107 protein-coding genes, 1 tRNA gene and 1 pseudogene are annotated in these 111,388 nt (G+C 65.4%); 40 read left to right on the top strand and 69 right to left on the bottom strand.

All coding sequences use genetic code 11. The annotated features are described in order from the left end of the window. Positions 1 to 44: 44 nt before the first annotated feature. Entirely contained in the window at positions 45 to 2,840 is a 2,796-nt protein-coding gene (locus SCA01S_RS14600; RefSeq protein ID WP_157088993.1) for a TonB-dependent receptor plug domain-containing protein, read from the bottom strand. A gap of 204 nt (positions 2,841 to 3,044) precedes the next feature. Here SCA01S_RS14600 and SCA01S_RS14605 point away from each other — a divergent pair, with 204 nt between their 5' ends. Further along, the gene (locus SCA01S_RS14605) at positions 3,045 to 4,991 is read left to right on the top strand and encodes an isoaspartyl peptidase/L-asparaginase (RefSeq protein ID WP_062787148.1); all 1,947 of its coding nucleotides are present in this window, start codon (positions 3,045 to 3,047) and stop codon (positions 4,989 to 4,991) included. A gap of 117 nt (positions 4,992 to 5,108) precedes the next feature. Here the strand turns inward: SCA01S_RS14605 and metH are convergent, their stop codons facing one another. The 4 genes from metH to SCA01S_RS14625 are packed head-to-tail and all read right to left on the bottom strand — an operon-like array spanning position 5,109 to position 10,775. After that, a complete protein-coding gene (metH, locus tag SCA01S_RS14610; RefSeq protein WP_412103053.1) occupies positions 5,109 to 7,745 on the bottom strand; it encodes a methionine synthase in 2,637 nt (878 codons plus the stop codon). Continuing rightward, on the bottom strand, positions 7,745 to 8,809 hold the full coding sequence (locus SCA01S_RS14615) for a homocysteine S-methyltransferase family protein (protein WP_062786870.1): 1,065 nt from the start codon (positions 8,807 to 8,809) through the stop codon (positions 7,745 to 7,747). Before SCA01S_RS14615 ends, metH begins: the two co-directional genes overlap by 1 nt. Beyond that, complete coding sequence (metF, locus tag SCA01S_RS14620) at positions 8,806 to 9,747, bottom strand: methylenetetrahydrofolate reductase [NAD(P)H] (protein WP_062786873.1); 942 nt, start codon at positions 9,745 to 9,747, stop codon at positions 8,806 to 8,808. Before metF ends, SCA01S_RS14615 begins: the two co-directional genes overlap by 4 nt. Positions 9,748 to 9,752: 5 nt before the next feature. Further along, positions 9,753 to 10,775, bottom strand: a complete 1,023-nt coding sequence (locus SCA01S_RS14625) for an ArsR/SmtB family transcription factor (RefSeq protein WP_233251067.1) — start codon at positions 10,773 to 10,775, stop codon at positions 9,753 to 9,755. Between the two features lie 203 nt (positions 10,776 to 10,978). On the opposite strand from SCA01S_RS14625, the gene SCA01S_RS14630 reads away from it, so the two are divergent. Then, positions 10,979 to 11,326, top strand: a complete 348-nt coding sequence (locus SCA01S_RS14630) for a hypothetical protein (protein WP_054132703.1) — start codon at positions 10,979 to 10,981, stop codon at positions 11,324 to 11,326. A 61-nt stretch (positions 11,327 to 11,387) separates the two neighbouring features. Then, complete coding sequence (locus SCA01S_RS14635; RefSeq protein WP_062786878.1) at positions 11,388 to 11,585, top strand: hypothetical protein; 198 nt, start codon at positions 11,388 to 11,390, stop codon at positions 11,583 to 11,585. 285 nt (positions 11,586 to 11,870) lie between these two features. Here SCA01S_RS14635 and SCA01S_RS14640 read toward each other — a convergent pair whose 3' ends face one another. Together SCA01S_RS14640 and SCA01S_RS14645 are read right to left on the bottom strand one after the other, a co-directional pair. Next, positions 11,871 to 12,830, bottom strand: coding sequence for a cation diffusion facilitator family transporter (locus SCA01S_RS14640; RefSeq protein ID WP_062786881.1), 960 nt, complete (start codon positions 12,828 to 12,830; stop codon positions 11,871 to 11,873). Positions 12,831 to 12,886: 56 nt separating this feature from the next. Then, a complete protein-coding gene (locus SCA01S_RS14645; RefSeq protein ID WP_062786884.1) occupies positions 12,887 to 14,149 on the bottom strand; it encodes an RsmB/NOP family class I SAM-dependent RNA methyltransferase in 1,263 nt (420 codons plus the stop codon). A 72-nt stretch (positions 14,150 to 14,221) separates the two neighbouring features. On the opposite strand from SCA01S_RS14645, the gene SCA01S_RS14650 reads away from it, so the two are divergent. After that, positions 14,222 to 14,410, top strand: a complete 189-nt coding sequence (locus tag SCA01S_RS14650) for a DUF1674 domain-containing protein (RefSeq protein WP_028658353.1) — start codon at positions 14,222 to 14,224, stop codon at positions 14,408 to 14,410. Between the two features lie 18 nt (positions 14,411 to 14,428). Here SCA01S_RS14650 and SCA01S_RS14655 read toward each other — a convergent pair whose 3' ends face one another. The 9 genes from SCA01S_RS14655 to SCA01S_RS14695 form a co-directional block, all read right to left on the bottom strand. Continuing rightward, entirely contained in the window at positions 14,429 to 15,109 is a 681-nt protein-coding gene (locus SCA01S_RS14655; protein WP_245652646.1) for a murein L,D-transpeptidase catalytic domain-containing protein, read from the bottom strand. A gap of 54 nt (positions 15,110 to 15,163) precedes the next feature. Next, complete coding sequence (locus SCA01S_RS14660) at positions 15,164 to 15,652, bottom strand: GNAT family N-acetyltransferase (RefSeq protein WP_062786890.1); 489 nt, start codon at positions 15,650 to 15,652, stop codon at positions 15,164 to 15,166. Further along, positions 15,649 to 16,227, bottom strand: coding sequence for a DUF4919 domain-containing protein (locus SCA01S_RS14665; RefSeq protein WP_167542908.1), 579 nt, complete (start codon positions 16,225 to 16,227; stop codon positions 15,649 to 15,651). The genes SCA01S_RS14660 and SCA01S_RS14665 overlap by 4 nt, the downstream gene beginning before the upstream one ends. Before the next feature lie 8 nt (positions 16,228 to 16,235). Next, positions 16,236 to 17,375 (bottom strand): flavodoxin-dependent (E)-4-hydroxy-3-methylbut-2-enyl-diphosphate synthase, encoded by a 1,140-nt coding sequence (gene ispG, locus SCA01S_RS14670; protein ID WP_062786895.1) that lies wholly within the window; start codon positions 17,373 to 17,375, stop codon positions 16,236 to 16,238. 54 nt (positions 17,376 to 17,429) lie between these two features. Then, complete coding sequence (locus SCA01S_RS14675) at positions 17,430 to 17,948, bottom strand: GNAT family N-acetyltransferase (protein ID WP_062787157.1); 519 nt, start codon at positions 17,946 to 17,948, stop codon at positions 17,430 to 17,432. A 33-nt stretch (positions 17,949 to 17,981) separates the two neighbouring features. After that, positions 17,982 to 18,536 (bottom strand): DUF924 family protein, encoded by a 555-nt coding sequence (locus SCA01S_RS14680; RefSeq protein WP_054132698.1) that lies wholly within the window; start codon positions 18,534 to 18,536, stop codon positions 17,982 to 17,984. Between the two features lie 15 nt (positions 18,537 to 18,551). Next, a complete protein-coding gene (locus tag SCA01S_RS14685) occupies positions 18,552 to 18,974 on the bottom strand; it encodes a hypothetical protein (RefSeq protein ID WP_022678142.1) in 423 nt (140 codons plus the stop codon). Between the two features lie 90 nt (positions 18,975 to 19,064). Next, the gene (gene tldD / locus SCA01S_RS14690) at positions 19,065 to 20,507 is read right to left on the bottom strand and encodes a metalloprotease TldD (protein WP_062787160.1); all 1,443 of its coding nucleotides are present in this window, start codon (positions 20,505 to 20,507) and stop codon (positions 19,065 to 19,067) included. An 89-nt stretch (positions 20,508 to 20,596) separates the two neighbouring features. Next, complete coding sequence (locus SCA01S_RS14695; RefSeq protein ID WP_062786897.1) at positions 20,597 to 20,830, bottom strand: zinc-finger domain-containing protein; 234 nt, start codon at positions 20,828 to 20,830, stop codon at positions 20,597 to 20,599. Positions 20,831 to 20,926: 96 nt separating this feature from the next. Here SCA01S_RS14695 and SCA01S_RS14700 point away from each other — a divergent pair, with 96 nt between their 5' ends. Continuing rightward, a complete protein-coding gene (locus SCA01S_RS14700) occupies positions 20,927 to 21,886 on the top strand; it encodes an ABC transporter ATP-binding protein (protein ID WP_054132697.1) in 960 nt (319 codons plus the stop codon). Positions 21,887 to 21,975: 89 nt separating this feature from the next. Here SCA01S_RS14700 and SCA01S_RS14705 read toward each other — a convergent pair whose 3' ends face one another. After that, positions 21,976 to 22,203, bottom strand: coding sequence for a hypothetical protein (locus SCA01S_RS14705; protein ID WP_133726808.1), 228 nt, complete (start codon positions 22,201 to 22,203; stop codon positions 21,976 to 21,978). Positions 22,204 to 22,390: 187 nt separating this feature from the next. Here SCA01S_RS14705 and nadB point away from each other — a divergent pair, with 187 nt between their 5' ends. After that, a complete protein-coding gene (nadB, locus tag SCA01S_RS14710; protein WP_022678137.1) occupies positions 22,391 to 23,983 on the top strand; it encodes an L-aspartate oxidase in 1,593 nt (530 codons plus the stop codon). Between the two features lie 45 nt (positions 23,984 to 24,028). Here nadB and SCA01S_RS14715 read toward each other — a convergent pair whose 3' ends face one another. Further along, on the bottom strand, positions 24,029 to 24,280 hold the full coding sequence (locus tag SCA01S_RS14715; RefSeq protein ID WP_022678136.1) for a GlsB/YeaQ/YmgE family stress response membrane protein: 252 nt from the start codon (positions 24,278 to 24,280) through the stop codon (positions 24,029 to 24,031). A gap of 667 nt (positions 24,281 to 24,947) precedes the next feature. On the opposite strand from SCA01S_RS14715, the gene SCA01S_RS14720 reads away from it, so the two are divergent. Continuing rightward, the gene (locus SCA01S_RS14720; protein ID WP_157088994.1) at positions 24,948 to 27,032 is read left to right on the top strand and encodes a ribonucleoside-diphosphate reductase subunit alpha; all 2,085 of its coding nucleotides are present in this window, start codon (positions 24,948 to 24,950) and stop codon (positions 27,030 to 27,032) included. Between the two features lie 355 nt (positions 27,033 to 27,387). Further along, complete coding sequence (locus SCA01S_RS14725; RefSeq protein WP_062786903.1) at positions 27,388 to 27,780, top strand: PepSY-associated TM helix domain-containing protein; 393 nt, start codon at positions 27,388 to 27,390, stop codon at positions 27,778 to 27,780. A gap of 128 nt (positions 27,781 to 27,908) precedes the next feature. On the opposite strand, the gene SCA01S_RS14730 is transcribed toward SCA01S_RS14725, so the two are convergent. Further along, positions 27,909 to 28,166 carry a DUF2171 domain-containing protein gene (locus SCA01S_RS14730; RefSeq protein WP_054132693.1) on the bottom strand — a complete coding sequence of 86 codons (258 nt, stop codon included), beginning with the start codon at positions 28,164 to 28,166 and terminating at the stop codon, positions 27,909 to 27,911. A 326-nt stretch (positions 28,167 to 28,492) separates the two neighbouring features. Here SCA01S_RS14730 and SCA01S_RS14735 point away from each other — a divergent pair, with 326 nt between their 5' ends. Beyond that, on the top strand, positions 28,493 to 29,548 hold the full coding sequence (locus tag SCA01S_RS14735; RefSeq protein WP_054132692.1) for a ribonucleotide-diphosphate reductase subunit beta: 1,056 nt from the start codon (positions 28,493 to 28,495) through the stop codon (positions 29,546 to 29,548). Between the two features lie 90 nt (positions 29,549 to 29,638). Here SCA01S_RS14735 and SCA01S_RS14740 read toward each other — a convergent pair whose 3' ends face one another. Further along, complete coding sequence (locus tag SCA01S_RS14740) at positions 29,639 to 30,451, bottom strand: MerR family transcriptional regulator (RefSeq protein ID WP_062786906.1); 813 nt, start codon at positions 30,449 to 30,451, stop codon at positions 29,639 to 29,641. Positions 30,452 to 30,632: 181 nt separating this feature from the next. On the opposite strand from SCA01S_RS14740, the gene SCA01S_RS14745 reads away from it, so the two are divergent. Further along, entirely contained in the window at positions 30,633 to 31,796 is a 1,164-nt protein-coding gene (locus tag SCA01S_RS14745) for an acyltransferase family protein (protein ID WP_062786909.1), read from the top strand. Positions 31,797 to 32,275: 479 nt separating this feature from the next. Here the strand turns inward: SCA01S_RS14745 and SCA01S_RS14750 are convergent, their stop codons facing one another. The 5 genes from SCA01S_RS14750 to SCA01S_RS14770 form a co-directional block, all read right to left on the bottom strand. After that, positions 32,276 to 32,671, bottom strand: a complete 396-nt coding sequence (locus tag SCA01S_RS14750; RefSeq protein WP_028658347.1) for a VOC family protein — start codon at positions 32,669 to 32,671, stop codon at positions 32,276 to 32,278. 466 nt (positions 32,672 to 33,137) lie between these two features. Next, a complete protein-coding gene (locus SCA01S_RS14755; RefSeq protein WP_157088995.1) occupies positions 33,138 to 34,190 on the bottom strand; it encodes a winged helix DNA-binding protein in 1,053 nt (350 codons plus the stop codon). A gap of 106 nt (positions 34,191 to 34,296) precedes the next feature. Next, positions 34,297 to 34,845 (bottom strand): L,D-transpeptidase family protein, encoded by a 549-nt coding sequence (locus SCA01S_RS14760; RefSeq protein ID WP_062786912.1) that lies wholly within the window; start codon positions 34,843 to 34,845, stop codon positions 34,297 to 34,299. A 30-nt stretch (positions 34,846 to 34,875) separates the two neighbouring features. After that, positions 34,876 to 36,165, bottom strand: coding sequence for an adenylosuccinate synthase (locus SCA01S_RS14765; protein ID WP_062786914.1), 1,290 nt, complete (start codon positions 36,163 to 36,165; stop codon positions 34,876 to 34,878). Between the two features lie 143 nt (positions 36,166 to 36,308). Then, the gene (locus tag SCA01S_RS14770; protein ID WP_062787165.1) at positions 36,309 to 37,457 is read right to left on the bottom strand and encodes an ATP phosphoribosyltransferase regulatory subunit; all 1,149 of its coding nucleotides are present in this window, start codon (positions 37,455 to 37,457) and stop codon (positions 36,309 to 36,311) included. Between the two features lie 90 nt (positions 37,458 to 37,547). On the opposite strand from SCA01S_RS14770, the gene SCA01S_RS22305 reads away from it, so the two are divergent. From SCA01S_RS22305 to SCA01S_RS22580, 3 genes are all read left to right on the top strand, one after another. Continuing rightward, entirely contained in the window at positions 37,548 to 37,724 is a 177-nt protein-coding gene (locus tag SCA01S_RS22305) for a hypothetical protein (protein WP_157088996.1), read from the top strand. A gap of 198 nt (positions 37,725 to 37,922) precedes the next feature. Beyond that, positions 37,923 to 39,245, top strand: coding sequence for an HD-GYP domain-containing protein (locus SCA01S_RS14775; protein WP_245652648.1), 1,323 nt, complete (start codon positions 37,923 to 37,925; stop codon positions 39,243 to 39,245). A 70-nt stretch (positions 39,246 to 39,315) separates the two neighbouring features. Then, entirely contained in the window at positions 39,316 to 39,492 is a 177-nt protein-coding gene (locus tag SCA01S_RS22580; protein WP_167542909.1) for a hypothetical protein, read from the top strand. 4 nt (positions 39,493 to 39,496) lie between these two features. Here SCA01S_RS22580 and SCA01S_RS14780 read toward each other — a convergent pair whose 3' ends face one another. The 4 genes from SCA01S_RS14780 to SCA01S_RS14795 all read right to left on the bottom strand — a co-directional run bounded on the left by SCA01S_RS14780 (position 39,497) and on the right by SCA01S_RS14795 (position 43,274). Continuing rightward, positions 39,497 to 39,835: a hypothetical protein gene (locus SCA01S_RS14780; protein WP_062786920.1), complete on the bottom strand. Its 339-nt coding sequence runs from the start codon at positions 39,833 to 39,835 to the stop codon at positions 39,497 to 39,499. A 77-nt stretch (positions 39,836 to 39,912) separates the two neighbouring features. Continuing rightward, positions 39,913 to 40,260, bottom strand: coding sequence for a YigZ family protein (locus tag SCA01S_RS14785; protein WP_062786923.1), 348 nt, complete (start codon positions 40,258 to 40,260; stop codon positions 39,913 to 39,915). A 95-nt stretch (positions 40,261 to 40,355) separates the two neighbouring features. Then, the gene (gene serA, locus SCA01S_RS14790) at positions 40,356 to 41,939 is read right to left on the bottom strand and encodes a phosphoglycerate dehydrogenase (protein WP_022678117.1); all 1,584 of its coding nucleotides are present in this window, start codon (positions 41,937 to 41,939) and stop codon (positions 40,356 to 40,358) included. Positions 41,940 to 42,137: 198 nt separating this feature from the next. Then, entirely contained in the window at positions 42,138 to 43,274 is a 1,137-nt protein-coding gene (locus SCA01S_RS14795; protein ID WP_062786925.1) for a phosphoserine transaminase, read from the bottom strand. A 209-nt stretch (positions 43,275 to 43,483) separates the two neighbouring features. On the opposite strand from SCA01S_RS14795, the gene SCA01S_RS14800 reads away from it, so the two are divergent. The 3 genes from SCA01S_RS14800 (at position 43,484) to SCA01S_RS22310 (ending at position 46,616) form a co-directional block, all read left to right on the top strand. Beyond that, positions 43,484 to 44,179, top strand: a complete 696-nt coding sequence (locus SCA01S_RS14800) for an extensin family protein (protein ID WP_062786928.1) — start codon at positions 43,484 to 43,486, stop codon at positions 44,177 to 44,179. Positions 44,180 to 44,491: 312 nt separating this feature from the next. Continuing rightward, complete coding sequence (locus SCA01S_RS14805; protein WP_062786931.1) at positions 44,492 to 45,877, top strand: IS1380 family transposase; 1,386 nt, start codon at positions 44,492 to 44,494, stop codon at positions 45,875 to 45,877. A 253-nt stretch (positions 45,878 to 46,130) separates the two neighbouring features. Then, on the top strand, positions 46,131 to 46,616 hold the full coding sequence (locus tag SCA01S_RS22310) for a hypothetical protein (protein WP_157088997.1): 486 nt from the start codon (positions 46,131 to 46,133) through the stop codon (positions 46,614 to 46,616). 386 nt (positions 46,617 to 47,002) lie between these two features. Here the strand turns inward: SCA01S_RS22310 and SCA01S_RS14810 are convergent, their stop codons facing one another. The 6 genes and pseudogenes from SCA01S_RS14810 to SCA01S_RS14835 form a co-directional block, all read right to left on the bottom strand. Further along, positions 47,003 to 47,620 carry a response regulator transcription factor gene (locus SCA01S_RS14810; RefSeq protein WP_028658342.1) on the bottom strand — a complete coding sequence of 206 codons (618 nt, stop codon included), beginning with the start codon at positions 47,618 to 47,620 and terminating at the stop codon, positions 47,003 to 47,005. A 302-nt stretch (positions 47,621 to 47,922) separates the two neighbouring features. Further along, a pseudogene (locus tag SCA01S_RS14815) lies at positions 47,923 to 48,659 on the bottom strand (proteasome-type protease). A gap of 106 nt (positions 48,660 to 48,765) precedes the next feature. Next, positions 48,766 to 49,581: a transglutaminase family protein gene (locus tag SCA01S_RS14820; RefSeq protein WP_062786934.1), complete on the bottom strand. Its 816-nt coding sequence runs from the start codon at positions 49,579 to 49,581 to the stop codon at positions 48,766 to 48,768. A gap of 19 nt (positions 49,582 to 49,600) precedes the next feature. Further along, positions 49,601 to 50,548 (bottom strand): alpha-E domain-containing protein, encoded by a 948-nt coding sequence (locus tag SCA01S_RS14825; RefSeq protein ID WP_022678111.1) that lies wholly within the window; start codon positions 50,546 to 50,548, stop codon positions 49,601 to 49,603. Positions 50,549 to 50,569: 21 nt separating this feature from the next. Beyond that, positions 50,570 to 52,003 (bottom strand): circularly permuted type 2 ATP-grasp protein, encoded by a 1,434-nt coding sequence (locus SCA01S_RS14830; RefSeq protein WP_054132257.1) that lies wholly within the window; start codon positions 52,001 to 52,003, stop codon positions 50,570 to 50,572. A gap of 222 nt (positions 52,004 to 52,225) precedes the next feature. After that, positions 52,226 to 53,014, bottom strand: a complete 789-nt coding sequence (locus tag SCA01S_RS14835) for an esterase/lipase family protein (RefSeq protein WP_156306639.1) — start codon at positions 53,012 to 53,014, stop codon at positions 52,226 to 52,228. Between the two features lie 143 nt (positions 53,015 to 53,157). Between SCA01S_RS14835 and SCA01S_RS14840 the strand changes: the two genes are divergently transcribed. Further along, the gene (locus SCA01S_RS14840; RefSeq protein WP_062786937.1) at positions 53,158 to 53,781 is read left to right on the top strand and encodes a glutathione S-transferase family protein; all 624 of its coding nucleotides are present in this window, start codon (positions 53,158 to 53,160) and stop codon (positions 53,779 to 53,781) included. Positions 53,782 to 54,031: 250 nt separating this feature from the next. Here SCA01S_RS14840 and SCA01S_RS14845 read toward each other — a convergent pair whose 3' ends face one another. After that, positions 54,032 to 54,625 (bottom strand): DUF3617 domain-containing protein, encoded by a 594-nt coding sequence (locus SCA01S_RS14845; RefSeq protein WP_062786940.1) that lies wholly within the window; start codon positions 54,623 to 54,625, stop codon positions 54,032 to 54,034. 115 nt (positions 54,626 to 54,740) lie between these two features. Between SCA01S_RS14845 and uvrB the strand changes: the two genes are divergently transcribed. Together uvrB and SCA01S_RS14855 are read left to right on the top strand one after the other, a co-directional pair. Next, a complete protein-coding gene (gene uvrB / locus SCA01S_RS14850; RefSeq protein ID WP_062786942.1) occupies positions 54,741 to 56,927 on the top strand; it encodes an excinuclease ABC subunit UvrB in 2,187 nt (728 codons plus the stop codon). Between the two features lie 125 nt (positions 56,928 to 57,052). Beyond that, on the top strand, positions 57,053 to 57,619 hold the full coding sequence (locus SCA01S_RS14855) for a hypothetical protein (protein WP_062786945.1): 567 nt from the start codon (positions 57,053 to 57,055) through the stop codon (positions 57,617 to 57,619). Positions 57,620 to 57,623: 4 nt separating this feature from the next. Here SCA01S_RS14855 and SCA01S_RS14860 read toward each other — a convergent pair whose 3' ends face one another. The 3 genes from SCA01S_RS14860 to SCA01S_RS14870 form a co-directional block, all read right to left on the bottom strand. Then, a complete protein-coding gene (locus SCA01S_RS14860; protein WP_062786948.1) occupies positions 57,624 to 58,109 on the bottom strand; it encodes a helix-hairpin-helix domain-containing protein in 486 nt (161 codons plus the stop codon). 170 nt (positions 58,110 to 58,279) lie between these two features. Next, positions 58,280 to 59,383, bottom strand: coding sequence for an acyltransferase family protein (locus SCA01S_RS14865; protein ID WP_062786950.1), 1,104 nt, complete (start codon positions 59,381 to 59,383; stop codon positions 58,280 to 58,282). Positions 59,384 to 59,556: 173 nt separating this feature from the next. Then, a complete protein-coding gene (locus SCA01S_RS14870) occupies positions 59,557 to 61,710 on the bottom strand; it encodes a malate synthase G (protein ID WP_062787168.1) in 2,154 nt (717 codons plus the stop codon). Between the two features lie 188 nt (positions 61,711 to 61,898). Here SCA01S_RS14870 and SCA01S_RS14875 point away from each other — a divergent pair, with 188 nt between their 5' ends. The 4 genes from SCA01S_RS14875 to SCA01S_RS14890 all read left to right on the top strand — a co-directional run bounded on the left by SCA01S_RS14875 (position 61,899) and on the right by SCA01S_RS14890 (position 65,875). Then, positions 61,899 to 63,104, top strand: a complete 1,206-nt coding sequence (locus SCA01S_RS14875) for a hydrolase (protein WP_062786953.1) — start codon at positions 61,899 to 61,901, stop codon at positions 63,102 to 63,104. Positions 63,105 to 63,110: 6 nt separating this feature from the next. Continuing rightward, positions 63,111 to 64,148 carry an arginine N-succinyltransferase gene (locus SCA01S_RS14880; protein ID WP_062786956.1) on the top strand — a complete coding sequence of 346 codons (1,038 nt, stop codon included), beginning with the start codon at positions 63,111 to 63,113 and terminating at the stop codon, positions 64,146 to 64,148. A 17-nt stretch (positions 64,149 to 64,165) separates the two neighbouring features. After that, positions 64,166 to 65,431 carry an N-succinylarginine dihydrolase gene (locus SCA01S_RS14885; RefSeq protein ID WP_062786959.1) on the top strand — a complete coding sequence of 422 codons (1,266 nt, stop codon included), beginning with the start codon at positions 64,166 to 64,168 and terminating at the stop codon, positions 65,429 to 65,431. A gap of 183 nt (positions 65,432 to 65,614) precedes the next feature. Further along, the gene (locus SCA01S_RS14890; RefSeq protein ID WP_022678100.1) at positions 65,615 to 65,875 is read left to right on the top strand and encodes a hypothetical protein; all 261 of its coding nucleotides are present in this window, start codon (positions 65,615 to 65,617) and stop codon (positions 65,873 to 65,875) included. 80 nt (positions 65,876 to 65,955) lie between these two features. On the opposite strand, the gene SCA01S_RS14895 is transcribed toward SCA01S_RS14890, so the two are convergent. The 3 genes from SCA01S_RS14895 to rplU form a co-directional block, all read right to left on the bottom strand. Next, a complete protein-coding gene (locus tag SCA01S_RS14895) occupies positions 65,956 to 66,519 on the bottom strand; it encodes a GNAT family N-acetyltransferase (protein ID WP_054132264.1) in 564 nt (187 codons plus the stop codon). A 227-nt stretch (positions 66,520 to 66,746) separates the two neighbouring features. Then, positions 66,747 to 67,016 carry a 50S ribosomal protein L27 gene (rpmA, locus tag SCA01S_RS14900; protein WP_022678099.1) on the bottom strand — a complete coding sequence of 90 codons (270 nt, stop codon included), beginning with the start codon at positions 67,014 to 67,016 and terminating at the stop codon, positions 66,747 to 66,749. A 23-nt stretch (positions 67,017 to 67,039) separates the two neighbouring features. Then, positions 67,040 to 67,336 (bottom strand): 50S ribosomal protein L21, encoded by a 297-nt coding sequence (rplU, locus tag SCA01S_RS14905; RefSeq protein ID WP_022678098.1) that lies wholly within the window; start codon positions 67,334 to 67,336, stop codon positions 67,040 to 67,042. 227 nt (positions 67,337 to 67,563) lie between these two features. On the opposite strand from rplU, the gene SCA01S_RS14910 reads away from it, so the two are divergent. Further along, positions 67,564 to 68,115, top strand: coding sequence for a hypothetical protein (locus tag SCA01S_RS14910; RefSeq protein WP_157088998.1), 552 nt, complete (start codon positions 67,564 to 67,566; stop codon positions 68,113 to 68,115). 4 nt (positions 68,116 to 68,119) lie between these two features. On the opposite strand, the gene SCA01S_RS14915 is transcribed toward SCA01S_RS14910, so the two are convergent. The 10 genes from SCA01S_RS14915 to SCA01S_RS22585 form a co-directional block, all read right to left on the bottom strand. Continuing rightward, positions 68,120 to 68,575, bottom strand: a complete 456-nt coding sequence (locus tag SCA01S_RS14915; protein ID WP_062786965.1) for a molybdenum cofactor biosynthesis protein MoaE — start codon at positions 68,573 to 68,575, stop codon at positions 68,120 to 68,122. A 5-nt stretch (positions 68,576 to 68,580) separates the two neighbouring features. Then, positions 68,581 to 69,396 carry a ferredoxin--NADP reductase gene (locus SCA01S_RS14920; RefSeq protein ID WP_062786968.1) on the bottom strand — a complete coding sequence of 272 codons (816 nt, stop codon included), beginning with the start codon at positions 69,394 to 69,396 and terminating at the stop codon, positions 68,581 to 68,583. 267 nt (positions 69,397 to 69,663) lie between these two features. Then, positions 69,664 to 69,900, bottom strand: a complete 237-nt coding sequence (locus SCA01S_RS14925; protein WP_062786970.1) for a MoaD/ThiS family protein — start codon at positions 69,898 to 69,900, stop codon at positions 69,664 to 69,666. A gap of 5 nt (positions 69,901 to 69,905) precedes the next feature. Further along, positions 69,906 to 70,913 carry a GTP 3',8-cyclase MoaA gene (gene moaA, locus SCA01S_RS14930; protein ID WP_054132265.1) on the bottom strand — a complete coding sequence of 336 codons (1,008 nt, stop codon included), beginning with the start codon at positions 70,911 to 70,913 and terminating at the stop codon, positions 69,906 to 69,908. Continuing rightward, on the bottom strand, positions 70,910 to 71,674 hold the full coding sequence (locus SCA01S_RS14935; RefSeq protein WP_062786973.1) for an SDR family oxidoreductase: 765 nt from the start codon (positions 71,672 to 71,674) through the stop codon (positions 70,910 to 70,912). Before SCA01S_RS14935 ends, moaA begins: the two co-directional genes overlap by 4 nt. Continuing rightward, entirely contained in the window at positions 71,671 to 72,045 is a 375-nt protein-coding gene (locus tag SCA01S_RS14940) for a dihydroneopterin aldolase (protein ID WP_022678091.1), read from the bottom strand. Before SCA01S_RS14940 ends, SCA01S_RS14935 begins: the two co-directional genes overlap by 4 nt. A 49-nt stretch (positions 72,046 to 72,094) precedes the next feature. Then, entirely contained in the window at positions 72,095 to 72,985 is an 891-nt protein-coding gene (locus SCA01S_RS14945) for a class I SAM-dependent methyltransferase (protein WP_062786975.1), read from the bottom strand. Further along, positions 72,985 to 74,403 (bottom strand): threonine synthase, encoded by a 1,419-nt coding sequence (gene thrC, locus SCA01S_RS14950; protein WP_062786978.1) that lies wholly within the window; start codon positions 74,401 to 74,403, stop codon positions 72,985 to 72,987. The genes SCA01S_RS14945 and thrC overlap by 1 nt, the downstream gene beginning before the upstream one ends. Positions 74,404 to 74,491: 88 nt before the next feature. Beyond that, the gene (locus SCA01S_RS14955; protein WP_062786980.1) at positions 74,492 to 75,097 is read right to left on the bottom strand and encodes an SURF1 family protein; all 606 of its coding nucleotides are present in this window, start codon (positions 75,095 to 75,097) and stop codon (positions 74,492 to 74,494) included. Continuing rightward, positions 75,097 to 75,486 carry a DUF983 domain-containing protein gene (locus SCA01S_RS22585; protein ID WP_231627740.1) on the bottom strand — a complete coding sequence of 130 codons (390 nt, stop codon included), beginning with the start codon at positions 75,484 to 75,486 and terminating at the stop codon, positions 75,097 to 75,099. Before SCA01S_RS22585 ends, SCA01S_RS14955 begins: the two co-directional genes overlap by 1 nt. Before the next feature lie 99 nt (positions 75,487 to 75,585). Between SCA01S_RS22585 and SCA01S_RS14965 the strand changes: the two genes are divergently transcribed. Further along, positions 75,586 to 77,361: a DUF885 domain-containing protein gene (locus SCA01S_RS14965; protein ID WP_245652650.1), complete on the top strand. Its 1,776-nt coding sequence runs from the start codon at positions 75,586 to 75,588 to the stop codon at positions 77,359 to 77,361. Between the two features lie 21 nt (positions 77,362 to 77,382). Here the strand turns inward: SCA01S_RS14965 and SCA01S_RS14970 are convergent, their stop codons facing one another. The 5 genes from SCA01S_RS14970 to SCA01S_RS14990 form a co-directional block, all read right to left on the bottom strand. Further along, complete coding sequence (locus SCA01S_RS14970; RefSeq protein WP_062787174.1) at positions 77,383 to 78,759, bottom strand: sensor histidine kinase; 1,377 nt, start codon at positions 78,757 to 78,759, stop codon at positions 77,383 to 77,385. A gap of 56 nt (positions 78,760 to 78,815) precedes the next feature. Continuing rightward, complete coding sequence (locus SCA01S_RS14975; RefSeq protein WP_062786982.1) at positions 78,816 to 79,547, bottom strand: response regulator; 732 nt, start codon at positions 79,545 to 79,547, stop codon at positions 78,816 to 78,818. A gap of 18 nt (positions 79,548 to 79,565) precedes the next feature. Next, the gene (locus SCA01S_RS22590) at positions 79,566 to 80,255 is read right to left on the bottom strand and encodes an EF-hand domain-containing protein (protein ID WP_084391043.1); all 690 of its coding nucleotides are present in this window, start codon (positions 80,253 to 80,255) and stop codon (positions 79,566 to 79,568) included. Between the two features lie 468 nt (positions 80,256 to 80,723). Beyond that, positions 80,724 to 81,101 carry a VOC family protein gene (locus SCA01S_RS14985; protein ID WP_028658330.1) on the bottom strand — a complete coding sequence of 126 codons (378 nt, stop codon included), beginning with the start codon at positions 81,099 to 81,101 and terminating at the stop codon, positions 80,724 to 80,726. 64 nt (positions 81,102 to 81,165) lie between these two features. Then, the gene (locus SCA01S_RS14990) at positions 81,166 to 82,965 is read right to left on the bottom strand and encodes an aminopeptidase P family protein (RefSeq protein ID WP_062787176.1); all 1,800 of its coding nucleotides are present in this window, start codon (positions 82,963 to 82,965) and stop codon (positions 81,166 to 81,168) included. Between the two features lie 113 nt (positions 82,966 to 83,078). Here SCA01S_RS14990 and SCA01S_RS14995 point away from each other — a divergent pair, with 113 nt between their 5' ends. Next, positions 83,079 to 85,169: a S9 family peptidase gene (locus tag SCA01S_RS14995; protein WP_062786987.1), complete on the top strand. Its 2,091-nt coding sequence runs from the start codon at positions 83,079 to 83,081 to the stop codon at positions 85,167 to 85,169. 245 nt (positions 85,170 to 85,414) lie between these two features. Here the strand turns inward: SCA01S_RS14995 and clpX are convergent, their stop codons facing one another. The 5 genes from clpX to SCA01S_RS15020 form a co-directional block, all read right to left on the bottom strand. After that, a complete protein-coding gene (gene clpX, locus SCA01S_RS15000) occupies positions 85,415 to 86,671 on the bottom strand; it encodes an ATP-dependent Clp protease ATP-binding subunit ClpX (RefSeq protein ID WP_022678079.1) in 1,257 nt (418 codons plus the stop codon). Between the two features lie 148 nt (positions 86,672 to 86,819). After that, positions 86,820 to 87,515 (bottom strand): ATP-dependent Clp endopeptidase proteolytic subunit ClpP, encoded by a 696-nt coding sequence (gene clpP, locus SCA01S_RS15005; protein ID WP_022678078.1) that lies wholly within the window; start codon positions 87,513 to 87,515, stop codon positions 86,820 to 86,822. A gap of 125 nt (positions 87,516 to 87,640) precedes the next feature. Next, on the bottom strand, positions 87,641 to 88,480 hold the full coding sequence (locus tag SCA01S_RS15010; protein ID WP_062786990.1) for a hypothetical protein: 840 nt from the start codon (positions 88,478 to 88,480) through the stop codon (positions 87,641 to 87,643). 162 nt (positions 88,481 to 88,642) lie between these two features. Next, positions 88,643 to 90,205: a trigger factor gene (gene tig, locus SCA01S_RS15015; protein WP_062786992.1), complete on the bottom strand. Its 1,563-nt coding sequence runs from the start codon at positions 90,203 to 90,205 to the stop codon at positions 88,643 to 88,645. A 72-nt stretch (positions 90,206 to 90,277) separates the two neighbouring features. After that, a tRNA-Leu gene (locus SCA01S_RS15020) sits at positions 90,278 to 90,362 on the bottom strand. A gap of 190 nt (positions 90,363 to 90,552) precedes the next feature. On the opposite strand from SCA01S_RS15020, the gene SCA01S_RS22595 reads away from it, so the two are divergent. Continuing rightward, positions 90,553 to 90,720: a hypothetical protein gene (locus tag SCA01S_RS22595; protein ID WP_022676538.1), complete on the top strand. Its 168-nt coding sequence runs from the start codon at positions 90,553 to 90,555 to the stop codon at positions 90,718 to 90,720. Positions 90,721 to 90,739: 19 nt separating this feature from the next. Here SCA01S_RS22595 and sppA read toward each other — a convergent pair whose 3' ends face one another. Next, entirely contained in the window at positions 90,740 to 92,629 is a 1,890-nt protein-coding gene (sppA, locus tag SCA01S_RS15025) for a signal peptide peptidase SppA (RefSeq protein ID WP_062786995.1), read from the bottom strand. Between the two features lie 84 nt (positions 92,630 to 92,713). Here sppA and SCA01S_RS15030 point away from each other — a divergent pair, with 84 nt between their 5' ends. The 3 genes from SCA01S_RS15030 to galE all read left to right on the top strand — a co-directional run bounded on the left by SCA01S_RS15030 (position 92,714) and on the right by galE (position 96,083). Continuing rightward, on the top strand, positions 92,714 to 93,757 hold the full coding sequence (locus tag SCA01S_RS15030; protein ID WP_062786998.1) for an aspartate carbamoyltransferase catalytic subunit: 1,044 nt from the start codon (positions 92,714 to 92,716) through the stop codon (positions 93,755 to 93,757). Beyond that, on the top strand, positions 93,754 to 94,986 hold the full coding sequence (locus SCA01S_RS15035; RefSeq protein ID WP_062787001.1) for a dihydroorotase: 1,233 nt from the start codon (positions 93,754 to 93,756) through the stop codon (positions 94,984 to 94,986). The genes SCA01S_RS15030 and SCA01S_RS15035 overlap by 4 nt, the downstream gene beginning before the upstream one ends. Positions 94,987 to 95,069: 83 nt before the next feature. Continuing rightward, positions 95,070 to 96,083, top strand: a complete 1,014-nt coding sequence (galE, locus tag SCA01S_RS15040) for a UDP-glucose 4-epimerase GalE (protein ID WP_054132278.1) — start codon at positions 95,070 to 95,072, stop codon at positions 96,081 to 96,083. A gap of 27 nt (positions 96,084 to 96,110) precedes the next feature. On the opposite strand, the gene SCA01S_RS15045 is transcribed toward galE, so the two are convergent. From SCA01S_RS15045 to SCA01S_RS15055, 3 genes are all read right to left on the bottom strand, one after another. After that, positions 96,111 to 96,359 (bottom strand): ribbon-helix-helix domain-containing protein, encoded by a 249-nt coding sequence (locus SCA01S_RS15045; protein ID WP_028657920.1) that lies wholly within the window; start codon positions 96,357 to 96,359, stop codon positions 96,111 to 96,113. 43 nt (positions 96,360 to 96,402) lie between these two features. Then, complete coding sequence (gene phbB / locus SCA01S_RS15050) at positions 96,403 to 97,125, bottom strand: acetoacetyl-CoA reductase (protein WP_062787004.1); 723 nt, start codon at positions 97,123 to 97,125, stop codon at positions 96,403 to 96,405. A gap of 296 nt (positions 97,126 to 97,421) precedes the next feature. Then, the gene (locus SCA01S_RS15055; RefSeq protein ID WP_231627743.1) at positions 97,422 to 98,216 is read right to left on the bottom strand and encodes a hypothetical protein; all 795 of its coding nucleotides are present in this window, start codon (positions 98,214 to 98,216) and stop codon (positions 97,422 to 97,424) included. Positions 98,217 to 98,929: 713 nt separating this feature from the next. Here SCA01S_RS15055 and SCA01S_RS15060 point away from each other — a divergent pair. The 5 genes from SCA01S_RS15060 to SCA01S_RS15080 all read left to right on the top strand — a co-directional run bounded on the left by SCA01S_RS15060 (position 98,930) and on the right by SCA01S_RS15080 (position 105,207). After that, positions 98,930 to 99,346, top strand: coding sequence for a DUF3576 domain-containing protein (locus SCA01S_RS15060; protein WP_369801301.1), 417 nt, complete (start codon positions 98,930 to 98,932; stop codon positions 99,344 to 99,346). Between the two features lie 89 nt (positions 99,347 to 99,435). Continuing rightward, positions 99,436 to 101,976: a leucine--tRNA ligase gene (gene leuS, locus SCA01S_RS15065; RefSeq protein WP_062787007.1), complete on the top strand. Its 2,541-nt coding sequence runs from the start codon at positions 99,436 to 99,438 to the stop codon at positions 101,974 to 101,976. Positions 101,977 to 102,040: 64 nt separating this feature from the next. Further along, positions 102,041 to 102,532 (top strand): LPS assembly lipoprotein LptE, encoded by a 492-nt coding sequence (gene lptE / locus SCA01S_RS15070; protein ID WP_022676528.1) that lies wholly within the window; start codon positions 102,041 to 102,043, stop codon positions 102,530 to 102,532. Positions 102,533 to 102,542: 10 nt separating this feature from the next. After that, the gene (gene holA, locus SCA01S_RS15075; protein WP_062787010.1) at positions 102,543 to 103,565 is read left to right on the top strand and encodes a DNA polymerase III subunit delta; all 1,023 of its coding nucleotides are present in this window, start codon (positions 102,543 to 102,545) and stop codon (positions 103,563 to 103,565) included. Positions 103,566 to 103,785: 220 nt separating this feature from the next. Then, complete coding sequence (locus tag SCA01S_RS15080) at positions 103,786 to 105,207, top strand: exopolysaccharide biosynthesis polyprenyl glycosylphosphotransferase (protein WP_233251058.1); 1,422 nt, start codon at positions 103,786 to 103,788, stop codon at positions 105,205 to 105,207. Between the two features lie 52 nt (positions 105,208 to 105,259). On the opposite strand, the gene SCA01S_RS15085 is transcribed toward SCA01S_RS15080, so the two are convergent. Next, positions 105,260 to 106,192: an acyltransferase family protein gene (locus tag SCA01S_RS15085; RefSeq protein ID WP_245652651.1), complete on the bottom strand. Its 933-nt coding sequence runs from the start codon at positions 106,190 to 106,192 to the stop codon at positions 105,260 to 105,262. A 53-nt stretch (positions 106,193 to 106,245) separates the two neighbouring features. Between SCA01S_RS15085 and SCA01S_RS22600 the strand changes: the two genes are divergently transcribed. The 5 genes from SCA01S_RS22600 to SCA01S_RS15105 all read left to right on the top strand — a co-directional run bounded on the left by SCA01S_RS22600 (position 106,246) and on the right by SCA01S_RS15105 (position 109,382). Then, positions 106,246 to 106,521 (top strand): hypothetical protein, encoded by a 276-nt coding sequence (locus tag SCA01S_RS22600; RefSeq protein ID WP_167542912.1) that lies wholly within the window; start codon positions 106,246 to 106,248, stop codon positions 106,519 to 106,521. A 230-nt stretch (positions 106,522 to 106,751) separates the two neighbouring features. Then, a complete protein-coding gene (locus tag SCA01S_RS15090; RefSeq protein WP_062787015.1) occupies positions 106,752 to 107,024 on the top strand; it encodes a hypothetical protein in 273 nt (90 codons plus the stop codon). A gap of 305 nt (positions 107,025 to 107,329) precedes the next feature. Then, on the top strand, positions 107,330 to 107,599 hold the full coding sequence (locus SCA01S_RS15095; protein ID WP_062787018.1) for a hypothetical protein: 270 nt from the start codon (positions 107,330 to 107,332) through the stop codon (positions 107,597 to 107,599). Between the two features lie 240 nt (positions 107,600 to 107,839). Next, on the top strand, positions 107,840 to 109,135 hold the full coding sequence (locus SCA01S_RS15100; protein WP_062787020.1) for an O-antigen ligase family protein: 1,296 nt from the start codon (positions 107,840 to 107,842) through the stop codon (positions 109,133 to 109,135). Then, positions 109,068 to 109,382, top strand: a complete 315-nt coding sequence (locus SCA01S_RS15105; RefSeq protein WP_062787023.1) for a hypothetical protein — start codon at positions 109,068 to 109,070, stop codon at positions 109,380 to 109,382. The genes SCA01S_RS15100 and SCA01S_RS15105 overlap by 68 nt, the downstream gene beginning before the upstream one ends. A gap of 16 nt (positions 109,383 to 109,398) precedes the next feature. Here the strand turns inward: SCA01S_RS15105 and SCA01S_RS15110 are convergent, their stop codons facing one another. Together SCA01S_RS15110 and SCA01S_RS15115 are read right to left on the bottom strand one after the other, a co-directional pair. After that, entirely contained in the window at positions 109,399 to 110,190 is a 792-nt protein-coding gene (locus SCA01S_RS15110; RefSeq protein ID WP_084391034.1) for a WecB/TagA/CpsF family glycosyltransferase, read from the bottom strand. 31 nt (positions 110,191 to 110,221) lie between these two features. After that, positions 110,222 to 111,388 (bottom strand): nucleotide sugar dehydrogenase, encoded by a 1,167-nt coding sequence (locus SCA01S_RS15115; RefSeq protein ID WP_062787028.1) that lies wholly within the window; start codon positions 111,386 to 111,388, stop codon positions 110,222 to 110,224.

The raw sequence follows: 111,388 nt of genomic DNA on the forward strand, positions 1-111,388 counted from the left end.
GGCGTGTACCGACACGCCGCCCGCTGTTGTATGCGGCTGACCGGTTACAGCCCCTTCCCGCCCAGCTTCCAGGTCAGTTGCAGATAGAAGCTGCGCCCCACGCCATCGAACCACGAGATGTCGTAATAGGGATAGCTGCCATAAGTGCGATCGACATTGGGGCTGGTATCGAACAGGTTGGTCACCGTGCCCGAAACCTGGACATGGTCGGTGATTTTGTACTGGGCCGAAAGGTTGAACGTGGTGGTCGGCTTGATGAACGCCGTTTCGTCATAATTGGGCAGGCGGCCGAGCATCTGGCCCTGCAGCGTGGTCGTGAACTTGCCGTTGACCAGGGTGAGGCTGGCCGTGCCCTTGTCACGCGGGATGTCATAACCGCTGTCATAGGCCAGCTTGTTGATCACCGCGTCGCCGGCATACTGGCGGAACGTGTGATTGAACACATAGGTGTACCCCAGTGCAAAGCTGAGGAAGCCCAGCCCCTGGATTTCCGAGGCGCGCCAGTGGAACGCCACGTCGATGCCGTCGGTCTGTTCGCGCGCCACGTTGATCGGGTTGACGTAAACCCCCTGAAGCTGCCCTGCGAAGGCGCCGGAAGCATAGCGCTGCACCCGCGCGATGGCATCGAGGCAGGTGGGTGAACTGGCATTGACCGCCGCGCCCGAGACGGTTTCGCCCAGCACGCAATCGGATTCGCGGCGTAGCAGTTCATCCTTGCTGAGATCGAGCACCTGGTTTTCCAGCGTGACCTTGAAGTAATCGACCGAAACATCGACCGCGCGATCGGGCTGCCAGAACACCCCGGCGTTGATCGACTTGCTGGTTTCGGGCTTGAGCGCGCGGTTGCCGCTGCGGTGGCTGGTGATGCCAACCTCGTAATCGTCGCACTGGCTATAGGTGGCGCCGGCATTCTCGCGCCGGCAGGTCAGGTAATCGGTGCCATCGGGATGGGTGTCACCATTGCCCGAAAACACATAGTGGAGATCGGGCGCGCGAAAGCCGGTGCCCATCGCGCCGCGCAGCAGCAGGCGGCTGGTCGGGCGCAGTTCTGCGCCCAGGTTCCAGGTGGCCTTGCCAAAGCTGTTGTCGACCACGTGGAAATGGTCATAGCGCGCCGCGCCGGAGAGCTGCAGGAACGAGAGTACCGGCACGCGCAGTTCGCCGCCCAGCGCCCAGTGGCGGCGGCTGCCCTTGCCGTCGCTGTCGGTCAGGCCAACGTAATAGTGCTCCAGCGCCTTGGGATCGGGCCGCAGGTCATAGCCCTGCCCGCCATATTCGCCCACCAGCGCCACGCCCACGGCCCCTGCCGGCAGGCGCAGGACTTCGCCGTTGGTCAGGCTGAAAGCGAGGTTATCGGTATAGGAACGCGGGTGATAGATCGCGTTTTCGGTGATCGAATTGTACTGCGATGTGGTGAGCGGGGTATAGAACCGCGCCGGATCGGCCGAAAACACCGCATAGCCGCTATCGGGGTCAACCCCCTGCTGCTGGCCCAGGAAAAAGGCATTGCCCTTGGAGATCACCACCTGCGGGAACGATACCTTGCTGCGGTATTCCGAGTGGTTGAACGACAGCTCATAGGCCCAGGCCTGGTTCTTGCCGAACTTGCCGCGCAGGCCCGGCGTGACCGTGAAGCTGACCGAGCGGTTGCGCGTCATGCCGTTGCGCAGGCCGCCCATTTCCTCGGGCGTGAACTGGCGATACCAGTTGTCCAGCTTGGTCGGATTGAGGCTGGTGGGCATCTGCGTGTTGTAGAACGTGCCCTCCTGGTTGCCGTCGGCGGTTTCGTAATACCAGGTCAGCACATCGGGCAGCAGCGCCACCTTGCTGTAGCTGGCCTGGAAATCGGTGAACAGTTCCATGCCATTGGGTAGGTCGAGCCCGATCGCGCCAAAGGCGTTCACCGATTTGCGCTCTGAAATCATCGTGCCATAGGCGACCGAGCTGTTCGAGCCGCAGTAATAGCCCGGCCCGCCATCTGCGCCATAGCGCGGGCGGCTGGCGCGGAACGTGCTGCCGCCGTTGAGGCCCGACAGGCTGGCGCAGGTCGCCGCGCCGGGATCGAGATAGTCGGTATATTCATCGGTGCGCAGGAACGTGCGGCGCGCCAGCCCGCCAACCGGATCGTCCAGCACCGAATCCTGCCGTGCGCGCTGATATTGCCACAGCGGCTTTTGATAGAGGCCTTCCACCCCGATCACGCCATGAAACGCGCCGGCATTCCAGCCGGTGGTCAAGGTCAGCCGGTGCGAGGCGCCGCCGCCGTGCTGCGTATCGCCATAACGATAGTCGATCCGCGTGCCATCGACGCTTTTCTTGAGCTGGAAATTGACCACGCCCGAAATCGCGTCCGAGCCATAGATCGCCGATGCGCTGCCGCTCAACACTTCCACCCGCTCGATCAGGCCGACGGGAATGTTGGAAATGTCGGTGAAATTGCTCTGCCCGTTGAAAGGCAGGGGAAAATCGGCAATCCGCCGCCCGTTGACCAGCACCAGGGTGTGATTGGGACCAAGCCCGCGCAAGTCCACCTGCTGCGCGCCGGGCGTGAAGGCCGCGCCATTGCCCGATTGCTGGCTTTGCGTTTCGCCGCCATTTTGCGTGAGCGCGCGCAGCAGATCGGGTACCGACTGATAGCCATTGCGCAGGATGTCCTGCGCGGTCACGGCGGTGACCGGCGCGGGCCCTTCCATTTCCACGCGCGGAATGCGGCTGCCCAGCACGACGATCGCGCTTTCGGGAGCCGGGGTATCGTCCGCCTGGGACGCGACCGGCAATTGCGTGATAGACGCTGGCGCTTCCTGCGCATGGCCCGCGCCTGCCACGGCCAAGGCACTCATGGCACCACCCGCAATCAACCAAACCCTGGAAATGCGCATTATTGACAGCCCCCTGTGATCGCGCTTCGATAGGGGCTTATGGTTACAAGCAAATCCTATTTGCAACCATAATTCGCCAAATAATACAGTATCAATTGCAACTGTTACACGCTAACCACAGCAAAAGATGGCATATCAAGGGGCACGGGAATGCAGTTCTGGCGCATGGGATTGATCACAGTGGCAGGCGCACTGGCGCTGGCCAGCGGCGCGGCAGGCGCCTCGGAAGCAGGCTATACCCGCTATGTCATCGGTGATCTTGCCGCCCCTACCCCGGCCAAGGTAGCACCGGGCCTGCTGCTGGCCGGCGGTGGCGAATGGGACAGCGATGCTTTCCGCTGGTTCGTGGCGCAGGCCGGGCATGGCCATATCGTGGTGCTGCGGGCATCGGGCGCAGGCGATGCCGGCGATGAGTTCATGCACAGCATCGGCGGCGTCACTTCGGTCGAAACCTTCGTGTTCGATGATCGCAAGGCGGCAAGCGACCCGGCCGTGCTCGCCGCCGTGGCCAAGGCCGATGGCGTCTATATCGCCGGGGGTGACCAGGCACGCTATGTGCGTTTCTGGCAGGGCACGCCGCTGGCCACCGCGCTCGACCGGCTGGCTGCCAGCGGGCACCCGATCGGCGGCACCAGTGCTGGCTTGGCGATCCTGGGCGCGCATGTCTATGGCGCGATGGACGGCGGCAGCGCCACCTCGGGCCCGGCCTTGCGCGATCCCCTGGGCGAAGGCGTGACGATGGTGGAGGATTTCCTACACCTGCCGCGCATGGACCATGTCGTCACCGATACCCATTTCACCCGGCGTGATCGTCTCGGCCGCCTGATCGCCTTTGTGGCCAAGACCCGCGCGACCACGCCCGACAAGGCCGCCGTGGGCCTGGGCGTGGATGAAGGCGCCTCGCTGATCGTCGATGGCGCGGGCAAGGCACGGCTCAAGGGGCCGGCCGGCACCTATGCCTGGCTGGTGCAGCCGGTCGGCGCGCCCGGTGCCAAGCCAGGCCAGCCGCTCGATTGGCCGGCGATCAAGGTGACCGGGATTGGCCCTGACAGCGTGCTGGACTTGGGCACCCTGGCGGTTACGGCGCCGGCCTTTGCCGGCACGGCCAGCGTCAAGCAGGGCAAGCTCGCCGGCGTGCCCTATCCGGCCGATGCCGGCTGGTCGCTGGCCATTCACGGTGGCGCCGGCGCCGCGCCGCGCGGGGAAACCACGCCGGCCGAAGATGCCTCGTATCGCGCCGGGCTCAAGGCTGCGCTGGCCGCCGGGTCGGCCGTGCTCAAGGCCGGCGGATCGAGCCTGGATGCCGTGGAAGCGGCCGTGCGCGTGATGGAAGATGATCCGCAGTTCAACGCCGGACGCGGCGCGGTGTTCGATGCCGAGGGCAAGAACCAGCTGGACGCCGCGATCATGGACGGCAGCACTGGCGAAGCAGGCGCCGTGGCGGCGCTGACCACTACCAAGAACCCGATCCGCGCCGCGCGCGCCGTGATGGAGCATTCCCGCCACGTGCTGCTGGCCGGTGCGGGCGCAGACCAGTTTGCCCGCGAACAGGGCATCGAGCAGGTCGATCCCAAGTACTTCTTCACGCAAAAGCGCTGGAACGACTATCTGGAATGGAAGAAGGAGCATGTCAGCGCGCTGTCGCCGCGTGTGCTCGATGCCACGCCGCGGCCCGAGCACCGCTATGGCACCGTTGGCGCGGTCGCGCGCGATGTCCACGGCCACCTTGCTGCTGCCACGTCCACCGGCGGCCTGACCGGCAAGCGCTGGGGCCGGATCGGCGATTCCCCGCTGATCGGCGCGGGCACTTACGCGATCGATGGCAATTGCGCGGTGTCTGCCACCGGCACGGGTGAATACTTCATCCGCCAATCCGCCGGCCGCCAGGTGTGCGACCGTATCGCCTGGCGCGACGAAAAGGTGGGCGAAGCGGCGCAGGACACGATCGACGAAATCGCCGAAATCGGCGGCGATGGCGGGCTGATCGCGATGGACCGCGATGGCCACGTGGGCTTTGCCCTCAACACCGCCGGCATGTTCCGCGGCTCGATCAGCAGCAAGCAGGCGCCCGAAGTGGCGATCTACGCGGACGAAAAGCCGGTGCATCCCTGATCTTTTACTCCCCCTCCTCTTCAGACGAGGGGGTCGGGGGGTGGTGCTGGACCTCGCGCCAGTTTTCCACCACCCCCACCCCCCTCCTCTGAAGAGGAGGGGGCTTTTTGCCCAAACTTAGTCCAGGTTGGGGCGTAGCCAGCGTTCGGCCACGGCCAGATCCACCCCGCGCCGCGCGGCATAATCGGCCAGCTGATCGCGGCCGATGGTGGCCACGCCGAAATACTGGCTGTCCGGGTGGGCGAAATAGAAGCCGGAAACTGCTGCGGTGGGCAGCATGGCCTGGCTTTCGGTGAGGACGATGCCGGCATTGCCCGGCGCATCGAGCAGGTCGAACAGGATCGGCTTGAGGCTGTGGTCGGGGCACGCCGGATAGCCGGGCGCGGGGCGGATGCCGCGATATTCCTCGCGGATCAGCGCCTCGTTGGTCAGTTGCTCGCCCGGTGCATAGCCCCACAGGGTGGTGCGGACGTGGCTGTGCAGGCGTTCGGCAAAGGCCTCGGCAAAGCGATCGGCCAGCGCCTTGAGCAGGATGTCGGAATAGTCATCATGCCCGGCCTGGAAGCGCGCCAGGTGCGGCTCGATCCCATGGATGCCCACGGCAAAGCCGCCCAGCCAGTCACCCGCCGGATCGATGAAATCGGCCAGGCAGAAGTTGGCGCGGCCCCGGCTCTTGGCAAATTGCTGGCGCAGGAACGGCAAGCGCACCATCTGCTCGTCGTCATCGGGATGCAGCACGACATCGTCGCCATGGCGCGCCGCCGGCCAGAAGCCGCAGACGCCCTTGGCCGTCAGCCACTTTTCGGCAACGATCTTGTCGAGCATGGCGCGGGCATCGGCATAGAGACTGCGCGCGCTTTCACCCACCACGGCATCGTCGAGGATCGCCGGATAGGTGCCCGCCAGTTCCCAGGCGCGGAAGAACGGCGTCCAGTCAAAACATTCGACCAGATCGGCCAGATCCCATTCGGCAAAGACGTGCAGCCCGGGCTGCGCCGGCGGCGCTGGCTTGTGTGCAAATTCGGCGACGAAAGCGTTGGCGCGCGCGTCTTCGAGGCTGAGTAGCTTGGAGCCGCCCTTGCCCGCGCGGGCATCGCGCACGTGCTGGTATTCGTCGGCCGTGGCGGCGATGAAACCTTCGGCCTGGGTATCGGACAAGAGCTGGCTGGCCACGCCCACGGCGCGGCTGGCGTCGAGCACGTGGACCACCGGGCCGTCATAGGCCGGATCGATGCGCAGCGCAGTATGCACCTTGCTGGTGGTGGCGCCGCCGATCAGCAGCGGAATGGTCATGCCGGCGCGCTGCATTTCCTCGGCCACGGTCACCATCTCGTCGAGCGAGGGGGTGATCAGGCCGGACAGGCCGATGATATCGGCATCCTGCTCGCGCGCGGTGTCGAGGATCTTGGACCACGGCACCATGACGCCAAGGTCAATCACTTCATAGCCATTGCACTGGAGCACGACGCCGACGATGTTCTTGCCGATATCGTGCACGTCGCCCTTGACCGTGGCCATCACGATGCGGCCCTTGGGGCGCGCGCCGGCTTGCTTTTCCGCCTCGATATAGGGGATCAGGTGGGCCACGGCTTTCTTCATCACGCGGGCCGATTTCACCACCTGCGGCAGGAACATCTTGCCCGAGCCGAACAGGTCGCCGACCGTGTTCATGCCTGCCATCAGCGGGCCTTCGATCACCTCGATCGGGCGCCCGCCGCGCGCGGCAATCGCGGCGCGGGCTTCCTCGGTGTCTTCCACGATGTACTGGTCCATGCCCTTGACCAAGGCATGTTCCAGGCGGCGCACCACGTCCCAGCCGCGCCATTCCTCGGCGGCCTTTTCTGCCGCTTTGTCCTTGCCCTTGAAGCTTTCGGCCAACGCGATGAGGCGTTCGGTCGCATCAGGGTGGCGCATCAGCAGCACGTCTTCGCAGGCATCGCGCAAGACCGGGTCGATCTGGTCGTAGATGTCGAGCTGCCCGGCATTGACGATGGCCATGTCCATGCCGGCGGGAATGGCGTGGTAGAGGAACACCGAGTGCATCGCGCGGCGCACCGTCTCGTTGCCGCGGAAGCTGAACGAGAGGTTCGACAGGCCGCCCGAGATATGCACGTGCGGGCAGCGTTCCTTGATCTCGCGCGTCGCCTCGATGAAATCGAGGGCGTAGCGGTCGTGCTCCTCGATCCCGGTGGCCACGGCAAAAACGTTGGGATCGAAGATCACGTCTTCGGGCGGAAAACCGATACCCATCAACAGGTCATAGGCGCGGCAGCAGATTTCCACCTTGCGCTCCCGCGTGTCGGCCTGGCCCTTTTCGTCAAAGGCCATGACGACAACGGCGGCGCCATAATCCATGCACAGGCGGGCATGGTGCAGGAACGCGTCTTCGCCTTCCTTCATCGAGATCGAATTGACGATCGGCTTGCCCGAAACACATTTCAGGCCGGCCTCGATCACCTCCCACTTGGAGCTGTCGATCATCACCGGCACCCGCGCGATGTCCGGCTCTGCCGCGATCAGCTTGAGGTAGGTGGTCATGGCCTCGACCGCGTCGAGCAGGCCCTCGTCCATGTTGACGTCGATGATCTGCGCGCCGTTTTCCACCTGCTGGCGCGCGACTTCTACCGCCTTGGCATAGTCGCCCGCCAGGATCAGCTTCTTGAACGCGGCCGAGCCGGTGACATTGGTGCGCTCGCCCACATTGACGAAACGCGAGCCGGAATTGGTCATCCCGGTGGTGTTCTGTTCGGTCATCACTTGATCATCACAAACGGTTCGAGGCCGGCAAGGCGGGTGAGCGGTTCGGGCTGGGCTAGGCTGCGCGGCGCCAGGCCGGCAACCTTGCGCGCCATGGCGGCGATATGCGCGGGCGTGGAACCGCAGCAGCCACCCAGCACGTTGACCTGGCCCGCCACGGCCCATTCGCCAACGAGGCCAGCGGTCGTGTCGGGCTCTTCGTCATACTGGCCCAGTTCGTTGGGCAGGCCGGCGTTGGGATAGATCATGATCAGCGTGTCGGCGGTTTCGGCCAGGGCTTTGACATGAGGGCGCAATTGGGTGGCGCCGAACGAGCAGTTGAGGCCCACGGTCACCGGGCGGGCATGGCGCACGGCATACCAGAATGCCTCCACCGTGTGGCCCGACAGGTTGCGGCCCGAAAGATCGGTCAGCGTCATCGACAGCATGATCGGCACTTCGCGGCCCAGTTGCCGCTCCAGTTGCTTGACCGCCATGATCGCGGCCTTGCAGTTGAGCGTGTCGAACACGGTTTCGACCAGGATGAAATCGGCACCGCCTTCGACCAACGCCTCGGCCTGCTCGCGATAGACCTCCACCAGGAAATCCCAGTCGATCTCGCGATATCCGGGATCGTTGACATCGGGCGAAAGCGACAGCGTCTTGTTGGTCGGGCCGATGGCGCCGGCCACAAAGCGCGGGCGACCATCGCGCGCGGCAAATTCATCGGCAACGCGGCGGGCCAGGGCCGCCGATTGCAGGTTGATCTCGCGCACGAGGTGTTCAGCGCCATAATCGGCCTGGCTGATGCGGTTGGCCGAAAAGGTGTTGGTTTCGGCAATGTCGGCGCCCGCCTCGAAATAGGCGCGGTGGATCGCCTCGGGCACGTCTGGCCGCGTCAGCGCCAGGATATCGTTGTTGCCCTTCTGGTCGTGGGTGAGGCCCAGGCTGCCAGCATAATCCGCCTCGGTCAGCTTGCGGTTCTGGATCTCGGTGCCAAAGGCGCCATCGGTGATCAGGATACGCTGGCGCGCCTGATCGAGCAGCGCGGCGCGCGCCTGGCTGGGGGCAAGATCGGTCATGCGGCATTCTCCAGGCCGGCGGCGCCGTGCGGGCGGCGGCCCAGCAGATGGCAGATGGCATAGCTCAGCTCGGCACGGTTGAGCGTGTAGAAGTGGAAATCACGCACACCGCCGGCGTAGAGGCGGCGGCAGAACTCGGCCGAAACCGTGGCCGCCACCAACTGGCGCGAGGCCGGGTGCGTGTCGAGCCCGGCAAACAGGCTTTCCATCCAGGCTGGCAGTGCCGCGCCACAGGCAGCGGCAAACTTGCGCGTCTGGGCAAAGTTGGACACCGGCAGAATGCCCGGCAGCACCGGCGCATCGATCCCGGCCGCAGCCAGCTTGTCCTGGAAACGGAAGAAGGTTTCCGGCTCGAAGAAGAACTGGCTGATCGCGCGGCTCGCACCGGCATCAAGCTTCCGCTTGAGATTGTCGATGTCTGCTTCCTGGCTGGGCGAATCCGGGTGGCTTTCGGGATAGGCCGCGACCGAAATATCAAACGGGGCAATCGCCTTGAGCCCGGCCACCAGTTCGGCGGCATTGGCATAGCCATCGGGGTGCGGGGTGAACGGCACACCGGGCGCGCCCATGTCACCACGCAGGGCGACGATGTGGCGCACGCCCGCTTCCCAGTATCCTTCGGCCACGGCGCGGATTTCGGCCTTGCTGGCGTCGACGCAGGTCAGATGCGCGGCGGCCGGCAGCCGCGCCTCGCTGATGATGCGCGCAACCGTGTCATGCGTGCGGTCGCGGGTGGAGCCGCCCGCGCCATACGTCACCGAGACGAATTCGGGCTGCAGCGGCGCCAAGGTCTGCACCACGTCCCACAGCTGCGCCATCAGCGCATCGGTCTTGGGCGGAAAGAATTCGAAGCTCACCCGGATATCGCCGGGCAGGCCGGCAAACAGCGGGGTATCGAGCGCGGTGCGCGCCTCGCGCAGCTGGTCGTAGCGGGTCATGGGTCTCAGCTCTTGGTAAAGGCGGAAGAGGGGGGCGCCGCAGCGGCAGCGGGATCGCGGCGCCGGGCGGTCCACAGCTTGACGATCAGTTCGTGCCCGGCCAGCGCCTGTTCGGCGAGCGGGGTAAACCCGGCATCGCCCAGCAGCTTGGCCATCTGCGCATCGGAAAAGCCCAGGCGGGCATGGGCATGGGCCAGGCGCAATTCCTCGCGATCGTGCGCGGCAAAATCGACCACGGCAATGCGCCCGCCCGGGGCGGTGACGCGCGCGGCCTCGGCCAGCACGGCCTCGGGTGCCAGGGCATAGTGCAGCACCTGGTGGAACAGCACCGTGTCGAACCCGCCATCGGCAAACGGCAGCGACAGGAAATCCCCTTGCACCAGATCGACCTGTCCGGCCGGCAGGCCCTGCAGCCGCGTGCGCGCCAGGCGCAGCATTTCCGGGCTCTTGTCGAGCGCAGTGACGTGGCTGGCACGCGGCGCGAGCAATTGCGCCATGCGACCGGTGCCGGTGCCCACGTCGAGCAGGTGGCCGAGCGGCTGGCCCGCGCCGGCCGCATCGAGCAAGCCGATCAGCGCGGCCTCCACCGGGCCATCGGCGATGTGCAGGCTGCGCAACTGGTCCCAATCGGCAGCATGGCGGGCAAAGTATTCGGCCGCGCTCGCCTCGCGCGTGGCGCGGATCGCGTCGAGATGCTGGCGATCCTCGCGCACTTCGCGGGCGAAATCAGCGTCCTCCGCCTCGGCCGCGGCAAGCACGCGGGCCAGCGCCGTGCCAAGCGCGGAGGGCGCCCCGCGCCGCGCGGTTTCTTCGGCAATCGCCGCGCGCAGGAACACCCAGCCACCCTCGCGCCGCCGCTCGGCCAGGCCCGCATCGCACAGGATCTTCACATGGCGCGAGACGCGCGGCTGGCTTTGGCCCAGTACCTGCGCAAGCTCACCCACGGCCAGCTCCATGCTGGCCAGAAGGCGCATGATGCGCAGGCGCGTGGGATCGGCCAGGGCGCGCAAGGATTCGAGCAGGTTCATGAGCAGTGGCATATAAAGCAACCTTTATATCGGTCAATCCATATAAAGAGTTCTTTATATCCGTAAGCAAGCCTTACGAACGGCATTGATCCACCAAGGATGCCCAGCCAAGTTTGCCATTGGCTTGACACTGGCGCGCCGGTAATACCCATAGGGCAAGTTTCGGCCATGCGCCGACAGGAACGAACAAGGAAGCCCCCACGATGAAGAAGCTCTTCCCGACGGCCATTGCTGGCGCTGCCCTGGTTGCCGCCGCGCTGTCGCTCTCCGCCTGCGGCCGTTCGGACGATGCCTCGACGGAAGCCTCGCCCGACAACGTGGAAATGCCGGCCGACGAATTGCCCGCCACCGACGTTTCGGCTGCCGCCCCGGCCCCGGTCGATGCCCCCGCCGCCGATCCCAGCGCCGCCGCGCAAACCGCCGAAGACGCCGCCCGCAGCGCCGCCGACAATGCCGCCGCCGCAGCCGACGCTGCCAAGGCTGCCGCAGCCGCCGCCGAAGCGGGCGATGCCAGCGCGAACGGTGGCGCCAACAGCAACCCCAAGATGTAACAGGCCCATGGCGCGAAGCGGTGCCTCGCACTCTTCGCGCCAGCCTGCCCCTCATCTGACCATGCGCGCATTTCTGGCCCTTGCCCTCATGCTGCCGCTGGCGGCTTGCCAGCAGGACAGCGACCCCGGCCCCGGCGGCGTCACCCGCGGCGAAGCCCGCGCGCTCGATGAAGCCGCCACCATGCTCGACAGCCGCCCGGCCCCGCCGCCGCTGGTCGATGCCACTGTGCCGGCAGACGCGGCATCAGCGGCGCCTTAAGAAGATGTTTCGCGCAGAGGCGCTGAGGCGCGGAGATTCCATTTTCTCTGCGCCTCAGCGCCTCTGCGCGAACAAAAAATCGCCCACGTGCGGACGTTCTCGCATTTTGCGCAAGCAGAATAGCTGGACCCCGGATCAAGTCCGGGGTGACGATGAGTTTTTACGTCATCTCTATTTTCTCGTCACCCCGGACTTGATCCGGGGTCCAGCTTAATAACGCGCTAAGTCTGCGATCATCGCGCCAATAACAGCCTGCCACCAATCCCGGCTGACCCCGCCAAACCCTTAAACCTCCAGCGAGCAACCGCCGCAATCGTCGGTTTCCACCTGGATCGTGGTATGGCCGATGCCGAAATCATGCTCCAGATCGTGTGCCACATGGGCCAGGAATGCGTCGCCTGGGTGGCCCTGCGGCATGATCAGGTGCGCGGTCAGTGCGGTTTCAGTGGTGCTCATCGGCCAGATATGCAGATCGTGCACCCGCGCCACGCCCGGCATGGCGGCCAGCGCGGCACTGACCTTGTTCGGATCGATCCCCGGGGGCACGGCCTGAAGACCCAGCTTGAGTGAGTCGCGTGCCAGACCCCAGGTGCCCACGGCAATCACCACCACGATGACCAGGCTGGTCAGCGGGTCGATCCAGGTCCACCCGGTCATCGCCATGGCGAGGCCGGCGAGCACGACGCCTGCTGAAACAGCCGCGTCGGCGGCCATGTGCAGATAGGCGCCGCGCAGGTTGATGTCGTGCTTGCTGCCACGCATGAACAGCAGGGCGGTAAAAGTGTTAATGACGATGCCGATCGCCGCGACGATCATCACCGGGCCGGGCGACACCGCCTCTGGCTCCATCAGGCGGCGCACGCTTTCCACCAGGATCGCGCCCAGCGCCACCAGCAGCAGCGCGGCATTGCCGAGCGCGGCCAGGATCGAGCTGGACTTGAAGCCATAAGTGAAGCGGCCCTGCGGCGGCCGCGCCGAGAGCACGCTGGCGCCCCAGGCCATGAACAGGCTCAGCACGTCGGACAGGTTGTGCCCGGCATCGGCGACCAGCGCCATCGAGCCGCTGACGATGCCATAGCCACCCTCGACCACCACGAACGCGGTGTTGAGCGCAATCCCCAGGGCAAAGGCGCGGCCGAAACTGGCCGGCGCATGGCTGTGCCCTGGGCCATGGTGGTGGCCGTGGTCGTGCCCATGGTCATGAGCATGGGCGTGGTGGTGATCGTGGTGATGGCCGGCAGACATGGCGCCGGCTTAGCCACAAAAATCGCGCCGGCAAAATGAATTGCCGGGCATTTGCGTCACCCCTGGCGCCACCGCGCGGCAAAGAACCCGTCGATGCCGCCCTCTTGCGCCAGCATGCCAGGGTCGCTGCGCAGCCATCCCTGCGGCGTGGGCGCAATGCCCGCCGGCAATTCGCCCTCCTGGATCGGCGCCGGATCGAGACCGGCAAAGGCGGCAGCCTGCGCCTCGCCCTCGGCCGGTTCGAGCGAGCAGGTGGCATAGACCAGCGTGCCGCCCGGCCGCAGCCAGGCAGCGCTGCGTGCCAGCATCTGCGCCTGCAACTGGGTCAACTCGTCCATCGCGGCCAGGCGATGCAGCACATCGGGATGGCGGCGGCAGGTGCCCGTGGCACTGCATGGCGCATCGAGCAGCACGGCATCGAACGGTTCATCGGGCTGCCATTTCAGCGCATCGGCCTGCACCACCGTGGCCGCCAGGCTGGTGCGCGCCAGGTTGGCCGACAGCCGCTCCAGCCGACGGGCCGACTTGTCGAGCGCGGTGACGGTCCAGCCCGCGGCGGCCAGTTGCATGGTCTTGCCGCCGGGCGCGGCACAGAGATCGAGCACGCGCCGCCCCTCGCCCGCGCCGAGCAGGCGCGCCGGCAGGCTCGCCGCCAGGTCCTGCACCCACCATGCACCCTCGGCAAAACCGGGCAGGCTCTCCACCGCCTGGCCGCGCGGCAGGCGAACATGGCCGGGCAACAGCGACTGCCCGCCCAGTTCCTCCACCCAACGCGCGGTTTCGCCTGCGTCGCGCAGGCTGAGATCGAGCGGCGGCGGCGTGGCAATGCCGGCGGCGATCGCGGCGGTGCGGCCGGGCCAGGCCTGATCCCAGCGCGCGGCCACGGCCGGCGGCAGGGTGGGCGCATCAGGCAGCGCCGCCCCACGCTTGAGCAGCGCGGAAAACACCCCATGGGCCAAGCGGCGCGGACCGCCCATCAGCAGCGGCAGACCCGTGGCGATCACCGCATGCGGCGGCAGGCCCAGGCGCAGCGCCTGCGCCAGCATCAGTTGCAGCACGGCGCGCGCCTTGGCATCGTCGGGCAGCACGGTCTGCGTGGCGCTGTCGATCAGCGCATCGAGATCGGGCAGCCAGCGCAGCGCCTCTTGCACGATGGCCATGGCCAGGGCGCGGTCATCGCCACGCTCGATCGCGCGCAGCACCGGGGGCGCCGCCTGGTCCAGCGGGTCGCCACGGCGCAACACGGCATCAAGCAGGCGCAGCGCGGCGCGGCGCGCGGGCACGCCGGGGGTCTCATCGGTCTGTCGGTTAGGGGCCATCTCCGCGCCTATCGCGCCTTATGCCCCATTTGGCAATTGCGCGCGAAGACGCAAAGGCGCATGGCCATCCGCATGGACAAGCCGCTTCCCGCCAACCGGCAGCGCGCGACGCAGCGCCCCGCGCCCTTTGCCAAGCCCGCCCACTGGACCGATGCGCCGGCCCCGCCGCCGCGCGTGGCCGAGCCCACGCAAGACCCTGACGGCCTTGACCCAACCCGCTATGGCGATTGGGAAAAGAACGGGATTGCGATCGACTTCTGAACGGAGTGTCGGGCCGCCTCAGGCCAGGCCCAGGCGATCAGCATAGATCAGCCGACCGGCGGCCAGACGCCACAGCGCCTGGGTGAAATCCGCCTCGGGCAGCGCAAAGCAGCCATCACTGCGCCCGAGCTTGCCCCATTTGGCCAGCATGTCCGGGTTGGCATACCACGCCGGGTGCACCACGATCGCGCGGTCCTGCGCCATGTTGTTATCGGGATCGACCCCGGTAAGCCGGATCGAGCTGCCATATTTGCCGCGATACCATTCGTTGGTCACGAATGCCCCTCGCGAGGTCGCCAGGCTGTTGATCTGGTTCGAGAAGAACTTGAGAAAGCCATCGTGCTCGGGATCGGAGCCACGGCCATGGGCTACCAGGATCGAATCGACCCGGCCAGCCTGCAGATCGGCAAAGTGGAAGCGCGGCAGTGACGAGGGCAGCGAGAAATCGGCAATGCCGACCATATCGGTGTGCCACAAGAGATTGGCCACGCGATCGCGCTGCTGGGCCGCCACATCCAGTACGCGGCGATGCTGCTGCGGCATCGACCAGGCCTGGGCAAACACGCGTGGCGCGCTGGCGGCGCCGGCAAGCGCACCACCGGCGGCCACCATGCCGCGCAGCACGCCGCGCCGTGACGTGCCCTCGGCATGCACGCTGCCGGCTGCGGCGCCGGTCTTGTCTGCCAGATGCTGCTTCATATCCCGATCATGCCATGGTTTTCATGGGTGAAAGCTGAACAAGGTTACCACGGATCAACCTTGGCTCACAGCCCCGAGTTGCTGCAACGCAGCACTATCTACCCGAATGATCCGCCATTCGTCCATCATGCGTGCGCCCAGTGACCGGTAGAACGCGATCGACGGCGCATTCCAATCGAGCACCGACCATTCCAGCCGCGCACAGCCGCGCGCCACGGCAAGCCTTGCCAAGGCCTGCAACAGCGCCTTGCCCAAGCCGGCGCCGCGCGCCTCAGGCCGCACGTAAAGGTCTTCCAGATAAATTCCCGGCTTGCCTTCGAACGTGGAAAAGTTGTGAAAGAACAAGGCAAAGCCCTGCCCCACGCCGTCCTGCTCGGCCACCAGCACTTCGGCCATCGGGCGCGGGCCGAACAGATGCTCGCCCAGCGTGGCTTCGTCAAAGCGCACCGCATGCGAGAGCTTTTCATAGGCAGCCAGATCGCGAACAAGCTGCGCCACCAGCGGCAGATCAGCGCGCGTGGCCGGGCGCACCGCGATCGTCATGGCGCCGGCACCAGGGCATCGACGCCGATCCAGATCGTCATTGGCTGGCCACCCATCGGCGGCGTCGCGGTGATCACGGCATAGGCATGGCCACTGTCGCGCAACGTCGTTTCCTTCGTCACGGTAAAGCCCAGCAGGGCCAGCGCGGTGTCCTTTTCCGCCGCGCTCACCACGTTCCAGGCGCGCTCTCGCGTTGCGCCGTCCTGGCCGCCGGTGATGCCGCGCAGGAGGATCAGGATCTGGGCGTGGCGCAGGCGCGCCTCATCGGCGCGGCCCAGGCGTGGCAGGGCCTGTTCTTCCAGATAGAGCGCATTGAGATTGAGCGGATCGATCGCGCGTTGCGCCTGCGCCATGGCGAGGCTGCGCGCGGGATCACGCTCGATCGTGGCCCAGGCCGATTGCGCCTGGTCCCATTCGGGCACGGTGCCCCCCAGACGGGCACGGTTCTGCCAGCGCAGCGCGCGTGCATCCACGCTGGCATCGCCCTGCTCGAACCGCGCCAGCCCGGCCTGAAACGCGTCCTGCGCCAAGGCTGGCCCGGCCGCGATGATCAGCGGCGCAGCCAGCAGCACCATGGCCGGCTTCACTCTGCCGGCTCGCCCACTTTGGCCGCAGCCGCATCGGCCGCAGCTTCCATTTCGGCCGCCTTGGCCTCGACCAGAGCGACGATATGATCGAGCATCTCTTCGGACTGCACGGTGTGATCGGTCACGCCCGAGAGATAGACCATGTGCTTGCCATTGCCGCCGCCGGTCAGGCCGATATCGGTTTCGCGCGCTTCGCCCGGACCATTGACCACGCAGCCCAGCACCGAGAGCGAGATCGGCGTCTTGATATGCTGCAGCCGGGCTTCCAGCGCCTCGACCGTGCGGATCACGTCAAAGCCTTGGCGCGCACAGCTGGGGCACGACACCACGCGCACGCCGCGGGTGCGCAAGCCCAGGCTCTTGAGGATTTCAAAGCCGACGCGCACTTCCTCTTCCGGCTCGGCCGAAAGCGAGACGCGCAAGGTATCGCCGATGCCGGCCCACAGCAGGTTGCCGATGCCGATCGCCGACTTGACCGTGCCGCCGATCAAGCCACCAGCCTCGGTAATCCCCAGGTGCAGCGGGCAATCGACTGCTTCGGCCAGGCCCATGTAGGCCGATACCGCCAGGAACACGTCAGAGGCCTTCACCGCCACCTTGTATTCGTGAAAGTCGTGGTCTTGCAGCAGCTTGATATGATCCAGCGCGGATTCGACCAGTGCTTCCGGGCACGGCTCGCCATACTTTTCAAGCAGGTGCCGTTCCAGGCTGCCGCCATTGACGCCGATGCGGATGGCACAGCCATTGGCCTTGGCCGCGCGCACCACTTCAGCCACGCGATCGGCCGAGCCGATGTTGCCGGGGTTGATGCGCAGGCAGGCCGCGCCCGCGTCAGCCGCTTCCAGCGCGCGCTTGTAGTGGAAATGGATGTCGGCGATGATCGGAATGCGCGAGGCCTTGACGATCTTGCCGAGCGCCGCCGTGCTCGCCACGTCGGGGCAGGACACGCGGATAAGATCGGCGCCGGCATCCTCGCAGCGGCGGATCTGGTCGATCGTGGCCACGGCATCTTCCGTGGGCGTGTTGGTCATGGTCTGGACGGTGATAGGGGCATCGCCCCCGACCGGCACGCTGCCCACCATGATCTGGCGGCTCTGGCGGCGCACGATGGTGCGCCAGGGACGGATCTCGCTCATGATCCAGGCTTATACCGCCTGCCCCGCGCCATGGCCACCCGGCATGAAGGGTGATCAGAGCTTGCAGGCGTAAAGAAATTCCGGGTCGCAGTGGTTGCCCACCCAGAATTCGATATCGGCAATCTTTTCAAAGCCAAAGCGATGGTAAAAGCGCTGCGCATCGGGGTTGTCGCTATAGACCGTGAGCTGAATCTCGTCGGCGCCACGATCGCGCGCGGTGCCCATCGCCCAATCCATCAGCTGCCGGCCCAGCCCGCCGCCGATGTGCGCGGGATCGGTATAAAGCTGCTTCAATTCCAGCGGCTTTTGCGGGTGCGTATAATCGCGCGGCAGCGTGCTATCGAGCACCAGCTTGCAGAACGCGACCAGCCGGCCATCATCCTCAATCACGGCGATGCGCATGCCCGGATCGGCGATCTGCCGCGCCGTTACCGCGTCGCTATGCGCCTCTTCCATGAACGCGGCAAAGTCTTCCGGCTTGTAGAGATGCTCGAACTTGGCCGAGATCGCGCGGCGGGCAAGGTCGGCCAGCGGCAGGGCATCAGCGGGGGTGGCAAGGCGCAGCGTCGTCATGCCAGGCTGCATAATGGCCTGGCGCGGCAATTGCTACCAATGGTTGCCGGCAGCCACGGCGCGCTTTTCCGCCGCCGAACTCACCCGGCCGAGCACGGCGTTGCGGTGGGGAAAGCGGCCAAAGCGCCAGACCATGCGCGCATGCGCCACGGCAAAACTGCGGATATAGCTGCTGCCCAGCGCGGTGAAGCGGGCGACGCTCTCGCGCTGCACCACGCGGTCTTCGCTGTGCATCAGGGGCATCAGCAGGAATTGCCGCGCATCGCGGTCCAGCCCGCGGTCCCAGCCCCGGTGCAGGGCAACGCGGGTGAGCGCCAGGGCCAGATCGTCATAGGCAAAGGCCTGGGCGCTATCGCGAAAGGCATTGCGCGGCACCTGGTCGAACAGCAGCACCGCCGCGCGCAGCGTGTCACGGTCCTTGGCCAATTCGGTGAGCGGCTGCGCCGCGATCGGGCCCAGCAGGGGCGCGAAACGATCGGCGATCGCCGCGTCGATTGCGGGATCGTTGGCAAAACGGGCCTGGGGTGACAACGCACGGAACCAGAAATGCAGCAGATCCTGCGCCCAGAAACGCGGCGTCGTCACCATCGATTGGCCTATCCGTCAGTTCGCCTGCGCCACTTTGTCGGGCTTGGTATAGGGAATGAACTTGTCGAGCCCGACAAACCCGCGCCAGAAACCGCTGGTGCGATCGCGCAGTTGCACGGTGTCGATCGCGCAGAGTTCCGAACCGGTCAGCCGGGTGACCAGGATATCATCGCTGCGCAGCGATTCGGCGCCGGTGCGCGGCTTCTGGACATAGAGCGTGCGGCCCGAATCATAGACGATCGCGGTCTTGTCAAAGACCTGCGATCCGGCAACGGTGGGCATGTAGATGCAATCCACCGGCTTGCCCGGCACGCGCCCTTCCAGGCGCTTGTCCAGTTCCTGTTGCGGGGTCAGCCGCGGCTTGGCTTCGGCCATGGTTCCGGCCAGCGCCATGCTGCCCACGGCGAGCGAAAGAGCCAGCATTTTTGCCTGCTTCATCATGATTCGCCTCTTGGTCTTGCGTGTCTCGATCTTATGCCCGGCAGAATACCATGCCGGCGCTGAACTCCACCTGAAAAATGCGGAAGGTCAGGCCGTGCCCCCCACGGTGAGCCCATCGACCAGTACAGTGGGCTGACCGACGCCGGCCGGTACGCTCTGCCCGCCCTTGCCGCACACCCCGACGCCTTCATCCAGCGCGAAATCGTTGCCGATCCCGGTCACCCGCGTCAGCACGGTCGGGCCATCGCCGATCAGCGTGGCGCCCTTGATCGGATCGCCCAGCTTGCCGTTCTTCACGCGATAGGCCTCGGTGCAGGTAAACACGAACTTGCCGCTGGTGATATCCACCTGGCCGCCACCGAACGACTTGGCAAAGATGCCGTCCTTGACGCGCGACAGCAGTTCGGCCGGATCATCGTTGCCGCCACGCATGAAAGTATTGGTCATGCGCGGCATCGGCGCATGGGCATAGCTTTCGCGCCGGCCATTGCCGGTGGGCGCCACGCCCATCAGCCGCGCATTGAGCCGATCCTGGATATAGCCTTTGAGGATGCCATCCTCGATCAACACGTTTTCCTGGGTCGGCGTGCCTTCATCGTCGATCGAGAGCGAGCCGCGTCGCCCCTGCCCGCCCAGGCCCAGCAGCGTGCCATCGTCCACCACCGTCACGCCGGGCGCCGCCACGCGCTGGCCGATTCGCCCGGAAAAGGCGCTGGTGCCCTTGCGGTTGAAATCGCCTTCCAGGCCATGGCCGACCGCCTCGTGCAGCAGCACGCCGGGCCAGCCCGGGCCGACCAGCACGGTCATCTCGCCCGCCGGTGCGGCCACCGCAGAAAGATTGGTCAGCGCCTGGTGCAGCGCCTGGTCGATGCCGCGGTTCCAGGTTTCGGGCAGGAACAGATCGTCATAGAGCCGGCGCCCACCGATCCCGAACGAGCCGGTTTCGCGGCGGCCCTGCTCTTCGACCACGACCGACACGTTGAGCCGCACCAGCGGTCGCACGTCATGCGCGACAAAGCCGTCAGCGCGCACCACCTCGACCACCGACCACGAGCCGGAGAGCGAGGCAGAGACCTGCACCACGCGCGGATCGCGGGCACGGGCGGCGGCATCGATCTGTTCGAGCAGGCGCACCTTGGCCTCGAACGGCACGCCATCAAGGGGCGAGGCATCAGTGTAGAGATGGCGGTTGCTGTGGCGCGGTGGCGGCGCCGGCTGGCCCTTGGCCGGATCGAGCAGCTTGAGCGTTTCGCCCGCCCGAGCGATCGCGGCGGCCGACACCTCGTTGGCATGGGCAAAGCCGGTCATCTCGCCCGACACGCCGCGCAGGCCAAAGCCGGCATCGCGCGAATAGTCGGCCGTCTTCAGCCGCCCGTCGTCAAAGCCAAAGCTTTCGCTGGCCACGAATTGCAGGAACAGCTCGCCATCATCGCACGCGCCCAGCGCGCCGCGCACCAGGCGTTGCGCGTCATCGGGGGTGAGCAGGCCGGGGCGATAGAGCAGCGAGCGGGTGTCGGCAGAAAGCGTCATCCCGCCGATATAGGCACGCGCAGGGCCGCTGGCCAGCGGCGACCTGCCGGTGCGCCACAATTGGTGCGGCGCAACCGGTTAGCGCCGGTTCAGGCGGCCTGCGTGGCGCCTGTATCGATAGGCGTGTCGGCCGGGCCGCCCTTGAGCACGAAGCGCTTGTCGCAATAGCCGCATTCGACATAGCCCTTCTCGTCGATCTCGAGCCACACGCGCGGGTGGCCAAGAGCGGAAGGCTTGAAGGCGCCGGTCGTGCGGATGCCGCTCGACCCGTCGCAGCTGACGCGGGTGGCATCGGTGAAGATCGTTTCGGGAGGCTGGATCATGCCCCGCCGCCTAGCAAATGCCACCGCGCCGCACAATTGCCGTTTTGCCCCATTGAAGCCTTTACCTTGCGCGCGACTGGGGGCAGGAAGCGCGGCATGAACGCCCCCGCCTCCATCCCCGAAACCGCCGCCGAACCCGCCATCCGCATCCGCGACCTGGTCAAGCGCTATGCCGCCACGGGCAAGGCGCCGGCCAAGCTAGCGCTCGAAGGCGTCAGCTTCGATGTGCCGCGCGGGGAAATCTTCGGCCTGCTCGGCCCCAATGGCGCGGGCAAGTCCACGCTGATCAACACGCTGGCGGGCCTGGTCCTGAAAACCTCGGGCACGGTGGAAATATGGGGCCACGATATCGATGCCGACCGGCGCAATGCCAAGGCGGCGATCGGCATTGTGCCGCAGGAAATCGTGTTCGACCCGTTCTTCACGCCGATCGAAGTGCTCGATATCCAGGCCGGCCTCTATGGCGTGCCCAAGCACTTGCGCCGCTCGATGGAACTGCTGCGCGCGGTGCACCTGGCCGACAAGGCCAAGGCCTATTCCCGCTCGCTGTCGGGCGGGATGAAGCGCCGCCTGTTGATTGCCAAGGCCATGGTCCACACCCCGCCCGTGCTGGTGCTGGACGAACCGACCGCCGGGGTGGACGTGGAACTGCGCCGCCAGCTGTGGGAACTGGTGGGTGAACTCAATGCCGGCGGCGTGACCGTGGTCTTGACCACGCACTACCTGGAAGAAGCCGAGCAGCTGTGCGACCGCATCGCGATCATCAACCACGGCCGGTTGATCACCAACAAGCCGACGCGCGAACTGGTTGGCATGGCACGGGAAAAGGTCGTGGTGCTGACGCTGGACAAGCCGCTGGCACAGGCGCCGCAGCATCCCGCCTTCATCAAGGCGACCCTTAACGAAAGACAGGTGGAAATCACCTATGACAAGGACCGCAGCAACGCGGGCGAAGTCATGGCCCTGGTCCAGGCCATGGGCGTGCAGATCCTGGACGTATCGACCCGCGAGGCCGATCTGGAAGACGTGTTCGTGAGCCTGACCGCCGGCGCCTGAGACGCCGCCGCAGCGCCATAAGCGCCCAGCAAAAAGGGGGTGCAGCCACTGTGGCCGCGCGCCCTTTTTGCATCGGGAAAACCCTGTCGTTACTGGGCCTCGGCGCCCTTTTCGTCCAGCGCTGGCGCCCGCATGGCGCGCCAGCCGCCGCCTTGCCGACGATAGATCCGCTTACCGCAATCGACACATTCGGAATTGTAGTTGAAGCCATCCCATGCGACTTTATCCCGCTGCGGGCGATGGCGGTTGAACAGGCACAGGACACGACCGAACATCATTTTCCGCCTGACTCCGAAGGCACTTTTCAGATGCCGCATTCTTAACATTCCATCTGATGAAAATGAAGCGAAATTATAAGATTTCTATATCTTAAGTTATATATCTCCCGTCCAGGCCCGCTATCGGCACGGCCCACCCAGCGGCAAATCACTTTTCAAACCGGGCCCGCGCGGGCAAAGAGGCGCGCGTGAACACCCTGACCCCTTTTCCTCGCACGGCCCAGCCATGAGCGGGCACGACGTTCTCATCATCGGCTCGGGCGCAGCCGGGCTTACCGCCGCGCTGGTTCTGGCCGAACGCTGCCGCGTGATGGTGCTGGCCAAGGGCCGACTCGACGGGGGTTCAACCGCGTGGGCCCAGGGTGGCATTGCCGCCGTATTGGACGAAGGTGACACTTTCGAGGATCACGTGCGCGACACGATGATCGCGGGATGTGGCCTCAACCGGCGGGAAACCGTGGAATACGTGGTGGAGCATGCGCCCGAGGCGATTGCCCGCTTGGGCGAAATCGGCGTGCCGTTCAACGAAGAGGCGGGCAGCCTGCACCTGACCCGCGAAGGCGGCCATTCGCACCGCCGCATCGTCCATGTCGATGATGCCACCGGCGCGGCCGTGCAGCAGGCGCTGATCCGCGCGGCGATGGCCCATCCCAATATCACGCTCAAGCCCGACATGGTGGCGATCGACCTGGTGACCGACCGGCACCGCGCCCACCCCAAGGGCGATCGCCGCGTGTGGGGCTGCTATGCCCTCAACACTGCCAGCGGCAAGGTCGAATGCCTCACCGCGCGCGCCACGATCCTGGCCACCGGCGGCGCGGGCCGCACCTATCTGTTCAGCACGGCCCCGCGCGGGGCAACCGGCGATGGCATCGCCATGGCCTGGCGCGCGGGCTGCCGCGTGTCCAACATGGAATTCATGCAGTTCCACCCCACCTGCCTTTATAATCTGGAGGTCAAGAACTTCCTGATCACCGAGGCGGTGCGCGGCGAAGGTGGGCACCTCAAGATCCCGCCCGGCTTCCCCGGCGGTGGCGAGCGCTTCATGCCGCGCTTCGACCCGCGCGAGGAACTGGCCCCGCGTGACGTGGTGGCCCGCGCCATCGACCACGAGATCAAGCGGCTGGGGCTGGACTATGTCCATCTCGACATCAGCCACAAGGACCCCGAATTCGTCCGCGGCCACTTCCCCAATATCTATGAGCGGCTGCTGGGTCTGGGCATCGACATGACGCGCGAGCCGATCCCGGTGGTGCCGGCGCAGCACTATACCTGCGGCGGCGTGCTGGTGGACCTGTCCGGGCGCACCGATCTCACCGGGCTCTATGCCGTGGGCGAATGCTCGGAAAGCGGGCTGCACGGCGCCAACCGCCTGGCATCGAACAGCCTGCTCGAATGCTTCGTGTTCGGCGATGCTGCCGCGCGCAACATTCTCGATTGCTGGGACGAGTTTTCCCCCCCGCCCGAAGTGCGCGGCTGGGACGAAAGCCGCGTGGCCGATTCCGACGAAGACGTGGTGATCAAGCAGAACTGGACCGAGCTGCGCCGGTTCATGTGGAACTATGTCGGCATCGTGCGCACCAACAAGCGCCTGGAGCGCGCCGCCCATCGCATTGCCCTGCTGCAGAGCGAGATCAACGAATACTATGGCAATGTGCGCGTCACGGCCGATCTGATCGAGTTGCGCAACCTGCTTCAGGCCGCAGACCTGATCGTGCAGAGCGCGCGGGCGCGGCGGGAGAGCCGCGGACTGCATTACAACCAGGATTTCCCCCAGGCGCAGCCCGCCGCGCGCGAGACGATCCTGGTGCCCGGCTGACCGGCGGCCGGGCCCCTGCCCGGCCCCGCCATCATCACGCCCCTACTACCAGAAGTGGCGGCCCAGATAGATCAACAGCATCGCGCCCAGCACCGAGGCGAGGCAACCGGCGCGGTTGAACCCTTCGCTCACGCTACCGCGTCCCGCCAGGCTCGATGCCAGGCCGGCCACCAGCGCGCCGCCGATGCCCAGCGCGATCGTGCGGGCAAGGCCAATCTCCACTGCGCCGGGATAGAGAAAGCGGGCGGCGATGCCGACCAGCAGCCCCGACAGCAGCATCGAAAGGATATCGCGCATTACTCGTTCCTCCTGTGCGAAGGCGCCGCGCCCGGCAGCGGCGTGCCGCCCAGCCCTGGGGTCCTCCACTTGGTACACCCCCTATGGGTAGTGCGGCTGGGGATATCGTGCCAGTGCCTCTGGACATCGTATTTTCCACAGCAAAGCCAGCGGGTACGAAAAATATTTCGGACCCGTCATTTTTCCCTTGAAGCCTTGGAAAGCCCGCGCGTCGCTGCACTGCAGCATGAGTGGGGCAGCGACGAAGCGAATCGTACTTGCGACGAATCGCGTAGCCCTTGAGGGCATGTGCCACTTGCCTGCCAGACCCGGTTCAAGCACTATGGGTTGTGGTCGTGGCCACGGAGGGCAACCAAACCTAGTTATATGTCAGGATGCACCCCATATAGGGTGCATGTGGCTCGTCCACCGTGGCGGAGCCTTTGACGTTGCTTGGGTTTTCGGCGTCGCGGCATGGCAGACAGGGATTTTGTTCCCTTTCTGTTTTAATTTATGGCATGATCGCGGGCGCGTTGAGTCGTCTCTCGTTCTGCCACCGAAGCCAGGCTGCAAGGGCCAGCACATGCTGGATCGCGCGGCCATTGGCAGTGTCAGCAATATCCGGTCCGTCACTCGCGGCGGGCCTCGTGCAAACGGGGAATGGAACGTGAATTTCAGGACCGGGGAAATGAACGATGGAACGGCTGTGATGGCGCAGGACGAACTGGGACTGGAAGGTGGCCTGGCCACCCTCGAACGCGACGCTCCCCGCGAAAGCAGCGCCACGCCGGAGACCCCGGCAACCGCAACCAAGGCCACGCGCAAGGCTGCGCAACCGGCGGAAGCAAAGGCAGTGGACATGCAGGCAGACGACAAGGGTAGCGCGGATCTGGTTTCGGCCGCGGCCGCGATCATGGCCAGCGCGACGAGCGATGCCGCAAAGGCCCAGCCAATCGATTCCAAGTCGGTCAACCCGCGCCGCTTTACCATCGTCACCGATGCCGCGCGCGACGCCAAGCTGACGATCTTTGGCAAGGACACGCTCGACGATCGCTATCTGCTGCCCGGTGAAACCTACCAGGATCTGTTCGCGCGCGTGGCCGATGCCTATGCCGACGACCAGGACCACGCCCAGCGGCTCTATGACTACATCTCCAAGCTGTGGTTCATGCCGGCCACGCCCGTGCTGTCGAACGGCGGCACCGGCCGCGGCCTGCCGATCTCGTGCTATCTCAACTCGGTGGAAGACAGCCTGGAAGGCATCGTCAAGACCTGGAACGAGAACGTCTGGCTCGCCTCGCGCGGGGGCGGCATCGGCACCTATTGGGGCAATGTCCGCGGGATCGGCGAAAATGTCGGCCTCAACGGCAAGACCAGCGGGATCATCCCCTTCGTCCGCGTGATGGACAGCCTGACGCTGGCGATCAGCCAGGGCTCGCTGCGCCGTGGCTCGGCCGCGTGCTACCTCGACATCTCGCACCCCGAGATCGAAGAGTTCCTTGAAATCCGCAAGTCTTCGGGCGATTTCAACCGCAAGGCCCTGAACCTGCACCACGGCGTGCTGCTGACTGACGAGTTCATGGAAGCCGTGCGCGATGGCGCCGAATTCGCGCTGCGCAGCCCCAAGGACAAGTCGGTGCGCGGCAAGGTCGATGCCCGCTCGCTGTTCCAGAAGCTGGTCGAAGTGCGCCTGGCCACCGGCGAACCCTATATCGTGTTCTCCGACACCGTGAACCGCATGATGCCCAAGCATCACCGCGATCTGGGCCTCAAGGTTTCCACCTCCAACCTCTGCTCGGAAATCACGCTGCCCACCGGCATCGATCACCTTGGCAACGATCGCACCGCGGTGTGCTGCCTCTCCTCGCTCAACCTGGAAACCTGGGACGAGTGGCAGGGTGACAAGCACTTCGTGGAAGACGTGCTGCGCTTCCTCGACAACGTGCTGCAGGACTTCATCGATCGCGCGCCCGACGAGATGGCCCGCGCCAAATATTCCGCCGCGCGCGAGCGTTCGGTCGGCATGGGCGTGATGGGCTTCCACTCGTTCCTGCAGAAGAAGGGCATTGCCTTCGAATCCGCCATGGCGAAGGCGTGGAATCTCAAGATGTTCCGTCATATCGCCGCCAAGGCCGACGAAGCCTCGCTGCTGCTTGCCCAGGAACGTGGGCCCTGCCCCGACGCGGCCGACATGGGCGTGATGCAGCGCTTCTCGTGCAAGATGGCCATCGCGCCGACCGCGTCGATCTCGATCATCTGCGGCGGCACCTCGGCCTGCATCGAGCCGATCCCGGCGAACATCTACACGCACAAGACGCTGTCGGGCTCGTTCGTGGTCAAGAACCCCTACCTGGAAAAGCTGCTGCGCGAAAAGTCCAAGGATTCCACCAATGTGTGGAACTCGATCCTGGAGCGCGGCGGCTCGGTCCAGCACCTGGAATTCCTCTCGGCCGACGAGAAGGCGGTGTACAAGACCAGCTTCGAGATCGACCAGCGCTGGCTGCTCGAATTCTCGGCCGACCGCACGCCCTATATCGACCAGGCGCAGTCGCTGAACCTCTATATCCCGGCCGATGTCGACAAGTGGGACTTGCTGATGCTCCACTTCCAGGCTTGGGAAAAGGGCATCAAGTCGCTCTATTACCTGCGCTCCAAGTCGGTGCAGCGCGCCGGTTTTGCCGGTGGCGTGGAAGCGGACAACACCGTCGAAGCGCGCCGGATCGAGCTTGACGTCAAGCAGACCGATTACGAGGAATGCCTGGCCTGCCAATAAGGGCTTGCCAATAAGGGCCAACCGCTGACCGCCTGGCGATAGGTATTTATCGCTCGAGGCGCTTCACCGAGGCCATTTGGGAAACGAGGGGGCGATCGGCCAGCATGGCACGATCGCCCCTTCCGGCCCCACCCAGCGGTCCCACCCGCCGGAATCGCGCCATTCGCTATCCTGCCCGTGATCGTTACCCAGTGAGCGTCACCCATGCCGGACCACGCCAAGACCCTGCCGATGTTACAGATGGCGACATTTCGCTGCTTGCCCCGGCCGGCAACACACCGTCACAAGGTGGCGCGGCCCGGCGATGCCAATGCCGGTATCGGCAGCGGGCCACAGGACCATAGGGGATCGTTCAATGCGCAAGTGGCACCGCTGGATTTCGGTGTTTTTCGGAGTCTTCCTGTTGTGGATCGCCGTGACGGGCACGCTCAGCCAGGTTGTTCCGCTGCTCAGCGGCGGGGACGGCGACCGGCCGGCCAAGACCATGGCGGATGCAACCCCGGCCAAGCCGGCGTTCGTCTGCCCGCCGGACTATATGTGCCGGCCCAAGCCCAAGGGCGGCAAGTCGATCGTCGGGCTGCTGCACCATCTGCATTCGGGCGAAAGCTTTGGTCCGGTCGGGGTGCTGATCAGCACGCTCTCGGGCTTTGCGATGATCTTCTTCAGCTTTTCGGGGCTGTGGATGTACATTCAGATGTGGCGCAACCGCAAGAATCGCAGCCTCAAGCCGGGCTGGTTCTGGAACTAGGCGACCAAGGAAAAAGCGCCTCGCCACTTACGACGTGGAGCGAGGCGCCTTCCGGTCGCCAGGGACGACCTAGCCGCGAAGGGGACGCGGCTTTTCGTGAAACTTTACCCAATATGGGAAGCGGAAACCTACTTTTCCTCTTCCTCAAAGGTCAGGGCGACGTCGGCGTTGGCCGAAAGACGCACCGTGTCGCCCTCGACGCCGGCCACCAGGCCGAGCGACAGGTAATGGTGGTGCCCTTCGTGGGCGCCGCTCTTGGCCTTGGTCAGCTTGATGCGATGTCCATCGACATGATCGACCGTGCCAACCGGGGCACCGTCTGCGCCGATGACGGCCATGTGCTCGCGAATCTGGCTTGCGATGGGATTGCTGTCGTTGCCGGTCATGCCCAGCCTCCTGCATTGTGTGGTGGTATGAGGGATGCGGGCCTTGTTCGCCCGTCTGCCCCTGTGCCCACAATGCCGCGCTGGGCCGGCCGTTCCCGGCATTATACCTTGCGATCGTATGCCGCGCCCGAATGGGCAGACACCGCAGGTTGGCGCAAGCCGGAATGCGCCCGTCGTGCCGCGCAGTGCCGCCGCGCCGGCGCCCCGCCGCTTCGTTCGGGCCGATGGCGAAACCGCCCTGGCCCCTTGCCCATGCCCTCCAGGCCGGCTTTCCTTGCCGCCTGAAACAGCCCATATTCATTCGAATTCCAACAGGATTGCCACCCATGTCCCTTCTAGAAGCCCGCAAGACCTACAAGCCCTTCGAATATCCCTGGGCCTATGAATACTGGAAGCGCCAGCAACAGATTCACTGGATGCCGGAAGAAGTGCCGCTGGGCGAGGATTGCCGCGACTGGGCGCAGAAGCTGTCGGACCACGAGCGCAATCTGCTGACGCAGATCTTCCGCTTCTTCACCCAGGCCGACGTGGAAGTGCAGGATTGCTACCACGAAAAGTATGGCCGGGTGTTCAAGCCCACCGAAGTGAAGATGATGCTGGCTTCGTTCTCCAACATGGAAACGATCCACATCGCGGCCTATTCGCACCTGCTCGACACGATCGGCATGCCGGAAAGCGAATACGGCATGTTCCTCGAATATGCCGAAATGAAAGACAAGCATGATTACATGCAGAACTTCGGCGTGGACAGCGACGAAGACATTGCCCGCACCCTGGCGATGTTCGGCGGCTTCACCGAAGGCCTGCAGTTGTTCGCCTCGTTCGCGATGCTGATGAACTTCCCGCGCTTCAACAAGATGAAGGGCATGGGGCAGATCGTCTCGTGGTCGGTGCGCGATGAATCGCTGCACTGCGAAGGCATCACCCGCCTGTTCAAGGAATTCTGCAACGAGCGCCAGTGCCTGACCAAGGCGGTGAAGGAAGACATCCTCGATTGCTGCCAGAAGACCGTGCGCCTCGAAGACGCCTTCATCGACCTGGCGTTCGAGCAGGGCCCGGTTCCGGGGATGAGCCCCAAGGAAATCAAGCGCTACATCCGCTACATCGCCGATTGGCGCCTGGGCCAGCTGGGCTTTGATCCGATCTACATGATCGAGGAACACCCGCTGCCCTGGCTGACCCCGCTGCTCAACGGGGTGGAACACGCCAACTTCTTCGAAACGCGTGCCACCGAATATTCCAAGGCGGCCACGCGCGGCAACTGGAACGACGTGTGGTCGAACTTCGACAACCGCCGCAACGCCAAGGCAGCCAACACGGTTGAAGAACCGACCGAAGAAGACGTCGACATGTTCGGCGCGGCCGGCATCGCCGCCGAATAAGGCCCCGAACAGGGCATAGGCCTCAGGCCAACGAGAGCCTCGTCCCGTGCGCCGTGCACGGGGCGAGGCTCTTGCGCATGGGGCGGCTGATCAGGCCGGCGGCGCCATGAACGCAGGCAAGGGGCCGATATCCTTGCCCGCCTTGCGTGCGGCCGCGGCCGCGGCGGCGATGAAATCCCAAACCTGCTTGCTGAAGCCGGGATCGGCCTCGCCCTGCCAGTTGTCCATGTCGGCATAGAGGCGGCTCGCCCCTTCCCACATCATCGGGCTGGCCTGGCGCGTGAACGGTTCGAGCAACGCCAGCCATTCCCGCACCAGCACCAATGCGGCATCGCTGGCAGGATCGAGCGGCAACTTGGCCGCGATCCGGCGCCCCAGCCCCTGCCACTGCGCCTGATAGGCATCCTGATCGAACGGGGCCGCTCCGCCCATCGCCGCCTGCCAGTGGGACTGCTCTTCTGCCGTATAGTAGCGATCGAGCACCGCTTTCCACGCCTGTTGTCCATCTGTCATCATCGTATCTCCCTTGCGGATCAGCGAGCAGAGCGTCGCGGCATCGAGCGGCTCGCCTCGGCCGACGCGGGACAATGCGGAATCGATCAGCGTCAAAGCCTCTGAAATCTCGGCGGCCTGCTGCACCAGTCGCTCACGCTGTGCCGACAGCAACGCTGCCAGATCGATCGGCTTGCGATCGAACAGGCGCTTGATCTCAGCGAGGCTCAACCCGGCTTTCTTCAACGCCACGATGCGGTGGATGCGCTCAAGATCGGCCGGCCCATACCAGCGCCGGCCGGATTGGGTGCGCAGCGGCGCCAAGAGCCCGCGCGCCTCGTAAAAGCGCAAGGCCCGGGCAGTCAACCCGGTACGGCGGACCACGTCATCGATGGCAAACGAATCATCCATGACCGCGATCTAGCGGTTGACCCTGCGTCAACATCAACCCCCTTGGTGCGCGGCGCCACGGCAATGGCTCGGTTTCCGATCCACCACGCGTTGCGATGCCGATGCAAAACCACGATCCCATGCCACACCCGGCGCGCCGCAACCTGGCTGCCCCGGGGCGGACGCAAGGGGGCGCTGGCAGATGACAGATGGCGCGCGCGCTGGCGCGAGGGATCTCGGCGAAAGCCAGCACGTTACACAGCGGTTTGGCCTGCTCGATGCCCTGCGCGGCGTGGCGGCGCTGGTCGTGCTGGCCTATCACCTGGTGCAGCAGCACAGCCTTTCGGCCCTGCCCCATGCCGGGCTGGCGGTCGACTTCTTCTACACGCTGTCGGGCTTCGTCATCGCCTTTGCCTACGACGCGCAGGTGCGCGACGGGCGCTTGTCGCGGGCCGGCTTTGCCAGGGCGCGGGCGCGGCGGCTCTATCCCCTGCTGGCGCTGGGCACGGTAATGGGCTTCGGCGTGTTTCTGGGCGCGGTGTTCCTGCGCCACAGCGTGTCCTTGCGCGATGCCTTTCTCGCGCTGGGCTTTGCCCTCGCCCTGCTGCCCTGCCCGCTGTTTCCGCAATGGCCTACCGCCTTTCCGCTCAACATGGCGGCATGGTCCCTCGCATTCGAAGCTTATGTGAACCTGGCCTATGCCCTGATCGCGCGCTTCCTGTCGCAGCGGGTGCTGCTGGGGCTGGTCGGCCTGGGCGCCGTGCTGGTTGTGGCAGACATCGCCCATTTCGGCCGCCTGATGGGCGGCACGGACAAAGCCGATTTCGCGTTTGGCGCGGCGCGGGTGGTCTATCCATTCTTCGCCGGCATCCTCATCTTCCGCTGGCGGCGCAGCCCCACGCGCCGCCGTCCCGTGCTCGCTATTGCCCTGTGCACCGGCCTTGCCGCCGCGCTGCTCATCGTCCCGGAACGCATGATCGGCCTCGATCCGGCGATCTATGACGGCGCATTGGCGCTGATCGGCTTTCCCCTGCTGGTCTGGCTGGCTGCCGCCGTGCCGCTCGACGGCCGCATGGCGCGCGCGGCGCACTGGCTCGGTCTGCTCAGCTATCCGATCTATATCCTGCAAGGCCCGGTGCTGCGCCTCGGCGTGGAACTGGGCCGGCACGCGCCGCTGCCCGCGGCAGCCCTCGCCCTGGTGCAAGCAGTGGCCGTCATAGCCGTCGCCTGGGCCGCCAACCGCTGGTTCGATGCACCCGTCCAGGCCTGGCTACGCCGCGCCGAACGCCGCCGCCACACCAAGGCGGCGCCGGCGGACCAAGGCCAAGCTCCATTTCCGCGCGCCTTGCGCTCATCCCGGACTTGATTTGCACACTGGGCCGCGTTGCCAGCGCATGAATGCGCGACGCCGGCGGTTGGGGCGTCTGCTACCGTTTTACCCATGCCCTAGGGTGTGTGGGGATTCAGCCCATGGCGGGCTGCGAACGGCCGCTTTTCGCGCTTTCGGTTCACGTACCAAAAGTACGCTGCGCTCCGGGTCCTGAAAATCAGCCATTCTCGCGCCACGCTGGCCTGAATCCCCATACACCCTAGCTTGCCGCCGTCAGGTTTGGCGCGTCTGCGCGAAATAGCCATCATCTGCGGCGGGTAGTCGGGGAGGCAGTTTGCGATCAGCACCAGTCGTTCACGATTGCCAAATCGAACGTCTGGATGCGTCTGAGCCGGCCATGCCACCTTGCCGAAAAGCCGATGGCGGCGTGTCGCGCGCGGGCCGGGACAGGGCTGCCCGGCCCTGCGGAGCGCCTAATCGCTCGCTGGGCCGGCGCAGATACGGATGCGAAAACGTTATCCGGGGATGTGAATCCCACAAAGCTTGTTGCCGTCTGGATCGCGCACATACGTCAGGTGGATAGTCCCCATCGCGGACGCTCGCGGACCAGGGGCGTCTTCGATTGACGTTCCGCCGTTGGCCACCGCGACGTCATGAAATTGTTGAACTTGCTCGGGCGAATTGCACGAGAATGCGACGGTGGCCCCGTTCGCGACGGTGGCGGGCTCATCGTTGATCGGCTGGGTGACGATGAAGTTGGTTCCGCCCTGGTTCGGGTAGAAAAGGCGCGTATGTCCGCTTCCCGCGATGTTGATCATCGGCTCTGGCACGCCGAGAACACCCAAAACCGCGTCATAGAACCGCCGCGAGCGCTCAATGTCGTTGGAGCCTACCATTGTGTGGAACAGCAATTTCTCTCTCCGCATAGCTGATAGAAGGCTTGTGGAGGCGATGCGGGATCGGAGCAAGCGGCGAGTGCGCTGTCAGGCGATTTAGCAAGCCGAGCCGGTCGCGCTCAGCGGCCAGCGGGGGAATTTCAGGATATCAGATGTTTAGCGAGAGCTGCTGCTGTTCGAAACGTTACGTCACAACGGTAGAAAAGCATCGATCGTTCATGCCATCATCCAGTATTCATTGATCACATTTCGCAATATCATGCGGGAGGCAGCGCGGTTGCAGCTGCCATGTGCGCCGACGCGACTAGGCGGCGTGAACAACACTGTTTTACGCATAAAGTGGGGCAAACTGTCACGTACTCGTCAGGTTCTCGGCAAAGCGCCGAAACGTGCCTTTGTCACTGAACACTGGTGTGCGGCTGGCGCCCGGGAGGCATGCCCCAGCCGCCATCGCAACACCGCGCGACGAACGCGGGCGGGATCAGACCAGCGCGTTGGCCGATGAGCCGAGTTCGGCGAAGTAGCGGGCCATGGCATCGGCGGCCTTATCGGTAAGGGTGATGAAGGCGCGGCGGCGGTCGGTTTCGTCGTCTACGCGCTGGAGCAGGCCGGCGTCGGTCATCTGGCCGATCCAGCGCAGCGCGGTGGTGGGGGGCACGCCCGAGGCGATGCACAGCGAGGTAACCGAGACGCGCACGTGCTCCACGCGGGCCGCGGTGAGATCGAGCAGCATGTCCCACGCCGGATCGGCGAACAGGTCGCCCTCGAAAAAGCGGGCGCGCAGCTGGCGTTGGCGGATGATCTTGCGCACCAGGCGCGGATCGGGCAGCGGCGGGCGGGCGGTGCGCACCAGGCGGTCGGTGCCTTCGTCGAGCTTGGCCGGGCCGGCTTCCCCACCCTCTCCGTTGAAGCGAAACGCGGAGGCGCTTTCCACGTCGGCCGCGTTGCCGGGCGAGAGCTGTTCAAGCCGGGCGGCGATGTTGGTGACCTGCTCGGTCAGGCGCAGCAGGGTGAGGCGGTCTTCCTCTCCCAGTTCGCGCACGCGGTTGCCCGTGCGGGCGAGCACGCGGCCCATGGCGATCACCCGCTCGGCCCGGCTGGGGGTGACCAGGATCTGCGCTTCTGACTGGTCAAGGCAGCCAAATACATCATCGAGCGAGCCGATGCTGGTGGATACCACCAGTTGCGAACCGCTTTGCGCCGCGCAGCTATCGAGCCGCGACAGCGCGGCCAGTTCCAGTCCGTCGATCACCGGGCAATCGACCAGCACGAGATCACCCAACCCCGGGGCGGCCGCATCGGATACCAGCCGTTCGAGATCGCTGGTCTGCGCCACGCGCAGGCCGGCGGCGGCGGCGTCTTCGGCCATTTCGGCGCGCAGATAGCCACGGTCGGCAAAGATCGACACGGCAAGCGGCTGAACCCCGCGCCCTTCCCCGGCGCCCCAGCCGAAAGAACGCTCTTGCACCCGGTCGCCCGTCACCCCGCTTTCGCCGGAAAGCCCATAGTCAAAACGCGCCGCAGCCTGCCCCATTGTCCCCACTCCGTAAAATCGCGTATGCGAACACTTGCGGAACAAAGCAGGATCAGGTCAACGCCAGATGCCTCGGTTTTGGAGCGAGAGAGCCCGAGAGAGCTACTCAGGGCACGATATCTATGGGCGTTCCATCGCCAACGCGCTGCCAGATTTCCTCGATTTCGGAGTTTGTCAGCGCGATACAGCCTTCGGTCCAATCACCAGGCGCGCGCAACGGGCCAAATCCGTTGGGCTGGCCATGCAGAACGATCTGCCCGCCCGGCGCGCGGCCGGCCGCCGCGGCATAGGCGCGGTCGGCGGCATCGGGATAGGAGATGTGCAGCGAGAGATGATAGGCGCTCGCCGGATTGCCGTGGTCGATGGTGTAGTGCCCCTCGGGCGTGCGGCCATCGCCCTCGAAATGCTTGGGCCCGGTTGGCGCCGGGCCCAGTTGGATGCCGGTGAAGACGCGCAAAGGGCGCCCTTCCGCATCGAGCAGGATAACGCGCCGCGCGGCCTTTTCCACGCGCACCCGCGCCACCTCTGCTCCGCTATCGCCCACGTCGGCAGCAACCGCCTGCGCCCGCGCGGGCGTTTCATGCAAGAGCGGCGGCAAGACCCAGAGGCCCGCCGCCGCACATGCCAATGCCAAGAGGGCGATGGAGCGGCGCATCGCGCCATCCTATCGCCCTGGCCGGCGCGATCAATCCACGAAGGGATCGCGCACGAGAATGGTATCTTCCCGCTCGGGCGAGGTGCTGACCAGCGCCACGGGCGTTTCGATCAGTTCCTGGACGCGCTGGATGTACTTGATCGCCTGCGCGGGCAGATCGGCCCACGAGCGGGCACCGGCAGTAGTGTCCTGCCAGCCGTCCATTTCCTCGTAGATCGGCTCGACATTGGCCTGGTCGGCGGCGTGGCTGGGGAAGTAGTCCAGCACCTTGCCATTGAGGCGATAGCCGATGCAGATCTTCACCTTGTCGAACCCGTCGAGCACGTCGAGCTTGGTCAGCGCGATGCCGGTGACGCCCGAAATGGCGCAGGACTGGCGGGTGAGCACGGCATCGAACCAGCCGCAGCGGCGCTTGCGCCCGGTGACGGTGCCGAATTCGTGGCCGCGTTCGCCCAGGCGCTGGCCCACGTCATCGGCCAGTTCGGTGGGGAACGGGCCAGAGCCGACGCGGGTGGTATAGGCCTTGACGATGCCCAGCACGAAGCCGGTGGATGCCGGGCCCAGGCCCGAACCCGATGCCGCCGTGCCCGACACGGTGTTGGACGAAGTCACGAACGGATAGGTGCCGTGGTCGACATCGAGCAGCACGCCCTGCGCGCCTTCGAACAGGATGCGCGCGCCGGCCTTGCGCACGGCATTGAGGCGCTTCCACACCGGCTGCGCGAACTGCAGCACGTAGGGCGCGATGTCCTTCAGCTCTGCCAGCAAGGCGGCGCGATCGACCGGCGGCTGGCCGAACCCGGCGCGCAGCGCATCGTGGTGGGCGCACAGGCGATCGAGCTGCGCATCGAGCGCGTCGAGATGCGCGAGATCGCACACGCGGATGGCGCGGCGGCCGACCTTGTCTTCATAGGCCGGGCCAATGCCGCGCCCGGTGGTGCCGATCTTGCCGGCGCCGGCGGCCGTTTCGCGCAGGCCATCAAGATCGCGGTGCAGCGGCAGGATCAGCGGGCAATTGTCGGCAATGGCAAAGTTGTCGGCGTTGATTTCCACGCCTTGGGCGGTGAGCTTTGCGATCTCGGCCTTGAGCGCCCATGGATCGAGCACCACGCCGTTGCCGATGATCGACAGCGTGCCGGTGACGATGCCCGAGGGCAGCAGCGAGAGCTTGTAGACCTGTTCGCCCACCACCAGGGTGTGGCCGGCGTTGTGGCCACCCTGGAACCGCACGACCGCATCGGCGCGGCTGGCCAGCCAGTCGACGATCTTGCCCTTGCCTTCATCACCCCACTGGGCGCCGATCACGGTTACATTTGCCACAGATACACTCCTCCACCTGCCAGGTGGACCCGAACAGCGCCCTTCGACAGGACTCGGCGCAGCGGGTGGGTTGGGCGCGATGACGCGCAGGATGTGTGCGGGGGGCGCCCTAGTGGCACCGCCCCGCCAGAGTCAAGAGCCTGTCACGCCGCCGGAAGCGCGACCGGGCCATCTGCCCCCAGAACGTGGGTGCAGCCCAGGGCCGCGGGTTCGTCCCCGGCGTCGAGCGCGGCGACGGTGCGCCAGCCGATCGCACGCAGCCGCGCAGCTGCAGCGCGATCGTGGCCCAGCGGCAGGAACAGCTTTTCGGCCGGCGCCTCGGCACTGGCGATCAGATCGATCAGCGCATCGGGATAGAGCGAAAAGCCGGTCGCCACTTCGCCCGCGTCGCCATCGGGCGCGGCGATACGATAGGTGCCGCCCCGCCCCAGCGCGCCGCGCACGCCATCGGCATAGAGCACGAAGCCGAACCATGACTGGTATTCAAAGCCATGGCGTTCGGACGGATCGAGCGTCAGGCGGGCACGCCCATCGAGCCGCGCGGCGATCTCGCGCAGCGCAGCGATACGCCCGGTGAGCGCGCCACCGGCATCGATCGCCGCCAGCTTTTCGATCGCGGTGTCGAAATCGCCAGTGGCGTAGAGCAGCGGCACATAGGCCTGCCCACCGGCATCGACGAGCCCGCCGGCATCCTTGGTATCCAGTTCGCGCCGCACCGCATCGATCTGGCCGGGGCCAAGCGGCAGGGCCTTTTCGGCCAAGGTATCGACGAGATCGGGCAAAGTGAAATCGACGCTGACGCCGGTGGCGCCGGCGGCCTGCAGCGCCTCGATCGCCACGGCGACCACTTCGGCGGCGGCGGCGACATTGTCCGCCCCGATCACTTCAGCGCCGCACTGCAGCTTTTCGCGCGCGGGATCGAGCCCGTCGCCCTTGATGGTGACGACCTGCCCGGCATAGCACAGGCGCAGCGGGCGCGGCGCGGCGGCCAGGCGGGTGCCAGCGATGCGGCCGATCTGCGGGGTGATATCACTGCGCAGCGCCATCATCCGCAGCGATTGCGGATCGACGAAACGGAACATGCGGCGCGAACTGATCCCGGCCATGCGGCTGGCAAGCGAGCGTTCGAACTCGATCATCGGCGGCAGCACACGGTCATAGCCATGGCCTTCCATCACGCCATGGATCGTGCGCATCACGCGCGTGGCGGCGGCCGCCGCGCGCGGCAGGCGGTCTTCCAGGCCTTCGGGAAGCAGATCGGCGGGCAGGAGATCGGGATCGCGGGTGTCCATGGCCCGCGCCTTTAGCGGCATTGGCCGGCGCCGGGTAGGGAAAAAGCCACGCCCCGCGCCTGTCCCGCGCCCAACCCCAGCGGAAAGGTGGTGGGCACGCTCGACTGGACCCTGGGCCAGCTGGGCGCCAACAACCTGCTTGATTTCTATCCCGACAAGGTGCCGGTCAGCCTGCTGGCCACCAACGGCGGCGTGGCATTTCCGTTCTTTTCGCCATTCGGGTTCAACGGGGGCTTTCTCTATGCCCGTCTCGGCGTGAACTGGTAAATCCGGGTACAAATACCATTGGAACCTGCGGGGCGGCTGGAAACGGCCGCCCCTTTTGCTGTGGCGGCATGGCCCAAAAGGGCAGGCGCATGGCAACGCGACCTTAACGCGAATCATGTCACCAATTTGGAGACAAAAAACAGGGGTCGTCCGATGCGCCATGCTTTCGCGCAAGAATTCGCGTGCGCCACACCAGCCGTGGCCACGACATCGCTGAGTGAGATTCTCGGCGCATTCTCCTATGCCCTCGATCTGACCGAGGGGCAGCCGGCCGGCCATTCGCTCCGCGCATGCTGGATCGCCAGCCAGATCGCCGTGGCGCTGGGCCTGTCGCCGGCAGATCGGCGCACCATCTATTATGCCACGCTGCTCAAGGATCTGGGCTGTTCGAGCAATGCCGCGCGCATTGCCCAGCTCTATCTGGCCGACGATCGCGCGTTCAAGCATGAGTTCAAGCTGATCGGCCAGGGCCTGGGCCCAACGCTGGGCTTTGTCTTTCGCCGCACGGGCGCGGGCGAGCCCTTGCCAGCGCGCATGCGCGCGATAGCCACGATCCTGCGCGATGGCAGCCGAATCGCCACCGACCTGATCCAGACCCGCTGCACCCGCGGTGCCACGATCGCACGGCAACTGCGCTTTCCCGAAAGCGTTGCTGGCGCCATTGCCGCGCTGGACGAACATTGGGATGGTGGCGGCAAGCCGCTGGGTCTTGCCGGACACGCCATTCCCCTGCCCGCGCGGCTCGCCCTGCTGGCGCAGATCGCCGATGTGTTCCAGATGGCCGCCGGGCCCGAAGCGGCGCTGGCCGAAGTGCGGGCGCGGCGCGGCACCTGGCTCGATCCCGAACTGGTCGATGCATTCGTGGCGGTCAGCGCCCGTCCCGGATTCTGGAGCGATTGCAACGATCCCGCGCTGGAACTGCATGTTCAGGCGATGGAGCCAGTCGAAGCCCGTGTCACGGTGGACGAGGCCTATCTCGACGATATTGCCGATGCCTTTGGCGCGGTGATCGACGCCAAGAGCCCCTATACCGGCGGCCATTCCTGCCGGGTGGGCCGCTATGCCACGGCGCTTGGGCGTGCGGTGGGCGTGGCTGAAACCGAGTTGGGCGCGCTGCGCCGGGCTGCCGTCCTGCATGACGTTGGCAAACTGGCCGTGTCGAGCCGGGTGCTGGAAAAGCCGGGCAAGCTTGATGATGGGGAATGGGTGGAAATGCGCAGCCATGCCAGCCACACCACCGCCATCCTGTCGCGCATCGGCCCCTTGCGCGACATGGCCGCTGTGGCTGGCGCGCATCACGAACGGCTGGATGGCAAGGGCTATCCACTCGGTCTGAACCAGAGCCTGATCGCCACCGAGGCGCGGATCATCAGCGTTGCCGATTTCTATGACGCGCTCACCGCCGATCGCCCCTATCGCGCCGCCATGCCGGTAGACCGCGCCCTGGCGGTCATGGAAGCCGAAGTGGGGAAGGCGATCGATGGCGCTTGCTTTGAAGCCTTGCGCGCGATGGTCGCCTGACCGCGCAGCCCGCCGCCCCGGTAAAGGCGGCTCAGGCAAAGTTCATGATGGGCAAGGCACGAGGCAGGCCATGGTTGCGATCGGTTGCCTTGCCCTGTTGATCTTCCCCATTCTCGGCCTGATCGCCGGAGGTCTTTACGCCGGGCGCAGTGGCGCAGAGTGGGGCGCCGCTATAGGCCTTGCCTTGGCCCTGGCCCTGAGCGGCGCAATGGGCTGGGCTCTGGTCAAGGCAGCACGCCAGCGCTGAACGTTCAGCGCGAAAGGCGGCGCAGGTTGGCGCGCACCTTGCGTCGATAGGTCTGCACCACGCGTCGTGCTTCCCCATGCGGCGTGGGCATGGCTTTTCCCGCCAGCAGTGCGCGCGAAGGGGCAAGCGCCAAATCCCACCACACCTGGCCCAGCGTTTCCACCTTTTCCGTCACCATGCGCTGGCTTTCGGCAGCGGCGCGGGGATCAGCCAGAGCGACCAGCCACATCCGCCGGGCGATGACCATGGCCGCCTCGCTGCCCAGCATCATCTGCTGGTTCCACAAGGGGAGCATCGGCGCCAGCCAGGCGGCAGGCGACGGAACGGTAGTGGTGCTGGTCATGCAGTGTCCTTGATCGGCGTGTGACGGGTAAACGGCCGGCGGCGTGCAAAGGTCCGGGGCACGTGATGCGCCCTCGATCACAGGCTGTCCAGATAGGCCCGCACCGCCGTCTGCACATGGCGAAAGCGATCGCCGCCCAGATGCTTGCCGCCATACCAGCGGGTGACGATCACCAGATGGTCGCGCAACCCCTCGCGCTCCAGCATGCGCAGGATCACCATGCCCGCCCCGCTTTCGCCATCGTCCTGCTTGATCGGCCCGGCCGCGCACAGCAGGCCCCAGGTATTGTGTGTGGCCTTGGCGAACTTCTTGATGGTCTTGAGCTGCTCCACCAAGGCGCGCGCCTTTTCCGCCGAACCGCAGGGCGCGCCGGACACGGCATATTTCGAACCGCGATCGGAGACGATGTTGTCGAGCGTGCGCATGGCTGCGGACCTGACGCAAAAAGGGCGGCGCCGCAAGGCACCGCCCTTTCCTGCCTTTCAGGCTTGGCCCGCGCGTGGCGGGCCGCCCAAAGCGATTAGAACTTGAGCGCCTTGATCAAGCGCACGCCCTGGATTTCGCGCGCCTGAGCGAGAACGGTTTCGCTGACCGGGCTATCGACCGAAAGCAGCAGCACCGCTTCGCCACCGGCTTCGCGGCGGCCGAGGTGGAACGTACCGATGTTGATGCCGGCAGTGCCGAGCAGCGTCCCGATCGAGCCGATGAAGCCCGGCGCATCGGTGTTGACGATGTAGAGCATGTCGCCGTCGAGATCGGCTTCGATGCCGATGCCGAAGATTTCCACCAGGCGCGGCTGGCCGTTGCCGAACAGCGTGCCGGCCACCGAGCGGTCGCCCTGGCTGGTCGAGACGGTGACGCGCACCAGGGTGCGGTATTCGCCTTCGCGATCATGGCGCACTTCGCGCACGTCGAGCCCGCGTTCCTTGGCCAGGAACGGCGCGTTGACCATGTTCACGGTGTCGGAATACTGCTTCATCACGCCCGTCAGCACGGCTGCGGTGATCGGCTTCTGGTTGAGCTGGGCAGCAGCGCCTTCCACTTCGATGGCGATCTTGGCGAGGTTGTCGTGCGCCAGCTGGCCCACCAGGGTGCCGAGCTTTTCGGCCAGCGCCATGTAGGGCTTGAGCTTGGGCGCTTCCTCGGCCGAGAGCGAAGGCATGTTGAGAGCGTTGGTGACGCCGCCGGTGACCAGGAAATCGGCCATCTGTTCGGCCACCTGCAGCGCCACGTTGACCTGGGCTTCGGTGGTCGAAGCGCCCAGGTGCGGGGTGCAGATGAAGTTGGGCGTGCCGAACAGCGGGCTGTCCTTGGCCGGCTCGGTTTCGAACACGTCGAGCGCGGCACCGGCGATGTGGCCGGAATCGAGCAGTTCCTTCAGCGCCTTTTCATCGACCAGGCCACCACGCGCGCAGTTGACGATGCGCACGCCCTTCTTGGTCTTGGCGAGGTTTTCGGCCGAGAGGATGTTGCGCGTCTGGTCGGTCAGCGGCGTGTGCAGCGTGATGAAGTCTGCCTTGGCCAGCAGGGTATCGAGGTCAGCCTTTTCCACGCCCATTTCCACGGCACGCTCGGGCGTGAGGAACGGGTCGAAGGCAACGACCTTCATCTTGAGGCCAAGCGCACGGCTGGCAACGATCGAGCCGATGTTGCCCGCGCCGATCAGGCCGAGCGTCTTGCCGGTCACTTCCACGCCCATGAAGCGGTTCTTTTCCCACTTGCCGGCCTGGGTCGAAAGGTCGGCCTCGGGCAGCTGGCGGGCGAGCGCGAACATCAGGGCGATGGCGTGTTCGGCGGTCGTGATCGAGTTGCCGAAAGGGGTGTTCATCACCACCACGCCCTTGGCCGACGCAGCCGGAATATCGACGTTGTCGACACCAATGCCGGCGCGGCCAACAACCTTGAGGTTGGTCGCAGCTTCCAGGATTTCCTTGGTCACCTTGGTCGACGAACGGATCGCCAGGCCATCGTACTGGCCGATGATCGCCTTGAGTTCCTCGGGCGTCTTGCCGGTGATCACGTCAACGTCGCAGCCGCGCTCTTCAAAAATGCGGGCTGCGTTGGGGTCCATCTTGTCGGAAATCAGAACCTTGGGCTTGGTCATGGTCTTTGCTCCATGGGAACGCCGGATGATGCGGCGCATGCCGGGAATGCCGGCAGGAATGGGGATTGGCTGTTTCATTCTTCCGTCATGCCGGACTTGATCCGGCATCCCGCTTCTTGAGCGTAGTGCTGCCGCAAAAGGACAGCGGGACCCCGGATCAAGTCCGGGGTGACGCGAGAATGTTGATCCGCTGGAAAATCAGGCTTCGGCAGTGGCCGTCAGCTGGGCATAGGCCCAGTCGAGCCAGGGGCCGAGCGCCACGATATCGGCGGTGTCCACCGTGGCGCCGCACCAGATGCGCAGGCCAGCGGGGGCATCGCGATAGCCCGCGATGTCAAAGGCGGCGCCTTCCTTTTCGAGCAGGCCGGCAAACTTCTTGATGAAGTCAGCATCAGCCCCTTCGACGGTAAGGCACACCGAGGTGCGCGAGCGAATGCCGCTGTCGACTGCGAGATGGCCAAGCCAGCTGCGTTCGGCAACGATCTTGTCCAGCGCATGGGCGTTGGCCGTGCAGCGCGCCTTGAGGCCGTCGAGACCACCGACCGACTTGGCCCATTCCAGCGCGAAGATCGCGTCTTCCACCGCCAGCATCGAGGGCGTGTTGATGGTTTCGCCCTTGAACACGCCTTCGGCAAGCTTGCCCTTGGAAACCAGGCGGAACACCTTGGGCAGCGGCCAGGCCGGCGTATAGGTTTCCAGGCGTTCGACCGCGCGGGGGCCGAGGATCAGTACGCCGTGCGCGCCTTCACCGCCCAGCACCTTCTGCCACGAGAAGGTGGCAACGTCGATCTTGTCCCACGGAATGTCATAGGCAAAGACCGCGCTGGTCGCATCGGCAAAGGTCAGGCCTTCGCGATTGTCAGGGATCCATTCGCCATCGGGCACGCGCACGCCGCTGGTGGTGCCGTTCCAGGTGAACAGCACGTCATCGGCGAAATCGACCTTGGACAGATCGGGCAGCTGGCCGTAATCGGCGCGGAGCACGGTGGGCTCCAGCTTCAATTGCTTGACCGCGTCGGTAACCCAGCCTTCGCCAAAGCTTTCCCAGGCCAGCGTGGTCACGCCGCGAGCGCCCAGCATGGTCCACATCGCCATTTCGAAGGCGCCGGTATCGGAACCGGGCACGATGCCGATGCGGTGGGTGGCAGGCAGTTGCAACACGTCGCGCATCAGGTCGATGGCGAGTTGGAGGCGCGCCTTGCCAATCTTGGCGCGGTGCGAACGACCCAGCGATTCGGTGGCGAGTTTGTCCAGAGAATACCCCGGCGGCTTGGCGCACGGACCCGAGGAAAAGAAAGGACGCGCCGGCTTTGCGGCGGGAATACCAACAGTCATGTAGACTCTCCTCACAGAGAGCACGCGCGGCGTTGGGACCGCGTGGCCCGGCGCCGCTTCTAAGGACGCCAGCCGGGTTGTCAATCGACCCTGCAAAAAATGCTGCGCCGGCATGCTGCTGCGCGGTTCGTCGCAAAAACTGCGGCAACGCGCATCTGCGGGCTTTCCATTTACCCTGCAGTAACCAAGACTGCGTCAGGCTTAACCTTATGGCACGACGCGTTCTTCTTGCCTGGGCCATGCTGCCGGTGGTTACCCTCGCCGGCTGTGTCGATGCCCCACGCGGCCCGCGCCGGCCCGCCCGCTCGGTTTCGGCGCGCATGGTCTCGCACCCGGTCGTCCAGCCCGTGCCAAGCTCGGTCGCCACGCGCGCCTGCCTGGTTTCGCTGCGCCAGAATGCGATCGGCTATGTGCCGGTGCCCGATCAGTATTACGGCGCCGGATGCAGCACACTGGGCAGCGTGCGCCTGGCCTATCTGCGCAGTGACAGCACGCAACTGGGCCTGGCCAATGCCGGGCCGGTGACGTGCCAACTCGCCAATGCGCTGCAAGGCTGGGCGCGCTTTGGCGTGGACCGCGCCGCACAACAGATTCTAGGCAGCCCGCTGGTGAAGATCGAGACGATGGGCAGCTACAACTGCCGCAACGTGGCCGGCACCGCGCGCCGATCGGCCCACGCCACAGCCAATGCCATCGACATTTCCGGCTTCCTGCTGGCCGATGGCCGCCGCGTGACCGTGCTGCGCGACTGGCGCGACGAAGACCCACAGATCCGCGCCTTCCTGCGCGCCATCCACACCAGCGCGTGCAAGCGCTTCAACACGGTGCTCAGCCCCGATTACAACGCGGCGCACCGCGATCACCTGCATCTGGAAGTGGGGAGTGGGCGGCCGCTGTGTGTATAAAGGGCGGATTGGGCTTTGTGCTGTTCGGACGGGGCAGTTATTGGGTAGTTTGGGAAGAATACGGCTCTTCGCGACACGGTCCTAATGCGGTGGCCTCTAACCCTGCCAACCAGCTCAGATGAAGCGGGCGCTCTGGCCCTGGATAAAGCGTGGCGCATTTACAATTGCGGCGTTTTTTGCGCTTATCGCAATCAGTTCAGCTCTAGCCCGTCTTATTCATCAGGGTGGGGCAAAGGGTTGGCGGGAGTGGCGTAAGCCACTGATCTGAATTAGGATCTGGGTGTCTAGTCCGAACCTGCCGCAGGGCAGAAAATGCCACAGGCCACACCCGCCATGAACGTCGATAGCGCAAACCCATTCCGATTCCCAGCAGTGGCGCGCAAGAAAGTGACCGCCGCGTTTGATGGTGGCCGGCTCACCTCGGATGGTGGCGTGCTGCTGCTGGCGCAGGCTGAACGTGCAATGGGGATCTGCCAGCGGCTTGCAGCTTGCATTGCCGATCCGCGTGACCCGGCGCGGGTGGTCCATCGCCTCGATGACATCCTGCGTGCCCGCGTGTTCGCGATTGCTTGCGGCTATGAGGATGCCGATGATCTCGACGCCCTGCGCGACGATCCGGGTTTCCGTTTGGCGCTGGGCAAGTTGCCGGGATCGGGCGCGGGACTTGCCAGCCAACCAACGATGAGCCGGTGGGAGAATGCGCCGACCACGCGCGAACTGGCCAGCATGATGGTCGCAATGATCGACATCTACTGCGCCAGCTATCCCGCCCCGCCGGTGGCGGTGACGCTGGATATCGACGATACCTGCGATGTCGTCCATGGCTATCAGCAGCTTTCGTTCTGGAACGGACATCATGGCGAGCGCTGCTTCCTGCCGATCCACGTCTACGATACCGCAACCGGCCGGCCGGTGGCCATGCTGCTGCGCACTGGCAAGACGCCGTCGGGTGCCGAAGCGGCCGGTCACATCCGGCGCCTGGTGCGGCATATCCGCCGGAACTGGCCGGAAACGCACATCACCATCCGTGGTGACGGGCACTATGGCCGGCCCGAGGTCATGGCCTTCTGCGAAGCGGCCGGCATCGACTATGTGTTCGGCCTGCCGACCAACGCCGCGCTGCGTGCCGATCCGGCCATCGTCGCTGCCGCCGATGCCTGCGCGGTCAAGCGCGCCGAGGAAGGCCGCGCGATCCTGCGCCATTATGCCCAGACCCGCTACGGCGCCAAAAGCTGGAAAAGCCAGCGCCGCGTCGTCGCCCGGATCGAGGCCAGCACTTTGGGCATGGACATCCGCTATGTCGTCACCTCGCTGACCGAAGGCTCGGCTGAGCATATCTACGACACGCTTTACTGCGCACGCGGGCAGGTCGAGAACCTGATCAAGCGCCACAAGGCCCAACTCGCCAGCGACCGTACCTCGTGCCGCTCGGCAAACGCCAACCAGGTGCGCCTCATCCTGCACACCGCCGCATACTGGCTGCTGTGGCGCATCAGTCAGGAAGTCCAAAAAGCAGTCGCGCCCAATACCATGTCTCTGGCCGCTGCCGAGTTCGCAACACTGCGCCTGCGGCTGCTCAAGGTTGCCGCCCGGATCATCGAAAGCACCACGCGCATCCGCGTCGCCTTCACGTCAGCATGCCCGGATGCCAGCGTGTTCCGAGCCATCGCCACCACCCTCCCGCCGGCGCCAGCATGATCAACGCGGCAGTGCCGCCGACCCCAAAGCCCACCTCCAGCAACCTCGAAAAGCCCATTGCTCAGGTCGCGGTGAAAACACCGTCGATGACGCGCCACTGCATCATGCCGCCAGCGAACAATCAAAACCGATCAGACCGGAACAGCGACCTCATGAATAAGACGGGCTAGTCCTCTTGTGGGAAAAGCATCGGCTCGCTCAATTCAACCGAACCCACCTGCGGCCGTTGCTATTTGATGCAAGCAATCCGGTGTTGACCGACGCTCACGCCTTGCTGGCGCGATTGCAGAATCCCAAAGCGGCAAGCAGTCTTCAGTTTGCTGCTATGCCGTCGTTCGGCAAGAGATGGTTCGCAATATCGCTTTCTGAGACAGGCCCACGAAGCATTGGAGAAGTGATCATCACAACACCAGCGGGTCAGGTTCTGCGGAAAGATACATTCGTCGTGCCCGGAGACGATTTGGCTTCGTTCCTGCGGCAATGGGATGAGATAACTGATGGGTATTCAGGCGAAGGACGAATTCTTACCGATGGAAATCCATTAGCATTTGAGCGGCGGCGCGATGGGGCAATAAGCTCGGGAGAAGGGAACTCACCCTGTCATTACGACGTGTTAGGCGACTTAGCTGCGCGGGCTTTAGGCCAATATGTGCCAGAGCTTGCCGATCTACGCGATCCAACTCTTCCAGCGATACTGCAAAGCAACCTTTGTAAGCGTTCCATTTTCGTGTGGCGCTGACATATAATCCCCCTTTCATTTACTGAACCTCCTAGAGTCACGCAGTAAAACGCGTGTGCAGCCAATTCACAAAATGACTGATTTCGCGCAGAGGCGCGGAGGCGCGGAGATTCTAGCTTTTCCGCGCCTCTGCGCCTCTGCGCGACAAAGCTTTTGTTGTAATCAGTTCATTGCCTGACGGCGCGTGACGTCGCAGCGCTGGGCCCGGCATTTTTGTGGCGGGTTCGGGCTAACACGCCCCCTCCGACAGCCCTGCGGGCTGCCACCTCCCCCACGGTGTGGGGGAGGATCTTGGTGGGCCTGCCAGAATCCAGAAAGGCGGGAGATCACGTTGCCCGCCTTCCTGCAGCCCCCCTCATGGCCGATGTCGTGTGTCTACTGCGGTGTCAGGCGGCGTCGCCCAAGCCGGTCGCCTCGATCCGCAGGCGGACGGCTTCGGCGGCGTGGCGGGCGCCGAGTTTGCCCATCATCTTCATGCGATGGATTTCCACGGTGCGCGGGCTGATATCCAGGTCACGCGCGATGGCCTTGTTGCTGCAGCCTTCGGCCAGGCGATCGAGCACCTCGCGTTCGCGCAGCGAGAGGCGGGCGATGCGCTGGCGTGCCTCCGCGGCGCGGGCGCGTTGTACGCGGTGCGATTCGGCTTCGTGCGCGGCGCGGCTGATTGCCTCGTTGAGCGGACCGATCTGGTTGGGAATCGCCAGGTAATCCAGCGCCCCCGCCTTGATCGTGCGCACCACCGCCCAGGTTTCCGGGGCATTGCCAATGGCGATAACTGGCAGCCAGTGCCCGGCACGCATCATCGCCGCGATCAGCGCCGGCACCGCCTCTCCGGGCGGATCGTCATGCGCCAAGAGCAGCCCGGTACTGGGCGCGTGCGCCAGCAACTCGTCCGTACTGCCGTAAATTTCGGCATGATGTCCGGCGGCAAAGGCGAGACGAGCAAGCTGTGCCCGGCGGGCAGAGTCGCTATCGAGGATGTGGAGTGTGACACGTTCGACCATGGTGCCGAAGTAACCACTACGGGCTGCTTCCACGCCACGCATGAATGCTTCGAACTGAACGCTTCCTTCGGACTCAAGACCGGTTAGCTGCCCATATTCCTTAGGGAATTCGGCTCCGAAGCGGAGCCAACTATTTGGCTGAAGATCGCCGAGATATGACAACTTTGTTGACCTGCCCCTAAGTGTCCGCCGCACCCCAAGCGGTGGCGTTTCCCGAGGTTTGTTAATGACATATTGCGTTTCGAAACGTGAATTTTCGTCATTAACGCGGCAGTAATGATCCAGAGTGGCACATTATCCGATCAATCGAACCGATAGTCTGGCAGCTGATGGAAAGCGTTGCGCAGCGCCTCGCTCCAGCTGGACGAAATCGCGTTGAAATAGGGATCGTCGGCGCGGATGCGGCGCTGGTGCAGCGGCTCGAACTGGTCGCGCGCGATGACGGTCAGATCGAACGGCAAGCCCACCGACAGATTGGCCGCCACGGTCGAATCGAACGAGACCATCAGCAGCTTGACCGCCTGTTCGAAATCCATGCCCTTGTCATAGCCGCGCAGCAGGATCGGCCGGCCATACTTGGTTTCACCGATCTGGAAAAACGGCGTATCGAAGCTCGCCTCGATGAAGTTGCCTTCGGGATAGATCATGAACAGGCGCGGCTCCATGTCCCTGATCTGGCCCGCCACGATCATCGTCGCGGTAAAGCGCGCGCCCTCGCCCTGCACCGGGCCGGACTGGCGCCCCTCGATCACGCCGCGCAGCAGATTGCCAACATGCGTGGCAACCTGGAACATGGTGGCTCTTCGAGGATCGACGGGCGCCGCTCGCTGGGCGCCTTGTTGCGCTCCTCAAGCTGGCTGATCACCGCCTGAGTCGTCGCGAGGTTGCCCGCCGTCATGATCGTGATGACCCGCTCGCCCGGCACCGACCAGGTAAAGCTCTTGCGGAATACCGAAATGTTGTCGACGCCCGAATTGGTGCGGGTGTCGCTCATCAGGACGAGCCCCTTGTCGAGCATCATCCCCACGCAATAGGTCATTGTCCGTCCCCGTCCGGCCGGCGCGCGCCGGCCGGTTCCCCACTATCCTACACCTGCGATGCCTGCCGCAATGCCCTTGGCGGCACCGTGGCCTTCACGCAGGGTCTTATTGTTCCATGCGCTGTTGTTCAACGGCCAGGCTGACATGCATCGCTTCGTCACGCGCGCCATAGCGGATGCCGGTGATCGGCGCGCAGGCAGTGTAATCACAGCCAGTCGCCAGGTGGACATAGCGCGCATCGGGGCAGATCGCGTTGGCGATATCGAAGCCGACCCAGCCCAGTCCCGGCACATGGGCCTGCGCCCAGGCATGGCCGGCATCCTGTTCCACCCGATCGTCCATCATCAGGTAGCCGCTGGCATAGCGCGCGGGAACGCCGAGTAGCCGCGCAGCGGCGATGAACACGTGGGCTTGGTCCTGGCACACCCCGCGCCCGGCGGCGAGCACCTCCTCAGCCGAAGTGGCAACATCGGTGTGCCCGCTTTCATAGGCCACCGCCTCGCGCACCAGGGCACTGAGCGCGTGGAGCCGGGCCAGCACGTCTTCCGCCTCTTCGGGCAGGGCATCGACCAGTGCGCGCAAGCGCGGGCCGCCCCGCGTCAATGCGGTCTGCTCGGTAAAATGCCACAGCGGCAGATGGCCGGACTGCTTGCCCATCACTCCGGCATTGTCAGCTGTCTGGACCACGCCCTGGCTGCGAATCACCACCTCGCGCGCGCCGGGCACGAACGAGATCAGCGTAACGCGGTTGCCGTTTTCGTCGTCGTACGACACCTCGGGCCGCGCGCCTTCCAGCTCGATCTCCCAGAACTCCGCGCTTTGCCCACGGCAGGCCAGCGGGGTGAGGCGCAGGCGTTGCAGCCCGTGGGCCACCGGCGTGGAAAAGGTGTAGCGCGTGGTGTGGCTGATCGCGAGGCGCATGGGCGGCCTTCCCCTTTCCTTATTCGGTAAAGCGATAGTCGCGCTGGATCTGCTGCGCGAGGTGGTTGTTGGCGGCGATGAACTGGCCGATCACCTGGTGGAGCCCGTGCTCGAACACGCCATCGATCGTCTGACTCTTGAGCTGCTCGTGCGTGCGCGCGGCAATCTCGTGCGTTTCCAGCCGATCGCCGTATTCGACCGCCAGCCGATCGAGATAGTCGCGCAGCTGGGCATAGCAGAACGCCAGGCTGCGCGGAAAACGCCCGTCGAGCATGAGGAACTCGGCAATGCCGCGCGCCTCCATCCGCCCGGCGTTGAGCCAGCGATAGGCACGGTCCCCGGCCACGGCCCGCAGCACGTTGTCCCACTGCACGTTGTCGAGGCTGGAGCCGACATAGGACAGCGAAGGCAGCAGCACATAGTACTTCACATCGAGCAGGCGCGCGGTGTTGTCGGCCCGTTCGATAAAGCTGCCGGCGCGGGCAAAGTAATAGATGTCGTTGCGCAGCATCGTGCCTTCCATCGCCCCGCGCACCAGGGTGGACTGGCGGCGAATCAGGTCGAGCACGCCGCCCAGGCGCGTTTCAGTGACAGTGCGGGCCAGTTCCTGCTTGAGGATCATCCAGCTTTCGTTGACCGCCTCCCACACCTCGCGCGTGATGCCGGTGCGAACCATGCGCGCGTTGTGGCGCGCCTGTTCGACCATGCTCAGCACGTTGCCGGGGTTGTCGCGATCGCGCAGGATGAAGTTGAACACGTTGCTGCCGGCATAGTCGTTGCCGAACTTGGCCTGATAGGCCCCCTGCAATCCCAGCGTGACGATGACCGAGCGCCATTCGTCGCTGGCATCGGCGGCGTCGCGGGTCAGCGCCATGCGAAAGCCGGCCTCGACCAGCCGCGCGGTGTTTTCCGCGCGCTCGAGATAGCGGAACAGCCAGAAGATGCCGTTGGCGGAACGTCCAAGCATTTTATCGTTTTCCCTTCCGCCTCAATCGTCCAGCACCCAGCTGTCCTTGGTGCCGCCCCCTTGCGACGAATTGACCACCAGCGATCCTTTCTTGAGCGCAACCCGCGTCAGGCCGCCCGGCGTGATGTCGATCCCCTGCGGCGAGACCAACACGAACGGGCGCAGGTCGACATGGCGCGGCGCCAGGCCGGCCTTGGTGAAGATCGGCACGGTGGAGAGCGAAAGCGTCGGCTGCGCGATGTAGTTATCGGGATTGGCGCGCAGCTTTTCGGCAAACATCGCGATTTCCCGCTGCGACGAGGTGGGCCCGATCAGCATGCCGTAGCCGCCCGAGCCATGCACTTCCTTGACCACCAGATCCGCCAGATTGTCGAGCACGTAGGCCAGCGAATCGCTTTCCGAACAGCGCCAGGTGGGCACGTTGGCCAGGATCGGCTTTTCGCCGGTATAGAATTCGATGATCTCGGGCATGAAACTGTAGATCGCCTTGTCATCGGCAATCCCGGTGCCCGGCGCATTGGCAATGGTGATGCCGCCAGCGCGATAGACATCCATGATCCCCGAAACGCCCAGCACGCTTTCAGGCTTGAACGACAGCGGATCGAGGTAATCATCATCGACCCGGCGATAGAGTACGTCGATCGCCTGCCAGCCGCGCGTGGTGCGCATGGCGACGCGGCCGTTCTCCACCTTGAGGTCGCTGCCTTCGACCAGTTCGGCGCCCATCTGGTCCGCCAGGAAGGCGTGCTCGTAATAGGCGCTGTTGAACGTGCCCGGCGTCAGCACCGCCACCACCGGCTTGTGCCCGCTTGCCGCCGGCGGGGCGCAGGCCGCCAGGCTGCGCGCCAGGCGGCGGGGATAATCGGAAACCTCGCGCACCCGCACCTTGGTGAACAGTTCGGGGAACATGGCCATCATGGTTTCGCGGTTTTCGAGCATGTAGGACACGCCCGATGGTGTGCGAGCGTTGTCTTCCAGCACCATGAAATCATCTTCGCCAGTGCGGACAAGGTCGATGCCAACGATGTGGGTATAGACGCCGCCCGGCGGGGTAAAACCAGCCATCTGCGGCAGAAAGGCCTTGTTACCCTTGAGCACGCGTTCGGGCAGGCGCCCGGACCGGACGATTTCCTGGCGATGATAGAGATCGTGGAGGAAAGCGTTGAGCGCGCGCACCCGCTGCTCGATGCCCTTCGACAGGCGGCGCCACTGCGCGGCGTTGATGATCCGTGGGACCATGTCGAAGGGGATGAGGCGCTCTTCGGCGTCCTCGTTGCCGTAAACGTTGAAGGTAATCCCGGTCTTGCGGAAAAAGGCTTCGGCTTCGCCCGATTTTCGCCGCAGCAATTCGGGTGGTTGCTCTTTCAGCCACTCGCAATACCCGCTGTAGGCAGGGCGTGTGGAGCCATCGGCTTCAAGCATCTCGTCATAGGACGAGAGCGAGGATTTGGTCATGCAGAACCTCCCGTCTGGCCCATTGCTTGCACACGATTCGGTCGGCCGCAAGCGCCGATGCTGCGCGTGCGAAACAATTGATTCCATCGTGGCGCAGCCCCTTGCACAGGGCGATGTGGCGTGGCAGCATCCGCGCCGCGCCGGTTCGCGCCAGTTTTCGTGCGTTTACTGGCAGGAAAACCGACCAGACCGCCCGGAACGGCGGAATCTGCCCCGACAGACTCAGTAGCGCGCGACAAGATCGACAAGCGTGCGGGCCACCTGCGGATGGGCGGCAAAGCCCAGATGGGTCACGCGCAGCGGTACAGCCAGATCGCGCTCGCCCGGCCAGCCGGCCGCGCTGCGCGGCGCGATGATCCCGTCACGCGGGCTCCACAACGCGATCGTCGGCACCGGCGGCTTGGTCGCCAGGTCTTGCGCCATCGGTGCCTCGTCGACACTGTGGCCCGCAACGATCTGATAGGCGCGCCAGGCATTGTTGGCGCGGCGGTCACCCGAAAACGGTGTGCCCATGGTGATCACCAGGCCGACATGGTCCGGACAGGTCTTGGCCAGCTGGCGCGCAAACAGTCCGCCAAGGCTCCAGCCTACCAGGACCAGCGGCTCGCCCTCGCGCCGGGCCATTGTCTCCACCCGCTCGGCCAGCCGTTCAAAGCGGTCCTCGCTCGATCCGAAATTGAAGCCCAGGCCCCAGTCGCTCACGCGATGGCCCGCGCTTTCCAGTGCAGTGGCCAGCGGCTTCATGCGCACCGGATGCGTGCCGAACCCGGGCAGCAGCATCACCGGCCGGGCATGGCGCGCGGGTGGATAGGACGGCAGCGGCGCGCCGCGCGCGGCCTGCCAATGGTCGATCGGGGTGGCCAGTTCGCCGATCAGCCGCGGCCAGGCCGGGCCGCGCACGCCCTCGGGCCGGGGCGCAAATGCCAACGCACGCCGTCGCGCCAGGGCAGCACCCAGCGTTTCGAGTTGTGCCCACGCGCTGCGTGGCGGAGAGGAAGGTTGCGTGGCCATGGGAATCACCGGCAAACAGCTATCGGACGCCGGGAAGGAACGCCAGAAAGACGGAATTGTTTCAAATTCATGTCACATTCGCCCGATAGGCTTGCGTGGCAGCCAGCTTCGCCAGCCCGGCGCGCGTCGTTCAAGGAGGCCCCATGATCACCGTCCACCACCTCAACAATTCGCGCTCGCAACGCGTGCTCTGGCTGCTGGAGGAACTGGGATTTCCCTACACGGTGAAACGCTATGAGCGCGACGCCAAGACGATGCTGGCGCCGCCCGCACTGCGCGCGGTCCACCCGCTCGGCAAGTCCCCGGTGATCGAGGACGAGGGCCGCATCCTGGCCGAAAGCGGCGCGATCGTGGAATACCTGGTGGACAAGGCCGGCGGGCAGTTGGGCGCGCCTGCCGATGAGCAGGACGCGCTGCGCTATCGCATGTTCCTGCACTATGCCGAAGGGTCGCTGATGCCGCCGCTCCTGCTCAAGCTGGTGCTGTCGCGCGTGCCGATCATGGGCAAGCTCGCCTTGAAGCGCATCCAGCCGATGATCGACGTGCATCTCGATTTCGTCGAGCGCGAACTGGCCAGCCGGCCCTGGTTTGCCGGCCCCGCCATGACCGCGGCCGACGTGATGATGAGCTTCCCGATCGAGGCCGCCCGCGCCCGTGCCGGCCTTGACCAAACGCGGCCCCACACGATCGCCTGGCTGGACAAGATCCAGGCCCTCCCCGCCTATCGCCGCGCGATCGAAGTGGGCGGGCCTTACGCCTATGATTGAATACTGCCGGCCGTCTTTCGCCTGGTTCGGGCGCGATTACGGCAAGAGGCAGGTTACGCCCAGTTGCAGCCATGCTGGCGTTTTGCACAAACATAACAGCTGGCCCCCGGATCAAGTCCGGGGTGACGAGAAAATATAGATGACGTAAAGACTTATCGTCACCCCGGACTTGATCCGGGGTCCAGCTTGATAACGCGCACCTTGGCTGCCGTCATCGCGCATGCGGCAGCCAGCCACCCGAAATACCCCTTCAAATCGCCGCCGCCTTTTCATCGGCGTCGGCCTGGGTCTTTTCCTGCGGGGTGCATTCGCCCACACGGTTGGACTGGGTCGCCACGTGCATGCGCATCTGCTTGCCGCCCGGGCCGCTGCCGGTCATGTCCATGTCCATGGTGAAGTGATCGCTGCCATAGGTGCCTTTGAGCGTGATCGTCTGCGTGCTGCCGTTGTGGCCGCAGTTGAGCACGCCATCGATCTTGCCATCGGCCATGGTGAAGGTCTTGTAGCGGCAGCTCTTGTCGGCCTGGCCGAAGAAATCGCCATCGGGGCGCGCGGCCTTTTCCTTGGTCAGGCATGACCGTTCGGCGCGGGCATGGCCCATCGCGTCCTTCATTCCCGCCACCATTTCCGGCGGCATGCCGGGCATGTCGATATCGATCGCCTTGACCTGGGTGCTCCACGCGCCCGGCTGAAACTTCACCCCTGCGCCCGCCACTTTGGCCGCCACTTCACCGGCATCGGCATCCTTGGCCACCACGGCCGGCTCTTTCTTGCAGCCCGGCAGAAGAACAGCCAGGGTCAGCAGGACAGGCCCGAGCAAGGCGGATGGGGTCTTGGCAATCATCGTTACTCTCCCGTTTGGGGACATGACGCTATCACGCTCGCCGAGCCATGGCCATGGCGCGATCGGGCGGTTTGCGCCGATTGCATCTGGGCCTTGTGTTCCCCATATGTTGCCCATGGCCGAAATCATCATCCGCAGGGGGCTGGAAGAGCCCGATACCTCTGGCAACTTTGTGCCGCACAAGCCGCAGCGGCCCGAGAAGCTGGAGCCGGGCCGCCCGTTCAAGGTGGTGTCGGAATATCAGCCCGCAGGTGACCAGCCGACCGCGATTGCCGACCTGGTGGCCGGCGCGCGCGAGGGCGAGCGCACGCAAGTGCTGCTGGGCGTGACCGGCTCGGGCAAGACGTTCACCATGGCCAAGGTGATCGAGGAATTGCAGCGCCCCGCCCTTATCCTGGCGCCCAACAAGATCCTGGCGGCGCAGCTTTATGGCGAGATGAAGAGCTTTTTCCCCGAAAACGCGGTGGAATATTTCGTCTCGTACTACGATTATTACCAGCCCGAAGCCTATGTGCCGCGCTCCGACACCTACATCGAGAAGGAAAGCTCGGTGAACGAGGCGATCGATCGCATGCGCCACTCGGCCACGCGCGCCTTGCTCGAACGCGACGACGTGATCATCGTTGCCTCGGTCTCGTGCCTCTATGGCATCGGCTCGGTCGAAACCTATTCGGCCATGGTGTTCGACCTCAAGAAGGGCGAAAGCGTCGACCAGGGCGAGATCGTGCGCAAGCTGGTTGCCCTGCAATACAAGCGCAACGACCATGCCTTTCAGCGCGGCACGTTCCGCGTGCGCGGTGACAACCTCGAAATCTTCCCCTCGCACTATGAAGACACCGCCTGGCGCGTGACGTTCTTTGGCGACGAGATCGAGGAGATTGCCGAGTTCGACCCCCTCACCGGCAAGGCCGACACGCGGCTTTCCCAGGTGCGGGTCTATGCCAATTCGCACCACGTCACGCCCGGCCCCACGCTGATGCAGGCGCGCGAGGCGATCAAGTTCGAACTGGCCGAACGGCTCAAGGAGCTTCATGCCGAGGGCAAGCTGCTGGAGGCGCAGCGGCTGGAACAGCGCACCCATTTCGACCTGGAAATGATGGCCGCCACCGGTTCGTGCGCGGGGATCGAGAACTATTCCCGCTTCCTCACCGGCCGCCTGCCGGGCGAGCCGCCGCCAACCCTGTTCGAATACCTGCCCGACAACGCGCTGCTGTTCGTGGACGAAAGCCACCAGACTGTGCCGCAGATCGGCGCGATGGCGCGCGGGGACCATCGCCGCAAGATGACCCTGGCCGAATACGGCTTTCGCCTGCCCAGTTGCATCGACAACCGCCCGCTGCGCTTCAACGAATGGGAGGCGATGCGCCCGCAGACCTTCGCCGTTTCGGCAACGCCCGGCAATTGGGAGATGGAACAGGCCGGCGGCGTGTTTGCCGAGCAGGTCATCCGCCCGACCGGGCTGATCGATCCGCCGGTGCTCATCCGACCGGTGGAAGACCAGGTGCAGGACTGCATCAACGAATGCCGCCTGACCGCGCAGAACGGCTATCGCACGCTGGTGACCACGCTAACCAAGCGCATGGCCGAAGACCTGACCGAGTTCATGCACGAGGCCGGCCTGCGCGTGCGCTATATGCATTCCGACGTCGAGACGCTGGAGCGCATTGAACTGATCCGCGACCTGCGTCTGGGCGTTTATGACGTGCTGGTGGGCATCAACCTGCTGCGCGAAGGGCTCGATATTCCCGAATGCGGGCTGGTGTGCATTCTCGATGCTGACAAGGAAGGCTTCCTGCGTTCGGAAACCTCGCTGATCCAGACCATCGGCCGCGCCGCGCGCAACGTCGATGGGCGCGTTATCCTCTATGCCGATCGCATGACCGGATCGATGGAGCGCGCGATTGCCGAAACCGATCGCCGGCGCGAAAAGCAGAACGCCTATAACGAGTTGCACGGGATCACCCCGGCCACGATCAAGCGCCAGATCGCCGATATCATCGCCGATACTGCCAGCCGCGACGGTGTGCTGGTGGACCTGGACGACGACAGCACCAACAACCTCGTCGGCCACAACCTGCGCAGCCACATCGAAGACCTGGAAAAGCGCATGCGCAATGCCGCCGCCGACCTGGAATTCGAAGAAGCCGGCCGCCTGCGCGACGAAATCCGCCGCCTGGAATCGACCGAGCTTGGCCTGCCCGAAGGCGATCGCAAGGCACCCGTGGTCGGCCGCAGCAACGAAGGCAAGCCGGGCACCCGCAAGACACGCTACGGCAAATCACAGAAGAAGTGGGGGAAGTGAGCGGCTGCTAACACGCCCTGGACGGAGTTCGATCCTCCCTCCGCAAAGCGGGGGGAGGTGGCGGCCGCAGGCCGTCGGAGGGGGGATGGTTGCTCACGGTGCGCATTCACGATAGCACCCGCGCCATGACCATGCGCCGTTGCATTTCGCTGCTCGCCCTGTCCATCCTCGCCGCCTGCTCGCAGCAAGCCCCGGCCCCGCAGGACAGCGGCACCCCGCTCAACGCCGTGCGCGTGCCTTTGCCGGAAAGCCAGCCTTTGCCGACGGCCCCGGCGGGTAATGACAAGCCGGTCTGGGCCGGCGCGCCGGGTGGAGACAGCGTGCGTTTCGGCACGCCAGGGGCGGGGCCAGATCTTTCGCTATCGTGCCGTCAGGGGGTTCTGGTGGTAACCCGGCATGTCCCGGCCGAAGTGGGCGCGCAGGCGCTGTTTGCCCTGCAGGGACGCAAGCGCATCGTGCGCCTGGCAGTGGATGCCACTTCGGTGCCGGGTTCGCCGGGCTATCTGTGGCAGGGCAGCCTGCCGGCGGGCGATCCGGCGGCCGAGGTGTTCGACGGGCCGTTTACCGGCACCCTGCCCGATGCCGGCAAGATCAGCGTGCCGGGCAGCGATCTGGTGCGCGCGCTGATCCGCCGCTGTGGCGCGCGCCCGGCCACGGGGGCGACACTGGCCGCGCCCCAGGCCCAGGAATGAAGCTTTAGAGCTTCCCGAACTTGTCCTCATAGGCAGCGGTATCGCCGCTGCTCAGCAGCTTGGCCTGCTCTACCCAATTGTCGCGCGTGGGGCGGCCGGCAAAAGCGCCAAGCTGCGCATCGATGCGGGCCACGTCCTCGTCGGTCCAGGCGGCAATCTGCGCAAACTGCGTCACACCCAGGCTGGCCAGTAGCGTCTTGAGCTTGGGCCCCAGGCCCTTGATGCGAGTGAGGTCATCACCATCGGCAGCCGCCAGGGCATCGGCCGGGGGCGCAGTGGGTGGCGGCGGCACCGGAATGGCCGCAGCGGGCGGCGTATCGATCAGCGCGGTATTGCGCTGCGCAGGCGCCGCGCCTTCGGACAGGACATCGTTGAATTCGCGGCGTTCGGGTGCCTTGCCACCCCGGCGCAGCAGGAGGAACGCCACCACCAGCAGCAGCGCTACGGCGCCTGCCACCAGTTGCCAGTTGGCCTCGATCAGTTGCAGCATCGTCTAAAGTTCCATGTCGTTCATCTGACCACAAAGATCAGAAAGGCGATTCGCCATGCGGGCAAAACCGCGCCCGCCCGATGGGATCGCTGCATGACGAAGCATGCACGGCTGCGCAAGACACTTGCAGGGATCATGGCGCACGGCACACTTGCGCGCCTGGCTGGCAATCAGCCGCGGGCGATGCCGCCCTGGCCGTGCTTGCGCCGCTCACGCATGCCATCGACACGACGCCCCAGGGCAATCATCGGCTTTTCGATGAAGCGGTGGGTAACATCGCTGAGCAACAGCGACCCGACGGTGACCCCGGCAAAGCCGACGACCAACCCAGCGGGTACGCCAACGGCGGCAACCAACCGGGGTTGCAGCAGGAACAGGGCGTTAAGAAACAGGAAGTGCACCAGATAGACACTGAAGCTGATCCGCCCGATCCAGGTAAACAGCGGGGATTCGATGAACGCGGGGCGTGCCAAGGCGCTGGCCAGGACCAGGCTCGCGAACACCAGATCCGCCAGAAGCGCATTGGAAGTAGCCTTGGTCAACGCCATGGCCGGCACGGCCAGCAACAGCACCCAGAACAAGGCCCGCCAATTGACGGCGAAACGCTTTTGCAACACAGGTTCGATCAAGGCGACGGCACAGCCGCTGGCAAATGCCGGCAGGTGGACAAGAAAGAAATAGGACGCGAAAACCGCAGCATCGGTGCCTTCCCCTGGCCCCCAGCGATCGAGCACGAGGCGCACGACCATTGCCAGCGGATAGGAAAGCGCCGCGAGCGCGAAGAATGCCCGGCGGTTGCGCATCATGGCGAACAGCAACGGGAACAGGACGTAGAACATGGCCTCTGCGCCAATGCTCCACCCGCCGGGTACCACGTAGTTGATCGATGACGGAAACCACCCGTGGATGAACAGCAGCGTGGTGATCACCTGAAACGCATTGGGCCGCGCGGCGTAATGGAATTCACCCAGCGCGCCGAGCGCAATATACACCGCGCCAGCCAGATAGAATATCGGAGCTATGCGGAAAAATCGCCTGGTGAAAAACTGCGCAACATCCATTCCGCGGCCGAAATAAACCTTGGTCAGGGTATATCCGCTCACCACAAAAAAGAGCTGAACGCCTCGTTTGCCAAAATCAAAAAACTGAAGAATGCGATGAGGCAATTCAGGAAATGCTTGGGATACGTGGACAATAATCACCAACAGGATGGCAATTGCCCGCAATCCGTCAAGATAGAGAAACTTTTCTTGACGCGCACTTGTCCCGTTCATCACTGCCCCACCCACAATTTGCCCGAGAAATTTTCGTCGCCAAGGTATGCTGCAGTGCAACCATGGACCACGATCGGGCTTTATGCAAGTTTGCCGGATGCACCGTCAGGATGGGCTGGCGCAGCGCGCGGCAAGGCATCTGCCCCGCCACGCGCCGCGTCATACTGTCGTTCTCAGGCCGGCTCGGCCACCAGAACCGCCGCCTTCTTGCGACGGCGCCAGGCGTGGAGCAGCGGCTCGGTATAGCCGCTGGGCTGGGCTACGCCCTCGAACACCAGGTCGCATGCGGCGCGGAAGGCAAAGCTCGTGTCCCAGTTGCCTGTCATCGGCTCATAGGCCGGATCCCCGGCGTTCTGGGCATCCACCTTGGCCGCCATGCGCTGCAACGCATCCATTACCTGCGCTTGCGTACAGACCCCGTGCAGCAGCCAGTTGGCCAAGTGCTGGCTGGAAATGCGCAAGGTGGCGCGGTCTTCCATCAGACCGACATCGTCGATGTCGGGCACCTTGGAACAGCCCACGCCCTGGTCGATCCAGCGCACGACATAGCCGAGCAACCCTTGCGCGTTGTTGTCCAGCTCGGCGCGGATTTCCTCTTCTGACCAGTTGGCGCCATCGGCCAGTGGGATCGCCAGCAGAGCATCGAGCGCCGGAATGGGCCGCGCGGCGATCTCGGGGCGCAGGCCGAACACATCCACCTGGTGATAATGCGTGGCGTGCAGCGTCGCCGCCGTGGGCGAAGGTACCCAGGCGGTGTTGGCGCCTGTGCGCGGATGGGCGATTTTTTCGACAATCATGGCGCGCATGCGATCGGGCGCAGCCCACATGCCCTTGCCGATCTGCGCCTTGCCAGACAGGCCGCAGGCAAGCCCAATGCCGACATTGCGCGCTTCATAGGCGTCGATCCAGCTCGACTGCTTCATCGCGCCCTTGCGGATCATCGGGCCTGCCTGCATCGCGGTGTGGATTTCATCCCCCGTGCGATCGAGGAAACCCGTGTTGATGAACACCACGCGATCCTTCACCGCGGCGATGCAGGCCGCCAGGTTGGCGCTGGTGCGGCGCTCCTCGTCCATCACGCCGACTTTCACGGTATGGCGCGGCAGGCTGAGCAGATCTTCCACGGCATCGAACAGGTCATTGGCAAAGGCCACTTCTTCGGGCCCGTGCATCTTGGGCTTGACGATATAGATGGCACCCTGGCGGCTGTTGCGGTGCTGGCCCAGGCGCATCACATCGTGCATGGCAATGGCGCTGGTGATCACCGCATCCATGATGCCCTCGGGAATTTCCGATCCATCGGGCAGCAGGATGGCGGGGTTGGTCATCAGATGGCCAACGTTGCGCACGAACAAAAGACTGCGCCCCGGCAGGGCAAAGGCGGTGCCATCGGGCGCGGTCCAATCGCGATCGGGTTCCAGCGCGCGGTGCATGGTCTGGCCGCCCTTGGCGAACCGCGCGGTCAGATCGCCGCGCATCAGGCCGAGCCAATGGCGATAGGCCACCAGCTTGTCTTCCGCGTCGACCGCCGCGATCGAATCCTCCAGATCGACAATCGTGGTCAGCGCCGCTTCCAGCACGATATCGGCAAGGCCAGCCGCATCGCTGGCACCAACCGGGTGGGCCCGATCGAGCAAGAGTTCGATGTGCAGGCCGTTGTGGCGGAACAGCAGGCCGCCCGGCTTGTGCCCAACCCATTGCGCCGGATCAGCCAGGGCGGGCACGCCCTGCCCATCCCAATCGGCCCACGACCCCTGCGCCAGCGGCAGCGTGGCGTCCAGAAAAGCGCGCCCCGCCGCGATCACCGCCGCGCCGCGCGCCGCGTCATAGCCACCCGGCCGGGCGGGCGCGGCATCCAATGCGTCGGTGCCATACCAGGCATCATAGAGGCTGCCCCAGCGCGCGTTGGCGGCGTTGAGCAGAAAGCGATCGTTGAGCACGGGAACGACGAGTTGCGGCCCAGCCATGGTGGCGATTTCAGGATCGACGTCCTGCGTGCCCACGGCAAAGGGCGCAGGTTCGGGCACGATATAGCCGATCTCTTCCAGAAAGGCGCGATAGGCAGCAGGATCATGCGGCTGGCCCCGGCGCGCCACGTGCCAGGCATCGATCGCGGCCTGGATCGTCTCGCGCGTTTCCAGAAGCGCGCGGTTTACCGGGGTGAAACGCGCCACCAACCCGGCAAAACCCGCCCAAAACGCCCCGGCATCCAGCCCCAGCGGCGCCAGCACGTCGTTTTCCAGGAATGCGGCCAGCGCGGCATCCACCTGCAACCCGTCCCGCGTGATACGGGGGCGCAGGTCGGCAATTTCGGTAAACTCACCCATGGTCATCTGCCTTTGTCATCAAAACGGGCATGGCAATGCCGGCCATCGAACCGCATCCCTATCGGATACCGGATCTGTGCCGACCTGCCTATTGAACCTGGGGAGGAACACCCTTGTCTTGCCCGATTCGCGCCAGCTTGGCAACAGGGGTTCACCCGGCCTGCGCGAACGGCTAGGTGTGGTTTCCGATGCAACAGCTTTCCGCCACCGAGCAGGCCCTGCTCGCCCCGATCAACGGAGCCCCCCTGCTCGACCAGGTTCTGGCATGGAGCGCGATCAACACCGGCACGCGCCATCTTGCCGGCCTTGCCCGCCAGGCGGCGCTCCTGGCCGATGCCTTTGCCGCGCTGCCCGGCACGGTGGAACTGGTGGCGCCGGCCCCCGTGGAAAACGTGGCCGCCGATGGCACCGTGGGCCAGCTTGACCACGGCGCCCACCTGCTGGTGCGGGTACGGCCCAATGCGCCCCGGCGCTATCTGCTGACCGGGCACATGGACACCGTGTTCCCGCCAGGCGATCCGTTCCAGACCACGACCTGGCTGGACGACACCACGCTGGGCGGGCCGGGCGTGGCCGACATGAAGGGCGGCATCGCCGTGCTGCTCGCCGCTCTCACCGCGTTCGAGCGCAGTGCGGTGGCGAACCAGGTCGGCTATGACGTGCTGATCAATTCCGACGAGGAAACCGGCAGCCTGTCATCCGCGCCGCTGATCGCCCAGGTTGCCGCCGGCAAGGCGGCGGCACTGACCTATGAACCATCGGCCCTGCCCGATGGCACGCTGGCGGGCGCGCGGGCAGGCAGCGGCAACTATGCCGCCGTCATCACCGGCCGATCCGCCCATGCCGGGCGCAACCCCGATGACGGGCGCAACGCCATCGTCGCGGCGGCAGACCTGGCGCTGCGGCTCAAGGCCCTGCACCGCCCCGGCCTGTCGGTGAACCCGGCGCGGATCGATGGCGGCAGCGCCAACAACGTGGTGCCCGACAAGGCCGTGCTGCGCTGGAACATCCGCCCTGCGGCCGAGGCCGATGCACAAGGCTTTGCCGTGGCGCTGGGCGAGGCGGTAACAGAGGTGGAGCGCACGCACGATGTGGCGATCCACGTGCACGGCGGGATCAGCCGCCCGCCCAAGCCAATAACCGAACCAGCGCTGGCGCTGTTCACGCTGGTACGCGACTGCGGCGCGGCGCTAGGGCAGCCGATCGCCTGGAAGGACACCGGCGGCGTCTGCGATGGTAACAACATCGCCGCCCTGGGCGTGCCGGTGGTGGATACGATGGGGGTGCGTGGCGGATCGATCCATTCGCCGCACGAATTCCTGATCGTGCCCTCGCTGGCAGAGCGCGCGGCGCTGTCGGCACTGGTGCTGCATCGGCTTTCCGGGGGAGAATAGCGCACCATGACATTTCGTATCCGTGCCGCCCGCCCCACCGATGTGGAAGCCATGTACGAGATGGCCAAGCTCGGCGGCAGTGGCTTTACCAACCTGCCAGCTGATCGCGCCACCTTGCGCGCCAAGCTCGATCGCGCCGCCGCCTGCCTGGCCGACCCGCGCGAAAGCCTGCCCGACGGGCCGGGCGATGAGCTGTTCGTGGTGGTGCTGGAAAACGTGGCGACCGGCGAACTGCGCGGCACGGCGCAGATCTTTGCCTGCGTCGGACGCGGCGGACCGTTCTATTCCTATCGCCTCACCACGCTGACCCAGCATTCCAAGGAACTGAACCGCACGTTCCGCGCCGAGATGCTGCACCTGGCCACAGACCTCGAAGGATCGAGTGAGGTGGGTGGGCTGTTCCTCCACCCGGCAGAGCGCGCTGGCGGGCTGGGCATGCTCTTGGCGCGCAGCCGCTATCTGTTCATAGCCATGCACCGCGCCCGCTTTGCCCCGCGTATTCTGGCCGAACTGCGCGGTGTGATCGACGAGCGCGGCGGATCGGCGTTCTGGGACGCGGTGGGCGGCAAGTTCTTTGGCATGGGCTTTCAGGAAGCCGATCATTTCAACGCGTTGAACGGCAACCAGTTCATCGCCGACCTGATGCCCAAGCACCCGGTCTATGTGGCGATGCTGCCGGAAAACGCGCGCACGGCCATCGGCATGCCGCATCTCAACGGCCGGCCGGCCATGCGGATGCTGGAGGCCGAAGGGTTCGCCTATGAAGGCTATGTCGACATTTTCGACGGGGGCCCGACGATGACCGCCCGCACCGACCAGGTACGCTCCATCGCCGGCGCCAAGGCGCAGACCGTGGCCCACATCGCCGCGCCTGAAGGCCATGGCCCGGTGCGCCGCGTACTGGCCGCCACCGGGCGCCTGGCCACGTTCCGCTGCACGCTGGGGGAAGTGACGCAGGGCGCCGATGGCCTGGTGATCGATCCTGTCGCCGCCGCCGCGCTGGACGTGCGGCCGGGTGACACTGTGTGGCATGTGGACCGCTGAAGAACGGAACGAACGAGATGGCACTGCTGGAAATCAACTTCGACGGGCTGGTCGGCCCCAGCCACAACTACGCCGGGCTCAGCCTGGGTAACCTGGCATCGGCCAACCATGCCGGCCAGGTCTCCTATCCCCGCGCTGCTGCGCTGCAGGGGCTGGCCAAGATGCGCCACAACCTTGATCTTGGCTTGGTCCAGGGCATGTTTGCGCCGTTGCCGCGCCCCAATCCGGGGCTCCTGGCGGCGCTGGGTCTTGCCGGACAAGAGCCGGCGGACGAGGCCGAACGCCGCCTGCGCGCGGCGGCCTGGTCGGCCAGCGCAATGTGGACGGCCAATGCCGCCACTGTCAGCCCCGCGCCCGATACCGCCGACGGGCGCTGCCATCTGTCTGCGGCCAACCTGGTGACCATGCCCCACCGCGCGCAGGAATGGCCCGACACCGTGCGCCAGTTGCGCCTGGCCTTTGGCGATGCCGCGCACTTTGCCGTGCACGATGCCGTGCCGCCCTGCTTTGGTGATGAGGGCGCCGCCAACCACATGCGCATGGCCACCAGCCATGGCGCTGCGGGCCTGGAAATCTTTGTTTATGGCCGCCCGGGCGGCGCCTTTCCAGCGCGGCAGCACGAACAGGCCAGCCGCGCGATTGCCCGCGTCCATGGGCTCGATCCGGCGCGCTGCCTGTTCGTGGAACAGGCGCCCGAGGCCATTGCCGCCGGCGCTTTCCACAACGATGTCGTGGCCGTCGCCAACGAGCGCGTGCTGTTCACCCACGAACAGGCCTTCACCGATCCCGAGGGCACCTATGCCGCGATTCGCGAGCGCCTGCCCGAGGCCGAAATCGTCGTCGTGCCGGCCAGCGCGGTAAGCCTTGCCGATGCCATCAAGTCCTACCTGTTCAATGCCCAGCTGCTGACCCTACCGGGCGGTGAAATGGCGCTGGTGATCCCGCTGGAAGCCTGGGAAACGCCATCGGTGCGCGGCTGGCTGAATACGATGCTGGCCGGCAATGGGCCGATTCGCCAGGTCTTGCCGGTGGACGTGCGCCAATCCATGGCCAATGGCGGCGGGCCGGCATGCCTGCGGCTACGCGTAGTGGCCGATCCGGCCACGGTCGATCCGCGCTTCCTGCTCGACAACGGGCGGATAGACCAGCTGGAACAAGTGGTTGCTGCGCATTGGCCCGAACAGATCGATGCTGCGGACCTGGGCCAGCAGGCCTTGGCAAACAGCGTGATCGCCGCCCGCGCGGCCCTGCTCGATGCCTTGGGCCTGACCGAACTGCACTGAGTGGAACTGCACGTAACCGACAGGCGTTGTCCTGCTGTCTGCGGAATTGTCGCCCCCCTTTACAATGAAGGGCGCGTTAAGCTTTAATGCGCCCGTATTCATTGGATTGGCACGAAGGTTGCTGATCGGGGTGGCGAGAGGTCCGGCGGATCGCAAACCCAGCATGGAGACAAGGGACAACGCATGCTCCGCAAGATTGGCCGCCTCTTCCTGATCAAGAATCGCTTTGAGGCGTTTGCGGTGATCTATGCGTTGGCCCTGGGCGCGGTAGAACGCGGGCAGGCCTACCTCACGCGGTTTCCCGGTTTTGGTGGCAAGCTGCTGTTCCTGGCTACGACCTGCGCGGTGTTCATGGCCGGGGCCAAGATTCTCGATTGCCTCAAGTTTGAACAGGCCCGCGCGGCGGAAAAGACTCCCGAGCCAGAGGCTGCTCCGCCCGGCTGATCACTCTCACGCGGCTGGCGGCACGCGCTGCAACGAAAAAGCCCCTTCGGCCGATGGCAGAAGGGGCTTTTCCTTTTCCGTCAGGCGGCCAGGCGACGATCCCCATCGCAATTGCCAGGCGGATCGAGATCCAGGGCATAGCCGAGCGTGGGCGCCACACCGTCGCGGGCCCGGCTGGCGCCAGGGCGAATCTCGCCGGTGGAGCGGAAGCCCAGCTTGGCCAGGACCCGGCCCGAGGCGGGATTGTCGAGGAAGTGGCGCGCCGCCACGCGGCGATGGCCCAGCGTGGCCGCCAGCGTCAGCACTGCCCGCGCCGCCTCGGTGGCAAAGCCACGCCCCCAATGGGCACGGGCCACCCAATAACCGAGCAGCGGCGCCGCGCCGGGCGGGCCGTGCTCATCGGGCATCAGGCCCACGCTGCCAATCAGTTGCGCGCCTTCGGGCCCCGGCAGGGTAACGAAGAAATGCGGATAGCGGCCGTCCTGCGCCAGGGCAGCAAAGGCCCGCGCATCATCGGCACGATAGGGCCAGGGCGCCCGCGCCAGATGGCGCACCACCGCCTCGTCATCGATCAGGGCATAGAGTTCGGCCCAATCCTCGGGCCAACCCGGCCGCAGGAACAGCCGCTCGCTGCGAATGAACATCGGTAATCTCCAGTCAACCGCTCCCTTTCGCCGGATGCTTATGCACTTTCCGATGACAGGGATATTGCGTGCTGCGCCAAGTGCTTCGGTTTTCGAGGCAAATGGCGCCGTTGCGGATGAGGGAGACAAAGAAAAAGGGAGATGGGGCAAGGCCCCTCTCCCTCGTTCAGCCGGCGCGAAACCGGCGGGGCCATCCCATCAGGATGGCCCTTGGCATGACCATCCGCTTATTCGGCGGCTTCGGCCATCAGGTCGACCGACACGTACTTGCGGCCAAGCTTGCCGGCGTGGAAACGCACGCGGCCGTTGGCAAGCGCAAACAGGGTGTGGTCCTTGCCGAGGCCAACATTGGCGCCGGGGTACACGCGGGTGCCGCGCTGACGGATAATGATGTTGCCGCCGACCACGTCCTGGCCGCCGAACTTCTTCACGCCAAGGCGCTTGGACTGCGAGTCGCGACCGTTGCGCGACGAGCCGCCTGCTTTCTTATGTGCCATCTCTGCTTACTCCGAACTGGCGCTCAGGCGACCGACACGATGCGCAGCAGAGTCATCTGCTGGCGGTGGCCGTTCTTGCGGCGATAGTTGTGACGGCGGCGCTTCTTGAACACCACGACCTTTTCCGACTTGGCCTGGGCGATGATTTCCGCCGAAACGGTAATGGCCGAAGCGTCGGCCAGTTCGCCATCCTTGCCAGCCAGCAGGACGTCACCGAGGGTGATGGTTTCACCGGCTTCGCCAGCCAGCTTTTCCACCGCGATCTTATCTCCGGCGGCCACCCGATACTGCTTGCCGCCCGTGCGCACAATTGCGAACATGGTTCTGCTATCCGTTTCAAATGCCTGACCCACCAAGCACCCCGATCGGCCAATTCCGAATCGCGGACAGCGGGCAATGTGCCGGTTCCCCGCAATCATGCGAAGCCCCGGAAAGAGGGGCGCGGATAATCCAAGCGGGCCGGCATGTCAACGCCGGGGAAGTGGGAAATGCGCGAAGCAGCGCCCCTACCGCTGGCCATTGGCCGCCCACGTGCTATGGCACCGCCATGGCTTGCCTGTCCACTCGCTTCATCCTGCAACGGCTTTGCCTTGTTGGCCTGATCGCCGCCCCCGCCCTAGTTGTGGGCGGCTGCTCGCCCGATCGCGGGCGTTTCCCCTCGCTGGCGATTCGCCCTGCGGAACGCGCGTTTGGCCAGGCCAAGGCCGCACCAGCCGATGCGGCGGCAGCAGCGCCGGCACCGATTCCCGCCGATGCCACGCTGCCCCAGCGCCTTGCCGCACTGGAAGAGCGTGCACGCGAGGCGGATGCCCGGTTCATCGCTTTGGTGCCCGAAGCCACGCGCGCTGCCGCGCGTGCGCACAATGCCGCCAATGGCAGTGAGACCTGGAACCTGGCCCAAGTGGCGCTGGCCCGCCTCGAATCGGCGCGTAGCGACACCGCGATCGCTCTGGCTGATCTCGATCAGATGGCAACAGCGGCGGAAATCGCCGCAGTGGACCGGCCCACCCCCGATGCGGCGCATGTGATCAATGCCCGCGATTCGGTCGCCGCGCGCGTGGCGCAGCAGGATAGCGTGCTGGCGCAGTTGAAGGGCTGACGCCCTACCAGCGCGCGCGATCGGCAAAATCCTGCGTGCGCGGCTCGATCCAGCGCCAGCCGGCCGCGGTCTTTTCCCGCTTCCAGAACCAGCTGTCGCTCTTGAGGTGATCCATCACGAAGTCGGTGGCGGCAAATGCCTCGCGCCGGTGGCGGGCGGCGGCGGCAACCATCACGATCGGATCGCCCGGCAGCATCACGCCGTGGCGGTGGATCACCAGCAACCCTTCCAGCCGCCAGCGGGTCAGGGCCGTGGCCGCCAGCGCTTCCATCCCCGGCAGGGTGAGCGGGGCATAATGGCGCAACTCCAGCGCTTCCACGCCATCGCCATCGCTGCCGCCATCGCGCACTTGGCCCAGAAAACTGACAACCCCGCCAGCACCGCCAAACTGCCCGGTAAAGGCAGCCAGCAGCGCGGCGGGGTCAAACGCCGCATCGGTGAGACGGACGTCTGCCGTCATGCCGATCAGCCGACGAACGCGCGTTCGATCACGAAATCGCCCGGCTTGGCGTTGGAGCCTTCGACAAAGCCCATGCCTTCGAGCAGCGCGGCGAAATCCTTGATCATGTCCATCGAGCCGCACAGCATGACGCGATCGGTGGCGGGATCGAGGCGCGCCTCACCCGGAATGCCCTCGAACAGCGCGCCGCTTTCGATCAGCTTGTCGATGCGCACGTTGTTCTTGAACGGCTCGCGCGTGACGGTGGGCACATAGTGCAGCTGCTGCGCAGCCTGTTCGCCCACCAGCGGATCTTCCGCAAAGCCGCTCGACAGTTCTTCGCGGAAGGCCAGCTCGCTCACCTTACGCACCGAGTGCACCACGACGACCTGTTCATAGAATTCATAGACATCGGGATCGCGCGCCAGCGACAGGAATGGCGCCAGGCCGGTGCCGGTCGACAGCATGAACAGGCGCTTGCCCGGCAGCAGAGCATCGGTCACCAAGGTGCCGGTCGGCTTCTTGCCAAGATAGATCTGGTCGCCGGGCTGAATCTTCTGCAGGCGCGAGGTCAGCGGACCATCGGGCACCTTGATCGAGAGGAATTCGAGTTCCTCGGCCCAGGCCGGGCTCGCCACCGAATAGGCGCGCAGCAGCGGACGGCCATTGTCTCCCTGCAGGCCGATCATCACGAATTCGCCAGAGCGGAAGCGGAACGAGGCCGGACGGGTCACGGTGAAGCTGAACAGGCGCTCGTCCCAGTGCTTGACCGTGAGCACGGTTTCCACCGTGGCTGCGGCCGTGGGTTCGAGCGTGGCGACTTCCACCTGGGGCTGAGACATCGAAAGGGGTTTCCTTGGCAATCGGCCCCGCACCCGCGATGGGATCAGGCCATGGGGCCGGGCAAGCTGGCCCGGCAAGCGCCGTCCCCATACGGATGCCGGGGCGCGCTGTCAAAAACCTGCCCTGCGAAAATAGCTTTCAGGGTCTAAAGTGGGTGGCATTGCGCACGGCGCCCTTCGACAGGCTCAGGGCGAACGGGGGTGAGCCAACCAGCCGGAAGTCCGTTCGGGCTGAGCTTGTCGAAGCCCCCCAAAGCCCCCGCCGCCTCAGCCGCCGCTCACCGGTGGCAGGAACGCCAGTTCGTCACCCTCGCCCAGCACCATCGCTTCGCTTTCGCCCACCAGCTTGCCATTGAGCGCCCAGCGCACCCGCTCGCCCAGAAGATCGAGCGCCAGCGCAGGGTCGAGCCCGGCGAGGATATCGGCAAGCGGGCCAGGCGTGACAGCCATTTCCGCACAGCCGGCGCGGTCTTCCAGGCGGCCGAGGAACACGAGCTTGGCCATGGCGATCAGCCCCCGGTCGTCGACATGTGGCGCGAAACGGCCGGGGCCGCGCCGGCGCGGTCGATGGCAAAGGCGTGGCGTTCCTGCTTTTCGCCCATGGCGCGGGCAAAGGCATCGGTCAGCGCGGCATCGGGATCGTCAGAACGCAGCGCGGCGCGCAGGTCCACACGCCCTTCCCCGCCTAGGCACATGTAGAGCTGGCCCGTGGCCGTAACCCGCACGCGGTTGCAGGTGGCGCAGAAATTGCCCGTCAAAGGCGTAATGAAACCCAGCCGACCGCCGGTTTCGGCAATATCGACATATCGCGCCGGCCCACCCGTGCTCACCGCGTTGGGCACCAGCGTCCAGCGCTGTTCCAGATCACGGCGCACGGCATCGAGCGGGAGGTAATGATCGAGGCGATCTTCCTCGACATCGCCCAGCGGCATCACTTCGATCAGCGTCACGTCATGGCCCTGGCCATGTGCCCAGGCGATCAGGTCGGGCAATTCATCCTGGTTCACGCCCTTGAGCGCCACGGCGTTGAGCTTGACCTTGAGGCCGGCCGCCCGCGCGGCGGCCAGGCCTTCTAGCACTTGGGGCAGGCTATCGCGCCGGGCCAGCGCGGCAAAGCGGCTGCGGTCGAGCGTATCGAGTGACACGTTGATGCGGCGCACGCCGGCGGCGACCAGATCGTCGGCAAATTCGGCCAGCCGGGTGCCGTTGGTGGTCAGCGTCAGTTCCTGGAGCCCGCCCCCGCCCAGGTGGCGGCCCAGCGCGCGTACCAGATCGACCATGTCGCGCCGCACCAGCGGCTCTCCGCCGGTCAGGCGCAGCTTGGTGACGCCGCGATCGATGAACGCACGCGACACCTTGTACAGCTCTTCCAGGCTCAACACGTCGGCACGCGGCAGGAACGTCATGCGTTCGGGCATGCAATAGGTGCAGCGCAGGTCGCAGCGATCCGTCACCGACAGGCGAAGATAGGTTATGGCCCGCGCAAAGCGGTCAACCAGAGGCGCGGGCGCTGTCATCGTTCGAGATATACGAAGTCCCGAGGGTAGGATTCAAGGCTTGCGCCGGCATCGACGAAAAGAGTTTGTCCGGTCACCGCGCGCGCTGTCGCCAGATAGTGCACGGCATCGGCAATTTCATCGGCGCCGGGCAGGCGCTTCAAGGGCATGATCTCTTCCAGGCGGTGCCACTGGTCAGCGTCGTAATCCTGCGTCGGCAGGATCAGGCCGGGCGCCACGCCGTTGACCCGCACTCGCGGTGCCAGCGCGCGCGCCAGGGTGCGCACCGCGGCATGCAGCGCCTGCTTGGACAGGGTGTAGCTCAACTGGTCGGGCACCGGGTTCTGCACGCGCTGGTCGAGAATATTGACCACGGCGCCTTCGTCCTCACCCAGCGCCTCGGCAAAGGCACGGGTCAGCAGCAGTGGCGCAAACAGATTGACGCCGAAATGCTGATCCAGCGCCTCGGGTGCGAGGTTGGCGATCGTGTCGTCCTGAAACAGCGACGCGCAGTTGACCAGAAGGCGCGGTGCCTGGCCGGCGCGGGCGATGACATCGGCCAGCATCGCGGCCGGAAAGGCGCTATCGCCCAGATCGCCTGCCAGGGGATGCACTGTCGCGCCCAGCCACTGCAGCTGGGCGGTGAATTCGGGATCGAAGGTGTGCGCGTGGTGCGCGTGCAGCGCCAGGTCCCAACCCTCCTGCGCCAGCTTGCGGGCAATCGCGGCCCCGATTCGGCGCCATCCGCCAGTGACCAGCGCCAGCGGGCGGGGCACGCTCATCCGCGGCGGGCGCGGGTAAGCGTCATGCCGATATCTTCTCCAGCCTCGCTGATGGCGAGCTTCACGATTTTCACTTCCACCTGGGTCACCCGCGCATCCTGTACGAACAACGTCTCACAGATGTGGTCTGCAACCGATTCGATCAGTTGGAAATGCACATCTTTGGGCAATCCGTCGCTCGCGGCGTGCTTGAGGTCCATGTAGTTCTTGCTCGCGGTCAGCGGGCAATCGGCCGTGTAGCGGTCCTGGGGACGCAGCCAGGCACGGATGGAAATCCGCAGGGGCTGCGGACGGCCGGTCTCTTCCGAATAGATCCCGGTCAGGACATCGGTTTCGACATTGGCGACTTCGAGGATCAGGCTGTCAGACACGCGCGCGCCATTGGCACTTGGCCACGCGAATGTCCAGCATCAGCCGCGCTTATGCCGCGCGGTTCCACCGTGCGAAAATCGCCGTGGGCAGGACACGCCCGCCCGGTCCTTCCTCGGCCAGGGCCAGATCGCCATGCTCGATCGTGCCGGGCAAGTGCGCCAAAGCCTCGGCCAGCAAGCCGCCAATGGCGAGCGAGGACATGCGTACGGCATAGACCGTCAGGAACAGGAAGCTGCTGTTGGCATCGAGCAGGCGGGCGCAATCGGCGATCAGACCGGGCAGGCTCTCTTCCAGGCGCCACACTTCGCCTTCCGGGCCACGACCGAACTTGGGCGGATCGAGAATGATGCCGTCATAGCGCTTACCCCGGCGCACTTCGCGCGCGGTGAACTTGGCCGCGTCGTCGACGATCCAGCGCACCGGGCGGCCATCCATGCCCGAAAGCGCGGCATTGACGCGGGCCTGGGCGACCGACTTTTTCGAGGCATCGACATGGGTAACCGGGCCAAAGCGCGAGAGCGACAGCGTGCCGACGCCGGTGTAGCCGAACAGGTTGAGCGTGGTGGCGTCATCACGTCCGTCCAGACGCTCGCCCATCCAGTCCCAAACCGGGGCCATGTCGGGGAAAAAGCCCAGGTGACGGAACGGCGTGCAGCTGGCGGTGAACTGCACCGCGTTCCACGCCAGCGGCCAGCCTTCGCGCGGCACCGGGCCGTCAAACAGCCAGCGCCCGCCGCCATCCTCGTCGGAACCGGGCACGAATTCGCCATCGGCCGCCCATTCGCCCAGCGCCGGCGCCCACATCGCCTGGGGTTCAGGGCGGATGAAGCGATGCGGGCCATAGCGCTCAAGCTTGCGGCCATGGCCCGAATCGATGAGGGCGAAATCCCCCCAAGGCGATCCCACCATCAACTGTGGCTGGAGCGTAAGCGCGGCCATCAGGCGTCCTTCTTGCCGATCTTGGGTGTTGCGCGCTCGGTCACATAGGCTGCCACGGCCTCATACGTGCCGGGCAGGTGGTCGCAGCGTTCCTGGCGCTCGAACAGATCGCCCACGCGCGCGGGCAGCGGCGGGCGCACGCCGGTGGCGCGCTCCACCGCATCGACGAACTTGGCGGGATGGGCCGTGGCCAGGGTCACCACCGGCACATCGGTCGGCAGCCCTTCGGCCACGCGCGCGGCATGCAGGCCGATTGCGGTATGCGGATCAAGCACTTCGCCCGCTGCCTCATAGGCCCAGCGCATGGCCTGGGCCATCTGTGCGGGATCGCAGCGCGCGCTGGTGAACAGGCCGCCGATCGCTGCACGCTGGGCATTGGTCAGTTGCAGCGCCTTGGTGGCATCGAACTGCTGCATCTGCGCGGCCAGGACAGCGGCATCGCGCCCGCAGGCATCGAACAGCAGGCGTTCGAAATTGGACGAGACCTGAATATCCATCGACGGCGCCGCCGTGGGCGTGACCGTGCTGGCCGAATAGTCCCCAGCCGACAGCGCGCGGTGGAGAATGTCATTGATGTTGGTGGCCACGATCAGCCGCTCCACGGGCAGGCCCATCTGCGCCGCGACATAGCCGGCGAACACGTCGCCGAAATTGCCGGTCGGCACAGAGAAGGCCACCTTGCGGTGCGGTGCGCCCAGTTGCAGCGCGGCGGCGAAATAATAGACCACCTGCGACATCAGCCGCGCCCAGTTGATCGAATTGACCGCGGCAATGCCATAAGTGCCGGTGATCGCGGCATCGTTGAACATGCGCTTCACCATCGCCTGGGCGTCGTCAAAGCTGCCGTCGATCGCGATGTTATAGACGTTGGGCGCGATCACCGTGGTCATCTGCCGGCGCTGAACATCAGACACGCGGCCATGGGGATGCAGCATGAAGATATCGACCTTGGCGCGGCCAGCCACGGCGTCGATCGCGGCAGAGCCGGTATCGCCCGAGGTGGCACCCACGATGGTCAGGTGATCCTCGCGGCGAGCCAGGAATTCCTCGAACAGCAGGCCCAGCATCTGCAAGGCCACGTCCTTGAACGCCAGGGTCGGGCCGTGGAACAGCTCGAGCACCCACTGCCGCTCGTCGAGCTGCTTGAGCGGGGTGACGGCGGCATGGGCAAAGCGGCCATAGGCCTGGCCGGTCAATTCGCGCAGGCGTTCGGGCGAAAGGCTGTCGCCCACGAAAGGCGCCATGATCCGCGCGGCCAGTTCGGCATAGGGCAGGCCAGCCATGGCGGCGATCTCATCATGGCTGAACTGCGGCCAGGCTTCGGGCACGTAGAGGCCACCGTCGGACGCGAGGCCCGCCAGCGTGACGCCTTCGAAATCGAGCGAGGCGGCCTGGCCCCGCGTGCTGACATACTTCATCGCCAATCCCCGTGTGCCGCGCCCACCGCAAGGGCAGCGCCCAATCATCACCGGCACGCCATCGCGCGCGTTGTCGTCAGCGCGGCGCCTAGCGCCCCGGGGGCATCGTGACAACCACCGCCGCGCCTTTCGCGCGCCGGCGCAGGGCCAGGGCATAGATCACCAGCGCTACGGCGGCGAACAGGAACCACTGCACCGCATAGGCCAGATGGTTGTTGGGAATGTCAGACGGATCAGGCGCGGCATTGGCGCCCAGGCCGGCAAGCGGCGGATCGGCAACCAGGCGGGTGATCTTGTGGAACGGGGCGATTCGGCCCGTGACCCGCCCACCATCCCATTGCGGCGGATGCGGATCGCGCGACCAGCCCAGTTGCACCAGCGCGGGCATACCACCCGGCGCTTGGCAATGGGCAATGTGCACATAGCCACTTTCACCGGCAGCGTTGCGGCCGCCCACCGAATCCCACAGGCCAGGCTGCACCTGGCAATCGAACGTGGCACGGCGATAGAGCACGGCCTTGCCATCGCCTGCCACGGGGAACGGGACCGGCGCGGGATTGACCAGCGCGGCGGCAAAGCGCGCCAGCAGCGCCTCTTTCTGCACCTTGCGCTGCAATTGCCAGAAACCCAGGCCGATCATCACGGCCACGGCCAGCAGCACGATGCAGGTGGGCAGCACGGGAATACGCCGCATCAGCCCTGCCCTCGCGGTGCCACGCGCGCGGCCAGCACCGCGGCACGCACCGCACGTACCGCAAGGCCCACGATCAGCGCGCTCGCCGGGCCCCAGACCAGCGGATAGACCCACAAGGGCAGGCGCCAGATATCATCGACCCGCAGCGCGGAAAACACCAGCAACGCCACAAGCGGGATGACCACAGGATAGAGCGCGCGCCCGCTTGCCTCGTGCACGGCCAGCGGCTCGCCACAGGCGCGGCAGTGGTCATTGAGCTTGGGCGGCTCCCACGCCCGCCCGGCCCAGACCATGCCGGGCGTATTGCAGGCCGGGCACATGCCATGGCGCGCCACCTGCCACCAGCCTGGCCCGGTGGCCGATCTGCTGCTCCCGCTGTTTTCGCTCATGATCATCGGGATAGCGCCCGCGCCCGCCCCGGTCCAGCTTGCACATGGGCCATTTCCCACGCTACCCGGTTGCATCTGCAACAGGAGTATCGTGCCGCCGTGACCGTTCATCGTCTCCCGCTGCTGGCCGCTCTCCTGCTTGGCGTAGTCCAGCCAGCCCATGCGCAGGCGCCTGTCCCCGCGGTTGCTGCCAGTGCTTCCGCGGACGCCGCGTTCTATGCCCTGGCCGATGCTGAATGGACCTGGCGCCAGGCGCAGTTTGGCGATGACGAGAACGACGATCGCCCCAGCTATCGCCTGCCCGACGTGAGCGCCGCCGCCCAGGCCGCGCGCGAGGCGCGCTGGGCGCAAACGCTGAAAGCGCTCGACGCCATCGACCAGGGCGCGCTCTCGCCGGCCGCGCGCGTCAACTATGCGATCTATCGCTACCAGATCGAAACGCTGCTTTCGGCGCAGCGCTTTCACGAGTGGGAAAAGCCGCTCAATTCAGACACCACGTTCTGGGGCAACCTGGCCGATACCGCACGCACGCCGTTCCGCAACGAAAGCGAAGCGCGCGCCTATATCGCCATGCTGCATGCCGTGCCGCGCTATTTCGCGCAGCAGATGGCCAACATGAAGGCGGGGCTGGCACGCGGATTTACCGCGCCGCAGGTCACGCTCAAGGGCCGCGATCTGTCGCTGCTGCCGATAACGGACGCCAAGACCGCCGACGCCAACCCGTTCTTCGAGCCGTTCAAGGCCCTGCCCGCCAGTATTCCGCCCGCCACGGCCAAGGCCCTGGCCGACGAGGCGCGCACGGCGATCACCAGCGAAGTTGTGCCGGCGCACCGCGCCCTGCTCGCCTATCTGCGCAGCGATTATCTGCCCCATGCCCGCACCGCCCTTGCCGCGCAGGGCCTGCCCCAAGGGAAAGACTATTACCAGGCGCAGATCCGCGAATATACCACCACCGACCTGACGCCCGACGCGATCCACCAGATCGGCCTGGCCGAGGTGGCCAGGATCCGTGCGCAAATGCAAGAGATCATGACGCAGGTCGGCTTTACCGGTGACCTGCCCGCGTTCCTGGCCAAGCTGCGCAGCGATCCGCAGTTCGTTGCGAGCAGCCCGCAAGATCTGCTCAACCGTGCGGCATGGATCGCCAAGACGTTCGACGGCAAGGCAGCCGACTGGTTTGGCCGCCTGCCGCGCAAGCGCTTTGCCATTCGCCCGGTGCCCGCCGACATTGCCCCGTTCTACACCGCCGGGCGCGGCGGGCCGGGCGTCTATCTGGTCAACACCTGGAACCTGCCAGCACGCCAGCTCTATTCGCTGCCCGCCCTCACCCTGCACGAAAGCGCGCCGGGCCATGCGTTCCAGATGTCATTGGCATCGGAAAACAAGGGGCTGCCGGCCTGGCGCCAGCGCACCTACATTTCTGCCTATGGCGAAGGCTGGGCGCTCTATTGCGAAAAGCTGGGGGTGGAGATGGGCATCTACACCACGCCCTACGAACGTTTTGGCATGCTGTCATACCAGATGTGGCGTGCGGCGCGGCTGGTGGTCGATACCGGAATCCACGCCAAGGGCTGGACGCGCGAACAGGCGCTGGCCTTCCTGCACGACAATACCGCGCTGTCGGATCACGAGATCGAGACCGAGACCGATCGCTATATCGCCTGGCCGGGCCAGGCGCTGAGCTATTACCTGGGCGAGATGGCCATCGTGGAGGATCGCGCCCGCGCGGAAAAGGCGCTGGGCGACAAGTTCAACATTCGCGCCTTCCACGATGCCGTGCTCGAACTGGGCTCGGTGCCACTGCCCGTGCTGCACGCCCGGATCGATCGCTTCATCGCCGAGGGTGGCAAGGGCCCCTATCCCGACGAGGAATGAGGCAAAACCGCGCCGGCGCGGTCAGGCTGCCAGCGGCAGGCGGAGCGTGGCAATCAGGCCCACGACCTGGCCCGCCTGCCAGCGGTTGGCAAGCACGAGCGAGCCCCCGTGCTGGTCGGCGATCGCGCGGGCCAGAGTCAGCCCGAGGCCCGTGCCGCCCGTAGCGGTATTGCGCGAGGCCTCCAGCCGGGTGAACGGCTCCATCATGCGCAGGATATCGCCTTCGGGAATGCCCGGGCCATCGTCCTCGATGCGCAGCACCGCCTCACCGTCTTCCCGTTCCAGCGAGACACGGGCACGCTGGCCATAGCGCAGCGCGTTGGACACCAGATTGCGCATGGCCCGGCGCAGCCAGGTGGCGCGCAGCGGCAGAACGATGCGCACGGTGTCTTCCAGCGTCACATCCTCGCCCATATCCTCGTATTCGCCCATCACGTCGGTGACGAGGGCCGAAAGCTCGGTCGTCTCCAACGGGTCAGAGGGGCGGCCAACGCGGGCGAGCGAGAGAATGTCGTCGAGCGAGCGGTTGATATCCTCGATCGTCGCGGCCATGCGCGCGCGCTCGTTCTCGTCCTCCACCGCCTCGATCCGCACGCGCAGCGCGGCCAGCGGCGTTTTCAGATCGTGGCCGATCGCGCCCAGCATCACGTCCTTTTCATCGAGCAGGCCAACAATGCGCGCTTCCATGGCATTGTGGGCCACGATCAGGCGGCGGATATCGTCAGGCCCCTCGGGTTCGAGCTGGCCATCGGCATTGCGTTCGCGGGCAAAGGCTTCCACCCGCCCGGTCAAGGCCTTGAGCGGCCGCGCAATGCGCCGCAGGATCAGCGCCACCGCACCCACCAGCACGAAATAGAGCAGCACCGTCTGCATCAGAAGCGAAAGGATTACTTGGCGCTCGTTGGCCGGCGAAAGGATGCGCGCGGTAAGCCAGGTGCCATCGGGCCGCTGGATCGAGGCGATGATCAGGCGGGCCTGCGGCCGATGATCGCCAAAGCTTTCCAGCCGCTTGCTGACATCGCCAAACCACGCCCCGACAATCGCATCCGCCTGGGGATCGCGCTCCACCACCAAGACCTGGCGATGAACCAGACCCTGGGTTTCCAGCACATCATGCAACGCGCTCGCCACGTCGCTGCGCTGGCGGTCACCCGGCTGTTCGGGCGAATTGACATCGACGCGCACGCGCAAGGGGCGTGGCAGGCGCCAGATATCGTCAGGCGGCGGCCCGTGTGGACGGCCATCAGGCGGGTGATTTTCGCGCGGTGGCTGGCCGATCAGGCGAAATGCCGCCTCGTTCACGGTCAGTTGCACGCGCCGCTCGTTCTGTTCGCGCCAGATCAGCGCGGCCGAAAGACCCTGCGCCACCAGCAGCGCCAGCGCGATCGCCAGGAGCATTTGCCCCTGCAGGCTGCGCGGTGCGCGCGATATGGTCCAAGCAGGCCAGCGCAGCATCAGTCGCGGCCTGCCACCTTGCGCACTTCGGTGGCGAGCATGTAGCCGCCGCCCCACACGGTCTGGATCAGTTGCGGATTGCGGCTGTCTTCCTCGATCTTGCGGCGCAGGCGGCTGATCTGGTTGTCCACCGCGCGATCGAACAGATGCGCCTCGCGGCCCTGGACCATGTCGAGCAGGCGATCGCGATCGAGCACCTGACGGGGATGATCGAGAAACGCCATGAGCAGGCGAAATTCGGCCGAGGAAATGGCGACGACCGCGCCTTCGCGATCGGTCAACCGGCGCTTGAGCGGATCGAGCGTCCAGCCTTCGAATTCATAGACCAGCGCTTCGGGGGCATCGACGGCCACGCGCGCGCTGCGCCGCAGGACCGAGCGAATCCGCGCCACCAGTTCGCGCGGGTCGAACGGCTTGACCACGTAGTCGTCAGCGCCAATCTCGAGGCCGACGATGCGGTCGGTGGATTCACCCTTGGCGGTGATGAAGATCACCGGAAGCGCCCGGCTTTCGGCCAGGTGCCGGCACAGCGACAGGCCATCCTCGCCCGGCATCATGATGTCGAGCAGCACGAGGTCGAACGTTTCTCCCGCGATCCGCGCACGGGCTTCCACCGCGTTGCCCGCCTGGACCACGGCAAAGCCCTGGCGAACCAGATAGTCCGCCAGCACTTCGCGCAAGGCTGCTTCATCATCAACCAGCAGAATGCGGGTTATCGCTGTCTCACTCATGCCTGCGCTGCCCGGTGATCAGTTGCCGGCCGGCGGGGGCGGCGGCGGGCCATCCATGCGCTCGCCATCGCGCCAGCTCGGACCGCCAGGGCCGCCTTTCCCGCCCCAGCGGTGGCCCTCACGGCCAAATGCGGCGCGGATTTCTTCGCGGGTAAGCTTGCCATCATGGTTGGTATCGGCCCTGTCGAATTGCGATTTGACCGCCGCATCATACGCGGCGCGGGTCACCGCGCCATCCTTGTCACGCAGGGCAGCGTGCAAAACCGCGCCAAACCCGCCCATGCGCATGCCGTGCCAGCCGTGGCGGCCGCCTTCGGGGGCCATGCCGCCCGGTGGTGGTGGCGGCGGCATGTCGCCATCACGGCCAGCCATGGGGGGCATGCCCGGCTTCATCATGTGATGCTGCGCCATGAATTCGGCGCGGCTGATCACACCATCGTGGTTGGTGTCGATCGCATCGAACCGCTGCGCGAGGCGCGCATCACGATCGGCCTGGTCGATCTTGCCGTCCTTGTTCACGTCCATCCTCTGCCACAGGGCATCGGCTTGCGCCTGGGCCTGCGCCCAGGTGATGCCACCATCGCCCATAGCGCGGCCAGGCGCAGCGGGATCGGCCTGTGCCGGCGCGGAGGCTGCGGCGGCATAGAGCGCGCCAGCCCCCGCGAGGGCGGCAAGGGCCCCACCAAGGCCAAGGACGCTTTTCTTCATCTGGGCAAACTCCGGACAGACAAGGGCACCGATCGCCATTGATGACGGTATCGGCACCGCAAAAGACCTGGGGGATGAGAAAGCTGCGGCGCCGCCATGCCGAAAGAGGCTAGGGACTAAGGGGGAGGGACACCCCTTCCGGCCGTGGGGACTGAAGTGGCGGGCACCGCAGCTTCCATGGCTCAGTATATAGGCCGTGGATGTCGCGCGATTATGTCGGGACAGGGGGTATTTTGTCGCCAATTGTCGCATCATTTCGGCAGGGGACCACGCTTCCCGCCTGACCCAACTATCTATCCAAACCAATAACTTGAAATAGTTAAATGCTCGATGGAAACCGCCAAAGCCGCCGCATCTCCCGCAATTGTGGCGGGTGATTGTCCAGGCCGTGAAATAAGACCGATACATTCACGGCAAACGGCGCGAAGCCCCCTTCCCCGCCCGCGCCGCTGTGCCGGGTTGTGCGGCTCAGGACGTGCCCATCACGAAGGCATTGAGCTTGTTGCCATCGGGATCACGAAAATAGGCGGCATAGAACCCGCCGTCACCGCGCGGGCCAGGGGCACCTTCACAGCTGCCGCCATTTGCCAGGGCCAGGGCATGCAGCCGATCGACCTGCGCCGGCTCCTTGGCTTCGAATGCGACCATGACGCCATTGCCCACGGTGGCCGGCTGGCCATCGAATGGCTTCATCAGCGCCACCCCGGCGGCGCCACCGGCCGTGCCCCAGGCAATCGCCCCGGGCCATTCGAACATGCGCCCCGTGCCCAGTTCGGCCGCAAGCGCGTCGTAGAACGGTGCCGCCCGCTCCAGATCGTTGGTTCCGAGGGTAACATAACCGATCATCATCGCTCTCCTTGCAGCGAGTCGCCACCACAAGAACGTATCATGAACACAGCCAATCGCAAGATCAGATGGGCGCGCAGGCAGCCTCCAGCCAGGCGCGATCTTCACCCTCGAGCAGCGGCGCCAGCAGCGCCTGGGTGCGCGCGTGATAGTCGTTCCACCACGCCCGCTCGGCCGGGGTCAGCAGGGCAACATCCACCAGTGCGCGGTCAATCGGGACGAAGGTAAGCGTCTCGAACCCGCAGAACGCGCCTTCCGCGCCGGCGATCATGCGCTCTTCCACCAGGATCAGGTTCTCGATGCGGATGCCGTATTCGCCCGCCTTGTAATAGCCCGGCTCGTTGGACAGGATCATGCCGGGCAGCAGGCCCTGCCCGGTACCGGCCTGCGCGCCCGATGCCTTGGCAATGCGCTGCGGCCCTTCATGCACCGCCAGGAAGCTGCCCACGCCATGGCCGGTGCCATGGGCATAATCGAGGCCGGCCGCCCACAGGAACTGGCGGGCAAAGCTGTCGAGCGCGCCACCAGGCGTGCCCTGCGGAAAAACCGCCTGGTCCAGCGCGATATGGCCCTTGAGCACGCGGGTGAAGCGGTCCTTGACCTCGGCCGGCGCCTCGCCCGGCCCGATCCACACCGTGCGGGTGATATCGGTGGTGCCATCGAGATACTGCCCGCCCGAATCGACCAGATAGACGCTGCCCGGCGCAATCGCGCGGTTGGACTGTTCGTCCACGCGATAGTGCGGGATCGCCGCATTGGGGCCCGCGCCCGAAATCGTATCGAACGACAGGTCCTTGAGCAGGCCGGTCTTCTCCCGCTCGGCATGGAGGCGCGCGGCAGCGGAAAGTTCGGTTTCACCGCCCTTGGGTGCAGCCACCGACAGCCAGTGCAGGAACCGGCTCACCGCCGCCCCGTCACGCGCCTGGGCAGCGCGGTGGCCGGCCTGTTCAACCGGGTTCTTCCGCGCCTTGGGCAGCACGGTGGGATCGGTGAGCGTGAGAACCCGCGCTCCCGCCCCTTCCAGCGCGTGGAACACAGCCGCGACCGAGCGTTCCGGGTCAACCGCCACGGTCTTGCCCGCCAGCGCCGTCAGTGCCGGGACGAATGCCGCGCGATCCTGCACCCGCACGGCATTGCCCAGGTGCGCCACCAGTGCGGCATCGACCTTTTCTGGCGCAATGAACAGATCGACGGTGCCATCGGCATGGGCGACCACGAACGAGAGCGCCACCGGCGTGCGATCGACATCGGCGCCGCGCATGTTGAGCAACCAGGCCACGCCATCGAGCGCGGTGACCACGGCTGCATCGGCGCCGTTGTCCGTCAGCCACTGTGCCAGCATGGCGCGCTTTTCAGCGACGCTTTGCCCGGCATGGGCATCGGCATGGGGCACGGCCAGCGCCGCCGAGGGCACGGGCCGGTCCTGCCACACAGCGTCGATGGGATTGCTGTCCACCGCCACCAGGCTGGCGCCCTTGGCTTCCAGCGCCTTGGCCACGCCATCGGCCCAGGGCTTGGCATGCAGCCAGGCATCATAGCCGATCCGCGCGCCGCGCGCCGCGTGCTCGCCCAGCCAGGCTGCCGGGCTGGTCTGCGGCACGGACTGGTATTCATAGAGCCGCCCGTCCACCTGCTCGCGCACCTGGATGGTATAGCGCCCATCGACGAAGATCGCCGCGCGATCCTTGAGCACCACCGCCGTGCCGGCCGATCCGCCAAACCCGGTGAGCCAGCCGAGCCGCTGCGCATAGCCGCCGACATATTCGCTCATGTGCTCGTCGGAAATCGGGATGACGAAGCCATCCAGCCCGCGTCGTCCCAGCTCGGCGCGCAGTGCTTCCAGGCGGGCTTCGTGGGTTTGCATCAACATGGCGGGGCGTCCTTGGGCGTAATGGGCAGGTAACTGGTTGGCATTGTAACCACCTCATGCGGCAGACGCCAGAGGCGCGCCTTGCAGGCCGGGCACAGGCACCATAGATGGCGGAGATGACCGCAGCCACCCCTATCGCCACCCAGCCCCCCGTTGCCGCAAAAAAGCCGCACAGCATCAGCCATCATGGCGTGACGATCACCGACGATTACGCCTGGTTGCGCGATCCCGGCTATCCCGAGGTCAAGGACCCCGAAATCCTGGCGCATCTCGAGGCAGAAAACGCCTGGTTCCAGGCGCATATGGCCCCGCGCCAGCCGCTGATCGACCAGCTCTTTGCCGAAATGCGCGGACGCATCAAGGAAGCGGACAAGTCCGTGCCGCAAAAGGACGGCAACTGGGTCTACTGGATCGAGTACGAGGAGGGCGCGGAATACAAGAAGTGGTGGCGCCGGCCGATCGACGCGGCCGACAACGGCAGCGCCGACGAGCTGCTTCTCGACGAAGTGGCCCTGGCGCAGGGCCATGACTATTTCCGCCTGGGGGCCATCTCGGTGTCCAACGATGGGCGCATGCTGGCCTGGTCGGTGGACGATAACGGCTCGGAACGCTTCACCGCGCGGATCAAGGTGATCGCCAGCGGAGAAATCCTGCCTGACGAAATCCCCGGCACCAATTCAGGCCTGATCTGGGTCAAGGGCGATACGGGGCTGGTCTATAGCCTCGCCAACGAGAACTGGCGCACCGACAATGTGCGCCTGCACTGGCTGGGCCAGCCGCTCGAGCAGGACGTGGAACTCTACCATGAGGACGACGAGGGCTTTCGCGCCGGCGCCGCGCTTTCCGCCAACGAGAAGTGGCTGATCGTGTCGACCGGCGACCACGAAACCAGCGAAGTGCGCCTGATTCCGGCCGATGATCCGCTCCAGGCGCCGATTCTGGTGCGTCCGCGCGAAAAGGGCGTGGAATACGACGTGGACCTGCATGGGGAGACGCTGTTCGTCCACACCAACGATACCCACGAGAATTTCCGCCTCGCCACCGCGCCGCTGGCCGATCCCGCCGATTGGACCACGCTGATCGCCGGCAGTGACGATTTCTATCTCACCGGGTTCGAGCTGTTCCGCGATTTCTATGTCGTCGAGGGACGCGTGCGCGGGCTCGACCGCATCGAGGTGCGCTATTACGACGATCCGGCGCGGATCGAGCCGATCGCCTTTCCCGAGGCGAGCTATGAAGCCAGCCTGGGCGACAACCCGGAATGGGCCACGCAGACGCTGCGCGTGGGCTACGAATCGATGGTCAGCCCGTCTTCGGTCTTTGACTATGACGTGCCCAGTCGCACGCTCACGCGCCTGAAGGTCCAGGAAATCCCGTCGGGCTATGACGCCAGCCGCTATGAGACGGCACGGCTCGATATCCCTGCTCGCGATGGCACGCTGGTGCCGGTCTCGGTGGTATGGCGCAAGGACCGGCCGGCCGGCGGGCCGCTGCATCTCTATGGCTATGGCGCCTACGGCATTGCCATCGGGCCGGGCTTTTCCACCACGCGCCTGTCGCTGCTCGATCGCGGCATGGCCTATGCCATTGCCCATATTCGCGGCGGCGATGACCTGGGCCGGGGCTGGTACAAGGCCGGCAAGCTGGACGCCCGCACCAACACGTTCAACGATTTCATCGACGTGGCCCGTGGCCTGATCGACCATGGCTTTACCACGGCGGGGCGGATATCCGCCTCGGGCGGTTCGGCCGGCGGCGAACTGATGGGCGCGGTGATCAACCAGGCGCCCGACCTGTTTGGCGCGGTGGTGGCCGATGTGCCGTTTGTCGACGTGCTCGCCACGATGCTCGACGAAAGCCTGCCGCTCACGCCGGGCGAATGGCCGGAATGGGGCAACCCGATCGACGATGCGGCCGCCTTTCACCTGATCCGGTCCTATTCGCCCTATGACCAGGTCAAGCCGCAGGCCTATCCGCCGCTGATGGTCACCGCCGGTCTTAACGATCCACGCGTGACCTATTGGGAGCCGGCCAAGTGGGTCGCGCGCCTGCGCGAGCTGAAGACCGACGGCAATCCGCTGATCTTCAAGACCAACATGGGCGCGGGCCACGGCGGCAAATCCGGCCGCTTTGAAAGCCTCAAGGAAGCGGCTGAGGAATTCGCGTTCCTGCTGACCGAACTGGGCATCGAGGGCTAAAACCAAAGCCGTAGATGAACTCAGTCCATCAGATCGCGTTCGGGCTGAGCTTGTCGAAGCCCTCTGGCAGGGCGCGTCGTGCTGGCGCCCTTCGACAAGCTCAGGGCGAACGGGCGAGGTGTTTTGGGTTTGGCTCCCCTTTCCTCGCGTGTTCGGGTGCAAGCAACAAGTCTGCTGAGCTTGCCCCAAACAAAAACCCCCGCTGTCGCCAGCGGGGGTTTTTCATAGCTCCGAGACGGAAAGCCTCAGGCAGCCTGTTCCTTGCCCTTGAGGACCTGGACCGGCTCCTTGCGGCCATCGACCACGTCCTTGTCCACGACCACTTCGGTCACGCCGTCGAGCGTGGGCAGATCGAACATGGTATCGAGCAGCAGGCCTTCGACGATCGAGCGCAGGCCACGCGCGCCGGTCTTGCGCTCGATGGCCTTCTTGGCAATCGCTTCCAGCGCCTCGTCGGTGAAGGTCAGCGTGACGTCTTCCAGCTCGAAAAGCTTGGCATACTGCTTGACCAGCGCGTTCTTGGGCTCGCGCAGGATCTGCACCAGGGCCGCCACATCAAGATCGTTGAGCGTGGCGATGACCGGCAGACGGCCGATGAATTCGGGGATGAGGCCGAACTTCTGGAGGTCTTCCGGCTCTGCCTTCTGCAGCAGTTCTCCCACGCGGCGCTTGTCGGGATCGGCGACATGGGCGCCGAAACCGATCGAACGCTTCTGCAGGCGATCGGCGATGATCTTTTCCAGGCCGGCAAAGGCGCCGCCGCAGATGAACAGGATGTTGGTCGTGTCCACCTGCAGGAATTCCTGCTGCGGATGCTTACGCCCGCCCTGCGGCGGCACCGAAGCGGTGGTGCCTTCCATCAGCTTGAGCAGCGCCTGCTGCACGCCTTCGCCCGACACGTCGCGCGTGATCGACGGGTTTTCGGCCTTGCGGCTGATCTTGTCGATCTCGTCGATGTAGACGATGCCGTGCTGGGCCTTCTCGACGTTGTAGTCGCTGGCCTGCAGCAGCTTGAGGATGATGTTCTCCACGTCCTCGCCCACGTAGCCCGCTTCGGTCAGCGTGGTGGCGTCGGCCATGGTGAACGGCACGTCGAACGTCTTGGCGAGCGTCTGGGCCAGCAGCGTCTTGCCCGAGCCGGTCGGGCCAACGAGCAGGATGTTGGACTTCGACAGCTCGATATCGCCACCCTTGCCGCTGTGCTTCAGGCGCTTGTAGTGATTGTGCACCGCCACCGAGAGCACGCGCTTGGCGCGGTCCTGGCCGATCACATAATCATTGAGCGTCTCGAAGATATCGCGCGGCGTGGGAACGCCACCGTCCTTCTTGCCGGCGATGCCCTGCTTGGTCTCTTCCCGGATGATGTCGTTGCACAGCTCGACACACTCATCGCAGATAAAGACCGTCGGCCCGGCAATGAGCTTGCGCACCTCATGCTGCGATTTGCCGCAGAAGCTGCAGTAGAGCGTGCTTTTAGAGTCCGATCCGGAAAGCTTTGTCATTCTTCAATCCCAGGCGCCCCTCCACGAGGGGCGGGCCCGGCTATCCTACTACCCCAAGGGTATTAATCAACCGGACACGAAACGAGGTGATGGTATCTGCCACGCGGCTCCTTTCGCAACGCTTAAGGAGCCGGGGCAGAAGAGAAAATCAGGCCGAAGGCGCCCCGCCGGTGCCGCTTTCGACGCCGACCTGTTCAGATTGGGGACGCGATTCGAACACCTTGTCGACCAGACCGAAGGCCAGAGCCTCGTCGGCTTCGAGGAAGGTATCGCGGTCCATCGCCTTCTCGACCTCTTCCAGGCTCTTGCCGGTGTACTTCACATAGAGGTCGTTCATGCGCTTCTTGATGCGCAGGATTTCACGGGCCTGGATCTCGATGTCCGAGGCCATGCCCTGCGCCCCGCCCGAAGGCTGATGGATCATGATTCGCGCATGCGGCAGCGCGATGCGCATGCCCGGTTCGCCCGCGGCGAGCAGGAAGCTGCCCATCGAGCAGGCCTGGCCGATGCACACGGTCGACACGCGCGGGCGGATGTACTGCATGGTATCATGGATCGCCATGCCCGCCGTCACCACGCCACCGGGCGAGTTGATGTACATCGAGATGTCCTTCGAGGGATTTTCCGACTCGAGGAACAGAAGCTGGGCGACGATCAGCGACGCCATGTGGTCTTCCACCTGGCCGGTCACGAAGACGATGCGTTCGCGCAGCAGGCGGCTGAAAATGTCGAAGCTGCGTTCGCCACGGCTGGTCTGCTCGACGACGACCGGGACGAGCGCGCCAGTCACCGGATCAGCGTGGAACTTTCCTTGGGCAGAGCTGCTGCCGAACACGTCGAGCATGGGAATCCTCATCTGGTTGCGATGGCCTATGTCGCGTGCCAGCAAAGGATGTTCAAGGGCATTAACCGCGAATGCGCGGGAATGCGTGGATATTGGACCAGATTCGGGCGCCTTTCGCCGCGTGGTCAGACCTGCACCCGCGCCCGCAGGGCTTCGAGTGCAGCCAGTTGCGCTTCCATCGCCCGCAGGCGGGCCTCGGTTCGGGCCACCCGCTCGCGCAACTCGCGGCTGCGCCTGCTACCTGGCAGCAGCCGTGCCAGGAATCGACCCGCGTCGCCCAGACTGGCGGCCATGGCATCGAGCAGGCCCTGGCGCGGCACGACCGGCGCGCGGTGGCGCGGCAGGGGGCTGCGATCATCGGGCGCAACCCAGTGCACGCCAGGCGGCGAAGGTTGCAGCAGTGGCGGCGCGGCATGCATCTCGGCCGGCGGCGCACAAGCGGCCGCGACTTCACGTGTGGTAGCCGCGGAACGGCGCGCGTGTTCGGCGGCGATCATCGCGCGGCGCTGCGCCTTGCGCGCGGTGCGGGTGCCCGGACGGGGCGGCAGATCGCGATGCGGCGCCTTGCGCGGCGGCTCTTGGCGACGCGAATCGTGACCTGGCCGATCACGATCGGGCTGCCCTTGCGGTATGGTGGCCGGCCCGCGCGGCGCGATGAACGGCGCGCGCAGCGGCGGCGTGGCGGGCAGTGCGGGCGGAATCATCCCCGCCGGCCAGGCCGCCGTGGTGATGATCGCGCCACGATGGGGCGGCAGGATGAGATCGGACGGAAAGGCCGGCGTGGCAGCCTGGGCCAGCAGGAATGGCCGGGTAAAATCGGCCTTGGCCCGCTTGCTGGCGGCCTTGGCGGCAGGCGGACTGACTGCTGGCGGACCGGCAGTTGGCGGAACGGCAGATGAAACTGGCGCCTTGGCCGGCACACGCTGGCCGGATCGAGCGCCCTTGCGATTGCGCACGGTATGCATCGGCAGATCCCCCCGGGTTCCGATGTGACCGATTCTCTCATGCCAGGAATCACCGCGCCAATCCGCATGATGCCTGAGGGCAAACACCTAAAAGCAAACGGGGCGCCACCGTTGCCGGCAGCGCCCCATTTTTGTTTCTTGATCAGGCCGTGTGGCGCTGGATCAGGCGTCTTCGCCTTCGGCGGTCGCCTTCTTGGCGGCCTTCTTCTTGGCGGGCTTGGCTTCGCCTTCAGCGGCGGGTTCCGCCTCGGCGTCGGCCGCAGCCTTCTTCTTGGCCGGAGCCTTCTTGGCGGGCTTGGCCTCTTCGGCTTCGCCAGCCGCTTCGGTTTCGGCTTCGGCCTTCTTGGCCGCCTTCTTCTTGGCGGGCTTGGCTTCGGCCGGAGCGGCAGCGGCGCCTTCCTCGGCTTCAATCGCGGCCTGGAGCTCTTCGCGGGTCACTTCGCGCTCGCTGACTTCGGCCTTGTCGAACAGGAAGTCGACGACCTTGTCTTCATAGAGCGGAGCGCGCAGCTGGGCAGCGGCCAGGGGCTCGGAGCGCACATAGTCGATGAAGCGCTGACGATCCTGTTCGCGGTATTGCTGGGCCGCCTGGCGGATCAGCATTTCCATTTCCTGCGCAGTGACCACCACGCCGTTGGCCTGGCCGATTTCCGACAGGAGCAGGCCCAGACGCACGCGACGCTCGGCGATCTTGCGGTAATCGTCCTTCTCGGCTTCGATTTCCTTGAGCGCTTCCTCGGGGTTTTCCTCGTTCTGCGCTTCCTGGGTCAGCTGCTGCCAGATCTGCTCGAATTCGGCTTCCACCATCGAGGGCGGCACGTCGAAGTCATGGCCGGCAGCCAGCTGGTCGAGCAGGGCGCGCTTCATCTGGGTGCGGGTCAGGCCGGCAGTTTCCTGCTCCAGCTGGCCCTTGAGCAGGCCACGCAGCTGTTCCAGGCTTTCCAGGCCCAGCGCCTTGGCGAAATCGTCGTCAGCAACGAATTCGCCCGGGTTCTTCACCGCCTTGACCTTGATGTCGAAGGTGGTTTCCTTGCCGGCCAGGTTAGCGGCGGGATAGTCCTCGGGGAAGGTCACGGTAATGACCTTTTCGTCGCCGGCCTTGGCGCCAACGAGCTGTTCCTCGAAACCGGGGATGAAGCGGCCGGCGCCGATTTCCAGGGCCTGGTCTTCAGCCGCGCCACCTTCGAAGGGTTCGCCGTCCAGCTTGCCGAGGAAGTCGATGATCAGCTGATCGCCATCCTTGGCTTCGGCGCCTTCGGCAGCGTCGCTGAACTTCTTCTGGCCGGCGGCGATGCGGTTCACCGCTTCGTCCACCTGGTCTTCGGTCACGGGCACGACCAGCTTGTCGAGCTTGAGACCATCGAGTGCGGGCGCTTCGACCTTGGGCAGCACTTCGAGGCTGACGGTCAGCTTTGCGTCCTGGCCTTCTTCATAGCCTTCGCCCAGCGACACGTCCGGCTGCATCGCGGGACGCAGCTGGTGGTCGGCCACCAGCTTGTCCATCGCTTCGCGAATCGTGGTCTGCAGGGCTTCCTGGTGCAGGGCCGGGCCGTGCATCTTCTTGACCAGGTTGGCCGGCACCTTGCCCGGGCGGAAGCCAGGCATGCGCACCTGGGGGGCGATCTTCTTGATTTCACCTTCCACGCGCGCGGCAATGTCCGCCGCCGGAATGGTCACGGCGTAGGCGCGCTTCAGGCCCTCGTTGCTGGTTTCGACGATCTGCATCCTGATCCAACTTTCTCGACTGACGCCGCGACAAGGCGCCTCAAAATCCGTGCAAAGCCGGGGGGTGAACCCTGGTGCGGGCGAAGGGACTCGAACCCCCACATCTTGCGATACTGGAACCTAAATCCAGCGCGTCTACCAGTTCCGCCACGCCCGCGTCCGGCAAAAAGCGAGCGGTGCCCCTATCGCAGCCGGGTGAAAAGCACAAGCCCGGCGCGCTTTCCCCCTGGAACAAGCGCGCCCACGCGGGGAACAAGCACCCTGGCGCGCGGTTGCCCGTTCATGCCCGCGCGATTTTCGCGTGGCAAAGGTCCGGCAAAACAGACCGGTCGCAAGGAGCATCTGCCATGGCCAGCACACCCCCGCCCGATCGCATCGACCCGCAATCGCCGCCCGACGTTCCGCCGGCGATCACCCCGCAGGAAACCCCCGAACCGGCGCCCAGCGAAACCCCGCCGGTAACACCCGACCGGATCGACCCGATCAGCCCGGACGAATTCCCCGCGCCCGACTGACCGGCTTTCCAGCAGGCGTTCAGAGCAGCTTGCCCAGCAAGGCCAGCCATGACGCCTGCGCCACCAGGCCCTGGGCTGCGGGCGGCGGCGCCATGGCCGCGGTGCCGCCGCATTCCAGGCAATAGACTTGCGCACCTGCGGTGCTGTTGAGCCGGCCCAGATCGGCCAGCACGCGCCAACCCAGTGCCTGCTGCCGCTGGGCGAGCAGCCCGGTGACATCGCCCGCCGCGCGGCTATCGGTGCTGCCATCATCGCCCATCAGGCCCGACAGGAAGCCTTGCCAGCCCCCGGGATTGCTGCCCAAAAATTCGGCGTGCCAGCTTTCCGCCTTGGCGGCCTTGGCAGCCCAGGCCACGGCATCTTCCAGTTCACCGAACTGATCCACCAGGCCGATCTGGCGCGCGGTGCCGCCATCCCACACCCGGCCCTGCGCGATCTTGTCGATATCCTGCGGGCTCTTGTGCCGGGCATCGGCCACCAGGCGCAGGAACCGCGCATAATAGCTTTCAACCGACGCTTGCGAGAGCGCCTCGAACTGCGGGCTGAGGCCGCCAACCACATCGGGCTGGCCTGAAAGCGGCGTGGTGCGCACACCGTCAGCGGTGACGCCATAGCTTGCCAGCGTGTCCTCAAAACTCGGGATAACGGCAAAGACGCCGATCGAGCCGGTGATCGTCGCCGGTTCGGCAAACACCCGCTGCGCCGGGGTGGAAACCCAATAGCCCCCGCTTGCCGCGAGGTTGGCCATCGAGACCGCCACCGGCAGCCCCTTGGCGCGGGCCCGGGCAATCGCCGCACGGATGCGCTCTGCCGCCGTGACCGAGCCACCGGGCGAATCCACCCGCACCACCAGCGCGGCGTAGTTGCCGCTGGCCACGGCCTGGTCGATCAGGTTGGCAATGCGCGTGCCGCCAGCCGAGCCCGGCCCGGCATCGCCATCGACGATCGTGCCGGCCACCGTGACCACGGCAATCGCCTTGCCGGTCGTGGGCGCTGGCTTGTCGGCGAGATATTGCGCCAGGGTAGAGCCCTTGTAGCCGCCCTCGCCCGCCGCCGGATCATGGCCGACCAGGTCGCCCACGCGCTTGCCGAAGGCGATCTTGTCACCCACCTTGTCGACCAGCCCGGCCTTGACCGCGGCCTGGGCCATGTCGCCACCGCTCTGCGCCAGCCATTGCGCCGGATCACGCGTGACCAGATCGATATTGGCCTTGGGCCGCGCCTTGGTCACTTCCGCCTTCCAGGCCGACCATAGCGCGCCATAGATCGCCGACAGGTTTTCCTTAGCCTCGGGGGAGGCAGCGCTGCGGGCATAGGGTTCGACCGCAGACTTGTAGGTGCCCACCTTGAAGATGTGCGCCTTGACCTTGAAGCGATCCATCAAGGCCTTGTAATAGAGCTGCGAACCGCCCGGCCCGGTGACCACTGCCCCGCCGATCGGATCGACCCAGGCCTCGCTGGCGTGGGCCGCCAGCTGCACCGCATCGTCGGTATAGAGCAGCGCGCGCACCAGCACCGGCTTGTGCGCGGCGCGCACCTTGTCCATCGCCGCGCCGATTCGGCTCATGTGCACCTGACGGCCGCCGGTGAACTGCTCCAGATCGATCACCACGGCCTTGATGCGGCTGTCATCGGCCGCCGTCTCGATTGCGCGGGCCACGTCGCGGGCCTGGAATTCGTGGGCGGGCGCCTCTCCCGACAGCAGCAGCTGCGCCGGTGCCAGCGCGCTGCGTTCTTCCACCACGCTGCCGTCCAGCGTGATGGTCAGGGCGCCATCGCGGACCTGGCCGGGCGTGGGCCGCAGCGTCAGCGCGGCATAGAGCGCCCAGAAGAACAGCAGGAGGAACAGGAGGACAAGGCCATCCTTGATCGCGACGAGGACTTTCCAGACCGAGCGGGCAAATTTCATGGGGGATATCTAGCCACCCGGCGCGGCCCGCGCCAGTCGAAACACTTGTCGAGGCGGTCGCGCAGGTCTAGGGCGTGGTCTTCGATGCACCCATCGAGCCAATCCCCCTCGTCAGCCAGCCCGGCGCGCAGTTATCCTGCGGGCGGCCTTGCCTTTCCCCACCGCGATCTGACCGGAATCGGTCAGCTTGCCCGGCACGAGATCCTCTACCTGCTGGACGAGGCGGAGCAGTGGGTGGAACTCAACCGCCAGTCGCAAAAGCGGGCCGACCTGCTTTCGGGCCTGACCATCATCAACGCCTTTTTCGAAAACAGCACGCGCACACTGCTGTCGTTCGAAATCGCTGGCAAGCGGCTGGGCGCCGACGTGGTCAACATGCACGCGGCCACGTCCAGCGTGAAGAAGGGCGAAACGCTCATCGACACGGCGATGACGCTCAACGCGATGCGGGCCGACGCCATTGTCATCCGCCATGCCAGCTCGGGCGCGGTGCGGCTGATCGCCGAAAAGGTCGATTGCCCGGTGCTCAACGCTGGTGATGGCCAGCACGAACACCCCACCCAGGCGCTGCTCGATGCGCTGACCATCCGCCATGCGCTGGGCCTGCCCAAAGGCAGCGACTTGAACGGCCTGCGCGTGACGATCTGCGGCGATATCCTGCACAGCCGGGTGGCGCGGTCCAACATCCTGTCGCTGACCGCGCTGGGCTGCGAGGTGAGCGTTTGCGCCCCGCCCGCGCTGATGCCGGCGGAAATCGAGGTGATGGGCGTCAAGGTATTCCACGATTTCGACGCCGCGCTCAAAGGCGCGCAAGTGGTGATGATGCTGCGCCTGCAGATGGAGCGCATGCAGGGCCAGTTCATCCCCTCCCCGCGTGAATATCGCCACCTCTATGGCCTGTCGCTCGATCGCCTGGCCCAGGCCGAGGCGGGCGCGCTAGTCATGCATCCCGGGCCGATGAACCGGGGGATCGAAATCGACAGCCAGGTGGCCGATCATGTCGAACGCAGCCTGATCACCCGCCAGGTGGAAAGCGGCGTGGCGATCCGCATGGCCTGTCTGGAAGTGCTCACCCGGCGCGGCCGGCAATTGCCCGGCTGGGAACCGCTGGGCGGAGAAAACGCATGACGCCGCAATCCCTTGTCATCACCAATGGGCGCCTGGTCCTGCCCACAGGAGAGCCGGTGGCCGCCGATCTGCGCTGCCAGGGCGGACGGATCGTGGCACTGGGTGCCGATGCCGTGGCCCAGGATGGCGATGCCGTGTTCGATGCGCGCGGCGCCATGGTGACGCCAGGCCTGGTCGATCTGGGCGTGTTCGCGATCGACAAGCCGGCGTTTCATTTTGGCGGAATTACCCGCGCCGCGCTGATGCCCGATCAGGGCCCGCCGCTCGATCACCCGGCGCGGGTGCGGTTTGCCGCGCAATCGGGCAAGCCCGATTTCTGGGTCCACCCCCTCGCCGCCGCCACACGCGGGCTGGAAGGCGCGGAACTCGCCGAACTGGCGCTGATGCGTGATGCCGGGGCGCGCGCGGTCAGCACCGGTCGCCGCTGGATCGCCGATTCGGGCGTGATGCTGCGGCTCCTGTCCTACTGCGCGATGCTCGACCTTGTCGTGGTGACCCATGCCGAGGACGATGGCATCACCGGCCATGCCGTCGCCACCGCCGGCGAAGTGGCAACGCGGCTGGGCCTGCCCTCTGCCCCGGCCGAGGCAGAAAGCCTGGCTGTGGCGCGCGATATCGCGCTGGCCGAAATGACCGGCGCGCGGCTGCACATTCGCCAGGTCACCACCGCCAAGGCGCTCGATCTGGTGCGCGCCGCCAAGCTGCGCGGCGTGCAGGTGACGGCAGGCGTTACCCCGGCCCACTTCATGTTGTCGGACCTCGAACTGGTCGATTTCCGCACGTTTTGCCGCTTTTCCCCACCGCTGCGTGCCGATGCCGATCGCAAGGCCGTGATCGCGGCCATCGGCGATGGCACGATCGACGTGATCGCCTCGGGCCACGACCCGCGCGGGCCAGAAGACAAGCGCCTGCCCTTTGCCGATGCCGAGCCGGGGATGGCAGGCGCAGAAACCCTGCTGCCGCTCACGCTGACCCTGGTGCGCGACGGCGTGATCGACATGGCCCGCGCCTTTGCCCTGCTGGCCGGCAATCCCGCCGCGCTGCTCGGCGTCAACGCCGGGCGCCTGGCGGTGGGCGCAGAAGCCGATCTGGCCGTGATCCATCCCACCCGGCCCTGGGTGGTCAATTCCGACAAGATGGCCGCAAGCGCTGGCAACACCCCGTTCGACCGCCGCCCGGTCGAAGGGCGCGTGCTGGCGCTGTGGAAAGGCGGCGCCCGGATCGATTAGGGCGGCCGCACGCCCACAACTTTTGCATCTTCCTCTTTCATGGCCTCGGCAGCGGGGCTCCAGCGCCAGAAAAGGTTCGCATCATGTCGAAAGTTCCAGTCCTTGTTACCGGCGGCGCAGGCTATATCGGCAGCCACGCCGTGCTGGCCCTCAAGGATGCCGGCTGGCCGGTTACGGTGATCGACAATCTGGTAACCGGATTTCGCTTTGCCATTCCCGATGGCGTGGCGTTCTACCAGGGTGACATTGCCGACCAGGACCTGCTGGCCCGCATCATCGCCGAACAGAATATCGGCGCGATCATGCACTTCGCCGGCTCGATCATCGTGCCGGAATCCGTGAGCGATCCGCTCAAGTACTACCACAACAACACGGCCAAGACCCGCAGCCTGATCGAGGCGGCGGTGACCGGCGGCGTGAAGCATTTCATCTTCTCCTCCACCGCCGCCACCTATGGCGTGCCCGAAGTGTCGCCGGTGACCGAGGACAGCGCCAAGCAGCCGATCAATCCCTATGGCATGTCCAAGCTGATGAGCGAGATCATGCTGGCCGACACGGCGCGCGCGCATCCGCTCAACTTTTGCGTGCTGCGCTATTTCAACGTTGCCGGCGCCGATCCGCAGGCGCGCACCGGCCAGTCGACCGCCGGAGCCACGCATCTCATCAAGGTCGCGGTGGAAGCGGCCCTGGGCAAGCGTGAGAGCGTTGGCGTATTCGGCACCGACTTTGCCACGCCCGATGGCACCGGCGTGCGCGATTACATCCACGTCTCCGACCTTGCCAATGCGCATGTCCTGGCGCTCGATGCGCTGATCGCCGATCCGGCCCGCTCGCTTACCATGAACTGCGGCTATGGCCGGGGCTTCTCGGTGCTGGAGGTGCTCGACGCGGTGGACCGGGTGACCAACCGCAAGATCAACCGCGTGCTGCAGGGCCGCCGCGCCGGCGATCCCGACTCGCTGATTTCCGACAACAGCCGCATCAAGGCGACGCTGCCCTGGGTGCCGCGTTATGCCGATCTCGATACGATCATTGCCCATGCCATTGCCTGGGAACGCAAGCTGACCGAGATTCGCGGCGAAAACTCGGCCGGCTGACCGGAAACGTGGTGGAGCTGCGCGCGCTCAATCGCTGCGCGCAGCTGCCACGGCTTGCGCCGCCAGCCACAGGCGAATCGCCCCGGCGAGGCCGGGCGGCGTCGGGCTGGCGATGCGTTCGGCATCGATTCGCGCGACCAGCGCATTGAGCGGCAGGCCTTCGGCCTCTGCCGCGCGGCGCAGCCAATCCCAGAACAGCGGTTCCAGGCTGATCGAGGTCTTGTGCCCGGCGATTTCGACCGAGCGCTTGACCGGGGGATGATAGGGACTGGTCATGCCGCAGGTGACGGGCGGCACGCGCGGTGCCGCCCGCCAAACATCAGTACATGTGCTGGCCACCATTGATCGACATCGTCGATCCGGTAACGAAGCCGCCCTCTTCCGAAGTCAGGAAGGCAACGCCACGCGCGATTTCGCTGGCCTGGCCGAGGCGGCCGGTGGGAATGCGGGCAACGATCTTTTCCAGCACGGCGGGCGGCACCGCCGCGACCATGTCGGTATCGATATAGCCCGGCGCGATGGCATTGACCGTCACGCCATACTTGGCGCCTTCCTGGGCCAGGGCCTTGGTAAAGCCATGAATGCCGGATTTGGCTGCGGCATAGTTGACCTGGCCATACTGGCCGGCTTGGCCGTTGATCGAGCCGATGTTGACGATGCGGCCCCAACCGCGATCACGCATGCCCTGGAACGTGGCCTTCGCCATGTTGAAGCAACCGCCCAGGTTGATGCGCATGACCTCGTTCCAGTCATCGAAGCTCATCTTGTGCAGCACGCCATCGCGGGTGATGCCGGCGTTGTTGACCACGATATCGATCGCGCCCACTTCGGCCGCCACGCGGGCGCAGCCTTCCAGCGTCGCTTCGTGATCGCCCACGTCCCAACGGTAGGCCTTGATTCCGGTTCGTTCGGTAAAGGCCTTGGCCTTTTCCTCGTTGCCCGCATAGTTCGCAACGACGGTTCGTCCCTGTTCCTGCAAGGCAAGGCAGATCGCTTCGCCGATACCCCGGGTTCCGCCCGTTACGATGGCCACTCGCGTCATTCTTGTACTCCCGTACTTCACCAGCTTGGAGAGCGGCTAGGCTAGGGTGATGACACCCGCGCGACAAGCCGGCTTGCGTCCAAACCGATAAATTTCTTCGACGAATATCGATAAGCAATGGCGCAGGATTGAGGCAGTGATGCTGCGGCCGGAAAACGCAGCAAATGCGCCTGCTCGCCCCATGCGGACCGCGGCCACGCGCAGGATGGTGCTGGCGCAGCTTGCAACAAAAAGGCCCGCCGAAGCGAGCCTGTTGTTCCACCAAAATGGAGAAGATCGCGGGGGCAATGCGACGATCAGAAGCGGAACTGCGTTCCGAGGTAAACCGCCTGGCTGTCCTGGCGCGCATCGGTCAGCGGATGAAGGCGATCGCGGTCCGAGGAGTAGCGAACACCCGCAGTCACATCGAGATTGCGGGTCAGGCGATAGCTGCCGCCGAAATCGACCTGGTAATCGCCCTGGGTTTCCAGCGTGCGCGGGGCGCGACCAGCGCGCTCCTTCTCATCCAGCGCGATGCGCGGCGCGAGACGGCCAGTGCTGCCCGTGGTGGCAGCGGCCGACGGCGTGGCCACGGCAAAGTGATTGAGATCGGGCATGTCGAGGCGCTGCGTATCACGGTCGAAGCCATCGCCGGTGCCAAGGCCGCTGGTCACGGCAAAGCTTTGGTATCCGCGCGCCATGCCCAGGTTGAAGGCATTGGGCACGATGCGCAACGGGGTGCCGTTGCCGGCAGCGCCGCCGATGTTGCCGAGCACGCCACGCACCGAGATCGCCCGGGCAACTTCCGGGTTGACCCGCACCGCCACGGTGATGGCGCGATCCGCACGCGAATCTGCGCCGGCCGGGGTGAAGCGGAACATATGGCTGTTGCCAAGGCCACGCACGGTGATCGCGGCAGCCAGCTTGGGATCGCCCGAAGCCGGGGTGAACGAACCGATGCCGCCGCGCGCCGCCAGGCTGACCTGGGCAAGCGGCTTGAACGAGCCGGTGACGGCACTGCTGACCGTGGGGGCGATGACCAGGCCAGCGGCAATGCAGGTGGCGGCGAGCAGCGGCGCCCGCAGCGCGCGCGGCAGCACGGAACGGCGCAAGCCCTGCGCGTTCGCCTTTTTGCTGCCCCTGCCGCTCATGTTCCTGCCTGCTTCCTGTCTTTGGTCGTTGCGAATCACATTATGCATCATGCGATCGATGTGGCCGGCAAAACGACGCTAACATGACGAAGGCATGACACTCCACTTCGATGTACTCCTTCGCCCCGGTGATTTCCAGATTGGAAACGTCGGAACCGCCAAGGATTTCCCGCGCTGTGGCCAAGTAGTGACACCAATGCCGGACCACCTGCCCAAATGCCCCGGATTGCGGGCCAAAGTGCATCCACCCACACTTGCTGCAATCGGTTTTGGTTGCCCGGTCATTCACCACGCGTTCACCGCCGCAACCGCTTCAACCGTCAGTGCTCCACGCCCTTGTACGCCGGGGATTTGCCAGCTCAGATGAAACAATGCGCGTGTCCTGGCAACGCGGCTTGCCGGGCAGCGTACCAGGGTGATAGAGGCGTGGCCAAAGCAACCGTGCGAGGCCACGGAAAATTTTTCTCTGCCGTGCGCCAGCACGGTTTTATCATCGCCGCGGGGATGACCGCCGCTGCGCCAGACAGGACAGGATTGACGTGACGATCAGCGCCATCGCCCGCCACAACACCACCGCGGCCCCTGCCACTGCACCGGCTGATGCCGCCGGCCAGATCCGTGGCGCCAGCCGGACGATCGGCCGCGCGCTTGCCGTCGGCATCCTGGCCGTGGCGATTGCCGGCTGCGCAAGCCATGGCCACAAGAAGCTCGGCAAGCTCGAGCGCATGCGTACCGATATGGCGTCCAGCAAAGTGACCACGATCGGCGTGAATGCCTACCTGTGGCGCGCCACCCTCGATTCGCTGTCGTTCATGCCGCTGCTGCAGACCGACAGCAACGGCGGCGTGATTGTCACCGATTGGTACACCAGCCCACGCAACCCGGGCGAACGCATCAAGGTGACCGTGTCGATCCTCGACCAGGATCTGCGCGCCGACGCTCTGCGCGTCGCGGCGAGCCGCCAGGTCTCCCAGAACGGTGTGTGGGTCGATGCGCCGGTCCAGGCCGCCACCGTCCAGAAGCTGGAAGACGTCATCCTGACCAAGGCGCGCGACCTGCGCCGCCAGGCGCTGCCTTCGGGCATCAACTGACCGACCCCACCCGTATCGACCGAAACGGTGGCACGCCCGGCAGCGGCACGCGCTTGCGATAAGGCGTGCCGCTTCCTAAAGAGCGCGCCATGACTTCCGCCCCGTCTTCAGAACCCACCCGTTTCGATTCCGCAACCGCCGATCTGCGCTGGCAGAAGGCGTGGGACGATGCCCAGTCCTTCCGCGCCGACGATACGAGCGCGAAGCCGCGCAGCTATGTGCTCGAGATGTTCCCCTATCCGTCGGGGCGCATCCACATCGGCCACGTGCGCAACTATACCATGGGTGACGTGCTGGCGCGCTACAAGCGCATGATCGGGCACGAAGTCTTGCATCCCATGGGCTGGGACGCATTCGGCATGCCGGCGGAAAACGCCGCCATGGAAAAGGGCGTGCATCCGGGCGGCTGGACGCGCGAAAACATCGCCAACATGAAGGCGCAATTGAAGCGCCTGGGCTTCGCGCTCGACTGGAGCCGCGAAATCGCCACGTGCGAGCCGGAATATTACGGGCATGAACAGGCCCTGTTCCTCGATCTCTATGCGGCAGGCCTGGTCTATCGCAAGGAATCGGCGGTCAACTGGGACCCGATCGACCACACCGTGCTCGCCAACGAGCAGGTGATCGACGGGCGCGGCTGGCGCAGCGGCGCGCTGGTCGAAAAGCGCAAGCTCAACCAGTGGTTCCTGAAGATTACGGACTTCGCCGACGAACTGCTCGAAGGGCTGTCCACCCTCGACAAGTGGCCGGAAAAGGTGCGGCTGATGCAGGAAAACTGGATCGGCAAGAGCCAGGGCCTGCAATTCGCGTTCGACCTGTCGAACGGCGACAGCCTGGAGGTCTATACCACCCGCCCCGACACGATCTTTGGCGCCAGCTTCGTCGCCGTGGCCGCCGATCACCCGGTGGCGCAGGGTGTGGCCACCGGCAATCCCGCCGCGCAGGATTTCATCGCGCTGTGCAAGCAGGGCGGCACCACGGCGGCCGAGCTGGAAACGGCGGAAAAGCTGGGCTTTGACACCGGCATCACCGCGCGCCATCCGCTCACCGGGGCGGCGCTGCCGGTCTACATCGCCAACTTTGTGCTGATGGACTATGGCACCGGCGCGATCATGGCCGTGCCCGGGCACGACCAGCGCGACTTCGACTTCGCCACCAAGTATGGCCTGCCGATCCTGCGCGTGGTCGCCACCGATCCCGCCGACGCCGACAAGCCGTTTGGCGCCGAAGCCGAGGCCGGCGATGGCGTGCTGGTCAACTCGCAGTTCCTCGACGGGATGAGCGTGGCGCAGGCCAAGAAGGCCGTGATCGACCGCGCCCAGGGCGAAGGCTGGGGCCAGGGCCAGACTGTTTGGCGCTTGCGTGATTGGGGCGTGAGCCGCCAGCGCTATTGGGGCACGCCGATCCCGTTCGTGCACTGCGAAGTGTGCGGCGTGGTGCCGGTGCCCAAGAAGCAGCTGCCGGTCACCCTGCCCGAAGACGTGGATTTCTCGGTGCCGGGCAATCCGCTTGACCGCCATCCCACCTGGAAGCATGTGCCCTGCCCGCAGTGCGGCCACGCCGCGCGGCGCGAGACCGACACACTCGACACCTTCGTCGACAGTTCGTGGTATTTCCTGCGCTTTGCCAGCCAGCCGGCCGATCGCCCGTTCGATCCCGACGTGATCAAGCAGTGGCTGCCGGTGGAACAGTATATCGGCGGCATCGAGCATGCGATTCTGCACCTGCTCTATGCCCGGTTCTGGACGCGCGCCCTCGCCCGCATCGGCAAGATCGAGGTGACCGAGCCGTTCGGCAGCCTGTTTACCCAAGGCATGGTCACGCACGAGACCTATTCGCGCGTCGATCCCGCCAATGGCCAGCCGATCTGGTACGCACCGGGCGAGGTGGAGCGCACCGGCGACGGGGCAACGCTCAAGGCCGATGGCCAGCCGGTGGAAATCGGCCGCGTCATCAAGATGTCGAAGTCCAAGAAGAACGTGGTGGACCCCGACGATATCGTGGCCCGCTATGGCGCCGACGCGATCCGCTGGTTCATGCTGTCAGACAGCCCGCCCGAGCGTGACCTGCCTTGGTCGGAAGCCGGGATCGAGGGCTGCGCGCGCTTCGTGCAGCGGTTGTGGCGCCTGTTTGCCCAGGCCGATGCCAGCGCCACGGGCGAGGACAAGGCGCTCGATCGCAAGGTTCACCAGACGGTGCATGCCGTCGCGCTGGATATCGAGGCACTCGGCTTCAACAAGGCCGTTGCGCGCATCTATGAGCTGACCGGCGCCACCGAAAAGGCCGCGCCCTCGGCCAGCCGCACCCAGGCGATCCGCACGCTGCTGCTGCTGGTGGCGCCGATGATGCCGCATCTGGCCGAAGAAGCCTTTGCCACGCACGGCAGCGGCCTGGTGGCCGACGCCGCCTGGCCGACGGTCGATCCGGCCCTGCTGGTCGACGACGAAGTGACCGTCGCCGTTCAGGTCAAGGGGAAGCTGCGTGATACGCTGACCGTCGCCAAGGGTACCGCGCGCGAGGAACTGGAAGCCCTTGCGCTGGCATCCGACAAGGTGCAGCGTGCACTCGACGGGGCAGCTGTGAAGAAGGTGATCGTGGTGCCCGATCGATTGGTGAACCTTGTTGTCTAAGTCCCGCATCACGCTCTGTTTGGCCTTGTTCTGTCTGCCGCTGGCCGGCTGCGGGTTGCAGCCGATGTATGCCGGCGGCGGATCGGGCGCCGTGGCACGGGCGGTGTCTGCGGTGGACGTGGCGCCGATCGCCGGCAAGTCTGGCTGGCTGGTGCGCCACGCCCTCACCGACCGGCTGGGCAGCGGGGGCAAGCAGCCGCAGTACCGCCTCGACGTGCGCCTTGACGAAAAGCTTCAGGGCCTGGGCCAGCTGTCGGACGACACCATCACGCGCGAGAGGCGCACCATGCGTGCGCGCTATCAGCTGGTCGATCTGGGCAACGGGGCAATCGTGCTCGATGCCACGGCATCGGCCGACGCCGGGCTTGACGTGGTATCGAGCGAGTATTCCGTGATCGCGGCAGAACAGACCGCGCAGGAAAACCTCTCGCGCGAGATTGCCGACCAGATCATCACCCGCGTCGCCACCCGGCTGCGCGAAAAGACCCAGGGCACTGCGCCTGTCGCCGTGCCTGCCGCCCCCGCGCCTTCGCCCTCTCCTGCCCCCGGCCAATAGGCCGATCGCCGTGAAGGTTACGCAAAAGACCTTTGCCGGCGCGGCTGCCCGCGCCGCGCAGGATTGCCGGATTTTCTATTTCTGCGGCCCCGACGAAGCCGGGGCAGCCGATGCTGCCACTCGCATCGCCGGCCTCCTGGGCGAGGCGGAGCGGGTGGAACTGGCCGGGGCGGAACTGCGCCGCGATCCTGTACGCCTGGCCGACGAAGCGCGCTCGGTTTCCCTGTTTGGTGACCGCCGCCAGATCCATGTACGCACCGCCGGCGATGAAGTGTTCGATGCCGTCGAAACCCTGCTGGCTAGTCCGGTAGACGGCTGGCCGGTGCTGATCGTTGCCAGCGCGGCCACCGACAAGTCACGCGTGGCCAAGTTGCTGGGCGATCGCGGTGATGCCCTGGTCGGCATGTTCCATCCGCCCGATCTGCGTTCGGTCGTCGATGCCGTGCGCGACATGGCCGGCGCGGCCGGCTTGCGCATGACCGGAGACCTCGCCGAGCGCATCGCCCGCGCCACCGCGCTCGATACCCGGATGGCGCGCAGCGAGGTGGAAAAGCTTGCGCTCTATCTCGATGCCAGCCCGCAATCGCCGCGCACGGCCGACGCCGCCGCGCTTGATGCCATCGGCGCATCGACCGAAGACGATGGCATGATGCCGGTGGTCAATGCGGTGCTGTCTGGCGACAGCCGCCGAATCGGCTCCGAACTGGCGCGTGCGCGGGAAATGGGAATTAACCCCGTCGGTTTGCTGCTTGCGTTCGAACGACGGGCCGCACAATTGGCGCAACTTGCCGGGCGCATGGGAAGTCGCAGCGATATCAATAGTTTCCTGGAGCAGGAAATGGCTGCGCGGCGAGTCTTCTTTCGGGACAAGCCCGATCTGGCAAATCAGCTCAAGCGCTGGCGGGGCCGCCGCCTGGAGCGACTTCTGCAACGACTTATTTCGTTACATCGCAGTTTGTTGGCCGATAGCCGCAACGCCGATCTGGCACTTTGGCAGGCCCTGGCGGAAATTGCGCGGGCTGCAGCACGCTAGGCACGGCCGATCGCTGCCGTAGTGCATGCTGCGGAACCATGCTAAGCATAGATACTTGCCATTATGGGGCAAGCATGTAGATATTGCAGCGCAACAAAGACCTGTTCGGGCGCAGCGGCGGCCACAAGTCGACCGGATGGGGCACGATTCGCCTTACCTGCGCCCTAAAACGAAGGCTGCTTCATTGCGGCACCGGCATCGAAGGACAGTGAGAGCGGCAATGACCACGCTAGATCTCCCGGCCCAGACGGCCCAAGCCAAGCAGAGTGAGCAGCGTTCGACTAGCGCCGCGCGCCTCAAGCTACCGCTTGCCGCTTCGCTCGAACATCGCCGCCTGCAGTGCTACATGATGCTGATCCTGCTCGACGTGCTGATGATCATCGTCGCCATGCTGGGCGCCAGCGAAGCGCAATATGGCATGACGCCTGCTTCGCAGCTGCGGCAATTGGCGTTGCTGGTGCCGTTCTACGTGATCGCCGCACTGGCCTTCAACGCCTACTCGCTATCCGCACTCACATCGTCGCGCTTCAGCCGGCATCGGGCCTTTGCCTCGCTGCTCGCCGCCTTCACGATGCTGATCTTCATCGCCTTTTTCGCCAAGGTTTCCGACCAGATCTCGCGCGTGTCGACCGGCGCCAGTTTCCTGGCCTGCGCCATCACGTTGATCCTGGCGCGTACCGCGGTGCAGCCGCTGATCCGCAAGATGTGCGGCCCCACGGCGCAGAACGTTCTCATCCTCGATGATGGCGGGCTGCCGGTGCGCATTCCCCACGCCTGGCATATCGATGCCCGTCAGCACCGCCTGGTGCCCAATCGCAACGATCCGCACATGCTCGACCGCCTCGCCATGTTCATGACCAACATGGATCGCGTGCTGGTCAGCTGCCCGCCGGAGCGGCAGATGGAATGGGCCATGGTGCTCAAGGGCGCCAACATCACCGGCGAATTGATCGATGAAACGGTGGTGGCGATGGGCGTGCTTGGCGCGCGCCGGGTCAACGATACCGGCTCGCTGGTGGTCTCGGCCGGGCCGCTAGGCATGCGCGGCCGCGCGGCCAAGCGCGCAATGGACCTGGCCATTGCTGGGTCGGCGGTCATGTTCCTCGCGCCGCTGCTGTTGACCGTGGCCTTGCTGGTCTATCTCGAAGATCGCGGCCCGATCTTTTTCAAGCAACAGCGCCAGGGCCGCAACAACCGGCTGTTCTGGATCTACAAGTTTCGCTCGATGCGCGTGGCGCAGCTCGATTCGGCCGGTGCCCGCTCGGCCAGCAAGGACGATGATCGGATCACCCGCATCGGCCGCCTGATCCGCCGCACCAGCATCGATGAACTTCCCCAATTGCTCAATGTGCTGCGCGGCGACATGAGCATCGTCGGCCCACGCCCGCACGCGCTGGGCTCGCTGGCCGGCACCAAGCGCTTCTGGGAAGTCGATCCGCGCTACAACCAGCGCCACTCGCTCAAGCCCGGCCTGACCGGCCTCGCCCAGGTTCGCGGCTTTCGCGGCGCCACCGACACCGAAGCCGATCTGTCAGGCCGCTTGCAGGCCGATCTGGAGTACCTTGATGGCTGGACGATCTGGCGCGATGTCCAGATCATGTTCGCTACGTTCACCGTGCTGATCCACGACCGGGCGTTCTGAGGCTCATACCCCCAGGCAGATGCGCCGCATTGCGCATCTGCCGCCGCAAAACTCAGCTTACTGAGACAGCCGCCGCCTTAAGTCGCGGAACGCCCAGATAGGGGCACGCCCACGGCACGACCCGCTGCGCGACGAGCGCAAAGGCCACTGGCACCGCTACAGCCAGCAGCGTCACAGCAAACTGGTTCTGCAATCCCGCCGCGTTCAGCGCGAAATGAACTGCCTGGTGCAGGAAAAGGATCGGCAAGGTCAGCCGTCCAATGGTTGCAAAGCCGGTCAACAACACATCGACGCGCGCGATCCCCCGGGCCAGCACAAAAACAAGCTGACTGCCGGCGATTGCCAGCATAATGCCGAAGACCGGCAAGCCCAATTGGCCCTGCTTGAGATCCAACGCAAAGTTCTGGTGCGCCGTCATTTGATCAACCGCCGCCGCGGCAAGAATCACCAGCAGCGACAGGATCGTGAGCAACCGGGCCTGGCTGGTCCATGGCATGACCCGCCCGATCCAGATGAACAGCAGCACGGCGGGCACAGAAAGCAGGCCGAGCGGCAAAGGCCCGGCAACAGGCAGGCTGGAAATACCCTGCGCGATGGCGAACACTACCACGAAAGCGCCGAAGAATTTCCAGGAGCGCTCTGCCCCGAGGCCGTTTTTGAACATCATGTAGATGACCAGGGCGATGTAGGCGGCGGTCAGATACCAGAACGGGCCAACCACGCCGGCGAGATAGTTTCCGCCCAGCACCAGGTTTTTCACGAATTCCATGCCTTCATGAGGCGATTTGTGGAAGGTCTTCAGGGCATACGGGCTACCGACCAGTATAAGGTAGGTGAGGTAGGGAACAAGGAACGTATGCGCGCGGCTACGGGCGATTTCCTGCCAAGGCTGGTCTTTCATTACCATTGACGTCAAGAAGACGAAAAACGGCATGTGGAAGGTAAATATTGCATAGCTGACAGGGATATTGCCAACGTAAGTCATCACATGCCCGGCAACCACCAATATTATGCCGATCCCCCGGGCACAATCAATCCATGCTACTCGGCCGTGCATCGCGCATTTCCCCTCGTCACGTGGTCGTGACCTTAGGCGGCGCGGACACATTCCACAACGCCACGGTTGCCAGGAAGCTGCCAAGCGGCACCCTGACACTCGCTTCTCAGCAAAGCCAATCTTTGTATCGAAGCAAAGCAACGGCGATCGGCACCGTTGAGGTCACCCCTTCCCGGCTGGTTACCCGCATCAGAAAAGCGGGTGTGTTCTCGCAGTTGCAAAATCACGTCGGGCACCAAACCCTGGCGGCAGGGTAACTTTAGCAGACACGTCATCACGCCATGCGCCAGGCGATTCGCGCCTGCGCGTCGTTTTTTAACGTCAAATTATCCACGTGGACGGGGCAAAATGCCCAGAAGCGTTGGAACCAATTCAAAACCATGGCGTTTTTGCCAACGCTCGGGAAATGCTGCAGCGCAAATAAGGTTCTTGCGGGTGTGGCCAGATTACGGTATTTTTACATAGTATTTTTCACATAGGGGTACTTATGAAGCTCTCCGGCATTGTTGGCACCCTGGTTGCCAGTTCCATCCTCCTCACCGCGCCCGCTTACGCGGAAAGCGTCCGCGCTGCCTCGCCGGCTTCGGTCCAGCCCGTGCGCGCCAAGCTGCTCAAGCGCAGCGCGCAGAACGTGGCCACCACCAGCAACGATGCCGACACTCTGCTGGGCTTGCTCGTGGCCGTGCCGATCGTTGCCACCGCCGTGGTTATCGGCGTGAAGAAGAAGGACAGCCCGGTTCCGATTTCGCCGGGCGTCTGATCGCTTCCTTTCGATTGGTGCTTCAAGGCCCGCCGTATTCACTTACGGCGGGCTTTTTGGTGGGTGTTCGGAAACTTGCAAGGCGGGATTGCGGCACCCTTCTGGCGCCCTGGCGGCATGTAAAGACGTTGGCGAATAGTACGCCAATTGTGCTTTTCTGGTATCAGGCACGGGCAGCAAGCGCTTGCTGCCTGCATCATCATGCCGCTGGGAACGCACACTTTGCGGCACTGCAAAATAAAATCTTGCCCGAAATACGTAGATACACTAGAACGGCAGGGTAAGCCGATTCTGGAGTTGAGACCATGAACATCATGAAGATCGCCGCCATCGGCGCCGTTGCGAGCATGCTCGTAGCTGGAACCGCACAGGCCGCCGCCACCCGCCCGGTCGCCCCGGTTGCCGCCGTGACCGCCAAGAAGCTGGCCCGCTCGTCGGCTCCGGTTGCCGGTCAGGCCAAGGACGTTGATGGCGTTGTCGTGGGCCTCGCTGCCCTCGCCGCTTTCGGCGTTGGCACCTACGAAATCGTCAAGAAGGATAACAATCCGACTCCGACCGTTTCGACCGGTTCCTGATCGCCGACGGACAGTTAGAAAAAGGACCTGCAGGCCTCTGGCTTGCAGGTCCTTTTTTTTGACCTGAGGCGGCCAGCGAGGTAGGTCGTTACGCCTTGGCAAAAGCCTCTTTGCCGGTATGCACCGCGCCGGCATGACATAGCGACGAGTGGCACCTTGGCGAACAGCGCACCTTCCGACGGCATCGACAATTCTTCCCGGCGATCGTCGCGCCGGCGCCGCTCCTCCTCATCCAATCCCTTGACCACCGCCAATGCCGACATCTCCGGCCAGCGCGGCCGCCGCCGCCGCTCGCGGCATCGCGGGGAAAGCAAGGCACCGGCGCTGATGCCGCCGCGCTATCGCCTGACGCATGTGGGCCTGCCGCAGACCGGCGTCCTGGTGATCATCGGTGCGCTTGTCGCTGCGCTGTTCCTGGGTGGGGGTGGCACCACCAACCCTGACTCCGAAACGGCGCTGCAGGTGATCGTGGCGCTCACGATCGCGCTGCAACTGCTCTGGCCCCGCCTACAGACCGGGCTGGGGCCCGTGCCCAGATCTGCCTGGGCCATTGCGGCGCTGGTCATCGTCATTCCGGTTGCGCAGCTGATCCCCCTGCCCCCGTCGCTGTGGCATGCCCTGCCCGGCCGCGACGTAGAAGTGGCAGCGCTCAGCCTGATCGGCGCGGCCGACCGCTGGATGCCGTGGAGCATGGCTCCCGGCCGCACGTTCATTTCGCTGCTGGCAACGGTTATCCCGCTAGTGCTCCTCTTGGTCGTCAGCCGTACCGATCTGGCTGGCAGGATGTGGATCTGCGCCACGATCGTGCTGTTCGCGCTGCTGTCGATCCCGCTTGGCACCTTGCAGATTTCGCGGGCCGGCGGCCACAACTGGACGCTCTACGCCTATTCGCACACCGGCGTCATCGTCGGCTTCCAGGCCAACCACAATGCCGAGGCAGACGTGCTGGCGATTGCCCTGCTCGCTGCCGGCGTGCTGGCTTGCGGGTGGGTCGACAAGGTGCGCAACCGCACGGCGTTCTGGTGCGCCACGGGCCTTACCGCAGCCATCCTGGCTATTACCGCGCTGCTGACCGGTTCGCGTACCGGCATCGTGCTCTTGCCGGTGGCCGTGATTGGTTGCCTGGCCATGCTGTGGCCAGTCATGCGCCAGCATATGTCGGCAGGCCGGCTCTGGCTGATGCTGCTCGGCGGCGCTGCGGTTGCCGCCTTGGCGCTGCTTAGCGGCCTTCGATCGATCGACCGCATTCTCGCTCGTTTTTCAAACCTCAAGGACGCGCGATCCGACATCTGGAAAGACACGGTCGAGGCAATCGGCACGATCTGGCCAGCTGGCAGCGGTGTGGGCAGCTTCCCACCGATCTTCAACGCGCATGAGCGCCTGGAAGTGGTGACCAACACCTTTGCCGGCCGCGCACACAACGATTGGCTGGAATGGACGCTCCGAGGGCGGCCTGCCCGGCCTTGTCGTGCTGGCGGCGCTGCTGGGTCTGCTGATCTGGCTGCTGTGGCGGCGCATCGTTGCCGAACGCAGTGACCAGGCCACGCTGCTCTCGCGGGCGCAGGCAGTGTTCGCGTGCGGCGTGCTGGTGATCCTGGGCGCGCACGGCCTCGACGATTTCCCGTTCCGCTCGATGGCGCTGGCCTCGCTGGCCGCCGTGGCTGCTGCAATGCTGCTGGTGCCCTATCGCCAGGCAACGCAACCCCTGGCCATGCCCCGCCCCGATACCGAGCCCGACGCCGATACGGCCGCGGCGACGGGGATTGTCGCCGAATTGGCGTGAGCCCGCAATCGGCGGGTCAGGTGCGCGGCGGTACGATCGGAGCCAGCCGCCGGCCCGCCAGGATGCCGGCAAGGAACAGAGCGTCGCCGGCATAGCGCGGCACCAGGCGGCGCGGCTCGCTGAGCATGCGATGCAGCCATTCCAGGCTCATGCGTTGCACCCAGCGCGGCGCGCGCGACTTGCGCTGCGACGAGAAATCGAGCGCGGCGCCCACGCAGAAGATGTGCGCCGGGGGTAGTTCGGCAAAATGGCGGGCCACCCACAGTTCCGATTTGGGCGCCCCCACGCCCATGAACAGATGCGTGGTACCCAGCGCGGCGATCTGCGCCACCAGGTTGGCACTATACGCCGCGTCACGCTCAAAGCCGTAGGGTGGGCTATCCTGGCCGATGGCATCGGCAGCAAATCCACGCGCCACCAGTTGTGCCGCCAGGGCCTGCGCCGCTTCTGGCGCGCTGGCGACGAAGAACGGCCGATCGATCCCCGGGCGCAACTTGTCGAGCAGCGCGGGAAACAGATCGGCACCGGTCACCACCGGCACGTCGTGCCGCGTCTGCAGACGCACCAGCATGCGGATGGGCCGGCCATCGACGGTCACAACCGCCGCCTTGCCATAGGCCTCCTGAAACAGGGCGTTGGTTTGCAGCAGGCGCAAGTGGTTGACGTTGCAGGTGCAATAGAGCTGCGGCGTAGCGGCCTGCTGCAGCGCGCGCTCGACCAGCTGGTCCAGGGTGGCGCAATCGAATGCCAGCCCATAGCGGGAAAACAGGATGGCATCGCGCTGCCCAGCCATGCTCGATGTGGTCATGCTTCCCCCCTGCAACAGGCCACGCTCCTGCTCAGTCCGAACCGAACAGGTCACGGGTGAAGACCTTGTCCTTCACGTCCTCGATCTGTGCGGTCATGCGGTTGGCGATGATCACGTCGCATTCGGCCTTAAACGCAGCAAGATCACGCACCACGCGCGAACCAAAGAACTGGTCCTGCGGCAGGGCCGGTTCATAGATCACCACTTCAATGCCCTTGGCCTTGATCCGCTTCATGATCCCCTGGATCGAGGATTGGCGGAAATTGTCGGACCCAGCCTTCATCACCAGGCGGAACACGCCCACCTTGCGCGGCCCGCGCGCGATGATCTGGTCGGCCAGGAAATCCTTTCGGGTGCGATTGGCGTCAACGATCGCGCGGATCAGGTTCTGCGGCACTTCGAAATAGTTGGCCAGCAGCTGCTTGGTATCCTTGGGCAGGCAATAGCCGCCATAACCAAAGCTGGGGTTGTTGTAATGCAGCCCGATGCGCGGATCGAGGCCGACGCCGCGAATGATCTGCCGCGTATCCATGTCGCCGGCGATGGCATAGCTGTCGAGTTCGTTGAAGAACGCCACGCGCATGGCGAGATAGGTGTTGGCGAACAGCTTGATCGCCTCGGCCTCGCGCGGGCCGGTGAACAGTACTTCAACGTCCTTTTTTACCGCGCCTTCGCGCAGCAGCTCGGCAAAGACCCGGGCGCGCTCGGATTCCTCGCCCACGATGATACGCGAGGGGTGGAGATTGTCGTACAGCGCGCGGCCTTCGCGCAGGAATTCCGGGCTGAAGATAACCTGGTCGGTTCCCAACCGGGCGCGCACCTCGTTGACGAAGCCAACCGGGATGGTGGACTTGATCACGATCACCGCGGCCGGATTGGCATCGCGCACCATCTTGATCACTTCCTCTACCGAGGAGGTATCGAACTTGTTGGTGTCAGCATCGTAATTGGTCGGTGTGGCGACAATGACATAGTCGACACCATCGAGCGCCTCGGCCGCATCGACCGTGGCCGTGAGGCGAAGCGGACGCGTCGCCAGGAAATCTTCCAGCTCGGCATCCACGATCGGCGCCTTGCGCTGATTGACCAGCGCCACCCGTTCCGCAGAAATATCGACAGCAACCACGTCATGGTGCTGTGCCAGCAGGACAGCATTGGACAGCCCGACATAACCGAGCCCAAAAACGGCGATTTTCAT

Source organism: Novosphingobium capsulatum NBRC 12533 (genome assembly GCF_001598375.1).
Taxonomy (GTDB): domain Bacteria; phylum Pseudomonadota; class Alphaproteobacteria; order Sphingomonadales; family Sphingomonadaceae; genus Novosphingobium; species Novosphingobium capsulatum.

What these genes read in the sequence shown, in the direction of transcription:
- SCA01S_RS14600 (WP_157088993.1), bottom strand. Translation starts at nt 2,840, where the DNA reads ATGAGTGCCTTGGCCGTGGCAGGCGCGGGCCATGCGCAGGAAGCGCCA.
- SCA01S_RS14605 (WP_062787148.1), top strand. Translation starts at nt 3,045, where the DNA reads ATGGGATTGATCACAGTGGCAGGCGCACTGGCGCTGGCCAGCGGCGCG.
- metH (WP_412103053.1), bottom strand. Translation starts at nt 7,745, where the DNA reads ATGACCGAACAGAACACCACCGGGATGACCAATTCCGGCTCGCGTTTC.
- SCA01S_RS14615 (WP_062786870.1), bottom strand. Translation starts at nt 8,809, where the DNA reads ATGACCGATCTTGCCCCCAGCCAGGCGCGCGCCGCGCTGCTCGATCAG.
- metF (WP_062786873.1), bottom strand. Translation starts at nt 9,747, where the DNA reads ATGACCCGCTACGACCAGCTGCGCGAGGCGCGCACCGCGCTCGATACC.
- SCA01S_RS14625 (WP_233251067.1), bottom strand. Translation starts at nt 10,775, where the DNA reads ATGAACCTGCTCGAATCCTTGCGCGCCCTGGCCGATCCCACGCGCCTG.
- SCA01S_RS14630 (WP_054132703.1), top strand. Translation starts at nt 10,979, where the DNA reads ATGAAGAAGCTCTTCCCGACGGCCATTGCTGGCGCTGCCCTGGTTGCC.
- SCA01S_RS14635 (WP_062786878.1), top strand. Translation starts at nt 11,388, where the DNA reads ATGCGCGCATTTCTGGCCCTTGCCCTCATGCTGCCGCTGGCGGCTTGC.
- SCA01S_RS14640 (WP_062786881.1), bottom strand. Translation starts at nt 12,830, where the DNA reads ATGTCTGCCGGCCATCACCACGATCACCACCACGCCCATGCTCATGAC.
- SCA01S_RS14645 (WP_062786884.1), bottom strand. Translation starts at nt 14,149, where the DNA reads ATGGCCCCTAACCGACAGACCGATGAGACCCCCGGCGTGCCCGCGCGC.
- SCA01S_RS14650 (WP_028658353.1), top strand. Translation starts at nt 14,222, where the DNA reads ATGGACAAGCCGCTTCCCGCCAACCGGCAGCGCGCGACGCAGCGCCCC.
- SCA01S_RS14655 (WP_245652646.1), bottom strand. Translation starts at nt 15,109, where the DNA reads ATGAAGCAGCATCTGGCAGACAAGACCGGCGCCGCAGCCGGCAGCGTG.
- SCA01S_RS14660 (WP_062786890.1), bottom strand. Translation starts at nt 15,652, where the DNA reads ATGACGATCGCGGTGCGCCCGGCCACGCGCGCTGATCTGCCGCTGGTG.
- SCA01S_RS14665 (WP_167542908.1), bottom strand. Translation starts at nt 16,227, where the DNA reads ATGGTGCTGCTGGCTGCGCCGCTGATCATCGCGGCCGGGCCAGCCTTG.
- ispG (WP_062786895.1), bottom strand. Translation starts at nt 17,375, where the DNA reads ATGAGCGAGATCCGTCCCTGGCGCACCATCGTGCGCCGCCAGAGCCGC.
- SCA01S_RS14675 (WP_062787157.1), bottom strand. Translation starts at nt 17,948, where the DNA reads ATGACGACGCTGCGCCTTGCCACCCCCGCTGATGCCCTGCCGCTGGCC.
- SCA01S_RS14680 (WP_054132698.1), bottom strand. Translation starts at nt 18,536, where the DNA reads ATGGTGACGACGCCGCGTTTCTGGGCGCAGGATCTGCTGCATTTCTGG.
- SCA01S_RS14685 (WP_022678142.1), bottom strand. Translation starts at nt 18,974, where the DNA reads ATGAAGCAGGCAAAAATGCTGGCTCTTTCGCTCGCCGTGGGCAGCATG.
- tldD (WP_062787160.1), bottom strand. Translation starts at nt 20,507, where the DNA reads ATGACGCTTTCTGCCGACACCCGCTCGCTGCTCTATCGCCCCGGCCTG.
- SCA01S_RS14695 (WP_062786897.1), bottom strand. Translation starts at nt 20,830, where the DNA reads ATGATCCAGCCTCCCGAAACGATCTTCACCGATGCCACCCGCGTCAGC.
- SCA01S_RS14700 (WP_054132697.1), top strand. Translation starts at nt 20,927, where the DNA reads ATGAACGCCCCCGCCTCCATCCCCGAAACCGCCGCCGAACCCGCCATC.
- SCA01S_RS14705 (WP_133726808.1), bottom strand. Translation starts at nt 22,203, where the DNA reads ATGCGGCATCTGAAAAGTGCCTTCGGAGTCAGGCGGAAAATGATGTTC.
- nadB (WP_022678137.1), top strand. Translation starts at nt 22,391, where the DNA reads ATGAGCGGGCACGACGTTCTCATCATCGGCTCGGGCGCAGCCGGGCTT.
- SCA01S_RS14715 (WP_022678136.1), bottom strand. Translation starts at nt 24,280, where the DNA reads ATGCGCGATATCCTTTCGATGCTGCTGTCGGGGCTGCTGGTCGGCATC.
- SCA01S_RS14720 (WP_157088994.1), top strand. Translation starts at nt 24,948, where the DNA reads ATGAACGATGGAACGGCTGTGATGGCGCAGGACGAACTGGGACTGGAA.
- SCA01S_RS14725 (WP_062786903.1), top strand. Translation starts at nt 27,388, where the DNA reads ATGCGCAAGTGGCACCGCTGGATTTCGGTGTTTTTCGGAGTCTTCCTG.
- SCA01S_RS14730 (WP_054132693.1), bottom strand. Translation starts at nt 28,166, where the DNA reads ATGACCGGCAACGACAGCAATCCCATCGCAAGCCAGATTCGCGAGCAC.
- SCA01S_RS14735 (WP_054132692.1), top strand. Translation starts at nt 28,493, where the DNA reads ATGTCCCTTCTAGAAGCCCGCAAGACCTACAAGCCCTTCGAATATCCC.
- SCA01S_RS14740 (WP_062786906.1), bottom strand. Translation starts at nt 30,451, where the DNA reads ATGGATGATTCGTTTGCCATCGATGACGTGGTCCGCCGTACCGGGTTG.
- SCA01S_RS14745 (WP_062786909.1), top strand. Translation starts at nt 30,633, where the DNA reads ATGACAGATGGCGCGCGCGCTGGCGCGAGGGATCTCGGCGAAAGCCAG.
- SCA01S_RS14755 (WP_157088995.1), bottom strand. Translation starts at nt 34,190, where the DNA reads ATGGGGCAGGCTGCGGCGCGTTTTGACTATGGGCTTTCCGGCGAAAGC.
- SCA01S_RS14760 (WP_062786912.1), bottom strand. Translation starts at nt 34,845, where the DNA reads ATGCGCCGCTCCATCGCCCTCTTGGCATTGGCATGTGCGGCGGCGGGC.
- SCA01S_RS14770 (WP_062787165.1), bottom strand. Translation starts at nt 37,457, where the DNA reads ATGGACACCCGCGATCCCGATCTCCTGCCCGCCGATCTGCTTCCCGAA.
- SCA01S_RS22580 (WP_167542909.1), top strand. Translation starts at nt 39,316, where the DNA reads ATGGTTGCGATCGGTTGCCTTGCCCTGTTGATCTTCCCCATTCTCGGC.
- SCA01S_RS14780 (WP_062786920.1), bottom strand. Translation starts at nt 39,835, where the DNA reads ATGACCAGCACCACTACCGTTCCGTCGCCTGCCGCCTGGCTGGCGCCG.
- SCA01S_RS14785 (WP_062786923.1), bottom strand. Translation starts at nt 40,260, where the DNA reads ATGCGCACGCTCGACAACATCGTCTCCGATCGCGGTTCGAAATATGCC.
- serA (WP_022678117.1), bottom strand. Translation starts at nt 41,939, where the DNA reads ATGACCAAGCCCAAGGTTCTGATTTCCGACAAGATGGACCCCAACGCA.
- SCA01S_RS14795 (WP_062786925.1), bottom strand. Translation starts at nt 43,274, where the DNA reads ATGACTGTTGGTATTCCCGCCGCAAAGCCGGCGCGTCCTTTCTTTTCC.
- SCA01S_RS14800 (WP_062786928.1), top strand. Translation starts at nt 43,484, where the DNA reads ATGGCACGACGCGTTCTTCTTGCCTGGGCCATGCTGCCGGTGGTTACC.
- SCA01S_RS14805 (WP_062786931.1), top strand. Translation starts at nt 44,492, where the DNA reads ATGCCACAGGCCACACCCGCCATGAACGTCGATAGCGCAAACCCATTC.
- SCA01S_RS14810 (WP_028658342.1), bottom strand. Translation starts at nt 47,620, where the DNA reads ATGGTCGAACGTGTCACACTCCACATCCTCGATAGCGACTCTGCCCGC.
- SCA01S_RS14820 (WP_062786934.1), bottom strand. Translation starts at nt 49,581, where the DNA reads ATGCGCCTCGCGATCAGCCACACCACGCGCTACACCTTTTCCACGCCG.
- SCA01S_RS14825 (WP_022678111.1), bottom strand. Translation starts at nt 50,548, where the DNA reads ATGCTTGGACGTTCCGCCAACGGCATCTTCTGGCTGTTCCGCTATCTC.
- SCA01S_RS14830 (WP_054132257.1), bottom strand. Translation starts at nt 52,003, where the DNA reads ATGACCAAATCCTCGCTCTCGTCCTATGACGAGATGCTTGAAGCCGAT.
- SCA01S_RS14835 (WP_156306639.1), bottom strand. Translation starts at nt 53,014, where the DNA reads ATGGCCACGCAACCTTCCTCTCCGCCACGCAGCGCGTGGGCACAACTC.
- SCA01S_RS14840 (WP_062786937.1), top strand. Translation starts at nt 53,158, where the DNA reads ATGATCACCGTCCACCACCTCAACAATTCGCGCTCGCAACGCGTGCTC.
- SCA01S_RS14845 (WP_062786940.1), bottom strand. Translation starts at nt 54,625, where the DNA reads ATGATTGCCAAGACCCCATCCGCCTTGCTCGGGCCTGTCCTGCTGACC.
- uvrB (WP_062786942.1), top strand. Translation starts at nt 54,741, where the DNA reads ATGGCCGAAATCATCATCCGCAGGGGGCTGGAAGAGCCCGATACCTCT.
- SCA01S_RS14855 (WP_062786945.1), top strand. Translation starts at nt 57,053, where the DNA reads ATGACCATGCGCCGTTGCATTTCGCTGCTCGCCCTGTCCATCCTCGCC.
- SCA01S_RS14860 (WP_062786948.1), bottom strand. Translation starts at nt 58,109, where the DNA reads ATGCTGCAACTGATCGAGGCCAACTGGCAACTGGTGGCAGGCGCCGTA.
- SCA01S_RS14865 (WP_062786950.1), bottom strand. Translation starts at nt 59,383, where the DNA reads ATGAACGGGACAAGTGCGCGTCAAGAAAAGTTTCTCTATCTTGACGGA.
- SCA01S_RS14870 (WP_062787168.1), bottom strand. Translation starts at nt 61,710, where the DNA reads ATGGGTGAGTTTACCGAAATTGCCGACCTGCGCCCCCGTATCACGCGG.
- SCA01S_RS14875 (WP_062786953.1), top strand. Translation starts at nt 61,899, where the DNA reads ATGCAACAGCTTTCCGCCACCGAGCAGGCCCTGCTCGCCCCGATCAAC.
- SCA01S_RS14880 (WP_062786956.1), top strand. Translation starts at nt 63,111, where the DNA reads ATGACATTTCGTATCCGTGCCGCCCGCCCCACCGATGTGGAAGCCATG.
- SCA01S_RS14885 (WP_062786959.1), top strand. Translation starts at nt 64,166, where the DNA reads ATGGCACTGCTGGAAATCAACTTCGACGGGCTGGTCGGCCCCAGCCAC.
- SCA01S_RS14890 (WP_022678100.1), top strand. Translation starts at nt 65,615, where the DNA reads ATGCTCCGCAAGATTGGCCGCCTCTTCCTGATCAAGAATCGCTTTGAG.
- SCA01S_RS14895 (WP_054132264.1), bottom strand. Translation starts at nt 66,519, where the DNA reads ATGTTCATTCGCAGCGAGCGGCTGTTCCTGCGGCCGGGTTGGCCCGAG.
- rpmA (WP_022678099.1), bottom strand. Translation starts at nt 67,016, where the DNA reads ATGGCACATAAGAAAGCAGGCGGCTCGTCGCGCAACGGTCGCGACTCG.
- rplU (WP_022678098.1), bottom strand. Translation starts at nt 67,336, where the DNA reads ATGTTCGCAATTGTGCGCACGGGCGGCAAGCAGTATCGGGTGGCCGCC.
- SCA01S_RS14910 (WP_157088998.1), top strand. Translation starts at nt 67,564, where the DNA reads ATGGCTTGCCTGTCCACTCGCTTCATCCTGCAACGGCTTTGCCTTGTT.
- SCA01S_RS14915 (WP_062786965.1), bottom strand. Translation starts at nt 68,575, where the DNA reads ATGACGGCAGACGTCCGTCTCACCGATGCGGCGTTTGACCCCGCCGCG.
- SCA01S_RS14920 (WP_062786968.1), bottom strand. Translation starts at nt 69,396, where the DNA reads ATGTCTCAGCCCCAGGTGGAAGTCGCCACGCTCGAACCCACGGCCGCA.
- SCA01S_RS14925 (WP_062786970.1), bottom strand. Translation starts at nt 69,900, where the DNA reads ATGGCCAAGCTCGTGTTCCTCGGCCGCCTGGAAGACCGCGCCGGCTGT.
- moaA (WP_054132265.1), bottom strand. Translation starts at nt 70,913, where the DNA reads ATGACAGCGCCCGCGCCTCTGGTTGACCGCTTTGCGCGGGCCATAACC.
- SCA01S_RS14935 (WP_062786973.1), bottom strand. Translation starts at nt 71,674, where the DNA reads ATGAGCGTGCCCCGCCCGCTGGCGCTGGTCACTGGCGGATGGCGCCGA.
- SCA01S_RS14945 (WP_062786975.1), bottom strand. Translation starts at nt 72,985, where the DNA reads ATGGCCGCGCTTACGCTCCAGCCACAGTTGATGGTGGGATCGCCTTGG.
- thrC (WP_062786978.1), bottom strand. Translation starts at nt 74,403, where the DNA reads ATGAAGTATGTCAGCACGCGGGGCCAGGCCGCCTCGCTCGATTTCGAA.
- SCA01S_RS14955 (WP_062786980.1), bottom strand. Translation starts at nt 75,097, where the DNA reads ATGCGGCGTATTCCCGTGCTGCCCACCTGCATCGTGCTGCTGGCCGTG.
- SCA01S_RS22585 (WP_231627740.1), bottom strand. Translation starts at nt 75,486, where the DNA reads ATGAGCGAAAACAGCGGGAGCAGCAGATCGGCCACCGGGCCAGGCTGG.
- SCA01S_RS14970 (WP_062787174.1), bottom strand. Translation starts at nt 78,759, where the DNA reads ATGCTCCTGGCGATCGCGCTGGCGCTGCTGGTGGCGCAGGGTCTTTCG.
- SCA01S_RS14975 (WP_062786982.1), bottom strand. Translation starts at nt 79,547, where the DNA reads ATGAGTGAGACAGCGATAACCCGCATTCTGCTGGTTGATGATGAAGCA.
- SCA01S_RS22590 (WP_084391043.1), bottom strand. Translation starts at nt 80,255, where the DNA reads ATGAAGAAAAGCGTCCTTGGCCTTGGTGGGGCCCTTGCCGCCCTCGCG.
- SCA01S_RS14985 (WP_028658330.1), bottom strand. Translation starts at nt 81,101, where the DNA reads ATGATCGGTTATGTTACCCTCGGAACCAACGATCTGGAGCGGGCGGCA.
- SCA01S_RS14990 (WP_062787176.1), bottom strand. Translation starts at nt 82,965, where the DNA reads ATGCAAACCCACGAAGCCCGCCTGGAAGCACTGCGCGCCGAGCTGGGA.
- SCA01S_RS14995 (WP_062786987.1), top strand. Translation starts at nt 83,079, where the DNA reads ATGGCGGAGATGACCGCAGCCACCCCTATCGCCACCCAGCCCCCCGTT.
- clpX (WP_022678079.1), bottom strand. Translation starts at nt 86,671, where the DNA reads ATGACAAAGCTTTCCGGATCGGACTCTAAAAGCACGCTCTACTGCAGC.
- clpP (WP_022678078.1), bottom strand. Translation starts at nt 87,515, where the DNA reads ATGCTCGACGTGTTCGGCAGCAGCTCTGCCCAAGGAAAGTTCCACGCT.
- SCA01S_RS15010 (WP_062786990.1), bottom strand. Translation starts at nt 88,480, where the DNA reads ATGCATACCGTGCGCAATCGCAAGGGCGCTCGATCCGGCCAGCGTGTG.
- tig (WP_062786992.1), bottom strand. Translation starts at nt 90,205, where the DNA reads ATGCAGATCGTCGAAACCAGCAACGAGGGCCTGAAGCGCGCCTACGCC.
- SCA01S_RS22595 (WP_022676538.1), top strand. Translation starts at nt 90,553, where the DNA reads ATGGCCAGCACACCCCCGCCCGATCGCATCGACCCGCAATCGCCGCCC.
- sppA (WP_062786995.1), bottom strand. Translation starts at nt 92,629, where the DNA reads ATGAAATTTGCCCGCTCGGTCTGGAAAGTCCTCGTCGCGATCAAGGAT.
- SCA01S_RS15030 (WP_062786998.1), top strand. Translation starts at nt 92,714, where the DNA reads ATGCACCCATCGAGCCAATCCCCCTCGTCAGCCAGCCCGGCGCGCAGT.
- SCA01S_RS15035 (WP_062787001.1), top strand. Translation starts at nt 93,754, where the DNA reads ATGACGCCGCAATCCCTTGTCATCACCAATGGGCGCCTGGTCCTGCCC.
- galE (WP_054132278.1), top strand. Translation starts at nt 95,070, where the DNA reads ATGTCGAAAGTTCCAGTCCTTGTTACCGGCGGCGCAGGCTATATCGGC.
- SCA01S_RS15045 (WP_028657920.1), bottom strand. Translation starts at nt 96,359, where the DNA reads ATGACCAGTCCCTATCATCCCCCGGTCAAGCGCTCGGTCGAAATCGCC.
- phbB (WP_062787004.1), bottom strand. Translation starts at nt 97,125, where the DNA reads ATGACGCGAGTGGCCATCGTAACGGGCGGAACCCGGGGTATCGGCGAA.
- leuS (WP_062787007.1), top strand. Translation starts at nt 99,436, where the DNA reads ATGACTTCCGCCCCGTCTTCAGAACCCACCCGTTTCGATTCCGCAACC.
- lptE (WP_022676528.1), top strand. Translation starts at nt 102,041, where the DNA reads ATGTATGCCGGCGGCGGATCGGGCGCCGTGGCACGGGCGGTGTCTGCG.
- SCA01S_RS15080 (WP_233251058.1), top strand. Translation starts at nt 103,786, where the DNA reads ATGACCACGCTAGATCTCCCGGCCCAGACGGCCCAAGCCAAGCAGAGT.
- SCA01S_RS15085 (WP_245652651.1), bottom strand. Translation starts at nt 106,192, where the DNA reads ATGACTTACGTTGGCAATATCCCTGTCAGCTATGCAATATTTACCTTC.
- SCA01S_RS22600 (WP_167542912.1), top strand. Translation starts at nt 106,246, where the DNA reads ATGCTACTCGGCCGTGCATCGCGCATTTCCCCTCGTCACGTGGTCGTG.
- SCA01S_RS15090 (WP_062787015.1), top strand. Translation starts at nt 106,752, where the DNA reads ATGAAGCTCTCCGGCATTGTTGGCACCCTGGTTGCCAGTTCCATCCTC.
- SCA01S_RS15095 (WP_062787018.1), top strand. Translation starts at nt 107,330, where the DNA reads ATGAACATCATGAAGATCGCCGCCATCGGCGCCGTTGCGAGCATGCTC.
- SCA01S_RS15110 (WP_084391034.1), bottom strand. Translation starts at nt 110,190, where the DNA reads ATGACCACATCGAGCATGGCTGGGCAGCGCGATGCCATCCTGTTTTCC.
- SCA01S_RS15115 (WP_062787028.1), bottom strand. Translation starts at nt 111,388, where the DNA reads ATGAAAATCGCCGTTTTTGGGCTCGGTTATGTCGGGCTGTCCAATGCT.